Consider the following 115,343-nt stretch of genomic DNA (forward strand, 5'->3'; position numbering starts at 1 on the left):
CCCCGTTGAGCGCCAACGCGAATCGGTCCGGGCGCGCTTCCACGAATTTCAGCGCGGTCGTCGACGGCTTGGCCATCGAATACATCAGGATCGCCTTCTCGACACCCTGTTCGTCCATCTCGTCGAGCAGTTCGCTCAGCTCGACCTGCGCGTACATGGAGGTCGCACCCTTGAAGTAGTCATCTCTGACCTTCAACATCCAGCCGGGTTGCTCACGTTCACCGAAATGAACGTTGACCAGGCAGTCGTTGACCTTCCGCATCTATCCGGCTCCGATTTCTTCGATTTCGGCGTCCGCCTTCGCGGCGTCGACCGCGCGCTGCAACGCCCACCTGTAGTCCGGCTTTCCGTTGCCGAGGCGTTTGATCTCCGGGACGAAGATGACCGCCTTGGGCACTTTGTAGCCGGCCAGTTCGGTACGGCAGGACTGCTGCAGCGCCGCCTCGGTGATGCCGTCGGCGAGGCCGCGGCACACCAATGCCACGACTTCCTGGCCCCATTTCATACTCGGGCGGCCGACCACGAGCGCGTCGCTGATGTCGGGATGCGCGCGCAGCACCTCCTCGACCTCTTCGACGAAGACCTTCTCACCTCCGGTGTTGACCACGAGCGCGTCGCGACCGAGCAGCCGCAGGGTGCCGTCGGCGTCGACGGTGGCCCGGTCGCCGGGGATGGCCATCCGCTTTCCGTCGATTTCGGGGAAGGTGCGCTCGGTGGCCTCGCGATCGGCCAGATATCCCAGCGGCACCCGGCCGACCCTGGCCGCCCACCCGATCTCGGCATCGCCCGGTTCGAGGAAACGGCTGCGATCCTGGGAGACCGCGGTGGCGCCCGGCCCGGGTGTGAAGGTGTCGACCTCGGCGCCCTTGGTGCTGCGGCCGAACGCCATGCCACCGGTTTCGGAGGAGCCGTACCCCTCCACGACGTAGGCGTGCGGGATCAGTTCCAGCAGTTCCCGTTTGTAGACCGGATTGGTCGCCGCGCCGCCGCTGCCGATCGCGAGCAGCGAGGTCAGGTCGTAGTCCTTCTCGCGCAACGCGCGGACCAGCGGCGCGGCGTAGGCGTCGCCGACTATCGTCATCAGCCCGACCTGCTCGCGTTCGACGATCTCCAACGCGCGATGCGCGTCGAATTTCTGCCGATCGTCGTAGAGCACGATCGTCTGACCGACGAGCAGTCCCGCGCAGGCGGTCATGATGCCCGCGGCATGCGACAGCGGGGACACCGCGAACCAGACCTGTCCGGTCCAGTTCGTGAGATCACGGAGCAGATCGGCGGATTCGTGATCCGCGCCGTTCATCGACGACACGTAGAGATCGCTCTGACGCCACAGCACGCCCTTGGGCCTGCCGGTCGTGCCGCCGGTGCACAGCATCACCAGATCGTCGGGCACGGTCTCGATGACCGGCTCCGGCGCGCCCGCCGCGACGGCGTCCTCGAACGCGATCGCCCCGTCGAGCTCCGGCGCGTCACTGCCGTCGTCGACCGAGATCAGCAACTCCACACCCTCGGGCGCGGCCTCGGCGACGACCTCACCGAAGGATCGGTGGTAGACGATGCCGCGCGGCTGGATGTAGGCGAGCAGATCGCGGACTTCACGCGCGGTGTAGTAGGTGTTGATGTTGACCGGGACGACGCGGCCCTTCAGACAGCCGAGCATCACGTCCAGGTACTGGTCGTTGCGCATCAACAGCGCGACGCGGTCCTGTCCGCATTCCCACCTGTCCAGTTCGGCACGCGGCGTGTGGACACCGAAACCCTTGTCGGCCAGGAAGTTCGCGAACCGGCGCGTCCGCAGCGCGGCTTCGCCGAAGGTGCGCCGCCTGGTTCCGCATACGGTCATCAGGCGGTCCGGCACGGCCGCCGCGATCGTGTCGAAGACGGCTCCTATCGTCCACTGGGTCAACAGAGTTCTCCGATCACGAAGTCGCGCCCGCCGCTGCGGCGGGTGACGACCGGTTTCTCACACATGGTTTCGGTCCTGTCCGGCTGTCGCCGACGAGGCGACGCGAGCGCCGGGGAATTCGGCACGATCTGGTCGAGACGAGCCATATCGGGTGCCACCTCCTGATACCGAACGGCTGCCGCGAACCGAATAGATACGTCTACTGTATACGTATCGGTAGGGCTTCGCGCAAGGGTTGGGAATGCTCGGAGCGCCCATCGGATTCGCGGCGCGTCCCCCATGTCCCGCGACCGATGCGCAAACAGGGACGGCCATTGACGGTATAGACTACTGTAAAGATGACAGTAGGACGGTACGACGCGGACATCCACACGGCCCAGGAAGACACGGGTACGACAGTGAACAACGACAGCGCTCCCACCACCGACGAGCCGACGGTGCGCAGCCACCGCGACGGCGCGGTCCTGCGTCTGACCATCGACCGCCCCGGCAGGCGCAACGCGCTCTCCCACGCCATGATCGACGAACTCGTCGGCGCGCTCACCTCGGCCGCCACCGATGACACCCTGCGCGTCGTCCACCTCGTCGGCGCGGGCGCGGATTTCTGCTCCGGCGTGGACTGGGTGAGCACCAACAGCAACGGCGAGCGCCCCAGAACCGGCGACCTGGTCCGGCGCATCCCCCATACCGCCCACCGCGTCATCGAACTGGTCCACTCGCTGCACCTGCCGGTGGTCTGCACGGTCAGGGGATGGGCGGCGGGCATGGGCTGCAACCTGGCCATCGCCGCAGATTTCACCCTCGCCGACACCGACGCCGTGTTCTGGGAGCCCTTCCTGCCCCGCGGCTTCAGCCCCGACACCGGATCCACCTGGCTGCTGCCGCGCCTGATCGGCGTGACACGGGCCAAACGAATGCTGTTGCTCGGCGAGAAGGTCGGTGCGGCCGACGCCGAGGACTGGGGCCTGATCTATCGCGCCACCGCGCCCGGCGACCTCGACGCGCAGACCGACGAGCTGATCGCCCGCCTGGCCGCCGCGCCGACGATCGCCTTCGGACTCGCCAAACAGGCCATCCACCGCAATCAGCACACCGGTTTGGCCGACGCCATGGACCACGAGCTCTATGGCCTCGAACTCGCTTGCCGCACCGGGGATTTCAAAGAGGGACTGGCCGCGTTCCGGGAACGCAGACCGGCGGAGTTCCGCGGCAGATAACCGCCGCGCACCGACAGCGCGAAGGGGGCTCCGGATGCCACCGGAGCCCCCTTTCGCCCTGTCGCGATCAGGGAATGATGGCGGTGCGGTACACCGGTTCGGGAACGGCCTGCCTGGCGTAGATGCCCCGTTGCAGCGAGATCAGCAGGGCGTTGCGCGTCTCCTCCGGCCGGATGAGTTCGTCGAAACCCATATGCTCGGCGGAGTGGTAGGAGGCCTGCAATTCCATCTCCTGGAGTTCCGCCGCGAGATCGTCCCGGGCGTGGGAGGCATTGCTCAGCGCCGCGGCGCTCATCGCCCCCATCGTCGCGCCCGGGTAGGCGAAAGTGGCGGTCTGGCTGTCGAATCCGATCAACGACATCACCATCGAGCCGAAGCCGTACGCCTTGCGCAACGTGACGTGCAACTTCAGCGTGGTGGCCGCGGTCTGGGCGACGAACATCCTCGCACCGCTGCGCAGCACCCCTTCGGCTTCGGATTCGCTGCCGGGCAACATGCCCGGATTGTCGGCGAGGAAGATGATGGGCAGGTGGAACGAATCGGCGACCTGGATGAAGTGGGCCGCCTTGTCCGCGGCGTCACTGTCGATCGAACCCGCGAGCACCTCGGGCTGATTGGCCACCACCGCGACGGGATGACCGCCGAGATGGGCGAGCGCGCAGACGATGGCCGTGCCGAATTCGGGCTGCACCTCGAACCAGTCGGTGTCGTCGAAGACCACGTCCAGCACGGCGCGCATGTCGTAGGTGCTGCGATTGTCGCGGGACACGATGTTCAGCAGTTCCGGTGTCGCCCTGGCGCCGGTCGAATCGTCGGGCAGATAGACCGGCGGATAGGACCACGCGCTGGACGGGAAGTAGGACAGGTAGCGGCGGATCTCGTCGAGGACCTCCTCGTCGGTCTCGCCGACATTGTGGACGACCCCGCTGGGCAGCGCCACGTTCGGCCCGCCCAGATCCTCCTTGGTGACGTCCTCGCCCGTCGACATCTTCACCACCGGCGGGCCCGCGGTGAAGATCGCGCCCTGACGGCTCATGATCGCGAAATCCGACACCGGCGCGATCAGCGCACCGTGACCGGCCGACGGTCCGAGCACCCCGGTGACCATCGGAATCCGCCCCGAACACTGCGCCTGGGCGAGTAGATCGGTGGGGGTGCGCCCGTAGTGGGCGCCGGTGGGACGAAATCCCGCGCCTTCGAGCAGCATCACCAACGGCACCTTGTTCCGCACCGCCAGTTCGGCCAGCCGGTAGCGTTTGGAATTGCTGCCGGGCGCGATGGTGCCCGCCAGCGTCGTGAAATCCTCGGCCCCCACCATCACCGGCGACCCGTTGATCAGACCGGAGCCGGTCACGATCGCGTCGGCGGGGACCTCACCACCGACCAGGGTGCCGAATTCCTGGAACGTGCCGGGATCGAGCAGTCGCTCGATCCGCGCACGCGCGTCGAGTTTGCCCTTGCCCCGATGTTTGGCGACCCGCTCCGGCCCGCCCATCGCCTGCGCGAGGGCACGGCGGCGCCCGAGGTCGTCGAGTGTTTCGTCCCAGGTCTGGGCATTGGTCATTTCCGGATCCTTTTTCCTGAGCCGACTCCTCGACCAGGGCACGTCGATGGGTCGGTGCCGCGGTATCGCACCCGCGGCGCTGCGGTGGTGTTGTCGACGGTCAGGTCAGCGAGTATCGAATCGGAAGGTGCTTGAGACCGCCGACGAAAGTCGTCGCGGTGAGTTCGGGCTCACCCGCGAGTTCGATCGACTTCAGCCGGGGCAGCAATTCCGCGAGGAACTTTCCGATCTCCATGCGCGCCAGACCCGCGCCCAGGCAGAAATGTACGCCGAATCCGAAGGCGACATGCTTGTTCGGCTCGCGTTCGATATCGAAGCGGAACGGATCGACGAAGGCGTCCTCGTCGCGATTCGCCGAGACGTAGGAGAGCAACAGGGAATCGCCCGCCGGAATAGTCACGCCGTTGACCACCGAATCCTCGGCGGCGGTACGCATGAACGCCTTGACCGGTGTCACCCAGCGGATGATCTCCTCGGTCGCCTGCGGGATGAGGTCGAGGTTGCCGCGCAGCAGATCGAGCTGTTCGGGATGTTCGGCGAGGGCGCGCAGGCCGCCGGAGATGCTACTGCTGGTGGTGTCGTGTCCGGCGGTGGCGATGATCGCGTAGTAGGACATCGTATCGATATCGGAGAGCGGCGCACCGTCCAACGTGGCGTTGGCGATCGTCGAGGCGAGATCGTCGGTCGGATGCTCGCGCCGCGCGTCGGTCAGCGTCTTGAAGTACGCGAACATCTCCAGCAGCGAGTTCATCGTCTCGTCCGACGGCGTCGACCGCTTCAGTTCGTCGTCGTCGCTGCCGACCAGTTCCTGGGTGAGTTTGAGCATGAGCGGAAAGTCGGCCTCGGGGACGCCGAGCAGCGACATGATCACGTAGAGCGGGAAGTTGACCGCGACCTCCTGGACGAAATCGCATTCACCGCCCGCGTCCCGCATCTTGTCCACGTAGCGTTTCGCGAGTTCGTCGATCCGAACCCCCATCGCGCGCATGGCCTTCGGACTGAACCAGTCCGCCGCGATGGCGCGCACGATCCGGTGCTGCGGATCATCCATGTGAATCAGCGTGCGAATCCCCACGGCCGCCTGCATCTCGTCGGACTGGGCGGTCATCAGCACCGGCCGCGGCCAGTTGGTGAACGCGCGGTTGGCGCGTTCGACCGCCATCACGTCGGCGTGTTTGGTGATCGCCCAGAACGGCTTGTACGACGGCGCCTCCACCAGCGAAACGGGGGCGGTCGCGCGCGCTCTCGCCAGCGCGTCGTGCAGCCGCTTCTCGTCGGTGTACGCGGTCGGGTCGGCGAGGACGTTCGCGGCTTCGTCGACGATCGGCATGCTCATCAGCGGCCCTTCCGTTTCTTGGGGATTTCCCGCGATCCGGGCGCCGCGCACGCGACGTCCCGATCGTTGTGTGGACCACAAGCGTGATTTATAGTGACCCTTACTGTCAAGCATTCTGTAATGGATGCCAGTGAGCGTATCGGAGCGGCGGTCCCCATGGTTTCTGAGCAACTTTCCGAGCAACGCAAAGTCGTCGTGGTCGGCGCCGGATCGGGCATCGGAGCAGCGACGGCGGCGTATTTCCACGAGCGCGGCGACTACGTGCTCGCGGTGGACGTCCGCCCCAACCAGACGCCCGCCTCGCGCCACGAACTGTGCGATCTGCGCGACGCCGCCGCGATCGCCGCGCTGCTGGATCGGATCGGACCGGAGTGGGATCTGCTGGCCTACGTCGCGGGCGTGCCCGGCACCGCCCCCGCCGCGGACGTACTGAAGGTCAACTACCTCGGCATGCGACTGTTCACCACCGGAATGCTGCCGCTGTTGCGGCAGGGCGGGGCGATCGTGACCGTGGCCTCGGTCGCGGCGCTGGGCTGGCAGCAGCGCGTCGACGACCTGAAAGGCCTGCTGGAGGCGACCGACGCCGAGACCGTCGAACAGTGGCAGGCGACCCAGGATCCGAACTACCCGGTGTACAGCACCTCGAAGCAGGCCGCGATCATCTTCGCGAAGCGGCTGGCGCCCGCGGCCTGGCAGAAATACGGGATCCGCGTGAACACCGTGAGCCCGGGGCCGACCGAGACGCCGATCCTCACCGATTTCGAGGATTCGATGGGCAAGGAGGTCCTCGACACCGTGAAGGCCATGGTCGGCAGGCATGCCACCGTCGCCGACATCGTGCCGGTCATCGCCTTTCTCGGCTCCCCCGAATCGCGCTGGATCAATGCCCAGGACATCCACGTCGACGGCGGATTCGTCGCGCCGATGTCGGTCGGCGCGCCGATCGAGCTCTGACCGGACGCCCCGATCCGAGCGACAGTTCGGCGCCGACCGGCGCGGTGATCCCTACCGCGACACCGCGCGCCGACCCCGAATTACACATTGCCGCAGAAACTGAGGCCATATACTGTATGCATTACAGTAATGGGCACTCTCCGAGAGCCGTGCGGTGTGACGAAGTCAGAGGTGAGCTGTGGACAGCCCTGTTCAGGACAAATCGGTAACGAGTGGCGACACTCTCGATCTGCGTGATCCCTACCCGTTCTTCACCGCGAGACGGCGCGAGGGCGGCGTGTTCCACGGAACGGTCATGGACTACTCCAAGACCCCGGAATCGTTGCGCCCCGCCGATTCCTACGCCGCGCTGTCCTGGACGGCGGTGAACAAGGCCCTGCGTAACAGCAAGGTCTTCAGCACCGCGCTCTACGACTCGACGATCGGCGTCTTCATGGGGCCGACCATCCTCGCGATGGACGGCAGCACGCACAGGGCGCACCGGAACCTGGTGTCGGCGGCGTTCAAACCGCAGTCGCTCTCGGTCTGGGAACCCGACGTGGTGCGACCGATCTGCGAATCGCTGATCGACGAATTCATCGACGAGGGCCGCGCGGATCTGGTGAAGGATTTCACCTTCGAATTCCCCACCAGGGTCATCGCGAAGCTGCTCGGTCTGCCCGCCGAGGATCTGCCGTTCTTCCGCCGGGCCGCCGTGTCGATCATCAGCTACGCGGGCAATGTCCCGCGCGCGCTGGAAGCGTCCAAGGAGCTGAAGGAATACTTCCTCGGGCATATCGAACAGCGCAGGTCGAATCCGACCGACGACATCATCAGCGATCTGGTGACCGCCGAGATCGACGGCGAGAAACTCAGCGACCGGGCCATCTACTCGTTCCTGCGATTGCTGTTGCCCGCGGGCCTGGAAACCACCTACCGGTCCTCCGGGAATCTGCTGCACCTGCTGCTGACCCATCCCGAACAATTCGCCGCCATCGAGCAGAACCACGATCTGCTCCCCCAGGCGATCGAAGAGGGACTCCGGTACGAGACCCCGCTGACCCTCGTGCAGCGTTATGTCACCGAGGACACCGAATTGGAGGGCGTCGCCATTCCCCAGGGCGCCGTACTCGATCTGGTCCTCGGCGCGGCCAACCGCGACGAGAATCGCTGGGAGCGGCCGGAGGAATTCGATATCCACCGCACCCACATTCCGCACATCAGTTTCACCGCGGGTGCGCACACCTGCCTCGGACTGCATCTCGCGCGGATGGAAACCCGCGTGGCGATGGAGGCCCTGTTGCAGCGGCTGACGAATATCACCCTGCTGACCGACGGCGACCCGCACATCTTCGGTCAGCCGTTCCGCTCCCCGACCTCGATTCCGGTGACCTTCGATGTCCGCTGAACCGCGCCACCGCGACCTCTTCGATCTGTCCGGGCGCTCGGCGCTGGTCACCGGCGCGGCGGGCGGTATCGGCGCGGCCGTCGCCGCCGCGCTGGCCGAGCGGGGCGCGGCGGTGCTCGTCACCGATATCGACGGCGCGGCCGCGGCGGTGACGGCGGAGAAGATCGTCGCCGACGGCGGCAGGGCCGCGAGCGCCGCGCTCGATGTCCGCGACACCGCGGCCGCCGAGTCGGCCGCCGCGGCCGCCGCCGAACTGGCCGACGGCACCCTGAATATCGTGGTCAACAACGCCGGTGTCACCGATCCGGCGATGTTCGGCGACACCACCGAGGAATCGGTGCTCAGGATGCTCGACATCCATCTGATGGGCGCGTTCCGTTGCGCCAAGGCGGCGCTGCGATATCTGCCGACCGACGGGACGGGGCGCATCATCAACGTCACCTCGTCTGCCGGACTGGTGGGCACCCTCGGCCAGATCAACTATTCGGCCGCGAAATCCGGGATCGTCGGCATGACGAAATCGATGGCGCGGGAACTGGCGCGCAAGCAGATCACCGTCAACGCGCTCGCACCCGGCGCGGCGACCCCGATGACCGCGACGATCCGCACCGATCCCAAATTCGCGGAACAGATGCTCAACCGTATTCCCATGCGGCGCTGGGCCGAACCGCGCGAAGTCGCGGGCGCGTTCGTCTTCCTCGCCTCCGACGCGGCCTCCTTCGTCACCGGCCAGGTGCTGCCGGTGGACGGCGGCCTGGTGATGTGATGACCGAGCCCACCGCGGGTCCGCTCGCGGGAATCACCGTGGTGTCGCTGGAGCAGGCGGTTTCCGCGCCGATGTGCACGCGCACGCTCGCCGATTTCGGCGCCAGGGTCGTCAAGGTCGAGAATCCGCGCGGCGGCGATTTCGCGCGTCACTACGACGATGTGGTCAACGGTCTCGCCGCGCATTTCGTCTGGGCCAATCGCGGCAAGGAGTCGGTCGCGCTCGACCTCAAGCACCCCGACGGGATGGCGGCGCTGCACCGTCTGTTGGACACCGCCGATGTCTTCGTCTCGAATCTGGCGCCGGGCGCGGCCGCCGCGCTCGGCGTCGGCCCCGACGATCTGGCCGACCGGCATCCCGATGTCATCGTGATGGAGATCGACGGCTACGGCGCGGGCGGTCCCCTGTCGCACAAACGCGCCTACGATCTGCTGGTCCAGGCCGAATCCGGGGTCTGCGCGATCACCGGCTCACCGGGCGCACCCGCGAAACCCGGTCCACCGATCGCCGACGTCTGCTCGGGACTGTATGCGGCACTGACGATTCTGGCGATGATCTGCGCCAGGCGCGCGGACGGAGCCTGCGCGCCCCATCCCGCCGCGGCCTCGGTGAGCCTGTTCGACACCGCCGCGGAATTGATGGGGTACGCGCTGAACTACACCCGCCACACCGGGGTGGATCAGCAGCCGCTCGGCATGAGTTCCCCCGCGGTCGCGCCCTACGGCGCCTACCCCACCGCGGACGGCCACACCGTCGTGCTCGGCACCACCAACGACCGGGAATGGCAACGCCTGGCCCGTGAGATTCTCGAAAGACCCGACCTGGCCGAGGATCCGGCGTTCGCGCGCAATGCCGACAGGGTTGCGCGCCGAGCCGAACTCGATGCGGCACTGACCGATTGGTGCGCGCGCCACGATCTGGCCGTCATCCAGTCACGTGCCGACGCCGCCGGAATCGGCAACTCGCGGTACAACACTCCCGGCGAGATGATCGCGCATCCGCATCTGGCCGCCCGCGACCGCTGGCGGCGGATCGACACCCCGGTGGGCCCGGTGCCCGCCCTGCTGCCGCCGCCGATCATCGCGGGCTTCCAGCCGCCCATGGGCGCGATACCCGGTCTCGGGCAACATACCGATACCGTGCTGGCCGGCGCGGGATTCACCACCGACGAGATCGCTCGCATGCGTGCGGCCGGGGCGATCGGCCCCGGCGCGGACGACGCGGCGCAAGTGAAAGGAACGACGTCGTGACCGACGATTCTGTACTGCTCATCGAGGATGTCGGCAATGTCAGGACATTGACGTTGAATCGCCCGCACCGCAAGAACGCGATCACCAACGCCATGTGGGCCGCGTTGCGGGATACCCTGCACGAGGTGGCTTTCGGCGGGCGGATCCGCGCCGTGGTGCTGACCGGAGCGGGCGGGGCGTTCTGTTCGGGCGCCGATATCTCCGACACCGCCGGTATGGACGAATTCCCCGATCCGAGCCGGGATATGCGCGCCATCAACGAGACGGTGCTGCGCCTGCACGATCTCCAGGTGCCGACCATCGCGAAGGTCGACGGCGTCGCGGCGGGCGCCGGGTGGAATCTGGCGCTCGGCTGCGATCTCGTCGTGGCGACGCCGGAATCGCGGTTCTGCCAGATATTCAGCCGCAGGGCGCTGTCGCTGGATTGCGGCGGTTCCTGGCTGCTGCCCAAACTGGTCGGACTCCAGCAGGCCAAGCGACTGGCCTTCCTCGCCGACATGATCAGCGCCGAGGAGGCGCACGCACTCGGTCTGGTGACCTGGATCCAGCCCCGCGACGGTATCGACAAATTCGTCGACGACCTCGCCGTCCGCTTGGCCTCGGGTCCGCCGACCGCCCTGGCCCAGACCAAGGCGCTGCTGAACGGCGGCACCGATCACACGATGCGCGAAGCGCTCGCCAACGAGGCGCGCGCGCAGACGATCAATCTGTCCGGCCGCGATGTCCTGGAAGCCTTCGCGGCCTTTTCCGAGAAACGCGATCCGGTGTTCACCGGAACCTGGGGACCGACCGGGTAGGTTGTCTCACCGGAATTCCTTGTCGCCGGTGGCCGAATACATTTCGAGTACGTTCTCGAACTGTGAGCCAGGTAACTCCGGAACGGTCCGGGAGCAATGGCTCGGGGCCTCTTCGCCACCCCCTCGAAACACTCCGACAGTAACCTCCGTGGTACGATTTACTGTGCTACTTTCAGTCCCGTCACTTCGGCGTGTTACGGATAGTCGAAACGTGTTTCGCGGACCGAACTCTGGCACCGGCTCATCAGTCGAGACCTGAAGTGACGTGTTCGTGTTCAGGTAAGTAGACCTTTCACGGAAGTGGGATCTGGAATGACGAAACGAAGCGCCGCAGCAAAGCGGCCGAGGCGCGAGCGCGGCTCTCTCAATCCAGAGGACATCATCGAGGGCGCTTTCGAGCTGGCCGAACAGGTGTCGATCGACGGTCTGAGCATGCCGCTGCTCGGCAAGCACCTCGACGTGGGAGTCACGAGTATCTACTGGTACTTCCGCAAGAAGGACGACCTGCTCAACGCGATGACCGACCGCGCGCTGAGCCAGTACGTCTTCGCCACGCCGTTCATCGAGGCCCGCGACTGGCGCGAATCGCTGACCAACCACGCGCGCACCATGCGCAGCGCGTTCCTCGGCAATCCCATTCTGTGCGATCTGATCCTGATCAGGTCCGCGCTGAGCCCGCACGCCGCCCAGCTGGGCGCGCGGCAGACCGAACACGCGGTGGCCAGCCTGGTCGAGGCGGGTTTGTCGGTGGACGAGGCCTTCGACACCTATTCCGCGATCAGCCTGCATATCCGCGGTTCGGTGGTGCTGCAACGTCTCTACGACAAGAACAAAGAGCAGGACGCGCAGGCGGGCGCGTATTACGACGATATCGTCGTCGAACCCGAGACCACGCCACTGCTCGCCGAGGCAATGGCCAAGGGACGCAAGTCGGGCGCGCCGGACGACCACAACTTCGAATACGGTTTGAAATGCATTCTCGATCACGCCAGTTCGCTGATCGGCACCCAGCAACCCGCGGCGACATCGACGCCACGGCGCGCGAGTAAAGCGGCTGCGGCCGGGTAGGACTCACTCGATGCCGTCGCATGCGAGAGGACCGGGATCGGATACGAAGAAGAGGCCGACGCGATTCGCGTCGGCCTCTTCTTTTGTTTCAGCGGAGGCTACGGCGCGTCGGGTTCCGGAACATGGAAATGCTCGTCGCGTAGTTTGAATGCCTCCTTGGTGCCGTGTTCCGCGCGGGTCTTCACGAAATTGAATTCACCCGGCGCGAATTGCAGATTCGTGCCGAATGCGTGGAACAGATAACTCGCCACTTCCTCACCCTGGTAGACCTGGCTCTGTTCGACCAACCGGAATGCCTCCTTCGCGATGACGACACCGTCGGCGGGCATCTTGGCGGCCTTCTCGGCCCAGTAGCGCGCCCGCGCGGTCACCGCGGCCGGATCGCAGGTCTCGGTGAACACACCGAGATGTTCGAGGGTCCCCGCTTCGATGATGTCACCGGTCAACAGCATCCGGCGCGCCAGAACCGGGCCGAGCCGGTGGAAGAACATGTGCAGGCTGCCGAGCGCGGGGCCGAGGAACCGGGTGGCGGGCATGCCGATCTTGGCATCGCGCGCGATCACCGAGATATCGGTCATCAGCGCCATTTCGAAGCCGCCGCCGAGCGCGTAGCCGCCGATCTCGCCGACGGTGATCTTCGGGAAGCCCAGGAAATTGTGGTAGAAACCGAACGACTTTCGATCGACGGTGAGTCTGCGTCGCTGGCTCGGCCTGCTCTTGGCAGGCTTACTACCGTTGGCCCCGTTGCCCTGTCCGCGCTCGCCGTACCAGCCGTAGGCGTTGTTCATATCCGCGCCGGTGCTGAACACCCCTTCCGCACCGCGCAACAGGACGACGGTGATGTCGTCGTCCTCGGCCACCTCGTCCAGATAGCGCGCCAGGCCGTCGCGCATGGCGGCGTCGTAGGAATTGCGCTGCGCGGGATTGTTCAGCGTGACGGTCGCGATCCGACGATCGGGATCCACCTCGTAGAGAACCCGGCCGTCGGCGGCGCTGGAACTGGTCATCGGTATGCCTCTTCCTTCTGTGGTCATGTGCGGATCCGGCGCTTTCCGTAGCGCGACGTCCCCAACTGGTCGAGCGGAACGGCCACCGTCCGCACGACCGCTCGGCACAGCACCTCGCCCGCGCGCAGCAGCCTGGCCGTCGATTCGATACCCGCCTCCCCCACCGTTCGGGTGATGTCGAAATCCAGTTCGACCAGAATCGGGGTGGGGCGGCGATAGGTGATGTTCATCGACCGCGTCTTGCCCGACAGGCCGACCGCGCAACTCTGCTGCTGGATGACGGCGTCGAAGAACACCCCGAGGAATCCGCCGTGCACCAGGCCCGGCGGTCCTTCGTGCACCAGCGGAAAGGTGATGCGGCCGTGCGCCTTCTCGGCGTCGATGTGGTCGAACTCGTATTCGGGGAAACACGGATTGAACGCGCCGATGTCGGCGGCGTGGTCCAGGTAGACGCGCTGGGTGTCGCTGCTCGCCGCCCCGATCCGAGGCGCGGGATCGGGTGGTGTCGCCGCGGCGAGTTCGCGTTCCCATTCCTCGATCCTGGTGACGAGTACATCCACCGTCGGGTGCGGATGCTCGAGCGACAGCAGCACGCCCGCGAGCCTGCGGACGGCCGCGGCGGCCGCCACGGTCTGCGGCAGCGGCCGTTCACCGAAGCGCAGTTCGGGACCGCGCGGCCCGGGCACGGCGGGCGCCGCGTCGCCCGGGAGGGTCTGCCCGTTCTCAGCCATCGGACCTCTTTCCTCATCGGCGCTTCCCGCCACCTTTGCAGGGGCTGACGGTATTGTCTACTGTACATATAACAGTAAGGTTCAGGCACGGCCCGGCCCAGGAGGAACAACGATGCCGTTCGACACCATCGGATACGAGGTCGACGGGCATACGGCGACCATCACGCTGAACCGCCCCGATGCCCTCAACGCGCTCAGCCCGCATATGATCACCGAGCTGCGCGCCGCCTACGACGAGGCCGAGAACGACGACAAGGTCTGGCTGCTCGTCGTCACCGGTTCCGGCCGCGCCTTCTGCACCGGCGCCGACGTCAAGGCGATTCCCGGTGACGGCAAGGTGCTCAACGAACGGCCGTACCTGTCGAGCTACGAACAATGGGAGGCGCCCCAGGAGGGCACCCCGCCGTTCCGGAGCATGACCAAACCGATCCTGGTCGCCGTCAACGGAATCTGTTGCGGCGCGGGCCTGGACTGGGTGACCACCGGCGATATCGTCATCGCCTCGGACAAGGCCACCTTCTTCGATCCGCACGTGAGCATCGGGCTGGTCGCGGGCCGGGAGGTGGTCCGGCTGGCGCGGGTGCTGCCGCGCACGGTCGCGCTGCGCATGGCGCTGATGGGCAAGCACGAGCGGATGAGCGCCCAGCGCGCCTACGAACTGGGCATGGTCACCGAGGTGGTCGAGCACGAACGTCTGCTCGAACGCGCGCACGAGATCGGCGACATCCTCAATTCCAATGCCCCACTGGCTGTTCGGGGCACCCGACTGGCGATCATCAAGGGACTCGACGTGCCGCTGCACGAAGCCGAGATGCTGGCCGAATCCTTCCGCGAACGCGTCACCCGCACCGAGGACGCGCTCGAAGGCCCCAAAGCCTTCGTCGAGAAGCGCACACCGGATTGGCAGTGCCGATGAGTGCGGGGGGCAGGCCCGATGCGGAAGTGGAAGCGGCGAACGTGACCGGTTTCGAGACGATCATCGTGGAGACGAACGAGATCGATCGGGTCGCCACCATCACCCTGAACCGGCCGGATCGGCTCAACGCCTTCAACCGCGTGATGTGCGAGGAGATACGCGACGCCTGGCATCTGCTCAAACTCGACGACTCGGTGCACGCCGTGGTGCTGCGCGCGGCGGGTGATCGGGCCTTCAGCGCCGGTCTGGACATCAAGACGCCCTACGGGCAGCCGTCGAGCGTGTGGCACCACGACGATCCCGGCGAGGCGCTCAGCCCCAAATGGCAGAAGATGTGGAAGCCGGTGGTGTGTGCCGTGCAGGGCATGTGCACGGCGGGCGCGTTCTATTTCGTCAACGAGGCCGACGTGGTGATCTGCTCGCGGGAGGCCACCTTCTTCGACTCCCACGTGTCGGCCGGACTGGTCAGCGCGCTGGAACCGGTGGGACTCATGCGCCGCGTCGGTCTCGGTGAGACCCTGCGCATCGCGCTCATGGGTAACGACGAACGCGTGAGTGCCGAGACCGCGCTGCGCATCGGCCTGGTCTCGGAAGTCGTCGCGCGCGAACAACTCTGGGCACGCGCGCACGAGATCGCGGCGACCATCGCGGCCAAACCTCCCGCGGCGACGCAGGGCACCGTCAAGGCGATCTGGGAATCGCTCGACATGCCCTACCGTGCCGCGATGGATCACGGACTCATCTACACCCGCCTGGGCAATCCGATCGCCACTGCCGAACTGGCGGCCGCCGCGAACGACGCGGACGGGCGCGCTGTCCCGACCGAACCGAGGATCCGTTGATGACCGCTCATTCCCTGAGTCGCCGCATCGCCGACGTGCTCGCGCTACAGCCCGACGCGCCCGCTGTCGAATACGACGACATCTGGTATTCGTGGCGCGCGCTCGGCGACCTGGCGCACCGCGTCCACGCGCGGATGGGAGCGCCGCGCCAGGTCGGCATCCTGCTGCGCAATCGGCCCGAACATGTGGCCGCCCTGCTCGGCGTGCTGCTCGGCGGCGGCACCGTCGTGGTGATCAACCCCTCGCGCGGCGACGACCGGACCCGCGCCGATATCGCCGCGCTGCGCCTGCCGCTGATCGTCGGCGGCCCCGACGACCTCGCCGCACTGGTCACGCCCGGATCCGGCACGGCGACAGTGACGATCACCGATCTCGGTGCCGAACCCGCGGTCGGCCCGTCCGAAAACAGTTCCGGTTCGGCGGTTTCCGGCGTCGCGGTGCGCATGCTGACCTCGGGCACGACCGGTCCGCCCAAACGGGTCGACATCACCTACGACATGTTGGCCCGCTCGGTGATGGGCCCCGATCCCGACCGCTCGCCGTCGCCGACACAACCGCGGCGCGGCGTCGCGATCGTCAACGCGCCGCTGGTCCACATCGGCGGGGTCTTCCGAATCCTGCAATGCGTCACCGAGGCTCGCCCCTTCGTCTTCCTGCCGCGATTCGAACTCGACCGCTGGGCGGCGGCGGTGCGCAAGCATCGGCCCGCCGCGGTGTCGCTGGTACCCGCGGCCCTTCGTATGGTGCTGCACTCGGACCTCGACAGGGCCGACCTTGACGGCGTGCGCGTCGCGACATCCGGCACCGCGCCACTGTCGGCCGCCGACGCCGACGCCTTCCACGAGAAATTCGGCATCCCCGTCCTGACCTCCTACGCCGCGACGGAATTCGGCGGCGGCGTAGCGGGCTGGACGTTGCCCGACCACCAGAAGTACTGGAATGCCAAGCGAGGCAGTGTCGGCCGCGCGAGCGGAGGCGCACAACTGCGCGTCGTCGACGACACGGGCACCGTCGTGCGGACCGACGAAACCGGTCTGCTCGAGGTGAAGCCGGGACAACTCGGGCCGGGGGCGGACTGGATCCGCACCACCGATATCGCGCGGATCGACGCCGACGGATTCCTCTATATCCTCGGCCGCGCCGATCAGGCGATCATCCGCGGCGGATTCAAGATCATGCCCGACGATGTGCGCGGCGCACTGGAGAGCCATCCGTCGGTGCGCGGCGCGGCCGTGGTCGCCCGGCCCGACGAACGGCTCGGCGAGACACCGGTGGCGCTGGTGGAATTGCGCGACGGGCATTCGGCCGATGCCGACGATCTGGTCGAATATCTCGGCACCGTGCTGGCTCGCTACGAGATCCCCACCGAGATCGCGATCGTCGACGCCATTCCGCGCACCCCGTCCGGCAAGGCGGATCTGACCGCGGTCCGACGTCATTTCACCGAAGCCACGTCGTCCGTTCGAGGCGATCATGTCCGATGAATCCCGCACCGTGGCCCGCGTCCTGCGCGAGCACGCGCGGACCCGTCCCGCTCATCCGTTGTTGATCTGCGATGACGAGCGCCTCGATTACGCGACCGCGCAACGGCTTTCGGCGCGGCTGGCCCGGGGATTGATCGCGCTCGGCGTCGGGAAGGGAACCCATATCGGGTTGCTGTATCCCGACGGCGTCGATTTCGTCGTCGGCGCGCTCGCGGCCGCGCGGATCGGCGCGGTGGTCGTTCCCTTCTCGACTGTCGGCACCACCACGGAACTGCGTGCGCGATTGATCGACGCCGATATCCGAATCCTGTTGGCCGCCGACACCTATCGCTCCCACAACTACGTGCGACAGCTTACCGAGGTGGTCACCGAAACCGAATTCGGAACCGGTGAACGTCTGCTCTGTGCGGCGGTTCCGCAATTGCGCCATATCGCTGTCAGCTACCGCACCGGTACCCGCGACCGGGTCCGCGATATCGCCGAACTGGACCGCCTCGCGGATTCGGTGGACGAGGCGCTGCTCACCGCCGCGGAAGACGATGTCGCCCCGGCGGATACGCTGGGCATCGTCTACACCTCCGGTCCGTCCGGGACCGCGAGGGGCGCGGTGCACACCCACGGCGCACTTCTGGACCATCAGGCGAATCTCAATGAGGTTCGCGGGGTGACCGAGGCCGACGTCGTCTCCTGCGATTCACCGTTCTTCTCGATCGGCGGTTTCGCCTCCGGACTGCTCGCGACGCTGGTGGCCGGAGCGACCCTGCACTGTTCGACCGCCGTCGACACGGGCGGCGCGACCCTCGATCCGCACGGAACGACTACCGATCCGCTCGGAATTACCTTCGATCCGAATAGCGCGCCCCCCGATATCCCCGATCGGCGCGGTTCGACCGAGGCGGGCGGCGTCGCGCTGCTCGGCGGCGACGGGACCGATCGACCGGAGCGTCGGCACGGTTTCTTCGGCAGACCCGCGCCCGGCTTCGGTGTCCGCGTCGTCGATCCGAAAACCGGCGACGAGGTAGCGGTGGGCGAGAGCGGCGAATTGTGTCTTCGCGGCCCGTACGTCATGCAGAGCTACTACAAGCGCGGCCGCGAGGAATGCTTCGACGCCGACGGCTGGTTCCACACCGGCGATCTGGTGCGGGTCGACGACGAGGGGTTGGTCCACTACCACGGGCAGCGCGGATCGCGGGTCGAGCCCGGGGTGTCCCCCGTCGAAGGCGAGCAGGCTCGCACCGGTAACACCGATTCCCAGGCGCGGGAGATCTCCCACTCGGACACCACCCGGCGGCGCACGCTTTCCGTGGCACAGGTGAGCGGGGTGCCCGACCGGGGCCCGGAGGCCGAAGCGGTCGTCCCGCGTACCGTCGACGAACTGGTGCGGTCGCGAGCCGTCGCGAACGCGGGGCAGCCCGCGGTGATCGACCCGACGGCACACCTCACCTACGCCGAACTCGACACCACCACAGAGCAATTGGCGGCCGCGTTCATCGAGGCCGGTATCGCCACGGGCACCAGGGTCGGCCTGGTCATGCCCAACGGCATCGCCTGGGTGCGGATCGCGATCGCCCTCACCAGAATCGGCGCCGTCCTCGTACCGCTCAGCACCCTGCTCAAGACCCCGGAACTGATCGCCCAACTGCGGGTCGCCTCGGTGCAGATCCTCATAGCGGCCGAGGAATTCCGTGGGCACCGCTATCTCGACGGACTGCGCGCCGCACTGGCACTGCCCGACGACGACGCGACGATCCTGCACCCGGAACTGCCCGCGCTGCGCCGGATCTGGACCGTCGAGCACACCGAAGAGCTACCGGTCACGCCGGAGGCGGCGGCGGTCGCGCGGAGTTCGGCCACGACCGTCACCGCGGCCGATCCGCTGACCATCATGTTCACCTCCGGCAGCCGTGGCCTGCCCAAGGGCGTGATCCACTCGCACGGCAACGCGTTCGGCGCGGTGCGGTCCGGGCTCACGGGCCGCTGCATCGACGGCGACACCCGGTTGTATCTGCCGATGCCGTTCTTCTGGGTGGGCGGATTCGGCGGCGGCGTGCTCTCGGCGCTACTGGCGGGCGCGACCCTGGTCACCGAGGAGATTCCCCGACCGGAGACGACGTTGCGTCTGCTGGAACGCGAGCGCGTCACCCTGTTCCGCGGCTGGCCGGACCAGGCCGAAGCACTAGCTCGCCGAGCGGATTCGATCGGCGCCGATCTCTCGGCGCTGCGCCCGGGCAGCCTGGACGCGCTACTGCCCGCGAACCAGCGTGCCCGCCCCGGCACCAGAGCCAACCTGTTCGGCATGACGGAATCGTTCGGCCCGTACTGCGGCTACCCGGCCGACACCGATATGCCCGAATCCGCGTTCGGAAGCTGCGGTAGACCCTTCGACGGGATGCAGGTGCGCATCGCCGACCCGGCGGACGGCACCCCCGCCCCCACCGGGTCGATCGGCGAAATCCTGCTGCGCGGCCCGCATATGTTGCGCGGCATGTGCGGGCGGAGTCGTGAAGACCTGCTCACCGAGGACGGTTTCTATCGCACCGGTGATCTGGGCAGGCTCGACGAGGCCGGATTCCTCTTCTACCACGGACGTTCCGACGACATGTTCAAAGTCAGCGGTGCGACGGTCTACCCGAGCGAGGTGGAGAAGGCGCTGCGTGGCGTCACCGGTGTCGAGAACGCCTTCGTCACCTCGGTCGACGCGGGACGCGGCGATCAGGTGGCCGCCGCGGTGGTCTGCGATCGCGCCGCCACCGCCGCGCGGATACGCGCGGGCGCGCGAGATCTACTCAGCGCGTTCAAGATTCCGACGATCTGGCTGCTGCTGGAATCCGACGAGAGCATCCCGCGCGGGTCGACGGGCAAAGTCGACATCAACGGCCTGCGCGATCTGCTGTCCCGCAAGGGATACACGGCCGACGAGCTACGGAATGAGCCGAAACCATGACATCGATACAGCAGATCAGCGGACTGTTCGACCACATCGGGTACCGCAAGGAACGCGACGCGGACGGATCCCTGGTCTGGGAACTCCCGGTCGCCCCGCACGTGGTCAATACGGCGGGCGGACTCCAGGGCGGCCTCATCGCGACCCTCGCCGATATCGCGGCGGGCACCCTCGCCCTGGAGACCCGCCCACCGAACGCGGGCGTGGTCACCTCGGACCTGAGCGTGCGCTATTTCCGCCCCATCACCAGCGGCGCGGCCCGCGCGGTCAGCAGGATCGTGCACGCGGGCAAACGTTCGGTCGTCGTGCAGGTCGAGGTGATCGAGATACCCGGCAACGAATTGGCGGCGCTGGCCACGGTGAACTTCGCGACGGTCGAGTTCGCGAATCGGGGGGCGACGGTGCCGACCGACGCGTGACACCTGCCCTCGACGTCTGGGCAGGCCGAGGCCGACACGGGGCCTTCGGCGGCGGTGTGGTGTGCCGACCGGACCCGCACTGTGACCGAGATTTCGATCGCGCCGAATTCGGCGCGCGTCTTGCGCATCGCCTCGAGGACCGCGTCGCAATCGCACATCGACCTCGCACGCGATCGCCGAGGCACCGCCGGAGCACACCCGCTCGGCGGCCCGAGCCGTGTCCACTGTCGAGCACTTCGCGCGACCTGCGGATCGCCCGACCGACAGCCGGTCCCCGAGCCGCCATAGACTGGAATCCGCCCGAAACTCGCTCACCCGCCGCATGCGCAACCGGGCCGCAAACGGCAACCGCAGGCTTCGCGCCTCACATATCCGGGAGGCCACACGATGAAGCCCGCCCGCGGCTCCGACGCCGAGGACTCGCCGACGCGCACCGCGCTCCTCGACGCCGCCGAACTGATCATGCGAGAAGAGGGCTACGCCGCGGTCAGCACCCGACGGCTCGCGGCGCGAGCGGAAACGAATTCCGCCCTCTACCACTACTACTTCGGCAATATGGACAATCTGTTCATCGAACTCTTCCGTCGCGGGGCCGAACGCAGCTACCACCGCCAACTCGAAGCGCTGGCCTCACCCCAACCACTGTGGTCGCTGTGGGAAGCCATCCACGACCAATCCCACACCGCGATGACCATGGAATTCGTCGCCCTCGCCAACCACCGCAAAGCCATCCGCACCGAGATCGCCGACTCCTCGCGACGCTTCCGAACCCTCCAACTCGACGCCGTGACCAAGATTCTCGCCGACTACGGCAAACCCGCCGAAACCTACACCCCCGGCGCGCTGGTCCTGCTGATGTCCAGCGTCTCGCGCTTCCTTCGCATGGAAGAAGCCTTCGCCGTCGACACCGCCCACGACGAGGCGATCGAACTCATCGAATCCTTCCTCCGCGACGTCGAAGGCGAACGCCGACACCCCGTAGGCGAACGCTGACCACAGCGGCCGCAGGCGAACGCGATTCGAGTTCTATCGCCTGCTCGTTCGCGCCGACTCGATGCGCGCGGCGAGTTCGACCAGATCCTCGGCCGCGCCGCTCGGAGGGGTTCTGCGATGCCAGATGGCACGGAACTTCCTGGTCAGGGCGATCGAGTCGGCGAGGGGGACCTCGCGCAGCGTTCCCGCGCGCAACTCGTGCGCAACGATCAGGCGGCTGACCACCGCGGGCGCGACACCGCCGCGCGCGGTGGCGAGAATGGCCGCCGCCGAGCCGAATTCGGCCGCGGGCCGGGCCGGGGCACCGTGGATCTCCAGCGCCTCCCACACCGTATCGCGGGTTCCGGACCCCTTCTCCCGCCACAGCAACGGGGTGGCCGCGAGTTCGCGCGAGGTCACCGCGCGGCGGCGAGATGCCCACGGGTGGGTCGGCGCGACGACCACGACGAGTTCGTCGGCGACCAGGACGCGACTGCCCAAACCTTCCGGTGCACGGGGGCCTTCGATGAACCCGATTTCGGCCTCGCGGTCACGCACGGCCGCGGTCACCTGTCGGGAGTTGGCGACATCGAGTTCCACCGCCAGGTCGGGACGGAGTTTGCGCAATGCCGTCAGCCATTGCGGAATACGATGGTCGGCAATGGTTTTCGACGCCATGACGCGCAGGCTCGGGCGGGCGGACTCGTGCAGGGCGGCGATACCGTCCACCAGGCCCCGCGCGGCCGCCAGCACCGGACGGGCGAGTTCGACCACGGTGTGCCCGGCGTCGGTCAGCGTCGATCCGGTGGGGCCGCGATCGAGCAGTCGCAGGCGCAGTCGTCGCTCCAGCGCCTTGATCCGCATTCCCGCGGCGGGCTGACTGATGCCGTGTCTGCGCGCCGCCGCGCCGAGACTGCCCAGTTCCGCCACCGAGACGAGCAGATCGATGACCTCCAGATCGGGTGTTCCCGGCGGCAAGGTCATAAGGACAGCTTATGGGGTGGTGGGTATCGGACCGCTACCCCACCGCGCGACCGGCCGCCAGGCTTGTGGATATCCCGCATCGCGGGCCGAACAGCGGAGGAGAACATCGTGACGTTCGTGATCGGCGCCGCCTGCGTCGACATCCTGGATCGGGCCTGCGTCGAGGAGTGCCCCGTCGACTGCATCTTCGTCGGTGATCGGATGGCCTATATCCAGCCCGACGAATGCACCGACTGCGGCGCCTGCGAGCCCGCATGCCCGGTCGAGGCGATCTACTACGAGGACGACCTTCCCGACGGGCAGGAGCGGTTCGTCACCGAGAACGCCAGGTTCTTCACCGAACCGCTGCCGGGCCGGACGATTCCACTCGGCAGCCCGGGTGGCGCGACCGCGGTCGGCGTGATCGGAGTCGACACGGACTACGTGCGGGATTACCAGGTCGACACCGCGTGAATCGCCACCGCGTGAATCACCACCGCGTGAATCGACACCCGGCGAATCGTCGCAGCGTGAGTTCCCGGCGACCGTCCTCACTCGCCTGGATAGAGCGCCGCCACCTCGTCCACCTTCGCCTTCAACGCCGCGTTGCGCGGGAGCCGATCGACGATGACGACGGCGACCGGGACGTGGTGGCTCGGCAGTGAATCACGCACCAGCGCTCGCAGTTCCGTCTCCGACGGGATCGGCTCGCCGCGGCGTGGTTCGATCGCGGCGAACGGCACCTGGCCGAGTCTGCGGTCGGGTACGCCCACCACGCAGGCGTCGCGGACGGCGGGGTGGGTGAGCAGCACCGCGCGCACGGTTTCGGGCAGGATCTTGAATCCGCCGCGGTTGATCGCGCCGTCCGCCCTGCCGTGGATCGAGACGAAGCCGTCGGCGTCGACCGAGGCGAGGTCGGTGGTGCGGATCCAGTCCGGGCCGAGTACCGCGACCCGGCCCTCCAGGAGCCCGCGCGCACCGGTGTCCACCTCGGAACCGGTCTCGGGATCGACGATCCGGACCTCGACGCCGGGGAGCGCTCTGCCGACGCTCCCGGGTTTCGTCGCACCGAAACGCTCGTGCAGATCGGGTGTCCACGCGCAGACCGAACCCGCGAATTCGGTGGCGCCGTAGGCCCACAGCAGGGGAATGTCGTAGCGCCGCTCGAATTCCTCGCGCAGTTGCGGTTCCAGTGGGCCCGAGCCGCCGGGCAGGGAGGTCAGCGAGGCCAGATCCTCGCGTGGCACCTGGGCTTCCAGCAGCATGCGCACGATCGTCGGCTGCACGCCGGTGCGGGCGATCCGGTAGGTCTTGACCGCTCGCACCCATTCCTCGACGCTGAACTTCTCCAGCAGGACCATGCGTTTGCCGAGGAAGGGGGCGGCGAGCAGCTGGCAGATGCCGATACTGCCGAAGGGCCAGAAGACCAGTTCGGGCGGATCGTCGGGCGGCGCCTCGGTCGCGCCACCGGTCATACTCCGCACGGTGTGCGCGAGCGCGGGCAGCGGGATCGGGAGGCGTTTGGGCGGGCCGGTGGTTCCGCTGGTCAGGATATGCAGGCCGGGCACGGCCGGTTCCGGCGCGCGGGCGCGATCACGGGCGACGAGGGTCTCGACGCGGGGCGTGTCGAGCGACAGTGCCACCCCGACGCTGCCCGCCCGCTCGCACGCGGCCACGACGGCAGGGGTCCAATCCCGCCGGTCGGCGATCACCGCGCTCAGCCGTAGTTGTTCGACATCGCGGGCGATCGCCCGATCGGATTGATAGCTGTTGATCATCGCGACCGGACGGCTCTCGGTGATGAATCCGAGCACGGCCGCCGCGTGCGGTAGCCGGTTGCGCGCGACGACCCCGACCCGGTCGGAGGTCGACACCCCGGCCCGGTCGAGGGCGCGCGCCGTGTCGCGGATGTAGGCGGTGATGTCGTCGCCGGAATACCAGCGCCGCTCGAATTCGATACACGGGCGGTCACCGTAGGCGTTCAGCCGCGCCGCGAGTCGGTCCGCGAATCCCGTTGCCGCGTCGTGGTTCTGTGTCGTGGAGTCGTTCATGACGTTTCACGCTTCGTTCGCGGGCACGGGCCGGTAGAAGAGTGCGAGTTGCCCGATCCCGCCCGCCAGGCCGAGACCGAGCGCGACGCCGAAGCCGAGTGCGCCGTCGATTCGGTCCGACCCGACGAGGAGGTCATCGAGGCTGATCGCACCGGGACCCAGCGTCGCCACCACTACCGCCGCGACCGCGAGCACCAGGTTGTACTCCCAGCCGTCGTGCACGATGAAGAATCCGTTGGTCCGGTGCACGGTCCACGCCGCGACCAGCATCAGTGCGACGAATCCGGCGGCGGCCAGCGGTGTGAGGAGGCCGGCCGCGAGCGCGAGGCCGAAGCCGACTTCGCCGCTCGCCGCGAGCCGCGCGTGCAGGAGACCCGGCTTCATCCCGATACCGTCGAACCACGACGCCGTGCCCGCGATCCGTCCGCCGGAGAAGAATTTGGCGTATCCGTGCGCGGCGAGGGTGAGCCCGAGCAGTACGCGCAGGATCAGCAGACCGATATCGAAGGCGTTCACCGCCGCGACCTCCGATCCGAATGGGAGGATCCGGTCGACCGAACGGAGCGGCAAGCCACTCCCGTAATCCATACCGCTAGCATTACAGTAATGTTATGCAACCCGAGGCTGTGGTCAAGGGAACGCACCGGAGCCCGACCGAGCGCCCGCAGATACGAGGAGGCCATGCCATGACGAGTCCGTCCGCCGTCGGCGACGCGGTAACCGCCGAGGATTTCCGCGAGATCCTCGCCCAGACCCGGACATTCGTCCGAACCGTCGTCGAGCGGGAGCGCGAGATCGCCGAGCAGAACCGGATGCCGGACGAGATCGTGGCGCAGGCCAAGGCGATGGGCCTGTTCGGCTACGCCATCCCCCAGGAGTGGGGCGGGCTCGGACTCGATCTCGCCCAGGACGTCGAACTCGCGATGGAATTCGGGTACACGACCCTCGCCCTGCGCTCGATGTTCGGCACCAACAACGGCATCGCCGGGCAGGTGCTGGTCGGCTTCGGCACCGAGGAACAGAAATCGCGTTGGCTCGAACCGATTGCCTCCGGCGCCGTGGTCGCCTCCTTCGCGCTGACCGAGGAAGGCGCCGGTTCCGATCCGGGTTCGTTGCGCAGCACCGCGACCCGATCGGGCGAGGACTGGATCATCAACGGCGAGAAGCGTTTCATCACCAACGCGCCGGTGGCCGACCTGTTCGTCACCTTCGCCCGCACCCGCCCCGCCGACGAGAACGGCGCGGGCATAGCGGTTTTCCTGGTTCCGGCCGACGCACCGGGTATCGAGGTCGGCCCCAAGGATCGGAAGATGGGCCAGGAGGGCGCGTGGACCGCGCAGGTGCGGTTCCAGGACGTGCGCGTCGGCCGGGACGCGCTGGTCGGCGGCGCCGAGGACATCGGCTACCGCGCGGCGATGACCTCGCTGGCCCGGGGCCGGGTGCATATCGCCGCGCTGGCGGTCGGCACCGCGCAGCGCGCCCTCGACGAATCGGTGGCCTACGCCGCGACCGCCACCCAGGGCGGCACGCCGATCGGGGAATTCCAGCTGGTCCAGGCGATGCTGGCCGATATGCAGACCGGGGTCATGGCGGGCCGGGCCCTGGTCCGCGACGCGGCGGCGAAATGGGTGTCCGGGGAGGACAAGCGCGTCGCGCCCTCGGTCGCGAAACTGTTCTGCACCGAGATGGCGGGCGATGTCGCCGATCTCGCGGTGCAGGTGCACGGCGGCACCGGCTACATGCGCGACGTCGCGGTGGAGCGGATCTACCGTGATGTGCGTCTGCTGCGCCTGTACGAGGGCACCAGCGAGATCCAGCGGCTGATCATCGGCGGTGGTCTGGTGCGCAAGGCCAGGGGTTCATCACGGTCGAGGTGAGCGCGACGCACGGAGGGCCCTACCCGTACGCCGGTAGGGCCCTCCGCACGGAAGCGACGATCAATTCGCGGCGACGGCCTGCTCGCGCGCCCAGCGGTAGTCGGCCTTGCCCGCGGGGCTGCGGCTGATCGCGGGACGGAAGACCACCGCCTTGGGCAGTTTGTACCGGGCGATGGAAGCGGCGGCATGCCCGATCAATTCGGCGGCGTCGGCGCTGTGGCCTTCGACGAGTTCCACGACCGCGACGACCTCCTGCCCCCAGCGTTCGCTCGGGCGACCGACGACGAGGACGTCGGCGACGGCCGGATGCGAGGAGATCGCCAATTCGACCTCCTCGGCGAAGATCTTCTCGCCGCCGGAATTGATCGTGACGGCATCGCGCCCGAGCAGTTCGATAGTGCCGTTCTCCAGGTGACGCGCGCGGTCACCGGGCAGCACGTACCGCACGCCGTCGATCACCGGGAAGGTCGCCGCGGTCTTGACGGGGTCGCCCTTGTAGCCCAGCGGCGTGAAGCGGCGCTTCGCGAGCCAGCCGAGTCCTTCGTGACCCGCGTCGAGCACCGCGCCGAAGTCCTCGGCGATCACCCTGGTATCGGTGCCCGCGGTGAAGGTTCCGGTCGAGACGAAACCCGCCGCCGACACGTGGTGCAATTGCGTCCCGGTCTCCGACGAGCCGACACCGTCGAGTACCGCCAGGCCGGGAATCGCCTCGATCCACTGCTGTTTGACCGTCGGGCTCAGGATCGCGCCGCCGTTGGCGAGCGCCGCGAGCGAGGACACGTCCGCCCCGGTCTCGCGGACCGCGGCGAGCAGGGGACGGGCCATGGCGTCACCGACGACGATCGCGATGGCGACCTTCTCGCGTTCGATGGCGCGCGCGATCTCCTCGCCGTCGACACGGTCGAGCACCGCCGACAGCACGACGGTCTGGCCGGTCGTCATCGCGGTCATCACCGCCCACTGCGCCGCCCCGTGAATCAGCGGCGGCAGCAGCATGAGTTTGACCCCGGGATTCTCGGCGGCGCGCGCCCCGATCTCCTCATAGGAACCCACCGTCGTCCCGGTGCTGACATTCCCGCCGCCGCAGGCCGCCATGTAGATGTCGTGCTGACGCCACAGCACGCCCTTCGGCATCCCCGTCGTGCCGCCGGTGTAGAGCACGTAGAGATCATCGGGCGAGGGTCGCACGGGTATCGGGTCCGGTTCGGTGGAGGCGATCACCATCTCGTAATCGACCGCGCCGTCGAGCAATTCGTTGCCGGAGTCGTCCGCGATCTGGATCAGTACCCGCAATTCGGGCAGTTCGGCACGGATCTCGGCGACCCGCGGCGCGAACGTCGCGTGATAGACGAGCGCGGACGCCCCGGAATCGGCCAGCAGATGCTGGAGTTCGTTCTTGACGTAGCGGTAGTTGACATTGAACGGCGCGACCCGCGACCGGAACGCGCCAAGCAGGCTTTCGACGAATTCGTTGCCGTTGTAGGCGTAGATGCCGAGCAGGTCCTGGCCGACCTCGTGATTGTCGAGTGTCGCGCGCTCGGTATGCGCGCCCAGGCCCCGGGAATGCAGGTACGCGGCGAGGCGCTTGGACCGTTCGGCGATCTGGGCGTAGGTGTGGCGCCGATCGCCCTGGACGATGAGATCCCGATCCGGCAGCGCGGCCGCGGCGGCGTCGGCCGCGCCGATGAGCGTGAATTGCGATGGTTCGGACCCGGTCGCGGAAGGGGACAACGTGACTCCTCGGTCTTGATGGACGTGGCGGTCGGATGTGCGCGAATGCGATTCAGGCGCCGGGCAGTCGGCCCCGTACCCGACGCCGGTTGCGCCTGCGCGCGGAGCGCAGCGCGAAGTCGATCATTCGCTCGGTTCCGCGCCCGAACGGCGGGGCGGCGATTCCGGTGATCGCGAACGGCAGATCGGTACCGGCGACGGTGCGCATATGGCTGAAGGTGTCGAAACCCGTTTTGCCGTGGTAGGCGCCCATGCCGCTGTGGCCGACGCCGCCGAAGGGCGCTTCCTCCGCGAACATGTGGATGGCGAATTCGTTGCGGGCGATGCCGCCGCTGCGGGTGCGTCCGACGAACCGGTGGAAATCGGCGCGATCCGGTCCGAACCAGTAGGCGACCAGCGGCGCGGGACGCTCGTTCACGTGGTCGATGACCTCGTCGAGGGTCTTGTACGGACGAACGATCAGCACCGGGCCGAAGATCTCCTCGGAGGCGATCCGCATATCGTCGGTCACGCCGCGCACCAGCGTCGGCGCGATCTTGCGCGCGGCGGCGTCGGGCAGTACTTCTCCGGCGGGTGCGATCGATTCGACCTGCGCGCCCAGTTCCCTGGCTTCGTCGACGAGGGCGAGCACGCGCTCGTAGTTGGCCCGGTTCACCGAGGCGGTGTAGTCGGTGTTGGACACGATGGTGGGGAACATCCCGCGCAACTGTTCGCGCAGCGCGTCGACGAAACCGTCGACGCGCTCCTCGGGCACGAAGACATAGTCGGGACAGACACAGACCTGTCCGCCGTTGACCATGCGCGCCCGCGCGATCCGGCCCGCCGCGTGGGCGATATCGGCGTCGGGTGCGACCACCACCGGATTCTTCCCGCCGAGTTCGAGGGTGACCGGCACCAGGTTCTCGGCGGCGGCGCGCTGCACGGCACGGCCCACCCCGGTCGAACCGGTGAAGAACAGATGGTCGAACGGCAGTCGGGTGAACGCCGCGCCGATATCGGCGCCACCCGTCACCACGGCCAGTTCGTCGGGGTCGAAGTATTTCGCGGCCAGAGTCCGCGTGAGTTCCGCGGTATGCGCGGTGATCTCCGACATCTTGATCATGACCCGGTTGCCCGCCGCGAAGGCCGACGCCGCGGGAACGACGACGAGTTGCAGCGGGAAATTCCACGGTCCGATGATCCCGACCACCCCCAGTGGCGCGGGCCGCACGTCGACCCGGACCCCGAACAGGCGCGATACCCGGCCGACCTTCGTGGCGCGCATCCACTTCGCCGTGTGTGAACGGGTGTGCTCGAAAGCCGTGAGCATGCCGGTGATCTCGGCGAACAGCGTGCCCGTGCGCGAGCGAGTGCCGAAATCCCGCCCCATCGCGTCGACGTACTCGTCGATATTGTCCAGCACCATGGCCAGCAGGCGATCGATGCGGTTGCGCCGCACCGCGGCCGAGGGCGGGCCCTCCTTCAAGAAGGCCGCGCGCTGCGAGGACAGGATGGCGCTCAGTTCGGCGGGATCGGTGGATTCGTCGCGCGGCCCGTCGTGTTCGGTGGGCTGTTCGGTGGGCTGTTCAGTGGGCTGTTCGGTGGTTCTGGCGTCCATGGGGTGATGTCTCTCCGGTGAAACTCAGCTGAGATCGAACGGGCCTTCGGTGATGACTGCGGCGAGCTGACCGAGATCGATGCCGAGATCGGCCGTGGCGGCGACGCACGCCGCCACATCCTTGCGAAGGAAAGGCGCGGCACGCTGTTCGAATTTCGCGAAACCGCCGGTGCGCAGGATGGAGTCGGCCGCGTAGCTCCGCCCGCTCGCCACCGACAGCGCGCGCAGCAGTTGGCCGTCCTCGATCCCGAGTTCGCGACCGACCTCCGCGGCCACGGCGACCAATTGCGCGTTCGCCGCGAACAGCGCGTTGTTCACCAGTTTCACGCCGAGCGCGCTGCCCAGCGCGCCGGTGCCGATGACGGTTTCGGCGTAGGAGGCCAGCACCGGGCGCACCGCCTCGACCGGATCGGCCGGGCCGCCGAGCAGCACCGTCAGCTTTCCCGCGGCGATATCCTCCGCCGATCCGCTGACCGGTCCGTCGAGCAGGATCGGGCCGTCGGGGCGGGCCGCCGCGAGATCCTTCACGGTCGAGACCGCGCCGGTCGTGTGCGAGACCACCACGGCGTCGGGACGGGCGTTGGCGAGCACGCCCTCCGGTCCGCCGAGCACCTCGATCAACTGGGTGTCGGAGAACAGGCAGGCGATGACCACGTCCGCGACGGCGGCGACCTCGGCCGCCGAGTCGACGACCTCGGCCCCCTCGGCGCGCAGACGCTCGCGCACCGGCTCCCGCCGCGCGAACACCACCGTCCGGAAACCGGCCCGCACCAGCCGGACCACCATCGGTTCGCCCATCTGCCCGGCCCCGACAAACCCGACGACCTGCGACATCCGCGCACTCCTTCTTCGCGATCGGCCCGGGTCCACCACCGCGTCCGAGACGAGGGGAAGCCACGAACAGATAACCATCCAGTAACGACAACTGTAACAGCGGACACAAGATCGGGACAGTGATACGGGGAGTCTCCCTCGCCCACCCGCGAACTGGTACGACTAGGTTGGAATACGGCCTCGCGGCACACCTTGCCCCGAGGTCGTCAACACCATAAAGTTACATTCCGGAAGGTTACCGTTGTGCTTACCATATATCATACGATAGGCACCGACCCTGTTCCGCGCATCGCTTCGGAACAAACCGCCTTCCGGTCAACGCGCCGGACATCCCAGCGATATCCGACGCTCGACACACACGAGGAGCACATGTGACCGGCCGACTCACGGACAGGGTGGCGTTCATCACGGGGGCGGCACGAGGTCAGGGCCGCGCGCACGCGGTGCGCATGGCGACCGACGGCGCCGACATCATCGCCGTCGATATCGCGGGGCCGCTCCCCGAAGCGGTGCCCTACGATTCGGCCACGCCCGACGATCTCGCCGAAACCGCGCGCCTGGTCGAGGCGACCGGCCGACGCATCCTCACCTCCACGGTCGACACCAGGGATCTGGACGGCCTACGCAAAGTCGTGGACGAGGGCGTCGCGACCCTGGGACGGCTCGACGTCATCGTGGCCAACGCCGGAATCTGTATTCCGGAGGCGTGGAACGTCATCACGCCCGAATCCTTCCGCGACGTGATGGATGTCAATGTCACCGGCACCTGGAACACCGTCATCGCGGGCGCGCAGCACATCATCGACGGCGGGCGCGGCGGCTCCATCATCCTGATCAGCTCTGCCGCCGGAGTGAAGATGCAGCCCTTCATGGTGCACTACACGGCCAGCAAGCACGCGGTCACCGGAATGGCGCGCGGCTTGGCCGCCGAACTCGGCAAACACAATATCCGCGTCAACAGCGTGCATCCCGGCGCGGTCAATACGCCGATGGGAAGCGGTGACATGGTCGCTGCCCTCGGCCGCGCACTGGAAACCAATCCGCAGCTGGCGAATATGACCACACCGTTCCTGCCCGCCTGGATCGCCGAGGCGGACGACATCGCCGACACCGTCGCCTGGCTCGCGAGCGACGAATCGCGCTACATCACGGCCACCCAGATCTCGGTGGACCTGGGTTCGACCCAGTACTGATCTCCGGCCGCGCGGACGCGGTCGGCGGCCCTCGGTCCCGACCGCGTCCGCTCGCGGCCGACAGCGCGCACTCGGCGTCGAGTGGGCGGCAACGCGGAAAGGATATTCGCTCATGTCACTTCTCGAGGGCCGCGTCGCGGTCGTCACCGGCGGCGCCCAGGGCATCGGACTCGCCATCGCCGCGGCGTTCGTGCGTGAGGGCGCGCGCGTCGTGGTCGGCGATCTGAATCCCGGTACCGCGCGCGAGACCCTCGGATCCGAGGTGGCACGTGCGGTGCGGTGCGATGTCACCAGTGCGGCGGATGTCTCCGCGCTGCTCGACACCGCGCTCACCGAATTCGGTTCCGTCGACGTCATGGTCAACAACGCGGGAATCACCCGCGACGCCACCATGCGCAAGATGAGCGAAGAGGATTTCGACCAGGTGATCTCGGTCCACCTGAAGGGAACCTGGCACGGCACCCGGCTGGCCTCGGCGATCATGCGCGAACAGCAGCGCGGCAGCATCGTCAACATCTCCTCGCTCTCGGGCAAGGTCGGCATGGCGGGCCAGACCAACTATTCGGCCGCCAAGGCGGGCATCATCGGGCTGACCAAGGCCGCCGCCAAGGAGACCGCCCGATACGGCGTGCGGGTCAACGCGATCCAGCCCGGCCTGATCCGCTCCCCCATGACCACCGCGATGCCCCAGCACGTCTGGGATCAGAAGATGGCCGAGATCCCGATGACGCGCGCGGGCGAACCCGAGGAAGTCGCGAACGTCGCGCTGTTCCTGGCCTCGGACCTGTCCTCCTATATGACCGGCACCACGCTGGAAGTGACCGGCGGGCGGTTCATGTGAGCGCGTGGGAACCGCACACCGTCGTCACCGAGGAATACGTCGATCCGACCCCGGTGGCCGCGCTGGGCGCGGTACTCGATTCGGGAGCGCCGCCGCTCGCCGCCGGTGATCCGCTGCCGCCGCTGTGGCACTGGGCCGCGCTCGCGCGTTGGCCGATGTCCTCGGCGATCGGGCCGGACGGACATCCCGCGCGCGGCAGTTTCCTTCCACCGGTGGAATTGCCGCGCCGCATGTTCGCCGGTGGTGACGTGCGCATCGACGGCACGGTGACGATCGGGTCGACGGTGCGGCGCGAGGCGCGCGTGGTCTCGGTGACGCCGAAGACCGGACGCAGCGGTTCACTCGTCGTCGTCGACGTCGAGATCCGGCTCTACGCCCTGAACAACACTGCCAACGCCGCCGACACCGCCGCCGTGGTGGAACGCCAGAACCTGATCTACCGCGAGGCCGGTCCGGGCCGGACCGCTCCGGAGTTCCCGCCCCCGATCGAACCGGTCGGCGCGCCGCTGCGGCGGCTGCGGGAATGGGAATGGGAGTTGCGCACCGACCCCACGGTGTTGATGCGTTTCAGCGCCGCGACCGCCAATCCGCATCGCATCCACTACGACTGGCCCTACGCGACCGGCGTCGAGGGCTATCCGGGACTGGTGGTGCACGGTCCACTGATGACCCTGGCGCTGGCCGAGACCCTCCGCCGGGAGCGTCCCGACGCGACGCCCGTCCGTCTGCGGCACCGCAACCTCGCCCCGCTGTTCTGCCCCGAGCCCGCCCGGATCCGCCGCGGCGACGCTACCGACGCCGATCTCTCGGTGGCCGTCGTGAGCGGGGACGCCGACAAGCCCGTCGAACACACGGTTCTGACCGCCGATTTTCCTGGAGACCGAATCCATGCGTGAAGTAGTGATCTGCGAACCCGTCCGCACCCCGATCGGACGGTACGGCGGGCTGTTCCGATCGCTGTCCGCCGTCGATCTCGGGGTCACCGCCCTGCGAGGTCTGCTGGCGCGCACCGGAATCAGCCCCGACGTCATCGAGGACGTCGTCCTCGGGCATTGCTATCCCAACAGCGAAGCGCCTGCCATCGGCCGCGTGATCGCGCTCGACGCGGGCCTGCCGGTGACCGTCGGCGGTATGCAGGTCGACCGGCGCTGCGGTTCGGGGTTGCAGGCGGTCATCCAGGCCGTCATGCAGGTATCCAGCGGCGCGAACGACGTGGTGGTCGCCGGTGGCGCGGAGAGTATGAGCAACGTTCCCTTCTATTCGCTGGATATGCGGTGGGGCGGCGCGCGCGGCGGTGTGCGGGTGCACGACGGTCTGGCCAGGGGCCGCGAAACGGCGGGCGGGCGGCACTATCCGGTCCCGGGCGGAATGCTCGAGACCGCCGAGAACCTGCGGCGCGCGTACTCGATTCCGCGCGAGGAACAGGACCGGCTCGCGGTGACCTCGCATCGGCGCGCCGTGGCCGCCGCGCAGAGCGGTGCGAGCGCCGAACAGATCATCCCGGTGACGGTGTCGTCGCGCACGGGCGAGACGATCGTCGACACCGACGAACATCCCCGCGCCGACACCACACTCGAATCCCTCGCGGCGTTGAAAGCCGTTCGGGCGAAAATCGATCCGGAGTCCACCGTGACCGCGGGCAATTCCAGCGGTCAGAACGACGCCGCCGCGATGTGCCTGGTGACCACGCGGGAGAAGGCCGACGAACTCGGACTCACGCCGCTGGTCGCGTTGAAGGCGTGGGCGGTGGCCGGTGTTCCGCCCGACAGCATGGGGATCGGTCCGGTGCCCGCCACCGACGCCGCCTTGCGACGCGCCGGGCTCACCCTGGCCGATATCGACCTGATCGAATTGAACGAGGCGTTCGCCGCGCAGGCGCTGGCCGTCATGCGGGAATGGAAATTCGGCGAGGCCGATCTGGAGCGCACCAATGTGCACGGCTCCGGTATCTCCCTGGGCCACCCGGTCGGCGCGACCGGCGGACGAATGCTGGCCACCCTCGCGAGGGAGATGCACAGACGCGAGAGCCGCTACGGGCTGGAGACGATGTGCATCGGCGGCGGCCAGGGTCTCGCCGCGATCTTCGAGAGGGTGGTGTGAGCATGGGCCGAGACCAGCACGGTGGTGAACCCGTGACCGGCGGCGCGGCGCAACCGCTGGCCGGTCTGCGTATCATCGAGATCTCCAGTTTCGTCGCCGCGCCCCTGGCCGGAATGACGTTGGCGCAGTTGGGCGCCGAGGTGATCCGGATCGATCCGATCGGCGGAGCGGCCGACTGTCATCGGTGGCCGCTCACCGAGACCGGCGCGAGCATCTACTGGACCGGGCTGAACAAGGGCAAGCGCTCGCTGGTCGCCGATCTGCGCGCACCCGCCGGGCAGGAACTGGTCGCGCGGGTGATCACCGAGAGCGGGCCGAGCGGAGGGATTCTGCTCACCAACGCGGCGGGCCGCGCCTGGCACGGATACGACGCGCTGGCGCAACGCCGTCCGGATCTGATCCATCTGGAGATCCCAGGCCGGGCCGACGGGTCGACGGCGGTCGACTACACGGTCAACGCGGCCATCGGCTTTCCGCTCGTCACCGGACCAGCCGAACACGACGGCCCGATCAATCACGTCGTCCCGGTGTGGGATGTGGCGTGCGGCCTGTACGCCGCGCTGGCGATCACGGCGGCGGTGCGCCACCGCGAGGCGACCGGTGAGGGCAGTCGTATCGTGCTGCCGCTCGAGGATGTCGCGCTCGCGACCGCGGGCAATCTCGGATTCCTCACCGAGGCCGCGATCAACGGGACCGACCGACCGCGTATCGGCAATGCCATCTACGGGCAGTACGGGCAGCATTTCACCAGCGCCGACGGTATCGCGTTCATGGTCGTCACGTTGACGGGCAGGCATTTCCGGGATCTGACCGAGGTCACCGGCACCGCGAGTGTGGTCGCGGCACTGGCCGCGGCGCTCGACGCGGATTTCTCCGACGAGGGCACCCGCTACCGGCATCGCGACGTCCTCACGGGTCTGTTCACCACCTGGTTCCGCGAGCATTCCGCCGACGACATCACCGAGGCGCTCGGCGCGACGTCGATCCTGTGGGATCGCTATCGCAGCTTCCGCGAGGTCGCCGCCGACGCCAGGGTCACCGCCAATCCGATGTTCAGCGTGCTGAACCAGCCCGAACTCGGTGACTACCTCGCACCCGGCTCGCCGATCTCGGTGGACGGCAACCATATTCCCGCCCGTAAGGCACCGAGGCTGGGCGAGCACACCGAAGCCGTCCTGCGCGACGACCTCACCCTGGCCGAGGACGCCATCGCCGAACTGCGCGGCCTCGGCACCGTGGCCACCGACTCTCCGGAACGGATCTCCTCGTGAAACTCGCACAAACACTGGGTCTGACCGAGGTCCAGACCGAAATCCTCGCCACGGTACGTACTTTCGTGGACAAGGAGATCATCCCCAACGCCCAGGAACTCGAGCACGCCGACACCTACCCGCAGGCGATCGTCGACCGGATGGCGGAGATGGGTCTGTTCGGGCTCATGATCTCCGAGGAATACGGCGGACTCGGCGAATCACTGCTCACCTACGCGCTGTGCGTCGAGGAACTCGCGCGCGGCTGGATGAGCGTCTCCGGGGTGATCAACACCCATTTCATCCTCGCGTATCTGCTCGACCGGCACGGCACCCCCGAACAGAAGCGGCATTTCCTGCCCCGCATGGCCACCGGCGAGGTGCGCGGCGCGTTCTCCATGTCGGAACCCGAACTCGGCTCCGACGTGGCGGCCATCCGCACCAAGGCGGTCCGCGACGAGTCGGGCGACTACACCCTCGACGGACGAAAGATGTGGATCACCAACGGTTCCACCTCGACGGTCGTCGCCGTGCTCGTACGCACCGACGAGGGCCACGAGCGCGCACACGACAACCTCACCACCTTCCTGCTCGAGAAGCCCACCGGCTACGGCGAGGTCGCGCCGGGACTCACCATCCCCGGCAAGATCCACAAGATGGGTTACAAGGGCGTCGACACCACCGAGATGCTGTTCGACGGCTACCGCACCGGCGCGGACACGATCCTCGGCGGCGCACCCGGCAACGGTTTCAAACAGATGATGGACGGCATCGAGGTCGGCCGGGTCAACGTGGCCGCGCGCGCGTGCGGAATCGCGTTGCGCGCCTTCGAACTCGGCGCCCGCTACGCCCAGCAGCGTTCGACCTTCGGCAAACCCATCGTCGAACACCAGGCCATCGGCTTCTCCCTCGCCGAGATGGCGACGAAAGTCGAAGCGGCGCATCTGATGATGGTCAATGCCGCGCGACTCAAGGATTCCGGTCAGCGCAACGACGTCGCCGCGGGTATGGCGAAATATCTGGCGAGCGAGTTCTGCAACGAGGTCACCCAGGCCAGCTTCCGGATCCACGGCGGTTACGGGTATTCCACCGAATACGAGATCGAACGCCTGATGCGCGAGGCGCCCTTCATGTTGATCGGCGAAGGGACCAGCGAGATCCAGAAGCGCATCATCAGCAAGGGCGTGCTGCGCGACTACCGGCTCTGATCCGGGGCGGCAGCGGGACGGGGAACGCGCGCCGCCCGCGGTTGCTATCGTCCCGGGATACCCATGGCACCCGCCGGGTCCGCCGTCGGCGCGGGCCGGGCTCCCGGAAAGCGCAGGACACAGATGACACCCACCGACTCACCGTTGCTCCTCCTGCACGGTGTCATGATGTCGGAGACGGTGTGGGACCGCGTGATTCCCCGGCTCGGCGACGGCCGCGAGGTGATCCCCATGACCGCGATGGGGCACCGGGGCGGTCCGGCCGCGCTCGATCGTCCCGCTCTCGTCGAACATCTCGTCGACGACGTGGAACGGCGGCTCGACGCGCTCGGGCTGGCGCGGGTGCATATCGCGGGCAATTCCCTGGGCGGCTGGATGGCAATCGAACTGGCGCGGCGCGGACGTGCCGCGAGCGTCTGCGCGATCTCACCCGCCGGATTCTGGGACGCGGGTGCGGCGAGCAACAGCAACGCGACGGCCACGCTGCGCCGCGAGGTCACCCTCGCGCGCGTCGGCGGAGTACTGGCCGCACCCGCCATGCGGGTGCCGCCGCTGCGTCGCGTGCTCTTGCGCAATATCGCCGAACACGGCGATCGGATCGGCGCGGCCGAGGCCGCGAAGATCGCGGGCGATGTCATCGCGTGCACCGTGTCCGTCGATCTGCTGTCGACACCGGAACAGGTCGCGCCGATGCGCACGCTCCCCTGTCCGATCACTCTCGCCTGGGCCGGAAGCGACCGGGTCTTTCCGCCGTCGGTCAACGGCGTGATCGCGCGGCTGCGACTGCCCGACGCCCGATTCCTGCTGCTCGACGGTGTCGGACATGTGCCGATGATCGATGATCCGGCGCTCGTCGCCGCGACGATTCTCGACGTGGTCGAGTCGCCCTGATTCCGAACGAGTCACCGGTAGCCATCCGGTGACTCGCCGCGATTCGGCCACGAGAGAAAGTTCCGGCCGAAACTTGTCGCGGAGTACGCCGGAATGGTCTGCTTGACCCGCGACCGGTGTGAAAAGCCTCGAAAGCTTCCGCCCATCAGGCATTTTCACGAGCCGGGAGCACCATGTACCACCACTGCGAGCAAAGGCGCTTTTCGCATGGACCACCCTGCTTCGGGAGACGAGTCGTCCTCCCGGTGCGATTACTACCGGCGTATCTGTGATCTCCCCGCCGCATTCGATCCGTCCCGTCCCGACCGGATCGTCATGCCCACCACCACGGTGTGGGGTCTGATCATGCCCACCGCACTCGGGCAAGCGGTACAGGCCGAGATGAGGAAACGACAGGCCGAACCCGGGCCGATACTGTCGCACCCCCGTTCCCACCGCTGGACATTCCTGATACAGCCGGATCTACCGGAGGACGACCGATCCTTCGCCGAGATGTTCCGTTCGAATGTCTCGGTCGTGCGGACCGGCGGCACGATCGCGCTACCAGGCCCTTCCGAGCGCGGCGCCGAATTCCGGGTGTGGGTGGAACCGCCGCGATCGGCGTTCCGGCCGTCGGGGCGCGCGGTACTGGACGCGGTGCGCGCGTGTGGGCCGAATCGGGAGCGCCGGACCGCGGCCTCGGCCTGATCCCGGTCGCCCGAATGCTCGCCGGCCGGAATGCCCCGGGCGGCGAGCCACCGGCCCGCGATTGCCCCCGCTACCGCGCGGCAAAACTACGTTTCGGCCTTTACCGTTGCAGGACAACTCTTTTCGACGCTCACACTGCTACCTTGACACCTGTGAAGCGCCTACCGACCGATACCGGAGCACGCGGCGAGGATATCCGGACCACCGAGTACGACGGGATCACGGCGACGTGGTTCGCCCGCGACGGTGTCATCCGTGTCGTCGGCGTCCGCGATACCGACGGCGCCGAAACGCTTTTCGACGGTGCGCCGTCGCTGGGGGAATGCTTCGATCGGATGCCGCGCAAACTGTGGGATCGGGTGCGGTTCCAGCACCGGGACGAGCGCGTGTCCGAAGGCGCGCGGTCGCCGAACTAGCGACTTCCGAACATCCAGTACGCCAATATATTTCGTGCCTTTGTCAGACGAGGGTAACCCGGCTCGCCAGCCACCGGCCGTCGACCAGTTCCATCGTCATCGCCACCCGGGTGCGGTCCACCTGCGGGGTGGTCGAGGCGGCGTTGGTGACCGTCTGGTCGATGAACAACAGCACCTCGACCTTCGTCGTCGTCGCCGATTTCACCGCCGCGTCGAGTACGGTGCCGGTGCCGGTCGCCTTGTTGTCGAGCAGCAGTTGACGCAACTGCCCGCTCGACCGGGTGTACATATCCTTGAACTCACCGGTCGAGCCGTCCAGTACCGCCGTGAAATCCCGGTCGAGATTGCCCGAATCGACGCTGGTCAACGTCACCCCGTAGGCCCGCGCGGCGGCCAGACCCGCCGCCGCCGCGTCGTCTTCGTCGCTCTGCGCCTTCGCGTTCCACCCGAAGATCGCCGCGAGCACCACCGCCACCACGGCGACCAGGATCAGCAACGGCAGCCGGATCTTGCGCCACAGCAGCAGCGCGATCATCTTGCGAATCTGCCATTTGGACGGCATGACGAATTCCGGCTGCGCGGAGGTGGTTTCGGCCGTGCCCGCGTCGGCGGCCGCGGCGGAGTCGCCCGCAGGTTCGGCGGACTCCGCTTCGGAGGTCTTCTTCGCGACCGATACCGGTTCCGCGGTCTCCACCGTCGCGTCCCCGTTCGTCCCCTTGTCGTCGACAGCCGTTCCGGTGGGTTCGTGCATGACTTTCTCTCCTAGCGTCGAACGGATTGCGCGGTCGTGCGGGGCGTATCTATCGGGTCGGTGGCAGCGGGAGGGGAATGGACAACGGGCCGAGCGGGGTGGGCGAGGCGGTCCGGTCGGCGGGTTCGCCCGGCGGTGGTCCGTTCGGAATCTGCTCGCCCGGCGGTCGCGGCGCGTTGCGCGCGCCACGCACGAGGATGGACGGGTCGTCGTCCGGGCAGAACGTGTACAGGTACGGCTCCGGATAGTCGGCGATCGCGGGCGCCCGACGCGGCAGTTCGTACTGGCAGGTGGCCCGCGGATACAGATTGACCAGTCCCCACAGGCCGCCGTCGTGCATCACCGTGACCAGCGCGTCCAAGGTGGACCCGCCCCGCATGGTCGGGAAGAAGAATTCCCGCAACGCCGGAACGCGCGAATTCGTCAGCCGCGCGACCGTGGACAGATTCGTCAGCAATCCGACGACCTCGGCGGAATTGTCCGACAGCACCGCGTCCAGCGCGCCGAGGGTGCCGGGCGCGGCGCCGAGCAGATCCACGAAACCGCCCGTCTTCGCCTCGACGCCGCGCATGAATTCGGCGGCGTCACGGGAGAACGTCGTCAGGCCCGCCGAACCGTCACCCAGGGTGGCCAGCACCGTCTTGCTGTCGCGCAGCAGGGCGACCGTCTGCGGGAGCACCGAGTCCAATGTCGACACCAGGAAGATGCCGCCGTCGATGATGTCGGCGAGTTTGCGCGGACCGTCCGGGCCGACACCGAGTTCGTCGACCACCGCCGCCAGTTGCGCCGGATCGACTTGTGCCAGTGTGGAATCCAGTTTACCGAGCATCTGCCACAGCGGCACCGGCGCCGATGTCCGGTCGAGGGCGATCTCCGCGCCGTCCACCAGGAACGGACCGTCGTCGCGGGCGGGACGGAAATCGAGGTACTGCTCCCCCGCCGTCGACAGACTCGTGACGTCGACGGTGCCGTCGGCGGGCACCCGCACCTCGGCGTCGATGGTCGCGACGGCGACCACGCCCCTCGGTGTGAAATCGACCGATCTCACCTCACCGATCGGCACCCCGCGCAATGTCACGTCCTGACCGGCGAGCAGTCCGCCGGACTGTTCCAATTGCACGCGCACGGTGTAGGTGGCGGCCGTCGGATCGACGCCGAGTGCCCCGAACACGAGATATGTCGCGCCGATGACCGCCGTGACTCCCAGCGCCACCGCCGACAGCGCCAGCCGGTAGGGCCGTCCGCCCCGGACCGCGCCGACCACGATCCGGGCGGGAGCGTCGGCCACCGTCGCGGCGAATCCGCCGAATCCGCCGCTCATCGGCCCGCTCCGAATACGCGATCACGCAATTTCAGCAGGGTGTAGGTCAGCGTGCCGACCAGCGCCTGCCAATCGCTCGCGTCCGGAAGGCGATTGCCAGGATCCGCGGTGTGGTTGATATCGGGCAGCGCGCCCACCGCGAAGTCGGCGAGGTCGACATTGCCGTGCGCCGAGGTGCCACTGGTCAGTTTCAGGATGGTGGGCAGCATCGCGTTCATCGCGGCGAGGCTGGCGTCGGGACTGGTCGCGGCGTTGTTCAACTGCGCGGCCAGTTCGTCGAGATTCGCGATCAGGCCGCCGGTCTCGCCGCCCCGCACCACCGGGAATTTCGCGAGCTGGGTACTGAGGTTCTCCACCTGTCGCACCAGGGCGAGGGCCTGCTGGGAACTCCCGTCGACGGTGCCGAGCGCCGGGCCCGCCGCACCGACGAATTCGTCGATCACACCGCGCTGGGCGGCCAATTCGGCGACCAGCCTGTTGGTTTCGGCCAGCGCGACACGGATGTCCTCGGAACGGGCGGCCAGCGAACCGACCATGGCCGTGGACTGGTCGAGCAGCGCGCCGAGGTGATCGCCCCGATCCCCCACCGAACGCCCGAGTCCGTTGACGACCGAGGTCAGGTTCCTGATCGCGCCGCCGTTGACCAGTAGCGAAGCCGTCGTCAACAGTTCCTCCACGGTCGCCGCCGCCGAGGTGGATCGGATCGGGATGGTGTCGCCGTCGCGCATCGCCGCGGTGGCGGGCGAGGCGTCCGCGGGTGCGTCGAGCGCGACGTAGACATCGCCGAGCGGTGTCGCGGTGCGCAATTCGGCCGCGGTGCCGATCGGCAGCGTGACGCCCTCCTGGATGCGCATGGTCACCGACGCGGTGTAGTCCGACACCGACATGTCGGAGACTTCCCCGACATCGGCGCCCGCGAGCCGGACTTTCGCCTTCGTCGGCAGGTTCAGCGCGTTGGCGAAACTCGCGTGGATCGTGTAGCTGTCACCGCCGACGCCGGGCGTGGTCAGCGGCAGATCCCCGAGTCCCATTCCGCATCCGGAAGTGGTCACCACGAGGCCGAAGGTGAATCCCAGCAGTGGATATCGTCGTCTCATCCGGGCAGCCTCGTCATCGCTTCCAGCATGTCGGTGATCCCGAAATCCGGGCCGAAGTCCTGCAAAGTACCGGTACTGCAACCCAATTGGCGCAGGCCGAGGATATTGCACACTTCCTTCATCATCTGCCCGTCGAAGAAGACCCGTTCCAGCAGCGCGTGGATACGGACACCGCCGTTGGGCTGATCCACCGCGTTGTAGCCGTTGGCCATGAGCAGCGGTGTCACATCGAGGAATTCGGCGAGCTGATCGCGGTAGTCGGCCAGCGTCCGCATGACCGTATTCGTGTCGGCGACGGTGGTACGCAGCGCCTCGCGGTTCGCGGTGAGCAGGTCGTCGGCCTGGCGCATCAGGGCGTTGATCTGCGCGCCGGTCGTGCCGGCGCCGATGTCGAGCTGGGTGAGCGTATCGCCCAATTGCACCGAGGCAGCGCCGAAATCGCGGATGAGCCCGTCGTTGGCGGCGGCCGCCGCCACCAGCGCCGACAGTTCGTCGACGATCTGGGTGACCGTGTCCCTGGTCTGGGCGCCCGCGTCCTCACCCAGGCGTAGCGCGCGCGCCACTTCGTCCATGGTCGCGCGCAATTCGTCGCCGTTGCCGGAGGTGGCCGAGGTGGCGACCGCGAGCAGTCGCGCGATCGGGCCGTCGCCGGTCTGCTCGCCTTCCAGTCCGTCCGACATCCGGTCGGCCATCGAGATCAGCCGGTCGACGCCGACGGGCGTGCGGGTCTTGTCCGGTGCCAGCCGGGCGCCGTCGCGCATCACCTCACCGCCCCGGTAGACGGGGGTGAACTCCACGTGGCGGTCGGTGAGGACCGAGGTCGACAGTGTCACCGCGGTCGCGTCGGCGGGAATCTTCACCTTTCCTTCGATGCGCATCGTCACCTCGACATGGGTTCCCCTCGGGGCGATCTCGGTCACCTCGCCCACCGGCATGCCGAGTACCGCCACCGCGTTGCCGACGTAGAGTCCCGCGGCATTGTCGAATCGGGCGACGACGGTGATGTCGTCACCGCCCGAGGTCAGCGGACCGCCCGCGCAGCCGACGACCGCGCACACCGCGACCGTGACGGCCGCGCGCAGCACCATGGTCATTGTTCTCATTCGCAGTCTCCGAAATACGGCGGCAGGTTCGCCTGATCGGCCCGCCCGCTGATCGCGCACATCCACGAATCGACCAGCACGCCGCCCGGCGCGTCGAAATCGACGGAATTGCCGTTGCCGGCGGAGTTGGCGAGATTGCGGACCGCGACGGGCAGGATCTCCAGGGTGTTGCGCAGCAGGTCGTCGTGTCGGGCGAGACTGCCGAGCAGGTCGTTGAGCCCGTCGAGCAACTCGTCGACTTTCGGGCGGTCGTCGACGACGATCTGCCTGATCTGTTCGACCAGTCGCGTCGTCGCCGACATCAGCAGTTCGATGGCCCCGCGCCGGGAAGTGATGTCGCGCAACAGATCACGACCCACCGCGACGATGGTCGCCACGTCCCCCTTCTGACTGTTCACGACCGAGGTCAGCTCGCGCACCCCCGAAAGCAGCGAGCCGAGTTCGTCGCGGCGGCTGCCGAGGATATTCGCCAGCGCGCGGATATTGGTCAGCACACCGGGGAGCACGGCGGGCACGCCGTCGAGTTGGGTGGCCAGCGCGTCGAGCGAGGTGCCGATCTGTTTCGCGTCGATCTGCTCGAAGGTGGTGGTGGCATTCTCCAGCGCCGCCTGGAGATCGTAGGGAACGGCGGTGTGCGAGAGCCGGATTCGGCGATCGGCGACCTCGCCGCCGCCCGCGGGCAGCAGTTCGAGGTAGCGCGCGCCGAGCAGGGTGGTCAGTTTGATGGCGGCGGTGGTCTCGGCTCCCAGGTGTACGTCGTTGTCGACGCGGAAGGTGACCAGTACCCGGTCTCCGGTCAATTCCTGCCCGGTGACCGCCCCGACCCGCACTCCCGCGACGGTGACCCCGTCGCCGACGCGCAGACCGGCCGCCTGCGCGAATTCGGCGTCGTAACCGCGTTCGCCGATGCCGATCGAACTGAATCCCACCGTGGCCGCGAGTACGCCGATGAGCACGATCAGCGCGACCAGTCCGAGCATGCGCGAATTCCGTGATTCGAGCGGTTGCCGCAGTGCCGCGAGCATGCGGCCGGAACGAGAGGACGGTGTCGACATGGCACTCACCTGCACATCGGCGATTGTTCGACGGTTCCGGACGGCGTCGCCATTCTGATGATGGCTGGTATCAGGTCCGACAGGGCGGGCACGGCGGTGAAGTTGAGATTGCACAGGTAGACATTCATGTTGGCGCCCTCCTGGCTGATCCTGGCCATACCTTTGAGCAGCGCGGGCAGGTTGAATCCGAGGTAGGCGAACTGATCCTTGTTCTCCTCGAAATGCCGGGTGAAACCCGGTTCCCTGCTGAGCATCCGATCCAGGGCCGGACGGTCCTGTTCGACGATCGTCGCCATCCGCCCCGCCACCACCGAGGTGTCGGTGAGGGTGGTGAGGAATTCCTCCCGGTGACGGGCCAGACCCTCCACGATCGACCGCGTGCTGGTGATCAGCGTGCCGAGATCGCCGCGCCGCACCGCGATGCTCTGGACCACCTGGTTGAGATTGGTGATGACCGACCCGAGTATCTGATCGGGTCCGGCCAGCGACTGCGCCAGCGTCGACATCTGCTCGATCAGCACGGTCAGCGAACCCGCGTCGCCCTGAAGCGCTGTGACCAGCGCGGCGGTCAGATTGTCGACCTGGTGCGGGTCGAGTCCGCCGAACAACGGCTCGAAACCGTTGAGCAGCGCGGACAGATCGAAGGACGGTTCGGTGTGCTCCACCGGGAGTTGCGCGCCGCCCGGCAGTTCCCCCGGCTGCCCGAAGTCGCCGCGGGACAGTCCGAGGTAGCGCTGACCGATCACGTTCTGATAGGTGATCGCGGCCTTGGTGTCGCCGTAGAGCTTCTGGCGTTCCTGGACCCGGAAGCCGACCCTGGCGCGAATTCCGTCGAGTTCGATGGTGTCGACGCGCCCCACCCTGACCCCGGCCATCCGCACGTCGTCACCGACGCGCAGCCCGGTCACATCGGTGAAGATCGCCGAATACGACCGGGTCGAACCGTCGACACCGCGGTGCAACGTCACGAAGGTCATCCAGATGAGGGCGAAGGCGACGACGAGGAAAAGACTCAGTCCGATCGCCGACCGGCGGTAGTTCATCGGGGGGCACCTCCTGTTTCCGGCGTTCCGACGGTGAGCAGCGGGGCCAGCACGGCCTCGGCGGCATCGGCCTCACCGGCCAGCACCCGGCCGATGAGATCGAGCAGTTCGGGACCGAGTACCGGTCGTGGCATCGAGCGCGGGTCGAGTACCGCGGGTAGCGGCGCCACCGTGGCCTCGGTGGGGGCGGTCACGCAGCTCGCGCCCACGAGATCCCCGTAGCGAGGGCAGTCCGCGCGGGTGTACGGGGTGTCGGGCGTCATGCGGATCTGGAATTTGCCGGTTCCGTTCTGCGATTCCTCGTTCCAGAATTCGGCGAACCAGACATCGGACAACTTCTTGATGCGACCGACGATCGGCCCGAAACTCGAACTGCCCGCCGAGAATACGTCCAGGACCGGGGTCAGTTGATCGGTCGCGGTGACGAATTCGTCGACGTGGTGGTCCATTCCCGTCCCGACCGTGGACAGGGTGGCGGTACCCGCGGTCAGCAGGTCGAGTAGTTCACCCTCGCGCTCCACCACGGTCCGCATGGGGATCACGGCGTGGTGCAGGACATCGAGCAGATCCGGTGCGGCGGTGGCCAAGCCCTGGACGGACTCGGTCAGCGCCGACATGGCGGACGGTTGACCCGACGGCGCGATCTGCGCGCCGAGTTCCCTGGTGATGCGGTCGAGTTGGGCGCCGGCGCGCACGAGATCCGCGCCACGCCGGTCGGTCGCCTTGGCCACCGCGGCGAGCACGCCGACGGTGTCACTGGTCCCGATCCTGGCGGTGGCGGCCACGATATCGCGCAGCTTGGTCAGCGCGGTCTGCAACTGCACGGTCGACAGACTCTGGTCCTGGGCGATCTCGGCGCCCGAGCGCAACCCCGGCCCCGGCCCGTTGTCGACCAGCTGCACCGAGGACACCGCGAAGATATTGCTCGGCACCACGCGCGCGGTGACCGAGCTCGGGATACTCGGCAACGATCCCGGATCCAGTTGCAGGCGAACGTGACTCGTGCCACCGTGGACGGCGGGAACCACCTCGGCGACGGTGCCGACGAGCACGCCGCGGAATTTCACGTCCGAATCGGGCGGCAGTCCGTCACCCACCTCGTCGAGCAGGGCGACGATCTGCGCCTTCGATTCGAAGGTTCCGGTCGATTTCATGAACACCAACCCGAGACCGACGGCGATGACCACGGCGAAGATCGCTCCGCGCAGCAGCAGCGCGCGCCCGGACGGTCCGCGCCCGTCCTTGTCGAACAGCACCGACATCGGCTCACCCTCCCAGCCGCGCGCTGGCCCCGATACCCCAGAGGGCAATGGTGAGCAGCAGATTGACGACGATCATGACCGAGATCGCGGCGCGCATGGCACGCCCCGCCGCGATTCCGACACCCTGCGGTCCGCCCGCGGCGTAGAAGCCGTAGTAGCACTGGATGGTGGTCGTCAGGATCACGAAGACCACGGCCTTGAGCAGCGAGTAGACGATGTCGGGCCCGTTGAGCACGAGTTGGAAATAGTGGTGATACGTGCCGACGGACAGCCCGCCGGAGGCCGCGACCACGAATTCCACGGCGAGATAGTTGACCGCGAGACAGACCAGATACAGCGGCACGATGGCGACCACCGAGGCCAGCAGTTTGGTGCTGACCAGATAGGGAATGGACCGAATGGCCATCGACTCCATCGCGTCGATCTCCTCGGCGATACCCATCGCGCCCAATTGCGCGGTGAATCGGCATCCCGCCTGCGCAGCGAAAGCCAGCGATGCCATGATCGGGGCCAATTCCCGGGTCGACGCGGTGGACGCGACCAATCCGATAGCGGGTTCCATTCCGAGCAGATGCAGCGCGTTGTACCCCTCGAGTCCGACGATCGCGCCACCCGCCGCGCCGAGCACGATGATGACGCCGGCGGTACCGCCGCCGACGACGATCGAGCCATTTCCCCAAGCGATATCCGACAGCGTTCTCATGAATTCTGTCCGATAGTGCCGCAACATCACCGGAATCGCTGCGGCGGCGCGGAAGAAAAAGGTGATCATATGGCCCAGCCGCATGAATGCGGTGCCGATGGATCGTGAATATCCGAGGAGCAGACGGGTGCCCGGCGGATAATATGTCGCAGCCATTACAAACCCTGTCTGGGAAACAGCATCATGAACAACTGGGTGAACAGCACGTTGACGATCATCAGCAAAAGGATCGAGGAGACGACGGTGGAATTCACCGAATTCGCGACACCGGCCGGACCGCCCTTGGTGGTGAGACCCTTGTGGCAGGCGACCACGGCGACGATGGCGCCGTAGACCACGGCCTTGATCAACGTCAGCACCATGTCGCCGACCGTGGCGAAGGACGCGAAGGTCACCACGAAACTGCCGGGCGCACCGCCCTGGGCGAAGACGTTGAACGCGTAGCCCGCGACGAATCCGACGAAGCACACGACTCCGGTGAGGGATACCCCGATCAGGATCGCGGCCGCGAAACGGGGGACGACCAGGCGCCGGATCACCGACAATCCCATGATCTCCATCGCGTCGAGCTCCTCGCGGATCTTGCGGGAGCCCAGATCGGCGCAGATGGCCGAGCCGACCGCGGCCGCCATCAGCAGCGCCGCGACCATCGGCGCGCCCTGCCGGATCACGGCGAGCCCGCTGGCCGCGCCCGCCAGCGACGTCGCGCCGACCTGTCCGGCCAGCAATCCGAATTGAATGGACAGCGTGACGCCGATCGGCAATGCGACGAATATCGTCGGAAGGACCGCCGCCGAGGCCATGAACGCGGCCTGCTGAACACATTCCCGGAACGGGAGCCGCCCGGTCGCGATATCGATCAGCAGATACTGCACGGTGCGCACGCCGAGCAGGAATTGACCGCCGACAGTTTCGAGCGCCACGGCCGGATGCCGTTCCAGATAGCCACGGAACCAGGCGAGGATTTCACGGCTCGCCGACATCTTCGCGGGCGTCGGTCCCTCGGATTTCGCGGACAGGACACCTTCGGGTGCCGCGGCGCGGAAACGGTTCGTCATGGTCTGAACGTCTCCATTCGAGTAGGGATGATCCGCGAATTCGCTGCACCGAGTGTGATGGTGTCCGCACGGTCGCGTCAATAGTCGATCCACAAATTATCCGATTCCGATTCCGGTCACTTCCTGCGGAAATGCCGAATAACCCGTCCGACTGTGGACGAGTATTTCGCATCAGGTGCGACGAATATTCGCCACACGAGATTAAATAGTATCGAGCCTATTTTTAAGACCTGCCGAACCGGCCGACCGAGCCGATATCACCCCGATCACTGCCACTGCGCGGGGCGACACCACGGGACTTCATCGCGGGGCCGGGACGCGACCGGGGGCACGGTGATCGAGCGGTCCGCGCCGACGACCGACGTGGCACGTGACGCCCGCCAGCGCCCGGCGGCGACGAATGCGCCTCGGCGACAGGGGTACCGAGATGCGACACCGGCATCCGCCGCCCGCCTCCGTGATTCGACACCGCGCTACCCCGACCTTCTGTCTGTTCGCTCCTACACCGCGGGCACTCGAGGACCGCACCGGATCGCCCATCTCGGGGGTCCCGATCCGGCGGCCGTCCCGCCGGTCACCTTCTTGGGCAACTATACAGTAGGTGTTACAGTTAATCGCACAACAAACGTCCGATCGGGCTGTGCGCGGACCATCGGGCGGGACGACGCGGCCCGGGCACGGCGGACAGGTGGCGGCGGAGCGACACGCTCGCCGACGCCGCGACGGACTCTCGGCCGCAACCCCGCGAACCGCCGATTCGACCCGAATCATCCGGTTCGGCAGTATGATTCGTAGACACCGCTCTGTATTCAGGAGGTCGCCGTGGCCACGTCGAAGAAGCGGGATCGCACCGCGCCCATCACCGGACTCAGCCCGCACACCGTCGAAACCCTGATCGACGCGGGCGAGATGCTGGCCCGCCGGGTCCGCCACGAAACCCTGCACAGTCCGCGCCCGGTGTTCCTCTATTACATCGCCCAGACCTTCGACACCCTGACCGCGAAACTGTCGGCAGCCAAACGTCCGCGACCCGCGACCCCCGCCCAACAGTTGTGCCTGCACCTGATGATCGCGGTACTCGAGGAGCGGGAGGCGGACGATTCCGTTCTCGCACAGGTCCGCTCGACGCTGATGCCGGAAGGCACCCACGAATCACTCGCCGGGATCGGCCGAATCCCGCTGCGCCCGGACCGTTCCTTCGATTTCGTCGCCCTCGGCGACACCCTGTACGGCCACGGCATGGGCGCGTTCTTCGCCCCGTTCGAGTCCGACGACCTGGTCGCCTAGGAAGTTTCGACACCTCGGTGGCCCGAGGTGGAACGGGTCTGCGGTATCGAACAGGTATGCGCGACAACCGTGATGACCCCGGCCACCCCGACACCGGGGGACACTGGCGCTACCTGTGGTGGCTGGTCACCTGCCAATGGCGACGTGTCCTGGTGGGCGCGGCGCTGGCCTGTGCGTACATGGTGCTGCTGACGGTGCCGCCGCAATTGCTCGCACGCGCGATCGACGGTGTGCGAGACCGCGACCGCGCCGCCGTCATCGGGTTCGCCGGAGCCCTGCTCGGCACGGGTGCTCTGCTGGCTGTCGTGTCGGTACTCCAGTACCGGGCGATGACACTCGCGTGCGCCGACGCCTACCTGCGGACCGTTCGGGTGCTGACCCGCGCGGTGACCCGGCTCGGCCCCACGCTGCACCGCAGGATCGGCGCGGGCGAGATCGTCGTGATCGGCAGCACCGACGTCGAACAGATCACCCGCACGATCATGATCGTCGGCCCCGGCGCGGCCGGAATCCTCGGCTACTGCGCGGTCGCGGTCGCGCTCCTCAGCATCTCCCCCACCCTGGCGGTCATCGTAATGCTGGGCGTGCCGGTGCTGATGGTCGTGATGAAACCGCTGCTCGGACGCCTGCGACGGACCGAAGACAGCTACCGCGCGCAGCAGGGCGAGTCGACCGCCATGGTCGGCGATATCGTCACGGGTCTGCGTGTGCTGTGCGGTATCGGCGGCAAGGAGGTGTTCGCCGACCGGTATCGAACGAGGTCGGCGACGTTGCGCGAGGAGGGATATCGAGTCGCCGCGGTGACGAGTTGGATCGGCGCGGTCGCGCTCGCGTTGCCGACGGTCTTCGTGGCGGTGGTGATCTGGTCGGCCGCGCGCATGGCGGCGTCCGGGCAGATCGGCCTCGGCGAGATGGTCGCGGTGTACGGATATGTGGCGACACTGTCGGTACCGGTATCCGCGATCCTGCACGGCATCGATGACATCGGTCGCTATCCCGTGTCCGCGCGCAGGCTGCTCGCGGTCCTCACCCTCCGAGACGATGTCACCGATACCGGCACCCGGCACTGGCCCGAGGAATCCGGGGAGCTGTACGACCCGGTCGCGGACCTGCGCCTGCCCGCGTCCGGGATGGTCGCCGTCGTCACCGCGAACCGGGCCGGCGTCATCGCCGTGTTCGAGCGATTCGCACGATTCACCGATTCGGCGGCCCGCTACGGCCCGACTCCCCTCCGGGAGTTCCGGCTGGAGGAGGTGCGGCGGCATATCGTGCTCGTCGACAACGACGCGTACCTGTTCGCCGGTCCTCTGCGCGAGATCATCGCCGGAGCAACCGAACCCGACGATGCGCGCGTCCTCGCCGCGCTGCGGGTCGCCGCCGCCGAGGACGTGTCGACCGGACTACCCGACGGGCTGAGCACGGTGTTACCAGACCGGGCGACCACTCTCTCCGGCGGCCAACGGCAACGGTTGCGCCTGGCCCGCGCGATCTGCGCCGAGCCCGACGTCCTGCTGCTGGTCGACCCGACCTCGGCCGTCGACGCGCACACCGAAGCGCTTGTCGCGGCGCGTATCCACGCCGCGCGGAGCGGACGGACGACGGTGATCGCGACGACCTCGCCCACCGTGCTCGAGCGGTGCGACATGGTCGTCCACCTTCGCGACGACGTACCCGCCGTCGTCGGAACACATCGGGAGCTGATCGGCGACCGGCCGGACTATCGCGCGCTGGTGCTGCGCGAGACCGCCGGGGACACGATCGAATGCGAGGCGGCGCGATGATCGCCCGGCTGCCGGTCGGTGACCGTCGCGCGGTGCGGGCGGCCGTCCGGCAACTGGTCGGGCGCGAACCGGCAACCGCCGCGCGCGTCGTATTGCTCTACGGCGCGGCGGCTTTCGCCGGACTCGGCCCGCCGTGGCTGCTCGGCACGGTCGTCGACAGCATCCGATCGGGGCACGCCGAGTCGGTGAATCGGCTCCTGCCCGCGGTGCTCGCCTGCGCGCTGACGCAGATGCTGTTCACCCGGTACGCGATCGACGCGGGCAGACGATTCGGCGAGCGTTCGTTGACGTACCTGCGGGAGGACCTGCTCGACCGGGTGCTCGCGCTACCGACCGCGATCGTCGAGCGGGCGGGCGGCGGCGATCTCATGACCCGTAGCACCACCGATGTGGCAACGGTCGGTGTGGCGGTGCGGGAGGCACTTCCGGAAATGCTGATCGCGGGTATTCGAGTCGTACTCCTGCTCGCGGTGGTCTTCGTCCTGGACTGGCGCCTCGGGGTGGGGGCACTGGCGGGCGTTCCCGTGCTGTTGTTGGTCTGCCGGTGGTATCTGCGTACCGCCCGAACCGCCTATCTGGCCGAAGCCGCCGCCGGGACCGAGATCTCCGACACCCTGATGGCAGGCACGAGCGGCGCGCGGACGGTCACCGCCCTGGGAATGGAAGCGCGGCGTATCGGCGCGGGCGACGAGACGACCTCGGTCCACCTCGCGGCGCAGATCACCACCCTGCGGCTACGGACACTGCTGTATTCGTCGAAGGACGTCGCCGGGGTCCTGCCGGTGACGGTGGTCCTGATCATCGGCGGTTTTCTGCACGACGGACATTCGGTGCCGCTCGGCACGGTGGTCGCGGCGGCACTGTACGTGCAGCAACTCGGCTCCCCGCTGGACACTCTCGTCGGTCGCGCCGAACAACTTCAGCGCGCGGGCGCGGCGATGGCCCGCCTGGTCGGCGTGCCCGCCGCGCCCGCCGCGAGGACCTCCGACGGCCCGATCCCGGCCGACGATCGGGTGCGACTGTCCTCGGTGCGTTTCGCCTACCTCCCGGGACACGATGTCCTGCGCGATATCGACCTCGACGTCGGACCGGGCGAACGGATCGCGGTGGTCGGACCGTCGGGATCGGGCAAGACCACACTGGCGCGATTGCTGGCGGGCATCGATCGCCCGTCCTCGGGTGCGGTGACCGTGGGCGGGGTGTCCGTATCGGATCTGGCGCCGGAAACGCTGCGTCGCCGAATCGTGCTGGTCACCCAGGAACATCACGTCTTCCTCGGCACCGTGCGGGAGAACCTCGCCATCGCCGCCCCGACCGCCGACGACGACGCGTTGAGGGACGCGCTGCGCACCGTCGGCGCCGACTGGGTCGACACCCTGTCCGACGGGATGGGCACCGTGCTCGGCCCCGGCGCCACCGTCCTCGACGCGGCACGCGAACAACAACTGGCACTGGCGCGAATCGTGCTCGCCGACCCCCGGGTGATCCTGCTGGACGAAGCGACATCACTGCTGGATCCGGCGACCGCGCGCGACGCCGAGCGATCGCTGTCGGCGGTACTGGAGGGCAGAACCGTCATCGCGTTCGCGCACCGACTGCACACCGCCCGTGACGCCGATCGCGTGGTCGTCCTGGAGGACGGACGTATCACCGAACAGGGCAGCCACGACGAATTGCACTCGGCGGGCGGTGTTTACGCAAGCCTCTGGCACGCGCAGGTCGGTACGTGAACCCACCGGGAATTCGGCACCGGACCCGTGTCCATTCGACGCCGGTGCCGCGCCGTTACCCGCGCTCCCCCGACCCTTCGGCCACCTCGTTCGGGGCTCGCCGCGAAGCCGGATTCGCCAGACCCGCGAAAAGTAGGTCGAGCAGCCCCTCGGCGCTGCGGTATCCGGTCGGCGGGCGACCCGCCAGCGCGCGATAGAGCAGCGTGCCGATCACCGCGTCGGCCGCGGCGTCCAGATCCGCGTCGGCGCGGATCTGGCCCCTCTCCACGCCCGCGGCCATCCGCCGGATCAGGTGATCGCGGCTCGGTCCGGTCAGTTCGCCGTAGAGTCGCTCCGCGTCGGCGGCGCTGTCGGCGGCGGCAGCAGCGAGCCCGCGAACCATCGCGACGGAGGCGGCGTCGTCCATCCGCCGGAATTGCCGATCCAGCCAGGCGCGCAGATCGGCTTCGGCATCGCCCGTATCGGGCGGGACGCCACCGCTGGTGTCGAGGTAGCCGGACAGGACCGCTTCGGTGACGACCGCCGCCTTGGAAGGCCACCAGCGGTACACCGTCTGCTTGCCGACGCCCGCGCCCGCCGCGATCGCCTCCATCGTCATCTGTTCGTAGCCGACAGATCCCAGCAGGTCACGGGCGGTTTCCAGAATCGCGCCGTGGGCGCGCGCGCTTCGCGGCCGACCTCGCTGCGTACCCGACATGTCTCGAAACCTTAGGGGACGCGCATACTGCCATTACGATACGATCCGTCTCGTAATACTGGATAGGAGTCCCCGTGGACAGAGATGTAGCGGTTGTCATCGGCATCGGCGGCATGGGCCGGGCCATCGCCGGTCGCATCGGCAGCGGGCGTTCGATACTGCTCGCCGATTTCGACGAGGCCGCACTGGCGGCCGTCGCCGGACAACTCCGCGATGCCGGACATCTGGTCACCGCGCGCGTGGTCGATGTGGCCGATCAGGATTCGGTGCGATCCCTCGCCGACGCCGCCGCCGCACTCGGCCCGGTCACCCACCTGGCCCACACGGCGGGACTCTCACCGACGCAGGCCACGGCCGAGCGGATCCTGCGGGTGGATCTCGCCGGCGTCGCCTACGTACTCGACGAATTCGCCCGGGTGATCGCTCCCGGCGGGGCCGGGGTGGTCGTCGCGAGCATGGCGGCGCATATGTCGGGCGCGCATTTCGCCGAGCACGACCGCGCGCTGGCGACCACCCCGGCCGCGCGACTGCTGGCGCTGCCCTTCCTGTCCTCCGACGAACTGAGCCATCCGACCGTGGCCTACGCACTCGCCAAACACGCCAATGTCCTTCGGGTCCAGGCCGCGGCGGGGGCGTGGGGCGAACGCGGCGCCCGTGTCAACTCGATCAGCCCCGGCGTCATCTCCACGCCGATGGGTCAGCAGGAACTCGACGGGGCTACCGGCGAGCACATGCGCGCCATGGTGCGGATGTCGGCTACCGGCCGCCTCGGCACCCCGGACGATATCGCCGCGGCGACGGCGTTCCTGCTCGATCCGCAGGCGAGTTTCGTCACCGGGACGGATCTGCTCGTCGACGGCGGCGTGGTCGCGGCGGCCCGCGTGCTCGCACCCGCGCAGTAGAGCGCGCACCGCGCGGGAAGGACGGTGTTGCCGCTCGGCACGACACCGGCCTTCGCCGGAATGCACAAATGGCTCGAGCGCGGCATATTCGTCTGCCTGTTCGCGCTCGTCGTCGAAGGCGCGTTCACCGTGCCCACCCTCGCCCTCTGGTACGGCTGGCCGACGCTGTCGTTCACCGAGATCTGTAGCGAACTCATGAAGGTGCGCTATTCCGACGACACCGTCGAATGCGAACACCCCTATCCGGTCGGCGGTCCGCCGTTCGGCGGCAAACCGGAGGCGGCCGATCAGACCACGGCGCGTGACGAATGGGGTGTTCAACCCAAACCCGAATACGGCCGAATCGGCTTCCGCGAACTCATCCGGATCCACGAGGAGCGGATCGCCGGGCAGGAGGCCCAGAATGCGGCCCCACGGCAGGAAAGCTATTCTGCCCGAGAGATTCTGAACGCCGGGGACATTTTCGACGAAGGGTGGCCTGTGACGCCGCAAGCTCTTGTGACGGCGCTCGGGATCGGCATGGCCGTGAAGGAGGCGATCCGCGCGGGTGTCGACCGGGCCGTGCCGTTCCGGGCGACCATTCCGATCCGTGTCGCCGAGGCCGACGAACGCTGGCTCGGCGACGCGCTCGGACTGTCGCCGGGTTCGATCACCTCGATCCGGGTGCTCGACCACAACTCCGGCACAGCGTCGCGGGCGCGGATCGCCGTGAAATCCGAGGCGGACCTGCCGACGCACCTGTTCTTGAAGATGGTGCCGCGCAACTATCTACAGCATGTGCTGATGAACATCTTCCGGCTCGGCACCAAGGAGATCCTGGCCTACCGCGCGCTCGGCGACGACCCGCCGGTGCGGGTGCCGCGCTGCTACGTGGCCGAGGCCGACGGGTTCCGGCGGCGCAGCATCCTGGTCCTGGAGGATCTGTCCGAGACCGCCGAATTCCGGACCGTCATCGATTCGGTGACCCGTGCCGAGGCCGAGGCCGTCGCCGACGCCATGGCCGATCTGCACGCCAGATTCTGGGGCACCGACCGTTTCGCGGCCGATCTGCTGCCGCTGTCGCGGCGTTCGGCCACCGAGATCCGCATCGGCGACATCATCCGCAGGCAATTCCTGGCCCAGATCACCGGACACACCGCGGATCTGATCCCCGAGGAGACCAAGCGGCAGTGCCGGATGTTCTACGAACGCAGCGGTGATATCGACGCGTTCTGGGCCGCGCAGCCGCAGACCCTGATCCACGGCGACCCGCATCTGGGCAATCTGTTCTTCGAGGGCGCCGCTCCCGGTTTCCTGGATTGGCAGATCGCCTCGGCGGGCGCGGGCATCCGCGATCTCGCGTACTTCGCGACGGCCTCGGTCGAACCCGATCTGCTGCGGACGATCGAACGTGAACTGGTCGAACGGTATACGGCCCGACTGCGCGCCGCGGGTATCGAGGTGGACACCGAGCGCGTGTGGACCCTGTACCGCGCCGCGGTCACCGAATTCTTCCTGGCCGCGGTCTGCACGGCGGAGGCCGGTGAGCGGATGCAGCCGCTGGATGTGTCGCGGGTAGGAGTGGAACGGGCGGTCGCGGGTGTTCAGGCGCACGACAGTTTCACGGTACTGACCGAACTGATCGACACCGCGAAAGCCTGACACGGCAACGGGATTCGGCGGTGCGCGCCGAATCCCGTCATCGGTCAGAGGAAATCCGAGCCGCCGTCGACATTGACGTTCGCGCCGGTCATATAGGAATTCCGGCGGGAGGCCAGGAAGGCGGCCACCGGCCCGATCTCCTCGGGCAGTCCGGCACGCGGCAGTTGCGCGGGGTGGCCGTAGTGGGTGTCGATCGCCTCCATGAGGCGGTAGGGGTCTTCGGTGTCGATGCCGACCGAGCGCGCCCACGCGGTCAGCGCCGGGGTGACGAAGGTGCCGGGCGAGACCACGTTGACCAGGATCTCGTCCTTGGCCAGCAGGAGCGACAGATTCTTCGACACGCTCGTGACCATCGCCTTGGCCGCGGTGTAGGCCACCAGCGAAACCGTCTGTCGCTGAGTCGAATGCGCCGAGAAGTTGACGATGCGGGCCCAGTCGGCGCCGCGCAGCAACGGCAGCGCGGCGTTGACGCAGTGCACGATGGAGAGCACGCCGTGGTCGACGGCCTCGCGCCACTGATCGTCGGTCAGTTCCTCGACGGTGCCCTGCACATTCGGTCCGACGGTATTGATCAGCGCGTTGAGTTCACCGTTCCAGCGCAGGCGCAGTTGCGCGAAGACGGCCTCGACCTGCGCGATGTCCATGACGTCGGCGGCCAGTCCGACCGCGTCGGGACTGCCGAGACGGGCCAGCTCCTCGGCCGCCGATTCCACGTCCGCGCGCGAGCGGCCGACCACGGCGACCCGCGCGCCCTCCTGCGCCAGGCAGCGCGCGGTGGCGAGCCCCATGCCGCGGCTGCCGCCGACCACCACGGTCGCCGCGCCGTCGAATCCCAGATCCATCTGTACTCCTCTTCCGCCGTCGCTCGGCCGGAACCCGGAGCCGCGATACGGCGCCACACCGGACCGTCCTCACTACTGTAGTCCATTCGGTAATGGAGACGACAGCTATCCGCGATGCCGGGCGGGCACTCCCCCTTCCATTTTGTCATTGGGTGCCATTATGCTGGCGGTCACATCTCTACAGCCTCCGAGGAGTACCCATGAGCGACGCGCCTGCCAACGAGACGGTTGCCACCAGCGACACCCTGATCGAGGCCGACGTCCTCGTCGAGGAGGTCTCGATCGACGGAATGTGCGGTGTCTACTGACTCCGCCGCACCATTCGACCCGGCCCTGCCCTACACCTTGGCGGGGTCGGTGTCGTTGCGGCCAGAACCTTTCGGCGCGCTGGTCTACGACTACGCGACCCGACGGCTTTCCTTTCTGAAGACACCCCTGCTGGTGAATGTGGTCCGTGAGCTGGAGAACCATCCCGACGCCGCGAGCACCCTCGTCGCGGTGGATGTCCCCGCCGCCGACCACGACCGGTATCTACACGCTCTCGCCGGACTGTGCGAGTCGGGCACGATCGCGCTTCGCACAGCCTCCTGAAGCGGACGGGAACATCATGAAACTTGTCGATCATTTCGAATACGGCCTCGACGCCCCCATCTGTCTGACCTGGGAGTTGACCTACGCCTGCAACCTGGCGTGCACGCACTGCCTGTCCTCGTCGGGCCGTAGGGACCCGCGCGAGCTGAGCACCGAAGAATGCAAGGCCGTGATCGACGAGCTCCAGCGCATGCAGGTGTTCTACGTCAATATCGGCGGCGGCGAACCGACGGTGCGCCAGGACTTCTGGGAACTGCTCGACTACGCGGTCGACCACGGTGTCGGCGTCAAATTCTCCACCAACGGCGTGCGCATCACCCCGGAGCGGGCCGAACAGCTCGCCGCCAGTGACTACGTCGACGTGCAGATCTCACTCGACGGCGCGACCGCCGAGGTCAACGACGCCGTGCGCGGCGCGGGCTCGTTCGCCACCGCGTGGAAGGCCATGGAGAATCTCGCGGCGGCGGGCAAGACCGGATTCAAGATCTCGGTGGTGATGACCCGCCAGAATGTCGGTCAGCTCGACGAGTTCAAGGCCATCGCCGACCGTTTCGGCGCGCAACTGCGTATCACCCGGCTGCGGCCCTCCGGTCGCGGTGCCGACGTCTGGCAGGATCTGCATCCCACCGCCGACCAGCAGCTGGTCATCTACAACTGGCTGATCGCCAACGGCGAGAAGGTGCTGACCGGTGATTCGTTCTTCCACCTCAACGCGCTCGGCTCCACCCCGCTGCCCGGCCTGAACCTGTGCGGCGCCGGTCGCGTGGTCTGCCTCATCGATCCCGTCGGCGATGTGTACGCCTGCCCGTTCGCCATCCACGACGAGTTCCTCGCGGGCAATGTCCGAGACAAGGGCGGGTTCGAAACGGTGTGGCGCGGTTCGGAACTGTTCACCCGTCTGCGTGAACCGCAGACGGGTGGCGGCTGCACCTCGTGCTCGGCGTTCGATTCCTGCCGTGGCGGCTGCATGGCGGCGAAATTCTTCACCGGCCTGCCGCTGGACGGTCCCGATCCGGAATGCGTGCGCGGCAATGCCGAACTGGCACTGGTCGGCGCGGGCGCCAACCGGCCCCAGCCCGACAAGGACCATTCGCGCACCGGTAAGCGCCGCAGCAAGTCGGTGGCGCTCGGCCTGCCCGCGCCGTCGCGGGCGACCGCGGTGATGGTCGCGCCCGATCGCGCGTGCGACACCAGCCCGCTGGCCGGATTCGGCGGTCTCTGACGGCGTAGGACCGGCCCGCTCAGGGCCGGATGATCAACCGGAAGCCCAGGTGCGACGTCGAGGTCTCGACGGCCTGGGCCATCCGGGCGGCGGGCCGGTACCGCCTGCAATAGTTCGGGGCGCACAGATGTGAGCCGCCCTTGATGACGCGGCGGCCGATCCGCGGCTGTGCCCGGTCGGCCTGTGCCCGGTCGACGCTGTCGGCTTCGGTGCCGCCCCTGGGATCGACGGCGACACAGCAGGCGTGCGCTTGCCCCTGGTGGGCGGTGTACCAGTCATGGGTCCACTCCCACACGTTGCCGACCATATCCACCAGGCCGTAGCCGTTGGGTGGGAAGGAACCCACCGGCGATGTGCCCTCGAATCGGTCCACGCGCGTGTTGTGGTGCGGGAATTCGCCGTGCCAGGTATTGGCCATCAGCGTGTTCCCCGGTGTGAATTCGTCGCCCCACGCGAACTCCGCGCCGTCGAGTCCGCCTCGGCACGCGTACTCCCATTCGGCCTCGGTCGGCACCTCCTTACCCGCCCACTCGGCGTAGGCCACGACGTCGTCCCAGGCGATGTGGACCACGGGGTGGTCGGGCCGCTTGCGGACGGAGGTGCCAGGCCCCTGCGGATGCCGCCAATCCGCGCCGGGGACCCAGTGCCACCACTGGTACGGAAGGTCCATCCGCACCGGCCGGTCCGGCTTGACGAATACCGAGGAGCCCGCGACCAGTTGGTCGGGATCGGCGTCGGGATAGTCGGCGGCGCTGGGCGTCCGCTCGGCGACGGTGCGGTAGCGCGTGCGGGAGACGAACCGGGCGAATTCGGCATTCGTCACCGGTCGCGGATCGATCCAGAATCCACCGACCGACACCCGGTGCGTCGGCGCTTCCTCGGGATAGTGGCTGTCCGAGCCCATGGTGAAGGTACCGCCGTCGATCCACACCATCCCGCGGTGCGCGGCCGGGTCAGGAGCTGTCCGAGCACCCGGTGCGTCGCCCCGATGGTCGTCGTGTCGTAGCCCGTTCGCGACTCCACTACTCATGCGGTCCCACTCTCCACCCGTCGACGAAGACTCCGGCCTGTGCGCCCAGTGTGACCGCCGCGGCCCCGAAATCCCTCGCACGGCACGGGTGAACCGCGGCCGTATCGGCGCGTGTCACCCGTAGGGGGTGATGCCCGTGGTTCCACGACTGCGCCACAGTCGCATCCAGTGCCTCGGCAGCTCGAACAAGGAGTCGGTCCATGGTGGTGGAAAATCCGGCGGCGGCTACCGTCCGCGCCTCCTCGAGTTCCCCGGCAGCGGCTCCGGGCGGCGACCCGCTGCCCAGCTGGCGGGAGGGTGCGGCCAAACGCGCCGTGCTCGATTTCGTGGAGCGGGTGGCGGCCGAGGGCGTACCGCCCGAGGATCGGGTCGCCGTCTTCGACAACGACGGCACGCTGTGGTGTGAGAAGCCGATGCCGATCCAGCTCGACTTCATCCTGCGTCGGCTGGTCGCGATGTGCGAGAAGGTGCCCGCCCTTCGGACTCGCCAGCCCTGGCAGGCGGCCTACACGCGCGACTACGACTGGCTGAACGAGGTGATCACCAAGCACTATCGCGGCGACGACAGCGAGGTCGCGGTCCTGGCTTCCGGAATGCTCACGGCGTTCGCCGGAGTCACCGTGGAGGAATTCGAGGCCCAGGCCGACCGGTTCCTGCGCACCACCGAACACCCGACGCTCGCCCGCCCGTACACCGCGTGCGCCTACGCGCCGATGGTCGAACTGCTCGGCGCGCTCGAAGCCAACGGATTCGCCAACTACATCGCCTCCGGCGGTGGTCGCGATTTCATGCGGCCGATCAGTCAGGAGATGTACGGCATCCCCCGTGAACGGGTCATCGGCAGCAGCGTCTCGCTGGCATGGAAGGACAGCACGGTCGTCCACACCGCGGAATTGGATTTCCTCGACGACGGTCCGGAGAAACCCGTGCGCATCTGGAGCCGAGTCGGCCGACGCCCCCTGCTCGCCGTGGGAAATACCAACGGGGATATCCCGATGCTGCGATTCACCGAGCGCGACGGTGTTCCGTCGCTGCGGATGCTGGTGCTCCACGACGACCCCGACCGCGAGTTCGATTACGAGTCGGGTTCCGAGCAGGCACTCGAAGCGGCCGACGCCGAAGGCTGGACGGTGGTCAGCATGAAGGACGACTGGTCGACCGTGTTCGAAGCCCGGTAGCGGACAACTCCCGGTTTCGAAACCCGAAAGTTGTTCTCACCCATCGTGGGTGAGGCGGGCCGGAAGGTGGGCGCTTACGTTCGATCGGGGGGCGAACCGTCGGGGGCCGTCCATCAATGAGGAGAACACCAATGGCAGTTCCTTTCCGCGGTGTGGTCAACCTCGATATCCGTGATTCGATCCCGGACTGGGGCCCCTACGAGCAGCCCAAGGCAGCGCCGGGATCGCCCAATATCGTCTACATCGTGCTCGACGACGTCGGCTTCGGCGCGATGAGCTGCTACGGCGGCCCGATCGAGACGCCGAATATCGACCGGATCGCCGCCAACGGATTGCGCTACAGCCAGTGGCACACCACCGCGCTGTGCTCGCCGACCCGTTCCTGTCTGCTCACCGGCCGCAACCACACCACCAACGGCATGGCCTGCATCAGTGAGGCCGCGGTCGGATTCCCCGGCGGCAACGGCCACATTCCCCCGGAATGCGCCACTCTCGCCGAGGTCCTGGTCGACCAGGGTTTCAGTACCGCGATGGTCGGCAAATGGCATCTGTGCGCCGAGGACGAGATGAATCTGGCGTCCACCAAACGCAATTGGCCGGTCGGTCGCGGTTTCGAGCGCTTCTACGGATTCCTCGGCGCGGAGACCAACCAGTGGTATCCGGATCTGGTGCACGACAACCATCCCGTCGAACAGCCGTCGACGCCGGAGCAGGGCTACCACCTCAGCGTCGACATCACCGACCGGGCCATCGAGTACATCGATGACGTCAAGTCCATCGCCCCGGACCGTCCGGTATTCCTCTACTACGCACCCGGCTGCGCGCACGCGCCGCATCACGCGCCGCGCGAATGGATCGAGCGCTACCGGGGACGGTTCGACGCGGGCTACGAGGCGATGCGCGCGGAGATCCTGGAACGGCAGAAGCAGATGGGCCTGGTCCCGATGAACACCGAACTGCCGCCGCTGAATCCGATCGGCACCCCCGATACCAGGAGCGGGCCGGATGGTCAGCCGTTCCCGCCGCTGGACTACACCCGCCCGTGGGACAGCCTCGACGACGACGAGAAGCGACTGTTCGCCCGGATGGCCGAGGTGTACGCCGGATTCCTCTCGCACTGCGACGATCAGATCGGGCGACTGCTCGACTATCTGGAGAGTATCGAGGAACTCGACAACACCATGATCGTCGTGGTCTCGGACAACGGAGCCAGCGGCGAGGGCGGTTCGGACGGCTCGGTCAACGAGAACAAGATCGCGAACAGCGTCCCGGACGACTTGGCCGAGAATATGGCCGCACTCGACCAGCTCGGCAGCCCGATGACCTACAACCACTACCCCAACGGGTGGGCGGTGGCGTTCAACGCCCCGTTCAAGATGTGGAAGCGGTACTCGTTCAACGGTGGCACCTGCGACCCGTGCGTCATCTCCTGGCCCGCCGGGATCAACGCCCACGGTGAGATCCGCGACCAGTACCACCACGCCGTCGATCTGGTGCCGACCCTGCTGGACTGCCTCGGCATCGAACTGCCCGACATGGTCAAGGGCCACACCCAGGTGCCGTTGCAGGGCGTGAGCATGCGCTACAGCTTCGACGCCGCCAATATCCCGACCGCCAAGCACACGCAGTTCTACTCGATGCTCGGCGGACGCGGGATCTGGCACGACGGCTGGAAGGCCGTCACCACCCACCCCACGCTCAGCGGCTGGAGCAACTTCCCCGACGACACCTGGGAGCTGTACCACACCGAGGTGGACCGCTCGGAGATGCACGATCTCGCCGCCGAGGAACCGGGCAGACTCGCCGAACTGATCGGGCTGTGGTTCTACGAGGCGGGCGTGAACCAGGCGTTCCCGCTCGACGACCGCTCGGCCGTGGAGATCCTCACCACCACCCGTCCCCAGCTCGCGCCACCGCGCAACCGCTACGTGTACCGCCCCGGCGGCGCCGAGGTGCCGGAGTCGGTCGCGGTGAACATCCGCAACCGCTCCTACTCGATCGGCGCGCTGGTCGACCTGCCGGGTCCGACCGCCTCCGGTGTGCTGTTCTCCCAGGGTGGCCGATTCGGCGGGCACGCGCTCTATGTGAAGAACAATCGTCTGCACTACGTCTACAACTTCCTCGGCAGCGAGGAACAGCGGATCAGCGCGACCGAGGATCTGCCGACCGGCCGCGACCTGATCCTGGCCGCGTCCTTCGACAAGGACGGCGAGGATCCGCCCGGCACCGCCCAGGGGCTGATCAGCCTCTACTACGGTGATCGCAAGGTCGGCGAGGGCCGAATCCGTACTCAGCCGGGCAAATTCAGTATCGCCGGGACGGGCCTGCACGCGGGCCGCGACAACGCCGAAGCCGTCACCGACGACTATTCGGGTGAATTCCCGTGGTCGTTCACCGGCGGGACCCTGCACCGGGTCGCCGTCGATGTCAGCGGCGAGCCCTACGTCGATCTCGAGCGCGAGGCTGTCGCCATGCTCTCGCGCGAGTAGCACGGCGCATGGTCGTTGTCTCGAAGCCGCCGGGGCGTCGCGCCCCGGCAGTCGAGCCGGTGGGCCGACGGTGCCCACCCGGGTGATCCGCGCGCGCCGTCGCCTGCGCGCCGGGGTGACCCAGCTCGTCTTCGTCCTGGCCGGGCTGGGCGCGGGCGCGTCGGTACCGAGAATCGGTCGCGGGCCGCGCGCGCCGTCCGCCCAGGTCATCGACACGCTGCTGGCGATCGGACTCGGACTCCTCGGTGCGGTGGCGCTGATCTTCTCCGTGCTGTTCCTGGTCGTCCAGTGGGTGAGCACCACGTTCTCGCCGCGGCTGATGCTGTTCCGCGACGACCCGATCGTCTGGCGTACCTTCGGCTTCGCCGTCGGCCTCGTCGTGTTCTGCGTCACGGCCGCCCTGAGCATCGGCAAGCGCGCCGATGTCTCGGTGGCCGTGCCGATACTCGCGATGTTGTTGCTGCTCGTACTGATCGCGCTGTTGCGGACATTGCAGTTGCGCGCCTTCTCCGCCATTCAGCTGGCGCCCGCGCTCGGCTCGATCGCCGCGCGCGGGCGCGGGGTGCTCGACGCCCTCTACGTCCGCGACGGCACCGAGGTCGCTGCGGCCCCACTGCCGCCGCCGCGCGCCACCGTCACCTGGCCCCATCCGCCCGCGGTGTTGCAGCGGGTGCGGACCGAGCGGCTGGTCGACGCGGCCCGATCCGCCGACGTGGTCATCGTGCTGCGCGAAGCTCCGGGCGCCACACTGCATTTCGGTGATCCCGTCGCCGATGTGCACGGTGGTGCACTTCCCGGCGACGTCGTCCTGCGCGGGCTGACCCTCGGCGACGAACGCACCTTCGAACAGGATCCGCTGTTCGCTTTCCGCCTGCTCGCCGACGTCGCGTTACGCGCGTTGTCGGCGGCCGTGAACGATCCGGCGACGGCGGTGCAGACCTTCGACGGGTTGGGTGACCTGCTCGGACGGGTGGCGGCGATGCCGCACGGACCGCTGCGCCTGACCGACCGGGACGGCGTGCCGCGACTCGTCATCCCCCTGCCCGAATGCGAGGAATTCCTCCGGACCGGCGTCGACGACATCCTCTTCGTCGCCCGCTCGCCGATGGTCGTCGCGGGTCTGCGGACCATGCTGCGACGTGCGCGCCAGCGTGCCGCGCCGGAGAACGCCGGACTGTTCGACGAACGCTCGGCGTTGTTGGACGGCCGGTTCGCCGCCCCACCGCCGGAACCTCTGTGACAGAATCAGCGAACCAGACAACGGCGTCGAAGTAACTGTGCCAGATCAGAATTCAACCACCGGAGGGCCGCCTGCCCGGACCGGTTCGAGGAAGCGGGAACACGTCTTGTTCTGGGGACTCATCACGACCGTCATCGTCATCGCACTGCTGCTGCTCGTCGCCACGGCCATGAAACCGCGCGAGCGTCACGACAGCCGCGTGCGGTTCGCACCGGAAACGCCCGCCGGGAGCAGGGAGAGTTCACGTCCCGCACCGGCGATGCACCACTGACCCGTACCCGGGTCGACCGAGTCGATCGCCTGCGTCCCGACGTCGCGGCACAGGCGATCGAATACTCGAATCACGGTGTGGTCGAACTCGGTTCGTCCATCTGACGCAAACGCTTCTCGACGAATTCCATGGTCTCGGCATGTCCGCCGTGCACCCCGAGCGATTCCTCGAGCATGAGAAACCGTGAGACACCCGACAGCGCGACGACCACGACCTCCGCGGGCCAGGTCTTCTCCTGCGCGTCGTACTTCTCCATGAATTCGCGTAGCGCCACCATCTCGGCTTCGCGGAAGCGATTCGAATAGTCGGTGATGGCGGCCCGAATCACCTTGCGATGGTTGGCCAATGCGGCGAACTCCATGGTGAGCGCGGCGGCCGCGGCCTCGGTGTTGAATTCCCACAGCGCGCGCAGCGGGTTGGGCGAGGCGAGCGCGACCGCTTGCCGCGCCAGGCCCTCCTCCGCGCGGCGGGTGAAGACTTCCAGCAGCAGATCGTCCATGGTCCGGAAGTAGTAGTAGACGAGCTGATACTTCAGGCCCGCCTTGCGAGCGACAGCGCGCGAGGTGACGGCCGCGTAGCCCTCGTCGAGCATGAGCTGCTCGGCGGCGTCCAGCAGGACCGTGCGATTCTTCGCATCGGGCGCACCGAACCTTCTCGGCGATGTCATCTCGATAACCTCCGTGACTCGTGATCACCGCTCACCGCATTCGGTGCCGACCGCACGCGATCGACCCGATGCCGATGACCAGCATCTTCTCTTCCGATGCTAGGCGTCGACCCGGTACGACCATCGCCGAGCACCCGGAGGAAATCTAACCCAACCGCCGCGATCCGCCCTCGTCCTCACCTCCGGCGCTTCCCCGATCGTGCTCGTACCCGGCTCGGCGCGCCGCGCGTTTTCCACGGGCGACCTCGGTGGCGAGTGCGTCGAGCGGCTGCGCGAAGAGTTCGATCGAGGGGATGAGGCCGCCCAACCACGTCCTGGCGACCTCGATCCCGGCGGTGTCGATCGCGTAGATCCGGCGGGTGCCCTCGGCCCGAACGGTCACGATCCCGGCCTCCCGCAGCACTTTCAGATGCTGGGAAACGGCGGGCTGGGAGATCGGCGCGTACGCGCGCACGGCCTCGGCCACCGCGCCCGCCGACATCTCGCCGCCCGCCACCAGTTCGAGGATGCCGCGGCGGACGGGATCGCCCAGCGCCTCGAAGATCTTCGCCGCCGCCGTCATCAGGACTCGGGACCGTCCTCGGGAACGGTGGTGTAGAACACGATGGTCTGCTCGGCGGCGGTATACGCCTCCGTGGGATCGTCACCGTCGCCGATGGCCGCGTCCGCCCAGCCGCTCGCGCAGGTCCTGATGAAGGTGATGCCCTCGGGGGTGGTGTGGAGTTCCTCCGCCGCCGCGTGATCGACGGCCTCGCCGGTCGACAGATGCAGTCCGAGTCCCATCAGCGCCAGATCCCAGCCCACGCCGACGGCGCCCGGTCCGTACTGCGTCCAGAATTCCGGATCGACCTCGGCCTCGTGCACCAGTTCGAGCTGGGTGCCCTCCCCCTCGGGGCTGAGGTTCACCTCCACCCACGACACCTGCGGCCCCATTTCCCAGGTCACCGCGAACCGCTTCGGCTCCTCGCACACTTCGACGACACCGCCCGCGTTGCCTTCGAGTTGATAGCTCCCGCCCACCCGCAATTCGCCACTGACGGGCATGAACCAGCGCGGCAGCCGTTCGGCGTTTGTCAGCGCGTCCCACAGATCGGCCTGGTCGGTCGGGTACGTGCGCCGCGCCACGGCGATCCGCGTCGGCGTGCCCGCGCGCGAGCCGGAGCGGACCTCGCGGGTCACCAGGCCGGCCACGGCGGCCGGATCGGTCAGCAATGTCATGACAACCTCCTTTTATAAGTTTCTACTTATATTATCAGGTACGCGCCGCGGCGCCGTCATCCCCCGACAACGCGCGCCTGGCGTGTCCGAGCGCCGACGGCCAGGATGGACCTCATGGCGACAACCCGAGAGACCGCCGAAACCCCGCCCGCGCTCGGCTTCCCGCCGATCGAACCGTACGATTCCGGCCTGCTCGACGTCGGCGACGGAAACGAGATCTACTGGGAGACAAGCGGAAATCCCGAGGGCAAGCCCGCCGTCGTCGTCCACGGCGGGCCGGGCGGCGGCGGCACCCGCGGATCGCGGCGGACCTTCGATCCCGACGTCTACCGGATCATCCTCTTCGATCAGCGCGGATGCGGCGAGAGTCGCCCGCATGCCTCCGGGCACGATGTCGACCTCGCGTGCAACACCACCGACCATCTGCTCGCCGATATGGAACGACTGCGCGAACATCTCGGCGTCGAGCGCTGGCTGATGTACGGCGGATCCTGGGGCGCGACACTGACACTCGCCTACGCCGAGCGGTTTCCGCGACGTGTCGACGCGATCGTGCTCGTCGCCGTCACCATGACGCGACTGGAGGAGATCGACTGGCTCTACCACGGGCTGGCCCGGCTGCTACCCGCCGAATGGGAGATCTTCCGCGACGGTGTCCCGCCCGAAGACCGCGACGGCGACCTCGTCGTCGCCTACGACCGCCTGCTGCGACATCCCGACCCCGACGTCAGGATGCGGGCCGCGCGGCAGTGGTGCGCGTGGGAGGACGCCGTCATCGCGCACGAGAACCTGGGCTCTCCCGGCCAGTACGGCGCGAAGTCCGAGACCGCGATGCTGGCCATGGTGCGGATCTGCGCGCACTATTTCGCCCATGCCGCATGGCTCACCGAATGGCAACTGCTCCAGGAGGCGGGCGCGCTCGCGGGCATTCCCGGCGTGCTCGTCCACGGCCGACTCGACCTCGGCTCGCCGCTGACCACCGCGTGGGAACTGGCGAAGGTGTGGCCGGAGGCGAGACTCGAGATCGTCGACGACGCCGGGCACACCGGAAGCGCGGCGATGGGACAGGCGATCATGCGAGCGATCGACGCGTTCGGCCGACGCTGAACGTCACGGGGGCGGCAGCGGCGCGCGGGGATCGATGGCAATGCCGAGCGCGCGCAGGCGATGGTCGATGAGCAACCACGATTCCACGACGAGGGTTTCGACCAATTCCTGCTCGGTGCTGCCCCGATGGGTCAACCACCAGCGCACCGAGGCGTCGATGAGACCGAGCAGCGCCACGACCAGCCGGTCCGCGGCCGCGCGGTCGGCGCCGAAACGCGGGATGTAGCGGGTGGCGGCGGCCGAGATCTCGGAGGCGAAGGCGCTGCCGCCGACACTCGGATCGTCGTTGCCGCGGCGATAGTTGCGCCCGAGCAGGAACCGGTACAGGTTGGGATGTTCGTTGGCCCAGCCGACGTGCTCGGCGACCGGTGCGCGAATGATGTCGAGCGGGGTGCCGTCGATCGCGAGCGCGGCGCGGATGCGTTCGGTCAACTCCTCGTGCGCGCGCCGGGCGATGGCCAGATCCAGTTCTTCCTTGCTCGCGAAATGCCGGTAGAAGTGGGTGCGGTTGAGACCGGCGCGATCGGCGATCTGGCCGGTGAGCGCGTTGGGCCCCTGCTCCTCGATGGCGGCGACGGCGGCATCGATGATGGCCATGCGACGGTCTTCGCCGCGATTGCCCGAACGCCGGGTGACGGCGGTATCGGTCCAGCGCTGATCTGTCACACCGATCACGCTAGCCGACCTTTCGGGCCGCTCAGACGTATTCCTTGCCTCCCGGCGTCATATGGGACACACTGTACCCGCTAATTCTGGTTACAAATATGTACCCAGTGCTGTGCCGAGCCTGAGGAGTCTCGATGACCGCGCACCGGTCCCCGTGGATGAACGACGATCTCGACGCGCTGCGCGACCTCGCGCGGGCGTTCTTCGAGAAGGAGGTCGCACCGAACGTCGACAGGTACATCCAGCAGCATCACGTCGACCGGGAGCTGTGGAACAAGGCGGGCGAACTCGGCCTGCTCTGCCTGTCCATCCCCGAGGAGTACGGCGGCGGTGGCGGCACCTTCGCGCACGAGGCCGTCCTCATCGAGGAGCAGGCACGGGTCGTCGACACCGCGTGGGGTCAGAGCCTGCACAACGGCATCGTCGCGCACTACCTGCTGCACTACGGCACCGAAGAACAGAAACAGACGTGGCTGCCGAAGATGGCCAGCGGCGAAGTGGTCGGCGCGATCGCCATGACCGAGCCCGGCACCGGATCCGACCTACAGAACGTCAAGGCCAAGGCGATCCGCGACGGCGACGAGTACGTCGTCAACGGATCGAAGACCTTCATCACCAACGGCGCGCAAGCCGATCTGATCATCGTCGTCGTCAAGACCGACACCAGCCAGGGCGCCGCGGGCATCAGCCTGGTGCTCGTCGAGGCCGACCGTCCCGGCTTTCGTCGCGGCCGCGTGCTCGACAAGATCGGGCAGAAGGGCCAGGACACCTCCGAACTGTTCTTCGAGGACGTCCGGATCCCGGTCACCAACCTGCTCGGCGCCGCCGAGGGCCAGGGTTTCTTCCAGCTCATGCAGCAATTGCCGCAGGAACGGCTGATCATCGCCGTCGGTTCGGTGGCGGGGATGGAAGCGGCGCTGGAGCACACCGTGCGCTACACCAAGGAGCGCGAGGCGTTCGGCCGCAGCGTCTTCAATTTCCAGAACACCAAATTCAAACTCGCCGAGGTGGCGACCGAGGCCAGGGTGGCTCGGGTGTTCGCCGACGACTGCATCGTCAAGCACATCGCGGGCGAACTCGACATTCCCACCGTCGCGATGGCCAAGTGGTGGACCACCGACCGCGCGCTGTCGGTGGCCAGTGAATGTCTGCAACTGCACGGCGGGTACGGCTACATGACCGAGTACCCGATCTCACGGATGTGGGTCGACAGCCGCGTACAGATGATCTACGCGGGTACCAACGAGATCATGAAGGAGATCATCGCGCGCACCCTGTGATCGACGCCCGCGGCGCGCTCCGGTCTCAGTAGTGTGGCAGGAGCACCACCCCGGGTCGGCCCGGCCCGGTCCGCTCCCGTCACGGAGAGGATGCGAGATGACCGTGCTCGTCGCGGGTTCGACAGGTTTCATCGGTGGGCGACTGTGCCCGGCGCTGGAGGAGGCCGGGCACACGGTCCGCGCCATGACCAGGCATCCCGACACCTACCGGGGCGCGGGTGCGCCGGTACGCGGTGACGTCGGCGACCCGGAATCGCTGCGCGCGGCCATGGACGGAATCGAGGCCGCCTACTACCTCGTCCATTCGCTGGCCGCGGCCGATTTCGAGCGCCGCGATGCCGAGGCTGCGCGCAATTTCGGGCGAGCCGCCGCCGAGGCGGGTATCGGGCGCATCATCTACCTGGGCGGCCTCGGCGAGGACGGCGACCAGTTGTCCGCGCATCTGCGCAGCCGCCGCGAGGTCGAAGGACTGCTCGGCGCCGCGGGCGTTCCCGTCACCACATTGCGCGCCGGGATCATCGTCGGCCACGGCGGCATCTCCTGGGAGATCACCCGGCAACTCGTCGAACACCTGCCCGCGATGGTGACCCCGCGCTGGGTGCGGACCCGGACCCAGCCGATCGCGGTCGACGACGTGATCCGATACCTGGTCGGCGTCCTCGACCGGGAGGAAGCGACCGGGCGCACCTTCGACATCGGCGGACCCGATGTCCTGGAATACATCGATATGCTGCGCCGGGTCGCCGGGATCGAGGGCAGGCCGCTGCTGGTCGTTCCGGTTCCCCTGCTGTCGCCACGGCTGTCGTCGGCGTGGCTGTCGCTGGTCACCGATGTCGACAACCGCACCGGACGCTCACTGGTCGACTCGATGGTCAACGAGGTGCTCGTCCGCGATACCGCCATCAGGGAGCTGGTGCCCTTCGAGCCGATCGGCTACGACGACGCGGTACTGCGTGCCCTCGCCGAGCGGGCGGGAGTGCGGCCCTCCTCATGAACCGCAGCGCGAAACGTCCGTGGCGCAGGATGACCGACGGACGCGACCGGTATCGGCTCGCGACCGCGGGCGTCTGGGGCGTCGGCACCGGACTGCTCGGCGCGTCGCTGGCCTCGCGACCCGACAGCGCCGAGTTCTACGGTTTCACCCTCGCCACCGCCGCCACCTTCACCCTCGGCGGCCTCGCCGCGACACCGCCCGCGGCCGGACCGTCGAAGCGGCAGGTGCTCACCCCGGTCGTCATCGGAGTCGGCGCCTTCGGCGTCTTCTACGGCTGTGCGCTGGTCGTCCGGCGGATCCCCTTCCTGCGCAACGCGATCGCGGGTGTCCTCCAGTACGCCGAACGTGGCTCGACTCCTCCGGTGCTGCTGATCGCACTCGCCAACGGCGCGGCCGAGGAGATCTTCTTCCGCGGCGCCGTCTACGCCGCCGTCCCCGAACGTCCGATCGCGGTGTCGACCCTGGTCTACATGGGCACCACCGCCGCCACCCGCAATCCCGCCCTCGTCCTCGCCGCAGCCGTGATGGGCGCCCTGTTCGGTGCGCAACGCCGCTGGACCGGCGGGGTGCGAGCGCCGATGATCACCCACCTCACCTGGTCGACGCTGATGATCCACTTCCTCCCGCCCCTGTTCGCCCCGGCGGCGAGCGCGGGAACCGATACCGAGCGTTGACCAGCCGGCGATTTCGCGCGCGGGGGCGAGCGTCTTGCGGACGACAGTCCCGCTTGGCAGGATTACTCCCGCATGCCGAATACCGATCCCGCCCGTGACAGCCTCGACGGCCTGTCCGTCGGCGACGCGCTGGGAGCTCAGTTCTTCGTCCCCGGCACCTCCGTGACCGAATTTCTCGCGGGCCGAACGCCCGCGCCTCCGTGGCCGTGGACCGACGACACCGAGATGGCCTGTTCGGTGTACGCCGAACTCCGCGAACACGGCCGGATCGACCGGGACAGGCTCGCCGCCGTGTTCGCCGAGCGCTGCGAACCCTATCGGGGTTACGGCGCGGGCACGGTCGTCGTGCTGCACGAGATCCGCGACGGACGCCCGTGGGCCGACGCGGCGGGCGCGGGCTTCGACGGGCGAGGATCCTGGGGCAACGGCGCGGCGATGCGCGTCGCGCCGCTCGGTGCGTATTTCGCGGGCGACCCGGACCGAGCGGCGGCGCAGGCCGCGCTGTCCGCCGAGGTCACCCATCGGCATCCGGAAGCGATCGTGGGCGCGATGGCGGTCGCGGTCGCGGCGAGTCACGCGGCGGCGACCCGTGCGAGCGCGTGCGCGCCCGACGAATTGCTGCGGGCGGTCGAGCCGTATCTGGTCGACGGACGGACCGCCGACGGCATTCGACGCGCCGGGACACTACTGGGCCGATCGGTCGCCGAAGCGGCGTATCAGCTCGGCAACGGCGCGCAGGTCAGCGCCGCGGACACGGTGCCGTTCACGCTGTGGGCGGCGGCGACCTTCCTCGACGACTATCCGTCCGCCGTCACCGCGTGCGTCGAGGCCGGCGGGGATGTGGATACGACGGCGGCGATCGTCGGGGGGATTGTCGCGGCGCGTACCGGCGTCGGGCAGCACGGTCGACTACGTGGTGTACCGCAGCGGTGGTGTTCCGCGCGTGAACCCCTACCCCCGTGGGCCGAGTCACCGCGCCGATCACCGACGAACGCCGACTGATATCGCGGGCCGCCGAAGCACCCACGCCGTGTCGGGATTCCGAACGGTCATGGGGCGGTCGATCATCCGCGTCCTGCCGTGATGGAATCCGACGGGCCCGCCCGCCGACAAGGAGTTGCCGATGGATACCGAACACTTCCTGCCGTTTCGCAAGAGCGCGGTGATCTCGCTGTGCGCCGAGGAGTTGCCCGACGGGGAGCGCGCATCGTTCCTGGAGTTCGCGCGTCTGCTGGCGGCCCTGGTGCACTACGGATTCCACGCGCGCGGTGACGCCGCGCTCGATGCCTATCAACTGGTCGATCCGGCCGAGGACGTGCGGATGATCCGCGCGGCGACAGCGCGGGACCGGGCGGCGGCGCGGGCGATCGTCGAACGTGAACTCGTCGCGCTCGCCGAGGCTGCCGACTTCACGCGCATCGACGCCGCCGAGATCGACCGCGCCTTCGCCGAACACTCCCTGGTGAAGGTGCGGCTGGAAGTCGACGACGACGATATCGACACCGTGATGTTCTTCCGGCGCGGAGTGACACAGCGCAGCGAGCAGGTGAAGTCGCTCTACGGGTTGCGGCGACGCAGCATCGAATTCACCAGCTATTCCAAGGTTCTGGTCTACATCGCCTTCACCGAGCGCGCGGAGCCGGACGGGGATCGGCCCAACGGCGGCGTTCTGTTGAAACTGTTCCAGAACGTCCCGAGAAACGACCTCGAGATGCTGTATCCGCGCGTCCGCGTGCGCATGAGACCGCTGGACAAGTTGCTGATCGGCGTGCCCGCGGTGATCTCGGGGATCATCGTGCTGGTCACCAAGTTGGTCGCCTCGCTGGGACTGCTGGTGTTGCTGCTCGCGTTCTGGGTCGGTCTCCGTGAGGAATCGGTGCGGCTGGATCAGACCGCGCTCGTCACCCTCGGCGCCGGGCTGGCGGCCTTCGGCGGCTATCTGGTGCGCCAGTTCTCCAAGTTCAAGAACCGCAAGATCGAACTGATGAAGACGCTGTCCGAACACCTCTACTTCCGCAATCTGGACAACGACGCCGGAGTCTTCCACCATCTGCTCGGTGCCGCCGAGGAATCCGAGGTGAAGGAGACCGTGCTGGCCTACCACTTCCTCCGCACCGCCGAGCGCCCGCTCACCGCCGTGGAACTCGATCAACGGATCGAGGGCTGGTTCCGGCAGCGGTGGGACACCACCTTCGATTTCGAGATCCGCGACGGCCTGCGCACTCTGCGGAAGCTGGATCTGCTCACCGAGGACGAGCACGGCGGGCTCGGCGCGGTGACGGTGTCGCAGGCGCGACAGCGGCTGGATCGGCACTGGGACGACGTGTTCGGTCCCGCCTCGTCGACCGCGGCGCTACCGGACAGCGAGCGCGTACAAAGCATATGAGAATGTAATTCTCGTATTCGACATACGCGCAGCTGCCACATGGTGAAATAGTCAGTACATCTTTCTCGCAATGACTCAAACCGCCGAGGCGAGCACCGCACCAGGCTCGCACCAGCAAACATCGGCCTCGATGGACATGCGGGGCGAATGCGGTCCCAACTGCGCCGAAGCACCTTCGGGCAACCCGGAACACAGTTCTCCCGAGGCCCTGTACGTTCTGGGATCAGACTGTTATATTCTCCCCAGAGAGAATGCAGTTTCCATACTCGATGTCGCCGAGGTCGAGCGCGAATCCGAGGCGACTCTCAGGTCAGACTGCGCCGGGTGGTCGTGCCGCGTTCGCGGCGCGCGTACATCGGCACTTTCGCGTGATCCGAACCATTCGGGCACAGGTTGGCACGCCCGCACGGCATGGGAGCGACACGTCATGACCTACTCCACGGCGCACCGGCCCCACGGTCGGTCCCGGTCGGTACTGCGGATCGGCGGGCGCGCGGCATCGACACCGCTGCGCAACGCGGACCGGATCGCCGAACACGTGCTCCGATCCTTCCAAACCTCGGTGACCCCGTCCGGCCCGCTGCCCGCCGAGCAGTTACGCGAAGACGTCACCCAGCTCACCCGGACCTGCCTCGAACTCGTCACCGAAATGCTGGACAAGCGCGAAGTACCCGGCCCCGACCAGTTGGGCGTCGTCTGCGAGGCCGCGACCCAGTGGGCACACGACGGCGTGCCGCTCAGCACCGTCCTGCGTGCCTGCCACGAAGGCGTGCGGGTCGCGTTCGGACTGGTGACCGCGCCCGCGAAGGCGGCCGACGTCGACGAACTGCTGATCGCGGGCGATCTCATGCTCGAGATGCTCAACGCGATCATCGCGGGCGCCTCCGACGCCTACGTCGCCGAACAACTCCTGGTCGCGAAGGAACAGCATTCCGCCGCCGAGACCCTGGCCTCGGCTCTGCTCAGCGGCCGAGGTAGCGCCGCGCTCTCGCGCCAGGCCGGTGTGCAGGTCGCCGACTCGTACCAGGTGGTCGCGCTGTCGATACCCGACGACAACGATGTGAGCATGACCGCCACGGTCGCGGCTCGGCGCCGACTCCGCCGACTACGGGCCGCGATAGCGACGGTCTTCTCCCCGCACGCCCTCGCCGTCCTCAGCGCGACCGGCGGCACGCTGCTCGTCCCGCTCGGCGAGGAGACCGCCCCGATCTTCGAGGCCGACACACTGGCCGAGCTCTCCGAATCCGCCGAGGTCACCCTCACCGCGACGGTCGTCATCAGCGGCACCGAGCAGATACCGGAATCGGCCGATCAGGCGCACGAATTGCTGACCCTGATCCACGCGGGCCAGCGCGCGCCCGGTCTGTACCACATGTCGGATCTCGACATCGAGTTCCAACTCACCCGGGGCGGGTCGGTGACCCGGCGGATCGCCACCATCCTGGATCCGCTGCGCAGCTATCCCGAACTTCTCGACACCGTGCGGGCCTACCTCGCCAACGACATGAACCGGCAACGCACCGCCCGCAGGCTCTACGTGCATCCCAACACCGTCGACCATCGGCTCCGGCGTGTCGCGCAGCTGACGACCATCGATCTGGCGACCTCCACCGGAATCTGCCGGGCGGCGATCGCCCTGCTCGCCTACGACCACGGACGCAACGACCCCGGTCAGACCTGATCGGCGGGCGAATCCGGATCCGGTCGAATACCACGGATCCGGCCCGGCGGAGAACACCGCAGCGGATATTCGCCCGCCTCTCGGCGATCGGTCAACGTTCGAACAGCGCGCCGGGTGACATACGCGCGAGATCCGTGGCCAACTGCGCGACGGTTTCTTCCGCGCACACCCGATTGTCACCGATTCCGCCGGTCGAACCACGCTTCGCCCAACCGGTCACGTACAGGCCTTCGACGGCGTCGCCCGTTCGGGGAGAGATCACCCGTCCGTGGCGATTGAGCACCACACCGTTCTCATCGATGAAAACGCCGTCCATCTCCTTCATTCGGAATCCCGCGGCACCGATGACGGAACTCGACTCGAATACTCGCCCCGTTGCGGTCACGATGCGGGCCGCCCCTCGATCCGAATGCCCGATATCCACGACTTCGTTTCCGAAGGAGAAGGTCACCCGGACCTGTCCGGGTTTCGCAGCGATATCGTCGGGATCCGAGAGGTCCACCGACCCAAGGCCGGGCACATCCCGAAGAAAACGGCCGGAGCCGAATATGTCCACCGGAGTTCCGGCCCGATCGATGGCGAGGTTCACATTGTCCAGATCCGCGATCTCGTCGAACGCGGCGGGGGTGAAAGCCACGCGATTCGACCGGGCCAGAATCACCACATCGGTCACCGCGTCATCGACCGGATCCGTGCTGCCACGCTCGGCGATATAGCGGACGATATCCAGCGCCACATTCCCCGCACCGACGACCAGACACCGCGGGCCGAGCCCTTCGGGGCGAATCGGAACGGGAAGACCTCGGTTATCGGAGGAGAGAATATCGATGGCCTGGTAGAAACGCTCGGAAAGTTCCGGATCCGCCGGGCCGAACGACCGGGGCTCGGAAGCGCCGCAGGCGAGTATCACGGCATCGAAATCTCGCCGGAGATCTTCGATCGAGACGTCGACGCCGACTTCGGTCTCGTAGACGACCGAAACGCGATCGTCCTTGAACGGAACGTCGTACAACCGATCCATCTCGCGAACTCGCGGATGGTGACGCGAAACCCCGCGACGCAGCAGACCGCCGGTCTCGCCGAATTTCTCGAATACGGTGACGCGCACCGAACCCGACCGTTGCAGAATCTCGCGGACCGAATACAGCGCGGCCGGGCCGGAACCGACGACGGCGATGCTCAGGCGGCCGCCGGGGCTGCCGAGCGCCTTCCGGTCGGTGTCCCTGGACGCGGGCACGCCGGACATGATCGTCCTGCCGAGGAAGAACGCCTCGTTGCGGCGGGCGTCACGCTGCTCGAGCAGGGTGAGGTCACGTGCGGGTTTGATCGCGGAGGCCGGGCACGCCTCCACGCACGCGGTGCAGTCGATACACGACCGCGGATCGATGAACAACGTCTCCGCGGTGTCGAACCCGACCTCGCCCGGAGCCGGATGGATGCAGTTCTGCGGGCAGACCCGCACGCACGACGCATCCTTGCAGCAGTGGCCCAGAATAACGTGGGTCAAGATCGCTCACATTTCTAGAGAAGGTTCGACTTGCGGTAGATCCATCGAGCGCCGCCTGTCAGCAGACCTTCTTTGCTCAAGAATTCGATGAACGGCTCGGCCGCTTTCCGGAACATCATCCGGTGATGCTCGCTGCCGTCGATCTCACGCTTCACGACCTCCCAGTCGAATCCCAGGTCTTCGTAGACCCGGCGGTTGATCAGGCCTTTGGCGATGATATGAGTTCCGATCGCGATGATCAGGGAGCTGAACGACCGTCGCAACGCCGACGCACCCGCGAGGCAATCGCGAATATTTCGCCGCGCGAACGGCATATGCCGGGATTCCTCGACGACATGAATATACGACGTGCGGCGAATCGGGGCGGCGACATCGTCGCTCGCCATCCAGTCGCGCTGCATGACGTCGAACATCTCTTCGCCCGCCAGAATGATTCCGTATGCCACCTCCGACCAGGCGAAGGTGCGGAACAGCCAACCGAAAACGCCGAACGACCGGTCCCGCGGGTAGAACCGCGCACCGATACTGCTGATGGCGTTGACGAACATCAACGAATGCAGATTCTCGTCCGCGCATTCGTTGAGCAGGAATCTGACGTCGGCCCGGGACGGATCGGCGCTGTGATTGCGCCGCAACAGTGCCACCTGTAGTCCCAATTCGAGCCAGATACCGACGCCCAGATACTGAGCGACCTCACTTCTGGTGAGCTCCGACCGCTCCGCTTCCGACAGGGAGGCCCAGGTCCGGGTCCCGAACAGCGGCGACCACTCGGGCGACATTCCGTACGAACCCTCGTTATCGAGATCGACCTCGTAGACAGCCGGGTTTCGGGGATCGAAGGACAGTCGGTTCGCCGAGACCAGCAGGTCCTCGAATAGCGAGTTACTGTCTGAAACCGTCATTCCCACTCCTTGTCACCTCGTCGATGAGACGCCGGTCCACGATAAGTCGACACCGGCGGCGCAAGCTACGGATTCTCGCGCCGATGGAAAAGTTGAATACGCGTTCCGAAACTGCTGGAGTAATTCACAACGCCTTGTGACTCATCCCGGCAGGCGATTCGAACGACCCCGGGACGAGCCGTGCCGGACGCCCTCCGGGGTGGCGATCACCGTCCCGAACTGCGCGGACGCGCCGAGGGGCGACCGCAACAACCCTACTTCGCCTCGCCGGTGCGGTGACGCTGCCCGACACGGTAGCTCCGACCGACGACTTCGGCCAGTAGCCTGTGCGCGTGGGGTCCAGGGACGACGCGCACGACACGGCACGACCGCGGATCGCGCTGGCGGCGGTCACCACCGTGCTGTTCGTCACCTTCCTCGACACCACCATCGTCAGCGTCGTACTCGGTGATATCCGGCGCGAGCTGGGTGCCGACGTGGTCCTGCTGCAATGGGTGGTCAACGCCTACACGGTGGTCTTCGCCGGTCTGATGCTCGCGGGCGGATCACTCGGTGACCGTTGGGGGCGCAAGCGGGTCATGATCGTCGGACTCGTCGTCTTCTGCGCCGGATCGGTGATCGCGGCACTCGCGGCGAGCACGCCCGCGCTCATCGCCGGTCGAGCCGTCATGGGGGTCGGAGCCGCCGCCTCCGAACCCGGCACCCTCTCGGTGCTGCGGCATATCTTCCCGCGCGAGCGGGCGCGCGCCAGGGCGATCGGGGTGTGGGCGGCGGTGTCGGGACTGGCGCTCGCGGCCGGACCGGTGGTGGGCGCCGCACTGGTCGACACCTTCGGCTGGCGCTCGATCTTCTGGTTCAATCTGATCATCGGCGCGGGGGCACTCGCCGCCGCGGCGTGGTCGGTCCCGGAGAGTGTCGATCCGAATCCGGGCCCCTTCGACCGAGCCGGACTGCTGCTCGGCGCGACATTCCTGGCGGCGGTGATCTACGCCGCGACCGCGGGCGCGGATCGGGGATATACCGCGGCCCCGGTGCTGTCGTTGTTCGCGCTCGGCGCGCTCGCCTTCGCCGGTTTCGTCGCCGTCGAATCGCGGGCTCGCGCTCCCCTGCTCGATTTCCGGTATCTGCGCCCGCCCGCGGTGCGCGGCGCGCTCGTCGTCGCCTTCGCCGTCTATTTCGGCATATTCTCGATCTTCTTCTTCACCGCGCTGTATCTGCAAGTGATGCAGTCCTATTCGGGCGCGCGCACCGCGGTGGTCTTCGCGCCGATGGCCGTCGCGATCGTCGGCGGATCGCTGGCAGCGGGTTCGTGGGTGGCGTGGCGCGGCGCGCACGGTCCGATGATCATCGGCTGCGTGGTCGGGGCGTGCGGGATCCTGCTGACCCGACGGGTTCTCGCGGGCCCACTGCACGATCTGCCGCTCGCGGCGGCGATGGCGGTGGCCGGGGCCGGATTCGGTCTCGCCGTCGTGCCGCTGACCGCGTCCGTGCTGTCCGGGGTGCCCGCGCGGCATTCGGGGATGGCCGCCGCGGTGACCAACACGATGCGCCAGGTCGGTTCGGCGGTCGGTGTCGCCGTACTCGGCGCGGTGGTGAATTCGTTCCTCACCGCCGATCTGCGGACCCGGATGAGCGAATTGGGATTGCCCGCCGAATTGCAGCCCGACGCCATCGATGCCGTCGAACGCGGCCGCATCCCCGAAGGTGTCGACATCACCGCGTACCTCCGGTACGCGTCGAAGGTGTCGGAGGTACTGGAGACCGGAAAGGTCGCCTTCCACCACGGACTCGATATGGCACTACTGATTTCGGCGATCCTGATCCTCGCCGCGGCGGCGTTCACCGCCGTCGACACGGCCGCCTCGCGCCGCGCGGGAAGCCCACCGCTCCGGCACGAATAGTCAGTTACCGGCGGCTCGGCCGCGAGCGATCTCGGCGGCCCGCCGGATGCCTTCCTTCCACAGCGGGCCGTGGCCCGGCACGACCAGGTCCGCCTCGATCGCGTCGAAGGCGGCGAGGCCGTCCAGCGCACCGCCGGTCGAGTGGTTGAAGAAATCCGGAAGCAGTTGTGGCCCCTCGATATTCGAGGTGGGATGCGCGGTGACCAGGGCGTCGCCGGTGGCCACGACTCCCACGGCGGGCAGGTGGAACGCGCTGTGTCCGGAGGTGTGGCCCGCACACGGGACCGGCACCGGCGAGCCGGGCAGATCCAAGGCGCCTTCGGTGGGAAACGGCTGGATATGCGGGGCGCTGTTCTCGCGCAGGCCGCCCGCCGCGGCGATACGCACGGCCCACGCCAGGGTTCGCGGCTTCCAGGCACGGCGGATGACGTCGAGCGGTGTCGCCGACTCGTGGTACTCGCCGCGCGCGTGGCCGACCTCCGCCGGGGCGGTATAGGCCGGGATTCCGTAGCGGTCGTGCAGATGCCTCAGCGCGCCGATGTGGTCGAGATGGGCATGGCTGAGCAGTACCGCGACGATATCCTCCGGGCGGTGGCCGAGCGCGCGCACCGACCGCTCGATCGCGTCGGCGTCCTTCAACCATCCCGCGTCGATCAAGGTCAGCGCACCGCCCTCGCGCGCGAGCACCATATTGACGTCGGTGCCTCGGAGGCAGAACACATCGTCGGCCACCTGGTAGTACTGCACGCGAATCCTCCTCCGCCGGAACAATCGCTCCGAATGTAGTCCGGGTCCGTCGGCCGCGAACACACCTCGCTCGGCCTGTCGCCCGACCACACGGCCTCCGACCCGGTATCGGTATGTATAGTGGGCCACCGCGACCGGCTGGTTCGCCCATATCAAATCTGCTGGTGGGGAACGGGACTCGCGGGTGCCGTACGGCCACGTCTGCCCAGGGGCGACGATGCGCCGGGAGGCCGCTTGCCCGAAAATCCGTGCCGGTCGGTATTTCGCTCGCAGCACTCGGCTCCACCTCCGAGACAGACCGTCGGAGATACAGCGTCGGAGACATGCCGTCGGGATACGCCGCCGGGGCATGCCGTCGGGGACACACCACTGACAGGACCAGGGCTCTTCAATGACGAATTCCACCACGACCACGCCGGATCCGAGCGCGACGCTGTCGCATCGGCAGATCATGACGATACTGTCCGGTCTGCTACTAGGCATCTTCCTTGCCGCGCTCGACCAGAACATCGTGAGCGTGGCCATCGTCCAGATCGCCAACAGTCTGCACGGATTCGACGAGCAGGCGTGGGCGACAACGGCCTACCTGATCACCGCGACGATCACCACACCGCTGTACGGCAAGCTCGCCGACATCTACGGGCGAAAGCCGTTCTATCTCCTGGCGATCGGACTGTTCGTCCTCGGATCGGTGGCCTGCACCTTCGCGACCTCGATGTACCAATTGGCCGCTTTCCGCGCGTTCCAGGGACTCGGCGCCGGCGGTCTGATGTCGCTGGCGTTCACCATCATCGGCGATATCGTCCCGGCCCGGGAGCGGGTGCGCTACCAGGGCTATTTCATGATCGTGTTCGGCTCGGCCACGGTACTCGGCCCGGTGCTCGGCGGATTCTTCTCGCATTACGCCGAACTCGGCGGGCTCGAGGGCTGGCGGTGGGTGTTCCTGGTCAATGTCCCGGTCGGCGTAATCGCGTTCCTCGTGGTCGCGAAGGTGCTGAATGTTCCGCATCGGCGTCAGCGTCATCGCATCGACTGGTTCGGCGCGCTGACGCTCACACTGTGCGCGGCGCCGCTGCTGCTGGTGGCCGAGCAGGGCAGGCAATGGGGATGGAATTCCGATCGCGCACTGCTGTGCTACGGCATCGGCGCGGCCGGGCTGGCCCTGTTCGTCTTCGTCGAACTCGTAATGAAGGACGCGGCGTTGATTCCGCTGCGACTGTTCCGCAGCGGGACGTTCAGTGTCGCCACCGTGGGCGGCTTCATCGTCGGTATCGCGATGTTCGGCGCGATCGTGCTGGTCCCCCTGTATTTCCAGGTGGTACGCGGATACACGCCGACCACCGCGGGTCTGCTGATGCTGCCGCTGGTGTCGGGCATCATGGTCGGCTCGCAGATCGCCGGAACGATCACCAAGCGGTCGGGCCGCTACAAGATGCTGCCGGTCACCGGATCGTTCATGATCGCGCTCGGCGCGGCCCTGCACGCGGGCGTGGACTATCACAGCCCCTTGTGGCAGCCGCTCGCCTGCGGGGCCGTCATCGGTTTCGGGCTCGGCTGCTGCATGCAGACGCTGATAATCGCCGCCCAGAACGCGGTATCACCGTCGGATATGGGCGTTTCCACCGCGACGGCGACCTTCTTCCGCCAGATCGGCGGCACCCTCGGTGTCGCGGTCTTCCTGACGATCCTGTTCAACCTGCTGCCGCACCGGATCCTCGACGCGTTCGGCGGACGCCTCCCCGACGGCTTCGACGCCGCGCAGTTGGCGACCGTGCAGAGCAGCACCAACGGCATCGCCGCGCTGCCCGAGGAATTGCGGGTGCCGATACTGACCGGCTTCACCGAATCCATGCAGTCGGTCTTCCTGGTCGCCGCGGGCGTGGCGGTGCTGGCGGGCGCGGTGCTGCTGTTCATGAAGGAGATCCCGCTACAGAGCGTCGCGGCAGCGCTGGTCGAGCCGATGGCGGAAGACGCCCGGAAGACCATCGAGCACGGTCATACCGACCGGCGGATCCGCGCGGACGGGCCGATGCGCAAGGAGCCCGCGGTCAAGATGATGGCGAAACCGGAACGGGTGGGGGCCGGGGCGACCTGCCGCAACGGCGGGACCGGTTCCCTCGGTACGACCTCGGTCGACCTGATGACCGAGATCCGCGCCTCCGAGCGCTGTGCGATCTCCGGGCGGGTGCACCGGGAGGACGGCCATCCGGTCGCCGCGGTCGCGCTCACCCTCATCGACCAGTGCGGTCGCCAGTGCGCGCGCACGACCGGCGCGGACGACGGCTCCTACACCGTTCTCGCGCCCGCGCCCGGCGAATACGTCCTGATCGCGGCGACGACGGGACATCAGCCCGCCGCCGTCGGTGTCACGGTCGGCGGACGCAAACAACGCCTCGACGTCCCCCTGCTCGGGTCGGGCGAGGTGTCGGGCGAGGTGCGCTCGGCCCGCAAGGGCACTCCCATCTCGGGAGCGACCATCACCCTGACCGATACCGGCGGCGAGGTGGTCGGGGCCGCCGTCAGCACCGGCGACGGCGAGTACCTGTGCCGGGGCGTGGTGCCCGGCACCTACACCCTCGTGGCGATCGCCGACCACATGCGTCCCTGCGCCGCGACGCTCACCGTGCCCGACAGCGGGCTGCTCCGCCACGATGTCGACCTCGCGCCGATGGCGGTACTCGCCGGATCGGCCATGGCCGACGACGATCGGGCCGTCGCCGATATCCAGATCACCGTCCTGGACGCCGCGGGCGATATGACCGCGTCGGCCCGCACCGACGAGCACGGCCGTTACGTGGTGCCCGATCTGCCCGAGGGGCAGTACACCGTCGTCGCGCGCGGCTATCCGCCGGTGACGAGCCGGGTCACGGTCGCGGGTGGCGAGGTCGCCCACGATGTCCGGCTCGGCTATCGTCCGGTATCCGGTCAGCTGTCCCGATAACCCTGCGCCGCAGGGCTTTCCACGACCCCGACCACGACGGGAGCGACGAACTGTTCCAGCATCGCGCGCTCGTCGTCACCGTCGCGCCCCGGCGCGGTGAGCAGCGACATGATCACCCGGGCCGCCCACCTGGCCGAACGGGAACGACGGGAATCGTCGGTGACGGCATCGGCGAGCAGCCCGGCCGCGATCGCCTCGATGACCTCGGAGGTCTGCCCGATCTCGTTGGCGATCCCCGCGTCCCCGGCGGTGAACCACGCGATCAGGGTCGGGTCGTCGCGCACCGACCGGATCGAGGCCGTCATCGCGGTGACGACCCGTTCGCGCGGGTCGGCGATATCGGCGACTTCCCGTGCGACGGCCGCGGCGACGCGGCGCGCTTCGCGATGGACGAAAGCGATTCGCAGGGACTGCCGATTCGGGAAGTACCGGTACAGGGTCGCGCGGGAACATCCCGCGGCCTTGGCCACCTCGCCCATCCCGGTATTCGCCACACCGCGCTCGACGAAAAGCCGCGCGGCGGCGTCGAGTATCTGCTCGGCGGCGATATCGGCGCGGGTCGGGCGCAGCCAGTCGTTCATGCCACCGCTCATGCCACGGCCGCGAACGGCACCCGATCCGGCCAACGCACATAGCTGCCCGGGGCGTAGCGCACGTTCTCGATGTCGACGCCGAAATCCGGACACCGCGTGAGCAGTTCCTCCAGCGCGACCCGCGCGACCATCCTGGCGGCGGCGGCGCCGAGGCAATGGTGGTTGCCGTGGCTGAAGGTGAGGATGCTCTTGGGTTTGCGCAGCACGTCGAGTTCGCCCGCGGTGGGGCCGTATTCGCGTTCGTCGTGATTGGCCGACGCGTACAGCAGCAGCGCCCGGCGTCCGGCGGCGATGGTGGTGCCCGAGATCTCCACGTCGCGGGTGAGGGTGCGCGCCAGACCCTGCACCGGCGAGGTGACGCGCAGGAACTCCTCCACCGCGTCAGGGATCAGCGCGGGATTGTCGATCAGCAGCCGACGCTGGTCCGGGTATCGGGCGAGCAGTTGCACCGCGCCGCCCAGATTGCCGGTGGTGGTGTCGTTCCCGCCGGTGATCATGGTGAAGGCGAATCCGAGAATCGAGATGATGCCTTCGTAGTCACCGTCGGCCCCGAATCCCGAGGCGACCAGATGGGAGATGGTGTCGTCGCCCGGTTCGACGCGGCGACGGTCGATGAGTCCGCTGAAATACCGCATCAACTCACCGATGGCCTCCTGGGCGCCCATCGGGCTGCCACCCGCCGACGCGGCCATGATGAGATCGGTCCATTCGTCGAAGCGGGCCCGATCCTCTTCCGGCACACCGAGATAGTGCGCGACGACCATACTCGGCAGCGGTTTGAACAGGTCCACGACGATATCGCCGCCACCCGCCGCGCGCAGCCGCTCCAATCGCTCCACGACGAACGCCCGCACCTCGGGTTCGACCGACCGGACCTGACGCGGGGTGAAACCCTTCATCACCTGTCTGCGGAAGGCGGTGTGGTCGGGCGGGTCGGTGAAGACGAACGGTCGCGGCCTCGGGATGCCGATCTCGTCGAGATCGGTGTAGTCCACCGTCAGTCCCTGCGCGGAGGAGAACACGGTGACGTCGCGGGCGGCCGCGTAGACGTCGGAATACCTCGACAGCACGTAGTAGTCGCCGCTCGGATCGTCCTCCGGGACCACGTGGTGGACCGGATCGTGGTCGCGAAGTGCCTGATACATGGGCCACGGGTCACGCCAACTCTGTCCGGAACGTGGCTCGAAGCGCGGTCGGTGAGACAACTCTGTCGACATGAGTCGAGACTAAGACAGAATAAGGATATTGTCTAGAACACGTTACAGTCGTACTACGCGGGCCTGGCCCCGAAGAAATGGACCCATCCCGGATAGCTTCCGCTGTCGACGTTGTAGATCTGGAAGTCGTAATCGCGGCATTCGCCAGTTGTCAGATCACGGAATCGCAGGTGCGGGTGCTCGCTGAAATACGTGACGTCGCCGCGCTCCCACAGCGCGCGGAACTCCGGATACACCCCGAGTTCGCCCAGGAATCCGGCGAAATGCTCACCGGCCTGCAAGCGACCGATCCGACCGCGCAGGCCCGCCACCGACAGCGCGACCGCGCGCTCCCAGTCGACCACCGCGCGCCGCGCGAGTTCGTGACCGAAGAACCAGTGCAGGATATTGGCCTCCTCGCGCAATCCGGGAAAGAGAACCCCGACGGTCACGTTCGCGGCGAGCAGATTCCAGCGGGAGTCGAAATACGCCGCCGCGTACGGCTCGTGCAGGTCGAGCGCACGCCGCATATCCGGCGTGATCTCGGCGCGCAACTGCGCGACGGTCGGGACGACGGTCTCGACCAGGCCCGCGAGTTCGAACAGATGCCTGCGGTCGTGACGCGCCAATTCCCGCACACCGTCGAGGTGACGAACCAGGCCGTCCACCACGGTCCGCGTCGGCCGGTCACGTTCACCACGCTCGAGATGGGTGAGATAGCTGACGCTCACACCCGCGCCGATCGCGAGCTTCTCCCGCGAGATCGCTCGACCGTGCCGCAACCGGCGCAACAGCTCCCCGAACGTCGGCGGCATCAAGGTGATCCCCGAAACACTCCCGCCCGACCTGTCGACCACTCGCCATCCCCTCCAATACTGTGCGAGTCGAAGACTCGTGACCAGTGATGATGCGGTTACTGAAAGATCCCTCCGCACCCTAGTCCCCGAACTCCTTCCGACATGTGCATTTTCGTAATGCTTTCATACGAAAGCAATGCGGCGACGGCGTCGACCGGGATCCGCTCGCCGATCCGGGTCGAGTCGAAACTTTCGGATACCTGTCGGACATCTTTCAGCAATCGATCGCGTGCATCTGAAACACCAGTTTCTTGCCGAACATTCACAGTTCGTGCCGCCCATGCCATTACAGAGAGGGTCACAACCGGCAGTCTCGCTATTCTTGTGCAAAGATGTGGCAATCAGACCGCACGTTCTGCCGCGTTCGAAGCGAGGAATGCCATGCCCGCAACGACCGAATACGACGCCCGCACCGTGTCGTCCCGGAGCGAGAAGAGGCCGCCCGTGACGGCCGACGGGTGTCGAAAGGCTCGTGCCGACAGCATGTATCCGGTTCGCGTCGAATCGACGCGGGGGCAGGCGATTCCGATCTTCGGCGCGGTCGACGGCGCACCGGCCGACCACGATCCCGCACCACTCCGATCCGCGGTGAATCACGACACGACCAGCGGGAAAGGGCATATTCTTGACGACAGCGAATCGTAGTGATTCAATTCGACCCGCCATGGGTCAGATGAATCGAGCCGGGAACGACGCGGGGGTGGGAGTGTCCACCGTCTCCGACCCGGATCCCCCCGATACGGAACCGCGCGCCCGACTAGGGGCCGAACTCCGGCGTCTGCGCGATCTCGCGGGGATCTCCGGGCGCGATCTCGCGCATCGGGTCGGAATCAGTCAATCCAAGCTCTCGCGGATCGAGAAGGGGAACGCCGTCCCGTCGATCCCGCAGGTACTGGATTGGGCCAGAGAGGTCGACGCGAGCCCCGAAACTCTGCGTACCCTGCGACTTTTGACCGAAGCGGCGCATTCCGAGGTCGATACCTGGCGGTCCGCACTGGCGACGCGCAGACATCTCCAGCACGAGGTCCGCGAGCGCGAATCCGCGGCCGACGTGGTCTCCACCTTCCAGCCCTCGGTGGTGCCAGGCCTGCTCCAGACCGCCGAATACGCCCGCAGGGTTTTCGCGACCTTCCAATTGCCCTACGCCAAAGACGATCTCGCGGCCGCGCTGGCGGCCCGGCTCGACAGGCAACTGGCACTGTACGACTCGGACAGGCGGTACGAGTTCCTCATCACCGAGGCCGCGCTGCGCCTGCGTCCCGGTCCGCATCGGGTGGTGCTCGGCCAGTTGGACCGCATCTCCTCGCTCAGCACACTCGACAATGTCTCGATCGGCGTCATACCCAACGACATCGAGGCGACGACGACCGTTCCGCACGGTTTCGTCATCTACGACACCGGAGACGACGACACCCTCGTCTCGCTCGAATTGATCGACGCGAGCAGGCTGGTCCGCGCGCCCGAGGAGATCGAACTGTATCGCCGGTGCTGGGAACTGCTGGGCAGGATGGCGCTCTTCGGCGACGCCGCCAGGGATTTCCTCGCCGGACTCGCCGTCGAGATCCGCGGGTCTGCGGGCGATTGAGATGTCGAATTCCGCAACACCGGCGAGGGTGGTGCCGCGGCAACCCCGCTGCGGCACCACCCTGGCGGCATCATGTGCCGAAATCGAATTCACCGGCACGCACGCCGGCGAGGAAGGCTCGCCATTCCGAGGTCGTGAACCACAACACCGGACCGGACGGATCCTTCGAATCGCGCACAGCGATCCGCCCGTTGCCCGACGCGACCTCGACGCACCCTCCGCCGCCATCACTGAAGGTACTCTTTGCGAACTTCGCATTGAAGTCCCCCTCATCGAATGTGTTGTCTCTCATGATGTCTCCTAGATCGCGGAGGACCACTACCTCCGCTCCGATATCCAGGAAAGCCCCCCGGACGGCCGCGCGTACTGAAATCGACAGGTGTGCAATCGGATCCGAATTCGCGATATTTCGGTCCGATTCATGCAGTGAGGGAGAATTCCATGGCGATCGGTAACCGCGCGTTCCTCCGCTCCGTGGTGCAATTCCGATTGCTCGGCACCGTCGAGGCCGAGAAGAACGGTCGGCGTGCCGAACTCGGCACCGCGCGCGAACAGCGCCTGCTCACCGCACTGCTGTCGGTGATGGGCCAGCCCGTCTCGCGCGAGGAAGTGATCGACTGGGTGTGGGACGATCCGCCCGCCGACGCCGACTCCGCGCTGGACGAGATCGTCGCCGTGCTCCGGGATCTGCTGCGTCCGCTCGGCCTGGGCGACGCGCTGATCAGCGGCGACGGGGTGTTCCGCCTCGACGTTCCGGCGGAATGGGTCGACGTGCATCAGTTCCGCATCCTGACCGAACGCGCGGCCCAGCTCGACGACGCCGAAGGCCGCGAATTCCTGGCCGCCGCACTCCAATCGGTGCGCGGTTTCCCGCTCAGCGATCTGTCCGGACGCCGGATCGCCGAGTACCGACGCGAACTCGCCGACCAATTGCAGGCCGCGGAAATCCGATTCAACGGAATCCAGATCGGGCAGAGCCGGGCCGCGACGATGCACCGGGTGGAAATCGCACAGGCCCTGTGACGACACCGGTCACAGGGCCTGCCGACGAAACCGACCTACTTCTTGCGTTCCCGCTTTTCGCGCACACGCACCGAAACACGAACCGGTGAGCCGTCGAATCCGAATTCCTCACGCAGCCTGCGCTCGATGAATCGACGGTAACCCGCCTCCAGGAAGCCGGTGGTGAACAGCACGAAGGTCGGCGGTCGCGTCGACGCCTGGGTGGCGAAGAGGACCCGGGGCAGGCGACCGCCACGCATCGGCGGCGGCGTCGCCGCGACGACTTCCTTGAGCCAGGTGTTCAGGCGACCGGTCGAGATCCGCTTGTCCCACGACTCCAGCGCGGTTTCCATGGCGGGAACCAGCTTCTGGACAGCCCGCCCGGTCTGGGCGGAGATGTTGACCCGGCCCGCCCACGGCACCCGGTTCAGGTCGCGGTCCACTTCCTTCTCCAGCATGAGACGCCGGTCCTCGTCGACCAGATCCCATTTGTTGAAGGCGAGCACCAGCGCGCGACCCGAGTCGGCGACCAGGCTGATCACGCGAAGATCCTGCTCGGTGATCGGCTGGGAGGCGTCGATCAGCATGATCGCGACCTCGGAGGCCTCCAGCGCGGATTTGGTGCGCAGCGACGCGTAGAACTCGGTGCCGCTGGCATTGGACACCTTGCGCCGCAAGCCCGCCGTATCGACGAACTTCCAGATCTTGCCGCCCAGATCGACGAGACTGTCCACCGGATCGACCGTGGTGCCCGCGACATCGTGCACCACCGAACGTTCGTCGCCCGCCAATTTGTTGAGCAGGCTCGACTTACCGACATTCGGTTTGCCGACCAGCGCGACGCGACGCGGTCCGCCACCGCCGCCACCCTCGCGGGGAGTCTCGGGCAGCGCCGCGAGCACATCGTCGAGCAGATCGCCGGTGCCTCGTCCGTGCGCGGCGCTGACCATGCGCGGTTCGCCGAGCCCGAGCGACCACAGCGTCGCCGCCTCGGATTCGACCCGCTGATCGTCGACCTTGTTGGCCACCAGGATCACCGGGATCTTGGAGCGGCGCAGCTTCTTGACCGCGGCCTCGTCGGTCGCGGTCGCACCGACGGTGGCGTCGACCACGAGCAGGATGGCGTCGGCGGTGTCCATGGCCAGTTCGGCCTGCCGGGCGACATGCTGCTGCAAACCCTTGGCGTCGGGTTCCCAGCCGCCGGTGTCCTGGACCCAGAAACGTCGGCCCGACCAGTTGGCCTCGTAGGAGACCCGGTCGCGGGTGACGCCGGGGATGTCCTCCACCACGGCCTCGCGCCTGCCGAGGATGCGGTTGACCAGCGTGGACTTACCGACATTGGGCCTGCCGACCACCGCGAGGGTCGGCATGGCGAGTTCTTCGCCCTCCTCCGACTCCTCGGCGAAATCGAGGACTTCCCAGTCGGTCTCGTCACTCCATACGCCGTCTCCGGCGAGTACGTCTTCGTTCATCGGGCGCCTCCCGGCGAGCTCGTGGTGATCTGATGTGCGACAACGCGGTACAACTCGTCGATGACCTCGTCCTTGCTCAGTTCGCTGGTGTCGACGATGACCGCGTCATCGGCCGGGCGCAGCGGGGAGACCTTGCGGGTCGAATCGAGATTGTCACGACGCTGGACATCGGCGAGGACGGCTTCGTAGTCGTCGCCGCGTCCTTCGTCGATGTTCTGCTGATTGCGGCGCTGGGCCCTGGCCTCGGCGGAGGCGGTCAGGTAGATCTTGGCGTCCGCGTCGGGCAGCACGACGGTACCGATATCGCGGCCCTCGACCACGATCCGCTGCGCGCTGTAGGTGATCTCCCGCTGCAACGCGACGAGCAGTTCGCGCACCTCGGCCACCGCCGACACCGCCGACACCGCCTTGGTCACCGCGTCGCCGCGGATCTCACCGGACACGTCCTCGCCGTCGAGTTCGATGATCTCGTGGCCGGGATCGGTGCCGATGGTCAGCGGCAGTTCCTTGACGGACGCGCCGATCGCCGCGGAGTCGGTGAGGTCGATACCCGCGCGCAGCACCCGAAGGGTCGCCACCCGGTACATCGCCCCGGTGTCCAGGTAGCGGGCGTCGAGACGGCCCGCGAGCTGGCGGGAGACGCTCGACTTACCCGTGCCGGACGGTCCGTCCATCGCCACGACCAACGACTCGGTGCCCGAAAGCTTTCCCGCTGCGACACTCTGCACCGGAACCTCCACACCGTTCACAACGACACCGCCTCGTAGAGTTTGCCAACTTCGTCGCGACCGAGCACTCGCAGCGTGCCCGGCCGTTGATCGCCCAGCAGCACCGGGCCGATATGGGTGCGAACCAGCCTGGTGACCGGATGCCCGACCTCGTCGAGCAGTCTGCGCACGATGTGCTTACGCCCTTCGTGCAACACGAGTTTCACCAGGGAGCGTCCCTCGCCGATCTCGAGCACCTGGAAGCGGTCGACCTTGGCCGGGCCGTCCTCCAGTTCCACGCCGTCGCGCAGTCGCTTGCTGATGATCTTGTTGTTGACTTCGCCGTTCACCGTGGCCAGGTAGGTCTTCGACACCTCGAACGACGGGTGCATGAGCCGGTGCGCGAGGTCGCCGTCGTTGGTCAGCAGCAGCAGGCCCTCGGTGTCCGCGTCGAGCCGTCCGACGTGGAACAGGCGCTGACCTGCCGCGATCCGCTCGGCGACGATATCGCCGACGCAGGGGCGGCCGAGATCGTCGGACATGGTCGACTGCCAGCCCTTGGGTTTGTTCAGTGCCAGGTGCACCAGTTCCGCGCGCACCATGACGCGCGTTCCGTCGACCCGGACCACCGCGTTCTGCGGATCGATGCGCAGACCCTGTTCGCGCACGATGAGCCCGTCGACCTCGACGCGGCCCTGGTCGATCAGGTCCTCGGCGGCGCGGCGCGAGGCGACGCCCGCCTTGGCGAGCACCTTCTGCAACCGCTCCCCCTCGCCCCACGGCATCTTGGTGTGGGTTTCGGTGCTGTCGGTTTCGACGTGCTGGCGACGCGCCGGTTTGGCATTGCTCAGCAGCGGCGGTCCGCTGACCTGACGCTGCGGTTTCGGATTCTTGGCCTTGCGACCGGCGGGAGCCTGTGCCTGCGCGGGACGCCGTGCGCCACGCGGCGCCGAACCGGATTGCGGGGTCGCGGAAGGCCCGCGGCCACCGGAACCTCCCGAAGCGGTACCGCCCTGCCCGTACCCACCGCGCTGGGGCGAGTCGCCCTGCCCGTAACCGCCACGACCGGAACCGCGCTGGGCCGAATCACCCTGCGAGTACCCGCCACGACCGCCACGCTGGGCGGAATCACCCTGCCCGTAACCGCCACGACCGGCGCCACGCTGGGCATCGCCCTGCGAGTACCCGCCACGACCGCCACGCTGGGCGGAATCACCCTGCGAGTACCCGTCTCGACCGGAACCGCGCTGGGCGGAATCGCCCTGCCCGTAACCGCCGCGACCGGTACCACGCTGGGCCGAATCGCCCTGTCCATATCCACCGCGACCGGTACCACGCTGGGCGGAATCGCCCTGCCCGTATCCACCGCGACCGGCGCCACGCTGGGCGGAATCGCTCTGGGAACCGCCGCGCCTGCCGTTGCCGCGCTGGTCGTTGTCCCAGGCTCCGCGCTCGGCGGCGGCGCCGCGCTGTGCGGCGCGAGCGCCGCGCGAACCGGTGCTGCGATTCGCGCCACCCGATGCGGGCTGGTCGCTACGTTTTCTTCGATCCGGTGTGCCATCTCGGCGAGCGGAAGTATTCATCTGTCCTGTCAATTCTCGGTGCCGAGATCCAGGTCGGATTCGGCGGGTTTTCTCAGCCTGGTGTAACGGGGATCCGTCTCCAGGCTCTCGTTGATCTCATCGATCAGGTCGACGCCCGGAAGTAGGGGCGCCAGCGCGGGCAGGTCGGACAACGACGCGAGTCCGATCCGTTCGAGGAACAGTTCGGTCGTGCTGTACTGCGTGCCGTTGGTCTCCGGGTCCACCCCGGCCTCGGCGATCAATCCACGTGCGAGCAAGGTGCGCATGACACCGTCGACATTCACACCGCGAACCGCGCTGACCCTGGTCCTGGTCACCGGTTGGCGGTAGGCGACCACCGCCAGGGTTTCCAGCGCCGCCCGGGTCAATTTGGTCCGGGCGCCGTCGAGCAGCACCCGTTCCACATATGGCGCGTACTCGCTGCGAGTATAGAAGCGCCACCCGTCTCCCACGAAACGCAGGTCGATGCCGCTGCCCCTGGCGGAGAATCCGGCCGACATCTCGCGCAGGGCCGCCTCGACCCGCTCGGTGGTGTCGTCCAGGGCCGCCGCCAGCTGTTCTACCGGGGCGGGAGCGTCGACGACGAGCAACATCGCCTCGAGCGCGGACCGGAATTCGGTCTCGTCGAGAGTCGCGGGAGTGAACTCCGCCACGGAAGGCTCGGGAACGGCCACTGCGGGTGTGATCGTGTCCGAGATCTCGGGGGTCGCGACCTCCGCGGCGTCGGATGCGGTGACCTCGGTGGAGTCCGCCGCGTGCGCGCTGGGCTGGTTCACCCGTAGTCCTCCTCGATCGTGATGGCCTCGGTCTCCTCGGCGTCGGGGTCGAGCTCACCGATCCAGCTCACCGCGAGCGGACCGAGCGGATCGGGCTGCTCGAATTCGATCGTCTTACCCCGGTACAGCTCGAGCAGCGCCAGGAAGCGGGCCACGATCTGCACCGCCACCTCGCAGTCGGCGACCAGTTCCGCGAAGGTCGTCCAACCGCCCTTCCCGCGTTCCTTGAGCCGTTCCAACACCCACGCGGCTTCCTCGGCCACCGAGATCGCGTGCGCGTGCAGGTGGTCGAGTCCGACCCGAGGGATCGGTCTGGGCCGGAAGGCCACCGCGGCGATCTGAGCGAAAGCCGCGGCGTCCACCCCCAGGGTAACCTCGGGCATCAGCCCGGCGAAGCGCTCCTCGAGTCCGACCGAGCGCGGATAGCGCCGCAGCGCCACCGCCTCCAGTTCCGCGAACAGTTCCGCGACCTGCTTGAACGCGCGATATTGCAGCAGTCGCGCGAACAGCAGATCGCGGGCCTCCAGCAATTCCAGATCCTCGGAATCGGTCATCTCGCCCGAGGGCAGCAACCGCGCCGCTTTCAGATCGAGCAGGGTCGCGGCGACGACGAGGAATTCGGTGGTCTGGTCAAGGATCTTGTCCGCGCGCAGGCCCGATTCTCCCGCGCTCGCCGCGGTCAAAGCCTTGGTATAGGCGATGAATTCATCGGTGACCTGGGCCAACGCGACTTCGGTCACATCCAGCCTGCGCGAGCTGATCAGAGTGAGCAGCAGGTCGAACGGGCCCTGGAAGTTGCTCAGCGACAGGTGGAAGCCCGCCGGGCGCGCGGGTTCCTCCGGCGTGACGCCGGACGCCGGGCCGTCATCGGGTTCGTGCGGGTCCTCGGTGGTCGTCTGCGGCGCCGGGGTTCTCGCCTCGCTCACCGTCCGGACCGGTGGATGACTTCCCGCGCCATCGCCCGATACGCCTCGGCTCCACCGGATTTCGGGGCCCACGTGGTGATGGGCTCGCCAGCGACACTGGCATCGGGAAAACGGACCGTGCGCGAGATGGCGGTGTCGTACACCAGCTCACCGAAAACCTCGACGACGCGCGCCATCACCTGTCGCGAATGTAGTAGGCGGGCGTCGAACATCGTCACCACGATGCCGTACAGGCTCAGTCGTGGATTCAGCCGGTCGCGCACCTTCTCCACGGTGTCGTTGAGCAGTGCGAGACCGCGCAACGAGAAGTATTCGCATTCCATCGGAATGATGACGCCGTCCGAACAGGCCAGCGCGTTCACCGTGAGCAGACCGAGCGAGGGCTGGCAGTCGATGAGGATGTAGTCGTAGCGATCGCGCACCGGTTCCAGCGCGCGGCCGAGCGTCTGTTCCCTGCCGACTTCGTTGACCAGTTGGATCTCCGCGGCGGACAGATCGATATTGCTCGGCAGCAGATCCATGTTCTCGACCCGGGTCTGCATCAGTACGTCGTCGATGGAGGTGCGCGAGCCGATCAGCAGGTTGTGCACGGTCTGGTCGAGGTCGTGGTGGGCGACGCCGAGCCCGGCCGAGAGCGCGCCCTGCGGGTCGAGATCCACCAGCAGCACGCGGCGCCCGTATTCGGCCAGCGCGGCACCGAGATTGATGGTCGAGGTCGTCTTGCCGACCCCGCCCTTCTGGTTGCACATGGCGACGATCAGCGCGTCGCCGTGCCTGCCCAGCGGCGGCGGGTGCGGGACCAGGCGCAACGGACGGCCCGTCGGGCCGAGTTCCGCGCTCTCCGCGGGAACCGGCTGGGCTCCTTTGCCCCACAGCGTTTCCGCCGCGGCGTCCGAGTACGGTTCCGAACGGGGGCCTGTAAGCGGTTGCGCCCCAGCACCCATCTGCGGCTCCTGCGCCGCACCGGCTGTCGTCACGATCCGCTGCTCCTTATGCTTCTGCCCGTTGCCTCGCCGAGCGTAGCGAGACCGATCAGGCCCGACCTCGCTTTCGTACGGTCCAGCTCTCGATAGACGCTACCGCTTGACAACACGAGACCCACGTTCGGACACGCGACACCGTGTTCGGAGCACACGCCGAGCTCGATCGACTCCGATGTGGGCAGTCCCTCCATGCTGTCTCATTCCGCTCCTTCGCGCGACGCGATGTCTCGCGGCGAGATGCGGCCTGCGGATACCTTCGATCCGGACGATACCCCGTGTGCGATCGGTGAGGAACCGCGCGCGCATATCGGCACCGCCCCGACCCCGGTGGCATCGCGCCGTTTTCATCGTGCCCGAGGGTGCGCGGTCGCCCACACTTCGCGCAGGGTGTTGACGGTGACGAGGGTGTAGATCTGGGTCGTCGTCACCGACGCGTGGCCGAGCAACTCCTGCACGACCCTGACATCGGCGCCGCCGTCCAGCAAATGGGTGGCGAACGAATGACGCAGCGTGTGCGGCGAAACGGCCGAGCCGATACCCGCGCGTTCGGCGGCGATCCGCAACACCTGCCAGGCGCTCTGGCGAGACAGCCTGCCCCCGCGCGCGTTCAGGAACAGCGCGCCCCCGTTACCTTTCGCTCCGCTCCTTCCGCCCGCCGCCAGCGTCGGACGACCGCGGATCAGATAGGCCTCGACCGCCGCGATGGCGGGACGACCGATGGGCACCATCCGTTGTTTACCGCCCTTGCCGTGCAAGGTGACCGTGCGTTCGCCGGTGTCGAGGTCGTCCACGTCGAGTCCGACCATCTCCGAAATCCGCGCCCCCGTGGAATACAGCAGTTCCAGCAGCGCGCGATCACGCAGACCACGCGGACCGCCGTCGGCGCCCGACGCGGTATCGGGCGAATCCGACGCGCCGCCGCCCGCCGCCTCGAGCAAGCGCGACACCTGGTCGTAGGGCAGCGCTTTCGGCAGTCTGCGACCGGGGGCCGGGGGTTTGACCCCGTGCGCGACATCGGTGGCGCTCATCCCCTCGGCGGCCGCGAAACGGTGCAACCCGCGCACCGCGATCAACGCGCGCGCCACCGAACTCGCGGCGAGCGGCGGATGCCCGGTCCCGCCTGACCGCAGCGCGACGGTGAATTCGGCGACATCGGATTCGGCCGCGCGGTCGAGTTCGGTGATGCCGCGCCGGGTCAGGAATTCCCGGTAGCGGTCGAGATCGCGGCGGTACGCGCCGAGCGTGTTGCGCGCGGCGCCGCGCTCGACCGCGAGATGGTCGAGGTAGGCGGCGATTTCACGCGCGAGTACCCCGTCGGACATCTCAGTCTCCGGATCGTGAGCGCGCCTGGCGGCGCAGGAAACCCGTCGGCTGACCCGGCCACGGCGCGTCGGCCGGGCGCAGCGCGATGTCGTCGGCGCGTGCCGCCGCGAGGGCGAGCACACCGGCCACCGCCGTCGCGTTGACGATCTCGCCGGCGAGCGCGGCGCGCACCGCGGCGCCGACCGGCATGCGGATCACGCGCAGATCCGCTTCCTCGTTCTCCGGTTCCGGACGGTCGACCTCGCGCAGATCGCGTGCGACGTAGATGCGCAACGCCTCGTCGGTGAATCCCGGCGACAGTGCCACGTCGACGAGCACCGACCACTCCGCCGCGGCCAGTCCGGTCTCCTCGGCGAGTTCACGCCGCGCGGCCTCGAGGGGATCCTCGCCCTGCACGTCGAGCAGTCCGGCGGGCAGTTCGAGCAGCCTGGCGCCGATCGGATGCCGGTACTGGTCGATGAGCACCAGTTCGTCGTTCTCGTCGATCGCCGCGACCGCCACCGCCGCGTGATGTTCGATGACCTCGCGTTCGACGACCTTGCCGCCCGGCATCGCGACCTGGTCCAGTCGCAGCGCCAGAATCGCTCCGCTGTAGACGGTCCTGCTCGACACTGTGTCGAAATCGTGGCTGCCCGCCGCTGTTTCGTTCTTCGTCACGACCGTGCCTCACTCCCACTCGGCGTCACCGCCCGCGCTCACACCCACTCGCTCCCGTCCGGACCTCCCGGACGCGAGAGCGCGGTACCCGTCGGCCGGACCGCCGATCACGTCCGAGCCGACATCCCCGCACCCGAGCACGCTATACCCACGATCGGCCCGCCGCATACGGACACGGCACGCGCCGCGCCTGTGCGCGTCGCGTGCCGTGCGTCGGGAGGGGTTCGCGTCGCAGCGACCCCGCGTATCAGGAGCTCTGGTCGGCCGCGGCCAACTCCTCGTCCGAGATGTCCACCGGAAGTCGTTCGGCCAGTTTGTATTTCAATGCCGCGGACACCAGTGCCGCGAACAGCGGATGCGGGCGGGTCGGACGGCTCTTGAGTTCCGGATGGGCCTGGGTGGCGACGAGGAACGGATGCACATCCGCCGGGTACTCGACGAATTCGACCAGATGTCCGTCCGGTGAGGTGCCGCTGAACCGCAGGCCGCTCGCGGCGATCTTGTCGCGATAGGCGTTGTTCACCTCGTAGCGGTGCCGATGACGTTCCGAGACGCTGTCCGAGCCGTAGGCCTTCGCCACGACCGATCCCTTGACCAGCGCCGCCGGGTACGCGCCCAAACGCATGGTGCCGCCGAGATCGGCCTCACCGGCGACGATCTGTTCCTGGTCGGCCATGGTCGAGATCACCGGATGCGGGGTGTCGGGTTCGAATTCCGCCGAGTTGGCCTCGACCAGCCCGACCGAACGCGCCGCCTCGATCACCACGCACTGCAGGCCCAGGCACAGCCCGAGCAGCGGGATACCGCGCAGGCGGGCGAAACGGATGGCGCCGACCTTGCCCTCGATGCCGCGGATGCCGAAACCGCCGGGGATCAGCACCGCGTCCACGTCGCGCAGCGCGGCGATCGCGCCCGCCTCGGTCTCGCATTCGTCGGAGGGCACCCAGCGGATCTGCACCCTGGCCCGCGAGGCGAACCCGCCCGCGCGCAACGCCTCGGTCACCGACAGGTACGCGTCGGGCAGATCGACGTACTTGCCGACCAGCGCCACCTCGACGGTCTCGCGCGGGGAGTGCACCCGGTCGAGCAGATCACCCCACACGGTCCAGTCGACATCCCGGAACGGCAGGCCCAGCCTGCGCACCACGTACGCGTCGAGACCTTCCCGATGCAGCACCTTGGGGATGTCGTAGATGGACGGCGCGTCCGGGGTCGAGATGCAGGCGTCGACCTCGACGTCGCACATGAGCGCGATCTTGCTCTTGAGCGCCTGGGGCACCTCGCGGTCGCAGCGCAGGATCAGCGCGTCGGGCTGGATGCCGATATTGCGCAGCGCCGCCACCGAATGCTGGGTCGGCTTGGTCTTCAGCTCGCCCGACGGCGCCAGGTAGGGCACCAGCGAGACGTGCAGGAAGAAGACGTTGTCACGACCGACGTCGTGGCGGATCTGGCGGGCCGCCTCGAGGAAGGGCTGCGATTCGATGTCGCCGACGGTGCCGCCGATCTCGGTGATCACCACGTCGGGCACCTGCCCTTGGAGATCGGGGCCCTGCATCGCGAGGATGCGGTCCTTGATCTCGTCGGTGATGTGCGGGATCACCTGCACCGTGTCACCGAGGTACTCGCCGCGCCGCTCCTTGGCGATGACCGTCGAATAGATTTGCCCCGTGGTGACATTCGCGTCCTTGGACAGGTCGCGATCGAGGAATCTCTCGTAGTGTCCGACGTCGAGATCGGTCTCGGCGCCGTCCTCCGTCACGAACACCTCTCCGTGTTGGAACGGATTCATGGTGCCCGGATCGACGTTCAGATACGGGTCGAGTTTCTGCATGGTGACGCGCAGCCCGCGCGCTGTCAGCAGCTGACCGAGGCTGGAAGCCGTCAGGCCTTTGCCCAATGAGGAGGCGACTCCACCACTGACGAAGATATGTTTCGTAGCAGTTCGCGCCTGAATCCGTGTTTGACCCACGGGTCTTCACGGTAACACGGATGCGCCCGGTCGCTCGACCGCCACGCCCGTTTGCCCGGAAGTCGCTGCCGTCCCGTTTTCGGCCGCGGTCCCGTTTTCGGCCGCGGTCCCGGTTTCAGCCGACAGGTCGGCCGATGACACCGCGCACGACCGCTTCCAGGGCGTCGGCCGTCCGATCCAGCGCCGCCGTGTCGCGCTGCGCTCGACAGATCGCGACGCAGCCTTCCAGCGCGGCCACGATCAACGTGGCGGTCCGGGTCGCCACGGTGTCGGCCGCACCGTGGGCACGCAGCGAATCGGCCAGCAATCCGGTCCACCGATCGAAGGCGGCGGCCGCGGCCAGTCGCGGATCGTCGGTATCGGGCAGATCTTCCACCGAGACCGCCAACACGGGGCAACCCGCGCGAAAATCGCTGTCGAGCACGACCTTTCTCCACATGTCGACGAATTCACGCAGCGCGACGACCGGCCCCGCGGGCAGATCCTTCGCCAGTTTCCGCGCGACGAGACCGTCCGCGAAGCGGACCGCTTCGGTGGCCAGCTGGGATTTGCCGCCGGGAAAGTAGTGGTAGGTCGACCCGAGTGGCGCACCCGAGTGTTTGGCCAGTTCGCGGACGCTGGTCGCGTTCAGGCCACGTCGGCGCAGCATGTCGGCCGCCGCGACCACCATCCGGTCCCGTGCCCGCGACTCGGCCATCCGCATCTCCCTGTCCATAACGACTGTCATAGCGTACCGTTCTCGGAATATAACAGTCGTTATAGCCAGGGAGTTCCCATGCCGATGATTCAACTCACACTTCCCGCCGGAGTGCTGTCCGACCCGACCCGGGCCGAATTGCAGAAAACCCTCATCACCACGCTGTTGCACTGGGAGGGCGCACCCGACACCCCGTTCTTCCGCGCGCAGTCCTGGTGCCTCGTCGAAGAGGTGGCGCCCGGCGGATTCGTCAACGCCGGGGACGAACTGCCCCGGTTCCGGGTCGATGTGACCGTGCCGGAAGGCGCGCTGTCCGACCGCCGCAAAGCGGGCCTGGTCCAGCAGGTGACCGCCGAGGTACTCGCGGCCGCCGGACTCGGCGAGAGCGACGGTCTGCGGGTGTGGGTCCTGATCCACGAGCAGCCCGAGGGCACCTGGGGCGCGGCGGGCAATATCGTGCGGTTCGCGGAGTTGAAGGCGCTCGCGGCGGCCGAGCGCGGCTGAGGCGATACGAGCCGATTCCGCTCAGCGTGGCGGCGCGGCGAGCGTCAACGACGTCGCCCGCGTCCCCGTGCCGTAACGCCCGGCGGCACCGTTCAGCTGTTCGGTCAGGCCGAGCACCGCGGTGACCCGGCCGATCTCGCGATCGAGATTGTCGACGGTGGTGACGGCGGCGGCCATCGCCGGGTCCGAACGGATGACACCGATCGGACCGGGATCGTCCGCCGCCCCGGCGCGGCCCGCCAGAATCGCCCCGGAGCCGCGACCGCGCAACGCGCCGGTGAACCGGGCGATATTGGCCCCCTGGGCGTTCTCGGCGGCCTTGGCGCCGTTGCCGGTGATCACCACGGCGAGCTGGGCGGGCGCGATCGGCGCGTCCGCTTCGGCGACGAAGCCGCCGCCGCGCAATGTCTCCAGCACCAGGCTCAGTTCCTGCGGGGTGCTGCGCGGCGCGCCGTTGCCCGGGTCGAGCAGCAGCACCAGCCCGAGCAGATCGCCCGCCATACTGCCCTGATCGACCGCGCCGGTGCGCAGTTGTGCCCCGGCCGGGATCACATTGGTCATGGCGGCACGCATCCGGTCGCCCTCGCCCGAGTCCAGGAACGCGTCGGTCAGCGCGAGACGCCCGGTCACCGGCGCGCCCGCGGTCTCCAGCCCCTTGATCACCGATTCGACGTCGGCCGGATCGGCGTCGGGCGTGGTGAACACCACGACGCTGCGGCCGGTGAGCGTTCCCCCGAGAACGCGTCCCGCCGACCCCGCGATGAAACGATCCGCGGCATTGAGTTCGTCGGTCAACTGCCGATTCCGCGCGGAGTACTCCTCGACCCGCCTGCTCAGCTCGGTCCGGTCCGAGCGCAGTCCGGACAGCATGTCCGCCGCGAGCGTCTGGGATCCGAGCACCACCCCGATCGCGAGGGCGAGGAAGATCGCGACGATCGATATCGCGTGCTGGCGAAACGAGATCATGACGCTCCTACGCTCGTGGCGGACCGATCGCGCTAGCTGCTTCCCGCCAGGCCCTGCACCCACAGCGCGAATCGGTTCCAGGTGTCGATGGTCCAGTTCAGGGTTTCGCCGCCGGTGTTGGAGGCGAGCAGCACCACGATCACCGCGACCAGAGCCGCGAGCACCACCATGGCGATGGCCACGCCGGACATGCGGTTGCGGTAGAGCGTGCCGACGGCCTTGGCGTCCATCAGTTTGGTGCCGACCTTGAGCCGGGTCAGGAAGGTCGCCGGATTGCTGTCGCGCCTGCCGCGGTCGAAGAAGTCGTCCAGGGAGGCGGCAGCGCCCGCGGTCACGATCAGCGCCGCGCCGTGATGATCGGCGAGCAGCAGGGCCAGATCGGCGGGTGCGCCCGAGGACGGGAAGGTGGTCGCGCCGATTCCGAGATCCTGGATCCGCTCCAGTCCCCTGGCGTGACCGTCGGTATCGGCGGGCAGGATCACCTCGGCGCCGCATTTGAGTGTGGCCGTGGTGATCTCGTCCGGATCGCCGACGATCAGATCCGGCCGGTAGCCCTGTTTCACCAGGGTGTCGGCGCCACGCCCGACGCCGACCATGATCGGGGCGTACTCCTTGATGAACGGCTTGAGCCGCTTGAGGTCCTCCGCGTGGTCGGAGCCGTCGGCGACCACGACCACGTGGCGGTTCTTCATGGACAGTTCGAGTTCGGGCACGCCGATGCCGTCGATCAGCAACGCGCTCTCGGTGCGGACGAATTCGATCGTGTTTCCGGCGAACGCCTCGAGATGGTCCGCGAGACCGCTGCGGGCGGCGAGCATCCGTTCCGCGATCGCCGCTTCGGTCAGTTCGATGGTCTCGACCAGGACCTCGGGTTCCTTCTTGCCGAATTTGTCCGCGTAGACGACGCCGTCGGTGATGCGGACCTTGGCGCCGTCCTTGATCTTGGTGAACGCGTCCGAGGTCACCGTGTCGAGCAGCAGGATGCCGTTGGCCACGAGCACTTCCGGGCCGAGGTTGGGGTAGCGCCCCGAGATCGAGGGCGAGGTGTTGATCACCGCGACGACACCGGCCTCGATGAGGCGGTCCGCGGTCATCCGATCCAGGTCCATCTCGTCGATGACCACGACGTCACCGGCCCCTGCGCGCCGCAGCAAACGACGAGTATTGCGATCGACCCGGGCCACCCCGGTCAGGCCTGGCAGCGATTCGGTCGTCCTCGACAGCAGCGCCGGCATCTTCATGGCCCGATAATGGCTGTTGGACCACGACTTTCGATGGAGGCGCGCCGCACCAGCCCGCACATTCGTCACTGTGATACGGTCCGCGCCGAAATCGGACCGGAGGGTCCGTGTCGCCGAGACGACCTCGAGATCCCGACTTCGGCTAATTACCGGCATCGCGACCGGAATCACCCGCATCGTGTGAGGAAATCCGGCCGCGTGGGCGGGAAAGTGATGCCACGTCGTATCACAACGCGACCACATCGTGCTGAGGGCGCACACGCGCCGCGGCCTCCGGAAGGGCGAACGACATGGATTTTTGGGACATTATCTGGTTCATCGTGGTGAGCTTCTTCTTCATCGCCTATCTGATGGTGATGTTCTCGATCCTGATGGACCTTTTCCGGGATCACGAGACCTCGGGCTGGGCGAAGGCGATCTGGGTGGTCTTCTTGCTCATATTCCCGTTCATCACCGCCCTGGTCTACCTGGTGGTGCGCGGCAAGAGCATGGCCGAGCGCCGCACCGCGGACACGATCCAGATGAAACAGGCCCAGGACGCCTACATCAGGCAGGTCGCGGGCTCCGATCCGACAGCGCAGATCGCCAACGGCAAGAAACTGCTGGACGACGGCGCGATCACCGCGGAGGAATTCGAACAGATCAAGCGCACCGCGCTGCAATAGACCGCGTGCACACGGTTCCGGCGATGCGAGCGCGTCGCCGGAACCGTGCTGTTCCATTCGTCCAAGACCGCGGAGCAGCGCGGTCGTAGCGTGGCGATATGACTTCCACCGACCACGCGCTGACACTCCGCTACGACGACTGGCTGACCGCCATCGTCGCCAACGACGCCGACCGCATCGCCGAATTCGTTACCGACGAATGGGTTTTCGTCGGTGAGACCGGCATCACCGAGGGCGCCCGATTTCTCGAACTCGTGCGCGCGGGCACGCTGACGCATTCCGCCATGTCGCGAGTCGGCGCACCCCGGATCCGGCGTCACGGCGAGGTCGCGGTGTTCTCGGTCCGCGTGCGCAACACGGCACGGTTCGACGACCGGGAGTTCGATTCCGACGAATGGACCACGGACGTCTTCGTCGAACGCGACGGCGATTGGTACTGCGTTCTCACCCAACTCACCACCGTTCGCCCCGGCGACTAGCGGCCCCCGATCAGGCCGGGATCGCGGGCAGCGGCGGGAGTTCGAGATTCGCGCGGAAGGTGTCACCGACGTAGTCGTCACCGACGATTCCCCGACGGCGCAATTCGGGAAGCAGCCCGTTCAGCAGGAAGTCACGGGTGCGCGGGTCGGCGAGTCCGCCGAGTGAGATGACATCGAGCACCCCCGCGTTGTAGCGTTCCTGGACCGCGTCGGCGAGTTGTTCCGGAGTGCCTGCCACCGCCCAGTGCCCCGTGTCCTTGCTCGCGATGATCAACTCGCGCAACGTCTTTCCCGAACGCGCGAGTTTCCCGAAGATCTCCACCCGACCGCGTCTGCGGTTGACCGAGGTGACCTCGGGCAGCAGATGCTCCGGAATCGGCCGGTCCAGCGGCAAACCCGACAGGTCGATACCGCCGCCGAACATATCCTCCAGCGCCACCCGCCCCGCGTCGAGATCGAAGGCCTCGGCCTGCTCGCGCACGATCCGGCCGACCTCCTCCTCGGACGCGCCGTAGGTCGCGTGGAAGGAACTCATGATCAGCGGAAGCCCGTCCGCGCGTCCCGATTCGGCGGCGCGGGTGCGGATCCGCTTGGTGTAGGTGACGGCGTCCTCCAGTGTCGGCAACGAGGTGAACACCACTTCGGCGAACCGCGCGCCCAGTTCGATCCCGCCCTCGGACTGCCCGGCCTGGAACTGCACCGGTCTGCGCTGCGGCAGGACCGGGATGTTGAGCGGTCCGCGCACCGTGAAGTACTGCCCTCGATAATCGATCGGAACCACCAGATCCCGGTCGAGTACCGCCCCGCCGCGACCGTCGGGGGTGAGCGAACCCGGCCGCCAACTGTCGAAGAGCGCGTTGACGACCTCGAGGGATTCGGTGGCCCGCGCGTAGCGCTGCTCGGGGCTCGGTAATTCCTGGTCGCCGTAGTTCTCCTCACCGACCGAGGAGGTGACGGCGTTCCAGGCCGCGCGACCGTTGCTGATGTGATCGAGCGTCCCGAACAGCCTGGCGAGGTTGAACGGATGGTGGAAGGTCGTGGTCACCGTGGCGATCAGGCCGACGTGCGAGGTCACCGAACTCAGCGCGGACAGGAAGATCAGCGGTTCCTGCGCGCCGATCGCGCCCTGCGCGCCGAAGGTCAGCAGATCGGCCGCGAACAGGGCGTCGAATTTGTTCGCCTCGGCGATTTTCGCGATCTCGATCGAGGAGGCGACCGTGGACACCGCCGGGTCGATCGCGGCCGAATACACGCTCACCGCCCCGCTGACACCGGTCACCGTCTTGAGCGGTCGACGTCGTGCGCCCATGCGCTGTCTCCTCCGTGCGATGGTCGTCCCGGTCACGCCCGGCATATCCCGGGCCACCTTTCACGCTGTGTCACGACACGATTCGGAACAACGGACTCGATCACCGTGATTCCAATCGGTCACCGCTTCACCGGCGAAAAACGCGGGTGCGCGGGGAAACTCACGAAGCCAGCTGCGTCGGTAACACGGTCAGCCGTAGCGCGCGGATCGCCGCCGCCACGGCCGGTCGTTCCAGCGAGGCCTGGCGATAGGTGACCCCGATCTGACGTGAGCCGTCGGCGATGGTGCACGCGATCAACTCCCGATGATGTTCGGCCACCGACATTTCCGGAACGATGGCGACACCGAGACCGTGCGCCACCATCTCCGCCATCCCGTCGAAACTGCCACTGCGATGTTCGATCCTCGGCGCGAAACCGGCTTCGCCACAGGCGTATACGACCGACACGATGGAGGGAGCGCCGTCGCGGGCCGCGATCCAGTCGGCATCGCGCGCGGCGACCAGTCCCTGCTGCGCGGCGCGCTCACGGAGACCGGGCGGGGCGAGCAGCACGAGCGGATCGCTGAAGAGGAATTCCGACGACAGTCCGAACGGCAGATCCCTGGCCCGGAACGAGTAGGAGTAGGTGATCGCCAGATCGACCTCCTGCTGGCGCACGGCGGGAACCGAGTCGACGGGCATCTGGTCGACCAGGCGAATGCGCAGCGCCGGGTACTCGCGCTTGAGCCTGGCCGCGGCGGGCAAGGCGAGCCGGGTCTGCGCCGTCCGGAACGTCGCCAGTGTGAGTACCCCGGTGACCGCCTCGGCCGTGGCGGCGACCGCGCTCTCGGCCTCCTCCAGCGCCGCGACGATCCGCGAGGTGTGGTCGACGAGTATGCGACCGGCCGGGGTCAGCCGGAGCACCCTGCCCTCACGCCGGGTCAGCACGGTGCCGACCTCGTCTTCCAGAATCCGCAATTGCTGTGACACGGCCGAGGTGGTGATGCCGTGCAACTCCGAGACCGCCGTCATGGTGTTGCGCTCCGCCAGGTCGCGCAACAGGATGAGGCGTCGAATGTCGTACATGAACCCTCGCTTCGACTGCTGCCGGCACCCGGCATCCATCATGCGCAGTCGCGACCGTCCCGGAAATCCTTACGATCAGAACGATTCTGTACACCCGCGCCGCGGGCGATATCGTCTCGCGGGATTTCGTCAGGGTACCTATACACTTCCTGTCACAGACAGTTCGTAGAGGAGACAACATGGCAAGCACGACCGTCGATGCCGTCATCGCCGCCCCGCGTGAAGTCGTCTATCAATTCTTCGCCGCACGTGACGGGATCAATCCCTACGTGCCGGTCGATTTCACGCTCAAGCGGCCGGGCTCGCCCACCCCCGAGGGTGTCGGCGCGCAGTACCTGATCGGCAAGGGCGGCGTGGGCCTGCTGGAGGAGACCACGAAACTGGTCCCGGGCGAGCGCATGGAATACAAGATCGTCAAGGGCGCACCGGTGAAACGCCACGTCGGCATCATCACCTTCACCGACGCCGAGAACGGCACCCTCGTCTCGTACACGATGGAGTCCGAGCCGAGCCTGCCCGTTCCGGCGAAGGTGCTCGAATTCGGACTGAAGAACCTGATCAACCAGTTCATCAAGGGTGCGCAGAAAGCCCTGCGCTGACCCGATAACCCTCGGACCCCCTCCGCGTGCGAGGGGTCCGAGGTCAGGCCGGGGTGCGCTCGGCGCGCGCCGTCTCCAACAATTCCTCCGCGTGCGCGCGACCGGTCTCGGTATCGTCCAGACCCGCCAGCATCCGGGCCAGTTCGATGACCCGCTCGTCCTCGGTCAACGCCCGGACGCCGCTGTCGACCGCGCCCTCGCCGTCATCGGATTTGTGGACCACCAGGTGGGTGTCGGCGAAAGCCGCCACCTGGGGCAGGTGGGTCACCACGATCACCTGGTGGGTTCGGGCCAGACGGGCCAGGCGCCGCCCGATCTCCACCGCCGCGCGTCCGCCGACACCGGCGTCGACCTCGTCGAAGACCATCGTCGCGCCGTGATCTGAGCTGGAGAGCACCACTTCGAGCGCGAGCATCACCCGGGAGAGCTCACCACCGGACGCGCTCTTGCTCAGCGGCAGCGACTGCGCGCCGGAATGCGCGGACAGTCGGAACTCCACCTCGTCGACACCGGAGCCACCCGCGTGCAGTTCCTTGCCCGCGACGGTCAGCGGCGACGAATCCTGCGCGCCGGCGACCACCGGCCGGACCTCGACCTCCAGCCGCGCCTTCCCCATGGCCAGACCGCCGAGTTCGGCGCTGACCGCGTTCGCCAGTTTGCCCGCGGCCTTGGTCCGCGCCGCGGTCAACTTGCGTGCCGACTCACGGACCTTCTCCGCGGCGATATCGACCTCCGCGGCGAGTTTGGTCAACGTCTCCTCCGAGACGTCGAGCGAATCGAGCCGGGTACGCGATTCCTCGGCCCAGGCGATGACGCCATCGATATCCGGGGCGTACTTGCGGGTCAGGGACTTGAGTTCGGCCTGGCGGGTCAGCAGGGAGTCCAGCGCGCCGGGATCGGACGGCAGATCCGACAGGTAGCCGCTCAATTCGGTGGTCAGATCCACGACGACGGCGATGGCCTCGCCCAGTCGCGGTCCGAGCGCCGAGAGCGCGGGATCATCGGCCGATTCGATGCGGCCGCGCGCCGTTCCGAGCAATTCCAGTGCGCCGGACCCGGCATCGGGCGAATCGGCCGGACCCGCGAGCGCGTCGTGCGCGGTCGCGGCGGCCTCACGCAGCGAATCCAGATCGCTGAGCCTGCGCACCTCGCGCACGATGCGCGTGTCCTCACCGGGTTCCGGTGCGATGGAGTCGATCTCGTTGAGCGAATGTTTGAGCCGATCGGCCTCCAGCGCGAGTTCGCGACTGCGCGCGGTACGTTCGAGTAATTCGTTGCGCGCGTCGAGCCAGGAACGCCGGTACACCTGATATTTGGCCAACAGCGGACCGACGGTGTCGACCGCGAACTGATCGAGCGCGTTCAACTGCTGATCGGAACGCTGTAGCCGCAGTTGGTCGTTCTGGCCGTGCACCGTCAGCAGCGGCGCGGTGAATTCGGCGAGTACCGAAGCGGGGACACCGCGGCCACCGAGATGCGCGCGCGAACGTCCGTCGCTGTTCACGGTGCGCACGGCGATGATGCTGCCGTCGTCGTCGGGTTCGGCCGCCGCCGATTCGAGCACACCGGCGACGTCGGCTCGGGCGCTCTCGTTGACGTCGTCGACGGTGAACCGGCCCTCCACCACCGCGCGCTGCGCGCCGAGCCTGACCCGGCCCGCGTCGGCGCGCGCACCGCTCAGCAGATGCAGGCTGGTGACGACCATGGTCTTACCCGCACCGGTCTCGCCGGTCAGCACGGTCAATCCCGCGTGGAACTGCGCCGTGGCGGTGGATATGACGCCGAGGCCGTCAATCCTGATCTCTGTCAGCACGTGTGCTCTCCGTTCGCCGTCGGCCACGCCAGCCGGTCACGGGCAACTGGAACTTGCGCACCATCCGGTCGGCGAACGGCGCGGAATCCAAACGCACCCAGCGCACCGGTTCCGCGCCACGGACCGCTTCCACCCGGCCACCACGAGGCAGCGCGATGGTGCGCCTGCCGTCAAGGAAAACTATCGCATCGTGTCCGGTCGCCACCGACTCGACCGCGATACGGGATTCGGGGCTGGTCACCAGCGGCCGCGCGAACAGCGCGTGGGCATTGCTCGGAATCACCAGCAGCGCCTCCAGTTCCGGCCACACCACCGGGCCGCCCGCGGAGAAGGCGTAGGCGGTGGAACCGGTCGGGGTGGAGAGCAGGATGCCGTCGCAGCCGAACGAGGACACCGGCCTGCCGTCGACTTCGAGTACCACCTCCAGTACGCCCATCCGCGAGGCGTTCTCGATACTCGCCTCGTTCAGCGCCCAGCCGGATTCCACGATCTCGTCGTCGACGCGCACCGTCACGTCGATCGTCATCCGATCCTCGACCCGGTAGTCACCGCGCACCACCTGCGCCAACGCGTCATCGAGGTGTTCGGCTTCGGCTTCGGTGAGAAATCCGATGCGGCCCAGATTGATTCCGAGCACCGGCACCGCGGCGGGCCGCGCCAGTTCGGCGGCGCGCAGGAAGGTGCCGTCACCGCCGAGCACCAGCACCATCTCGCACCCGATCGCCGCGCCCGGATCGTGCGGGACCACCCGCGCGGGATAACCCCCCGGCTCGGCGACGGCCCGCACGGTGGCGCTGGGATCCTCGAATTCGAATCGGGTGCTGTCGGCCTCGTCGGCGAGTACCCGCAGACCGATACCGGCGTCGGCGAAGATCTTCGCGACCCGGTGCGCGGTTTCGATGATCTCGGCGCGCCCGGGATGTGAGACAAGCAGGATCTCCCGCCTGCCGTGCGCGGTCGGCGCGTTCACCGTGGCCCCTCCTCAACCGCACGCTCGACGAGGGCCGCGACCTGCTCGTCGTCGTATTCGAACTGTCCGTCTCTGCGCAGCCACAAGAAGTATTCGACATTGCCGGACGGTCCCGGCAGCGGGCTGGCCACCGCCGCGAGGGTCCGCAATCCGTGCGCGGCCGCGACCCTGGCGACCTCGCGCACCGCCTCGGCGCGCAACCCGGGATCCCGGACGACGCCGCCGGTTCCGACGCGGTCCTTGCCCACCTCGAACTGGGGTTTCACCATGGGCAGCAGATCCGCTCCCGGCGCGACGCAGGCGGCGAGCGCGGGCAGCACCAGTCCGAGGGAGATGAACGACAGATCGCCGACCACCAGGTCGACGGTGCCGCCGACGAGCTCGGGCGTCACAGTGCGCACGTTGGTGCGGTCGAGCACCGTCACCCTGTCGTCGCTCTGCAACCGCCAGACGAGCTGGCCGTAACCGACGTCGACGGCGACCACCTCGCGCGCGCCCTTCGACAGCAGCACATCGGTGAAACCGCCGGTCGACGCGCCCGCGTCCAGACATCTCTTGCCCTCGACCTCGACGCCGAGCGGCTCGAACGCCGCCAGCGCGCCGAGAAGTTTGTGCGCCCCCCGCGATGCCCACGACACCTCGTCGGGTTCCTCGCGCACCAGCAGTGGGGTGCCGGTCTCCACCGCGGTCGCCGGTTTCACGGCGACCGTTCCGGCTATCAGGACGCGGCCGGCGCCGATCAGCTCGACCGCGTGCTCTCGCGATCGAGCCAACCCGCGGCGAACGAGTTCGGCGTCCACCCGTGCACGCCTGGCCACCTCAGATCTTGTCCACCGTGGCGAGCGCCTGGACGAGCACGTCGTGCGCCTGTTCCAGGATACGGGCGCGGCGGGTGATATCCGCGCCGGATTCGACGCTGTCCGCCGCCGGGGTCCCCCATTGCGGACGGGAATCCAGTTCGGCGAGCAGTTCATCGATCTCGGCGCGGATCCGAGCCGGATCCGCGAGCTCCGTCTGCCCCTGCGCGCCGGGCAGGTGCCGACCGGGCAGCGGGACGCCGGGGCGGGGTCCATTCGAGCCTGGTGCGGTCATACCGGGTCCATTCGGGCGGGTTTCGGACTACTCATCGTGGTGACAACGCTATCGGATTTCCGAATCGACCGCGCGGACCGTCACCGCCCTGCCCGGATTGCCGACCGACAGTTCGGCCAGCGCCTGCCTCGGATCGCCGTCGATATCGAATTCGAGGGGCGGGTGGTTGAGCGCGGCCAGCGAGTCGGCCACGAACGTCGGGACCCGTTCGGGTGGGGCCGCGCGGAGTTCGTCCAGGGTGCTGACGCCGGTGAGCACGAGCAGCGATTCCAGTCCGACCCGGTTCGCGCCTTCGATATCGGTGTCCATCCGGTCCCCCACCACCAGCGCGCTGCGCGTGCCAGCCCGCGTCAGCGCGTCCTCCAGCAACGGCGCGTACGGTTTGCCCGCGACGATCGGCTCCCGATCGGAGGCGGCGACCAGGGCCGCGACCATCGACCCGTTACCCGGCGCGAGACCGCGTTCGTTCGGCAGCGTCCGGTCGGTGTTGGCCGCCACCCACAGCGCGCCCGCGCGCAGGGCGTAGGCCGCCTCGGCCAGATCCGGCCATGCCGTCTGCGGCGAATGACCCTGCACCACGGCGGCGGGGACGTCCTCGTCGAATCGGCGGATCGACGTCAACCCGACGGCGTCCACCTCGCGGGCCAGATCATCGGTTCCGACGACGAGCACCGTCGAGCCGGGTGACAGGCGCGCGGCCAGCAGCCCGGCGGCCGCCTGGGCACTGGTCACGACATCCTCGGTGTTCGCGGGGAAACCGAGTTCGCTCAGATGTTCGGCGACCGTCTTCGGGGCACGGCTGGCATTGTTGGTGACGTACACGAGCCGTTGCCCGCCGACATCGTCGACCAGTGCCTCCGGGGCGCCCTCGATCACCACCGGACCCCTGTACAGGGTTCCGTCCAGATCGAGCAGCAGGGCCTCATAGCGATCCCGTAGTCGCGTCACACCACTCTCACTCCCTGGCCGATCGGCGCCCGCCGGTCGCACCTCGTGCCGATCGAACACGACACGGGGCAGTCCGCCCCCACAACCGCCGTTCCGACCGTCCCGGCAGCGCACCGAGACGACTCGCACCCTACGCCAGCGCACCGACGGGCCGCGCCCGCGATTCGATCGCCGGACGACGTCGCCGGTCGCGGTCGTGTGTCGGCCTGCGACACGACGGTGCTCGGCGTCACACGACGGACAGCCGTCGCGCGATGCCGAGCACCGCTCGCCTCACCGCCTGTGCGGTGTCAGAGTTTTCCGGCGATGAATCCCGCCGCGTCGTCGACGGCGTCGCGGTAGGCGACGTGCGCCAGCGGCATGGCGCCACCGAGCTGGCAGACCGGATCGCCCGAGGTGCAATAGGTCCGGGTGTTGTCGCGATGTCTCTGCGGCACTCCCGTCCGCCAGATGAGGCCGGGGTCGCCGAACAGGGCGACCGCGACGATCGGCGCCTGGTACCGGGATTCGAGCGGCGCGATCGAGGACGGGACGAGCGGGGCCGCCTCACCCAGGACTCCGTGCATGACGATGGCGCCCTCCGAATAGCCGACCATGACGAAACGCTGATTCGGGCATCTGTTCAGCGCGCCCGTCACGTACTCGACGACATCGGCCACGCCCTTCCGGACCGATGTCGGATCGGCCGGGTTCGCCGGATAGTCCACGGCATAGGAGGTGGTCGTGACCTGGGCCGAGCCACGCACCTTCGCATACAGCGGATCGCCGACGATCGTGCCGAGCGTGCCCGGCTCGTTGGTTCCACGTGCGACCACGACGGCGACATCGGCGCACCCGGGATCGGCCTGCGCCTGCGCCGACCAGAACACGGGCAGAGTCGCGGAGCACAGCGCGCCAATCAGCATGCCTTTCAGAGCGGCCCGGCCGATGGTTCGAGAACTCATGGTTCCTCCAGATATTCGCGAGCGTTCCCGTTGCCGCGGCGGATCCGTGCGGATCGACAGAGTCGCGAAATCATTTCGCCGCGAATTCTTCTCGCCACTCGACAGGCGAAATAGGTTGCAACGCAACGCACTTTACTGAGCGAGAAACGCAAGTCAACCGGCCAGGACGCCGAATCGGGGGAATCGTGAATCCTCACAGTAATTCGAGTAGTTCTCACAAAAGTGGCGCAGGCGAATTCGCCGCTATCGACCGAATTCCGTGGACACTCAGGATATTCGGGCGGCAGCGCCGTAGGTTCGGAATCGATGAGCAATACCGCAGCGGAGAACCGTCGCGCCGCAGCACCACCGAGCCACCCGTCGAGCTCGAGCCACACCGGAAGCGTGCGATCGATGCGCCGCACCCGGATCTCACCGCTTCCCGAGAAATCCCGGTCCCTCGGGACGGGACGGCGACAGGAAACCAGCGAATGCCCAGCGCTCCCCACGCGGACGTCGCCATTCCCCGAGCGGCACGGCCGTGCCGGGGGGGACGATGCGTTGCGCGAGTGCCGAACGCGGGCCGATCGCGGAACGCGGGTCAGTCGCGGAACGCGGGTCAGTCGCGGAACGCGGGCCGATCGCGGAACGCGGGCCGATCGCGGAACACGGGCCGATCGCGGAACACGAGCCGATCGCGGAACACGAGCCGATCGCGGAACACGAGCCGATCGCGGAACACGAGCCAGCCGCCGAGCCGGGGCCGTCACCTTTTCGTGGATCCGGTGCGACGGGCGAGTCCCGACTCCTGCGGCCTACTGGTCCCCGGTGAGTTCGGCGGCGCGCTCTTCGGCGTCGGTCTCGCCGTCCAGATCTGCGGAGGCCGAGTTGAGGAACCACTCCAGGCCTTCGGCCGTACGGCCCGCCGCGACCAAGGCGTCGGCGTACGCGTAGAACAGGCGGGCGGCGGAGGAGCCGGTACGGGAGGCGTCGAGATCGGAGCCTTGCAGGGTCACCACGGCCTGGTCGAACTCTCCGAGGTCCATGCGAGCGCCCGCGACGACGATCCGGAGTTCGGCTGCCTCGTCACCGGACAGTTCCCGGGCCTCGTCGCTGCGGCCGAGTTCGATCGCCCGCTCGGGGCGTCCGAGACCACGTTCGCAATCCGCCATGACGGCGAGCAGTCCGGAACCGCCCGACATGCGGCGCGCGGTGCGCAACTCCGACAGTGCCTCGGCCCACTCACCGGCGTGATAAGCGGTCACTCCCGCGGTCTCCCTGACCACGGCGACACGTCCCGCGCGCTGACGAGCGGCGCGTGCGTGCGCCAAGGCCAGTCGCGGATCGTCGTCGATGAGACGCACCGCCATCACCAGGTGCCTGGCGACGGCCTCGGCATTGGTCTTGTCCAGACTCAGCAGGTCGCGGCGGACCGTCGGGTCGAGATCGGAAGCCTGGATGTCATCGGGCAGATCCGGTTCCTCCGGACGGGGCGGACGCCGCTCGCCGCCGCGACCACCCTGGCCGCCGCCCGTACGCGCGCCTTCACCGCCACGTCGACGGTCGTCACCACCGTCGCGTCGTTCGAAGCCGCCACGGTCACCGGAACCACGCTGGAAACCACCGCGATCGCCGGAACCACCGCGGTTCTCGCCGCCACGATCACTCGCGCCGCGCTTGAACCCACCGCGCTCGGAACCGCCGCCTTCGCCCGATCCACCACGGTTCGACGAACCCCGATCATCGGAGCCACGCTCGGAACCGCCGCGATCACTCGCGCGTTTGAACCCACCGCGGTCACGCGAATCCGCACCACGATCGGAACCGGGACGGTCAGCGGAAGCCCCGGAGTTCGCCGCGCCCCGATCATCCGAGTCGCGCCTGAACCCGCCGCGATCGTCGCCACCGCGCTGATAACCGCCACCGCGCTGCGCGCCGGTTCGATCGTCGTCGCGACGCTGAGATCCACGATCGGAACCGCCACGGTTGAACCCGCCACGATCACCGGAATCACGACCGGAAGATCCCGTCCGCTCGCCGGAACCGCGACTAAATCCACCACGGTCACCGCCGCGATCACCGGAGCCACCGCCGCGCTTGAATCCACCGCGTTCACCGGAATCGCCACCGCGGCCGCTGCCACGATCGGAGTCACCGCCGCGGTTGTAGCCGCCGCGATCGCCGGAATCGCTACTTCGGTTGTAACCACCGCGATCAGCGGAATCTCCGCTACGCCCATTGCTGCCACGGCTGCCGGAGTCGCGGTTGTATCCACCGC

At 67.7% G+C, this 115,343-nt stretch carries 106 protein-coding genes and 3 pseudogenes (1 of these 109 only partly in view); 53 read left to right on the top strand and 56 right to left on the bottom strand.

The genetic code is table 11. The features are described from left to right. Together JZ792_RS06255 and JZ792_RS06260 are read right to left on the bottom strand one after the other, a co-directional pair. A protein-coding gene (locus tag JZ792_RS06255) for an amidohydrolase family protein (RefSeq protein WP_216907771.1) crosses the window boundary here: on the bottom strand, positions 1-262 show its beginning. It extends 572 nt beyond the left edge of the window; only the first 262 of its 834 coding nucleotides appear in the window; the start codon lies at positions 260-262; its stop codon lies off the left edge, out of view. Beyond that, positions 263-1,906, bottom strand: a complete 1,644-nt coding sequence (locus JZ792_RS06260) for an AMP-binding protein (RefSeq protein WP_216907773.1) — start codon at positions 1,904-1,906, stop codon at positions 263-265. Between the two features lie 338 nt (positions 1,907-2,244). On the opposite strand from JZ792_RS06260, the gene JZ792_RS06265 reads away from it, so the two are divergent. Continuing rightward, positions 2,245-3,123, top strand: coding sequence for an enoyl-CoA hydratase/isomerase family protein (locus JZ792_RS06265; protein ID WP_216907775.1), 879 nt, complete (start codon positions 2,245-2,247; stop codon positions 3,121-3,123). Between the two features lie 67 nt (positions 3,124-3,190). Here the strand turns inward: JZ792_RS06265 and JZ792_RS06270 are convergent, their stop codons facing one another. Then, positions 3,191-4,687: an acyl-CoA carboxylase subunit beta gene (locus tag JZ792_RS06270; RefSeq protein WP_216907778.1), complete on the bottom strand. Its 1,497-nt coding sequence runs from the start codon at positions 4,685-4,687 to the stop codon at positions 3,191-3,193. A 100-nt stretch (positions 4,688-4,787) separates the two neighbouring features. Next, entirely contained in the window at positions 4,788-6,023 is a 1,236-nt protein-coding gene (locus JZ792_RS06275) for a cytochrome P450 (RefSeq protein WP_216907780.1), read from the bottom strand. 156 nt (positions 6,024-6,179) lie between these two features. On the opposite strand from JZ792_RS06275, the gene JZ792_RS06280 reads away from it, so the two are divergent. The 6 genes from JZ792_RS06280 (at position 6,180) to JZ792_RS06305 (ending at position 12,245) form a co-directional block, all read left to right on the top strand. Continuing rightward, positions 6,180-6,977 (top strand): SDR family oxidoreductase, encoded by a 798-nt coding sequence (locus JZ792_RS06280; RefSeq protein WP_216907784.1) that lies wholly within the window; start codon positions 6,180-6,182, stop codon positions 6,975-6,977. A 178-nt stretch (positions 6,978-7,155) separates the two neighbouring features. Further along, complete coding sequence (locus tag JZ792_RS06285) at positions 7,156-8,364, top strand: cytochrome P450 (RefSeq protein ID WP_216907786.1); 1,209 nt, start codon at positions 7,156-7,158, stop codon at positions 8,362-8,364. Next, positions 8,354-9,130 carry an SDR family NAD(P)-dependent oxidoreductase gene (locus JZ792_RS06290; protein ID WP_216907789.1) on the top strand — a complete coding sequence of 259 codons (777 nt, stop codon included), beginning with the start codon at positions 8,354-8,356 and terminating at the stop codon, positions 9,128-9,130. Before JZ792_RS06285 ends, JZ792_RS06290 begins: the two co-directional genes overlap by 11 nt. Further along, positions 9,130-10,380 (top strand): CaiB/BaiF CoA transferase family protein, encoded by a 1,251-nt coding sequence (locus tag JZ792_RS06295; RefSeq protein WP_216907790.1) that lies wholly within the window; start codon positions 9,130-9,132, stop codon positions 10,378-10,380. The genes JZ792_RS06290 and JZ792_RS06295 overlap by 1 nt, the downstream gene beginning before the upstream one ends. After that, positions 10,377-11,177 carry an enoyl-CoA hydratase/isomerase family protein gene (locus JZ792_RS06300; protein WP_216907791.1) on the top strand — a complete coding sequence of 267 codons (801 nt, stop codon included), beginning with the start codon at positions 10,377-10,379 and terminating at the stop codon, positions 11,175-11,177. Before JZ792_RS06295 ends, JZ792_RS06300 begins: the two co-directional genes overlap by 4 nt. Positions 11,178-11,489: 312 nt before the next feature. Continuing rightward, positions 11,490-12,245 carry a TetR/AcrR family transcriptional regulator gene (locus tag JZ792_RS06305; RefSeq protein ID WP_216907792.1) on the top strand — a complete coding sequence of 252 codons (756 nt, stop codon included), beginning with the start codon at positions 11,490-11,492 and terminating at the stop codon, positions 12,243-12,245. Between the two features lie 98 nt (positions 12,246-12,343). On the opposite strand, the gene JZ792_RS06310 is transcribed toward JZ792_RS06305, so the two are convergent. Beyond that, positions 12,344-13,252 (bottom strand): enoyl-CoA hydratase/isomerase family protein, encoded by a 909-nt coding sequence (locus JZ792_RS06310; RefSeq protein ID WP_216907793.1) that lies wholly within the window; start codon positions 13,250-13,252, stop codon positions 12,344-12,346. A gap of 23 nt (positions 13,253-13,275) precedes the next feature. Next, positions 13,276-13,983, bottom strand: a complete 708-nt coding sequence (locus tag JZ792_RS06315; protein ID WP_216907794.1) for a hotdog family protein — start codon at positions 13,981-13,983, stop codon at positions 13,276-13,278. A 112-nt stretch (positions 13,984-14,095) separates the two neighbouring features. Between JZ792_RS06315 and JZ792_RS06320 the strand changes: the two genes are divergently transcribed. The 7 genes and pseudogenes from JZ792_RS06320 to JZ792_RS06350 all read left to right on the top strand — a co-directional run bounded on the left by JZ792_RS06320 (position 14,096) and on the right by JZ792_RS06350 (position 21,581). Continuing rightward, entirely contained in the window at positions 14,096-14,899 is an 804-nt protein-coding gene (locus tag JZ792_RS06320) for an enoyl-CoA hydratase/isomerase family protein (protein WP_216907795.1), read from the top strand. After that, positions 14,896-15,741 carry an enoyl-CoA hydratase/isomerase family protein gene (locus tag JZ792_RS06325; RefSeq protein WP_216907797.1) on the top strand — a complete coding sequence of 282 codons (846 nt, stop codon included), beginning with the start codon at positions 14,896-14,898 and terminating at the stop codon, positions 15,739-15,741. The genes JZ792_RS06320 and JZ792_RS06325 overlap by 4 nt, the downstream gene beginning before the upstream one ends. Then, positions 15,741-17,225: a class I adenylate-forming enzyme family protein gene (locus JZ792_RS06330; protein WP_216907799.1), complete on the top strand. Its 1,485-nt coding sequence runs from the start codon at positions 15,741-15,743 to the stop codon at positions 17,223-17,225. The genes JZ792_RS06325 and JZ792_RS06330 overlap by 1 nt, the downstream gene beginning before the upstream one ends. Continuing rightward, positions 17,215-18,294: pseudogene (locus JZ792_RS06335) on the top strand (class I adenylate-forming enzyme family protein); the annotation flags it as partial. The gene JZ792_RS06330 and the pseudogene JZ792_RS06335, both read left to right, overlap by 11 nt. 252 nt (positions 18,295-18,546) lie before the next feature. Continuing rightward, positions 18,547-20,169 (top strand): class I adenylate-forming enzyme family protein, encoded by a 1,623-nt coding sequence (locus JZ792_RS06340; RefSeq protein WP_216907957.1) that lies wholly within the window; start codon positions 18,547-18,549, stop codon positions 20,167-20,169. Beyond that, positions 20,166-20,588: a PaaI family thioesterase gene (locus JZ792_RS06345; protein ID WP_216907801.1), complete on the top strand. Its 423-nt coding sequence runs from the start codon at positions 20,166-20,168 to the stop codon at positions 20,586-20,588. Before JZ792_RS06340 ends, JZ792_RS06345 begins: the two co-directional genes overlap by 4 nt. 387 nt (positions 20,589-20,975) lie before the next feature. Then, the gene (locus JZ792_RS06350) at positions 20,976-21,581 is read left to right on the top strand and encodes a TetR/AcrR family transcriptional regulator (protein ID WP_216907803.1); all 606 of its coding nucleotides are present in this window, start codon (positions 20,976-20,978) and stop codon (positions 21,579-21,581) included. Between the two features lie 33 nt (positions 21,582-21,614). On the opposite strand, the gene JZ792_RS06355 is transcribed toward JZ792_RS06350, so the two are convergent. After that, positions 21,615-22,544: a LysR family transcriptional regulator gene (locus tag JZ792_RS06355; RefSeq protein ID WP_216907805.1), complete on the bottom strand. Its 930-nt coding sequence runs from the start codon at positions 22,542-22,544 to the stop codon at positions 21,615-21,617. A 108-nt stretch (positions 22,545-22,652) separates the two neighbouring features. Here JZ792_RS06355 and fdxA point away from each other — a divergent pair, with 108 nt between their 5' ends. Next, positions 22,653-22,997 (top strand): ferredoxin, encoded by a 345-nt coding sequence (gene fdxA, locus JZ792_RS06360; RefSeq protein ID WP_216907807.1) that lies wholly within the window; start codon positions 22,653-22,655, stop codon positions 22,995-22,997. A gap of 77 nt (positions 22,998-23,074) precedes the next feature. Here fdxA and JZ792_RS06365 read toward each other — a convergent pair whose 3' ends face one another. After that, a complete protein-coding gene (locus JZ792_RS06365; protein WP_216907809.1) occupies positions 23,075-24,574 on the bottom strand; it encodes a class I adenylate-forming enzyme family protein in 1,500 nt (499 codons plus the stop codon). Between the two features lie 6 nt (positions 24,575-24,580). Further along, entirely contained in the window at positions 24,581-25,090 is a 510-nt protein-coding gene (locus JZ792_RS06370; RefSeq protein ID WP_216907959.1) for a DoxX family protein, read from the bottom strand. 170 nt (positions 25,091-25,260) lie between these two features. Between JZ792_RS06370 and JZ792_RS06375 the strand changes: the two genes are divergently transcribed. Then, positions 25,261-26,451 carry an acyl-CoA dehydrogenase family protein gene (locus JZ792_RS06375; RefSeq protein WP_216907811.1) on the top strand — a complete coding sequence of 397 codons (1,191 nt, stop codon included), beginning with the start codon at positions 25,261-25,263 and terminating at the stop codon, positions 26,449-26,451. A gap of 60 nt (positions 26,452-26,511) precedes the next feature. On the opposite strand, the gene JZ792_RS06380 is transcribed toward JZ792_RS06375, so the two are convergent. From JZ792_RS06380 to JZ792_RS06390, 3 genes are read right to left on the bottom strand one after another with little or no spacing between them, the layout of a single operon-like run. Further along, complete coding sequence (locus JZ792_RS06380) at positions 26,512-28,182, bottom strand: acyl-CoA synthetase (protein WP_216907813.1); 1,671 nt, start codon at positions 28,180-28,182, stop codon at positions 26,512-26,514. Positions 28,183-28,234: 52 nt separating this feature from the next. After that, positions 28,235-29,779 (bottom strand): aldehyde dehydrogenase family protein, encoded by a 1,545-nt coding sequence (locus tag JZ792_RS06385; protein ID WP_216907815.1) that lies wholly within the window; start codon positions 29,777-29,779, stop codon positions 28,235-28,237. Between the two features lie 24 nt (positions 29,780-29,803). Next, positions 29,804-30,613 carry an NAD(P)-dependent oxidoreductase gene (locus tag JZ792_RS06390; RefSeq protein ID WP_216907817.1) on the bottom strand — a complete coding sequence of 270 codons (810 nt, stop codon included), beginning with the start codon at positions 30,611-30,613 and terminating at the stop codon, positions 29,804-29,806. 371 nt (positions 30,614-30,984) lie between these two features. On the opposite strand from JZ792_RS06390, the gene JZ792_RS06395 reads away from it, so the two are divergent. The 9 genes from JZ792_RS06395 to JZ792_RS06435 all read left to right on the top strand — a co-directional run bounded on the left by JZ792_RS06395 (position 30,985) and on the right by JZ792_RS06435 (position 39,199). Next, positions 30,985-31,806 carry a mycofactocin-coupled SDR family oxidoreductase gene (locus tag JZ792_RS06395; RefSeq protein WP_216907818.1) on the top strand — a complete coding sequence of 274 codons (822 nt, stop codon included), beginning with the start codon at positions 30,985-30,987 and terminating at the stop codon, positions 31,804-31,806. Between the two features lie 112 nt (positions 31,807-31,918). Then, the gene (gene fabG, locus JZ792_RS06400) at positions 31,919-32,647 is read left to right on the top strand and encodes a 3-oxoacyl-ACP reductase FabG (protein WP_216907819.1); all 729 of its coding nucleotides are present in this window, start codon (positions 31,919-31,921) and stop codon (positions 32,645-32,647) included. Next, entirely contained in the window at positions 32,644-33,543 is a 900-nt protein-coding gene (locus JZ792_RS06405; RefSeq protein WP_216907820.1) for an HTD2 family dehydratase, read from the top strand. Before fabG ends, JZ792_RS06405 begins: the two co-directional genes overlap by 4 nt. Continuing rightward, positions 33,536-34,747 carry an acetyl-CoA C-acetyltransferase gene (locus JZ792_RS06410; protein ID WP_216907821.1) on the top strand — a complete coding sequence of 404 codons (1,212 nt, stop codon included), beginning with the start codon at positions 33,536-33,538 and terminating at the stop codon, positions 34,745-34,747. Before JZ792_RS06405 ends, JZ792_RS06410 begins: the two co-directional genes overlap by 8 nt. A 2-nt stretch (positions 34,748-34,749) precedes the next feature. After that, positions 34,750-36,018: a CoA transferase gene (locus JZ792_RS06415; protein ID WP_216907822.1), complete on the top strand. Its 1,269-nt coding sequence runs from the start codon at positions 34,750-34,752 to the stop codon at positions 36,016-36,018. Next, positions 36,015-37,205 carry an acyl-CoA dehydrogenase family protein gene (locus JZ792_RS06420; RefSeq protein WP_216907823.1) on the top strand — a complete coding sequence of 397 codons (1,191 nt, stop codon included), beginning with the start codon at positions 36,015-36,017 and terminating at the stop codon, positions 37,203-37,205. The genes JZ792_RS06415 and JZ792_RS06420 overlap by 4 nt, the downstream gene beginning before the upstream one ends. A gap of 123 nt (positions 37,206-37,328) precedes the next feature. Beyond that, a complete protein-coding gene (locus tag JZ792_RS06425; protein WP_216907824.1) occupies positions 37,329-38,096 on the top strand; it encodes an alpha/beta fold hydrolase in 768 nt (255 codons plus the stop codon). Positions 38,097-38,303: 207 nt separating this feature from the next. Then, positions 38,304-38,783 carry a DNA-directed RNA polymerase subunit beta gene (locus JZ792_RS06430; RefSeq protein ID WP_216907825.1) on the top strand — a complete coding sequence of 160 codons (480 nt, stop codon included), beginning with the start codon at positions 38,304-38,306 and terminating at the stop codon, positions 38,781-38,783. 152 nt (positions 38,784-38,935) lie between these two features. After that, positions 38,936-39,199, top strand: a complete 264-nt coding sequence (locus JZ792_RS06435) for a hypothetical protein (RefSeq protein ID WP_216907827.1) — start codon at positions 38,936-38,938, stop codon at positions 39,197-39,199. A 43-nt stretch (positions 39,200-39,242) separates the two neighbouring features. Here the strand turns inward: JZ792_RS06435 and JZ792_RS06440 are convergent, their stop codons facing one another. From JZ792_RS06440 to JZ792_RS06480, 9 genes are read right to left on the bottom strand one after another with little or no spacing between them, the layout of a single operon-like run. Further along, positions 39,243-39,950: an Rv1363c family protein gene (locus tag JZ792_RS06440; RefSeq protein WP_216907829.1), complete on the bottom strand. Its 708-nt coding sequence runs from the start codon at positions 39,948-39,950 to the stop codon at positions 39,243-39,245. 49 nt (positions 39,951-39,999) lie between these two features. Next, a complete protein-coding gene (locus JZ792_RS06445; RefSeq protein WP_216907831.1) occupies positions 40,000-41,271 on the bottom strand; it encodes an MlaD family protein in 1,272 nt (423 codons plus the stop codon). Continuing rightward, a complete protein-coding gene (locus tag JZ792_RS06450; protein WP_216907833.1) occupies positions 41,268-42,368 on the bottom strand; it encodes an MlaD family protein in 1,101 nt (366 codons plus the stop codon). The genes JZ792_RS06445 and JZ792_RS06450 overlap by 4 nt, the downstream gene beginning before the upstream one ends. Then, positions 42,365-43,471: an MCE family protein gene (locus JZ792_RS06455; RefSeq protein WP_216907835.1), complete on the bottom strand. Its 1,107-nt coding sequence runs from the start codon at positions 43,469-43,471 to the stop codon at positions 42,365-42,367. The genes JZ792_RS06450 and JZ792_RS06455 overlap by 4 nt, the downstream gene beginning before the upstream one ends. Further along, on the bottom strand, positions 43,468-44,526 hold the full coding sequence (locus tag JZ792_RS06460) for an MCE family protein (protein ID WP_254189394.1): 1,059 nt from the start codon (positions 44,524-44,526) through the stop codon (positions 43,468-43,470). Before JZ792_RS06460 ends, JZ792_RS06455 begins: the two co-directional genes overlap by 4 nt. Positions 44,527-44,531: 5 nt before the next feature. Then, the gene (locus tag JZ792_RS06465) at positions 44,532-45,569 is read right to left on the bottom strand and encodes an MlaD family protein (protein ID WP_109530715.1); all 1,038 of its coding nucleotides are present in this window, start codon (positions 45,567-45,569) and stop codon (positions 44,532-44,534) included. Further along, the gene (locus JZ792_RS06470; protein ID WP_216907837.1) at positions 45,566-46,831 is read right to left on the bottom strand and encodes an MlaD family protein; all 1,266 of its coding nucleotides are present in this window, start codon (positions 46,829-46,831) and stop codon (positions 45,566-45,568) included. Before JZ792_RS06470 ends, JZ792_RS06465 begins: the two co-directional genes overlap by 4 nt. 4 nt (positions 46,832-46,835) lie before the next feature. Continuing rightward, positions 46,836-47,690, bottom strand: a complete 855-nt coding sequence (locus JZ792_RS06475; RefSeq protein WP_216907839.1) for an ABC transporter permease — start codon at positions 47,688-47,690, stop codon at positions 46,836-46,838. Further along, positions 47,690-48,517, bottom strand: coding sequence for an MlaE family ABC transporter permease (locus JZ792_RS06480; protein ID WP_109530820.1), 828 nt, complete (start codon positions 48,515-48,517; stop codon positions 47,690-47,692). The genes JZ792_RS06475 and JZ792_RS06480 overlap by 1 nt, the downstream gene beginning before the upstream one ends. An 897-nt stretch (positions 48,518-49,414) precedes the next feature. Between JZ792_RS06480 and JZ792_RS06485 the strand changes: the two genes are divergently transcribed. The 3 genes from JZ792_RS06485 to JZ792_RS06495 are packed head-to-tail and all read left to right on the top strand — an operon-like array spanning position 49,415 to position 53,390. Further along, entirely contained in the window at positions 49,415-49,879 is a 465-nt protein-coding gene (locus JZ792_RS06485; RefSeq protein ID WP_216907842.1) for a hypothetical protein, read from the top strand. A gap of 56 nt (positions 49,880-49,935) precedes the next feature. Next, on the top strand, positions 49,936-51,660 hold the full coding sequence (locus tag JZ792_RS06490; protein ID WP_216907844.1) for an ABC transporter transmembrane domain-containing protein: 1,725 nt from the start codon (positions 49,936-49,938) through the stop codon (positions 51,658-51,660). After that, positions 51,657-53,390 (top strand): ABC transporter ATP-binding protein, encoded by a 1,734-nt coding sequence (locus JZ792_RS06495; protein ID WP_216907846.1) that lies wholly within the window; start codon positions 51,657-51,659, stop codon positions 53,388-53,390. The genes JZ792_RS06490 and JZ792_RS06495 overlap by 4 nt, the downstream gene beginning before the upstream one ends. A gap of 55 nt (positions 53,391-53,445) precedes the next feature. Here the strand turns inward: JZ792_RS06495 and JZ792_RS06500 are convergent, their stop codons facing one another. Further along, complete coding sequence (locus JZ792_RS06500; protein ID WP_216907848.1) at positions 53,446-54,087, bottom strand: TetR/AcrR family transcriptional regulator; 642 nt, start codon at positions 54,085-54,087, stop codon at positions 53,446-53,448. Between the two features lie 74 nt (positions 54,088-54,161). On the opposite strand from JZ792_RS06500, the gene JZ792_RS06505 reads away from it, so the two are divergent. The 3 genes and pseudogenes from JZ792_RS06505 to JZ792_RS06515 all read left to right on the top strand — a co-directional run bounded on the left by JZ792_RS06505 (position 54,162) and on the right by JZ792_RS06515 (position 56,630). Further along, positions 54,162-54,989 (top strand): SDR family oxidoreductase, encoded by an 828-nt coding sequence (locus JZ792_RS06505; RefSeq protein ID WP_216907850.1) that lies wholly within the window; start codon positions 54,162-54,164, stop codon positions 54,987-54,989. Positions 54,990-55,049: 60 nt separating this feature from the next. Continuing rightward, positions 55,050-55,391: pseudogene (locus JZ792_RS06510) on the top strand (hypothetical protein); the annotation flags it as partial. A 381-nt stretch (positions 55,392-55,772) separates the two neighbouring features. Further along, positions 55,773-56,630: a phosphotransferase family protein gene (locus JZ792_RS06515; protein ID WP_254189417.1), complete on the top strand. Its 858-nt coding sequence runs from the start codon at positions 55,773-55,775 to the stop codon at positions 56,628-56,630. A 44-nt stretch (positions 56,631-56,674) separates the two neighbouring features. On the opposite strand, the gene JZ792_RS06520 is transcribed toward JZ792_RS06515, so the two are convergent. Continuing rightward, positions 56,675-57,472: an SDR family NAD(P)-dependent oxidoreductase gene (locus JZ792_RS06520; RefSeq protein ID WP_216907852.1), complete on the bottom strand. Its 798-nt coding sequence runs from the start codon at positions 57,470-57,472 to the stop codon at positions 56,675-56,677. Between the two features lie 200 nt (positions 57,473-57,672). On the opposite strand from JZ792_RS06520, the gene mftA reads away from it, so the two are divergent. Genes mftA through mftC form a run of 3 tightly spaced genes read left to right on the top strand, consistent with a single transcriptional unit; the run spans position 57,673 to position 59,285 of the window. Further along, positions 57,673-57,780 (top strand): mycofactocin precursor MftA, encoded by a 108-nt coding sequence (mftA, locus tag JZ792_RS06525; RefSeq protein ID WP_216907854.1) that lies wholly within the window; start codon positions 57,673-57,675, stop codon positions 57,778-57,780. Further along, positions 57,770-58,063: a mycofactocin biosynthesis chaperone MftB gene (gene mftB, locus JZ792_RS06530; RefSeq protein ID WP_216907856.1), complete on the top strand. Its 294-nt coding sequence runs from the start codon at positions 57,770-57,772 to the stop codon at positions 58,061-58,063. The genes mftA and mftB overlap by 11 nt, the downstream gene beginning before the upstream one ends. Before the next feature lie 16 nt (positions 58,064-58,079). After that, on the top strand, positions 58,080-59,285 hold the full coding sequence (gene mftC / locus JZ792_RS06535; protein ID WP_216907858.1) for a mycofactocin radical SAM maturase: 1,206 nt from the start codon (positions 58,080-58,082) through the stop codon (positions 59,283-59,285). Positions 59,286-59,304: 19 nt separating this feature from the next. Here the strand turns inward: mftC and JZ792_RS06540 are convergent, their stop codons facing one another. After that, positions 59,305-60,315, bottom strand: coding sequence for a formylglycine-generating enzyme family protein (locus tag JZ792_RS06540; protein ID WP_498044238.1), 1,011 nt, complete (start codon positions 60,313-60,315; stop codon positions 59,305-59,307). A gap of 200 nt (positions 60,316-60,515) precedes the next feature. Between JZ792_RS06540 and JZ792_RS06545 the strand changes: the two genes are divergently transcribed. From JZ792_RS06545 to JZ792_RS06560, 4 genes are all read left to right on the top strand, one after another. After that, positions 60,516-61,493 (top strand): HAD family hydrolase, encoded by a 978-nt coding sequence (locus tag JZ792_RS06545; protein WP_216907860.1) that lies wholly within the window; start codon positions 60,516-60,518, stop codon positions 61,491-61,493. A 131-nt stretch (positions 61,494-61,624) separates the two neighbouring features. Beyond that, entirely contained in the window at positions 61,625-63,982 is a 2,358-nt protein-coding gene (locus JZ792_RS06550) for an arylsulfatase (protein WP_216907862.1), read from the top strand. A gap of 70 nt (positions 63,983-64,052) precedes the next feature. After that, a complete protein-coding gene (locus JZ792_RS06555; protein ID WP_216907864.1) occupies positions 64,053-65,222 on the top strand; it encodes a DUF2254 family protein in 1,170 nt (389 codons plus the stop codon). A gap of 106 nt (positions 65,223-65,328) precedes the next feature. Continuing rightward, on the top strand, positions 65,329-65,493 hold the full coding sequence (locus JZ792_RS06560) for a hypothetical protein (RefSeq protein WP_216907866.1): 165 nt from the start codon (positions 65,329-65,331) through the stop codon (positions 65,491-65,493). Positions 65,494-65,563: 70 nt separating this feature from the next. On the opposite strand, the gene JZ792_RS06565 is transcribed toward JZ792_RS06560, so the two are convergent. The 3 genes from JZ792_RS06565 to JZ792_RS06575 all read right to left on the bottom strand — a co-directional run bounded on the left by JZ792_RS06565 (position 65,564) and on the right by JZ792_RS06575 (position 67,378). After that, complete coding sequence (locus JZ792_RS06565; protein ID WP_216907868.1) at positions 65,564-66,160, bottom strand: TetR/AcrR family transcriptional regulator; 597 nt, start codon at positions 66,158-66,160, stop codon at positions 65,564-65,566. 145 nt (positions 66,161-66,305) lie between these two features. Continuing rightward, the gene (locus JZ792_RS06570; RefSeq protein WP_216907870.1) at positions 66,306-66,722 is read right to left on the bottom strand and encodes an ArsR/SmtB family transcription factor; all 417 of its coding nucleotides are present in this window, start codon (positions 66,720-66,722) and stop codon (positions 66,306-66,308) included. Next, a complete protein-coding gene (locus JZ792_RS06575) occupies positions 66,722-67,378 on the bottom strand; it encodes an SRPBCC family protein (protein WP_216907872.1) in 657 nt (218 codons plus the stop codon). The genes JZ792_RS06570 and JZ792_RS06575 overlap by 1 nt, the downstream gene beginning before the upstream one ends. 114 nt (positions 67,379-67,492) lie before the next feature. Here JZ792_RS06575 and pip point away from each other — a divergent pair, with 114 nt between their 5' ends. Beyond that, entirely contained in the window at positions 67,493-68,485 is a 993-nt protein-coding gene (pip, locus tag JZ792_RS06580) for a prolyl aminopeptidase (protein ID WP_216907874.1), read from the top strand. Positions 68,486-68,488: 3 nt separating this feature from the next. On the opposite strand, the gene JZ792_RS06585 is transcribed toward pip, so the two are convergent. Then, complete coding sequence (locus JZ792_RS06585; RefSeq protein WP_216907876.1) at positions 68,489-69,151, bottom strand: TetR/AcrR family transcriptional regulator; 663 nt, start codon at positions 69,149-69,151, stop codon at positions 68,489-68,491. A 134-nt stretch (positions 69,152-69,285) separates the two neighbouring features. Here JZ792_RS06585 and JZ792_RS06590 point away from each other — a divergent pair, with 134 nt between their 5' ends. The 6 genes from JZ792_RS06590 to JZ792_RS06615 all read left to right on the top strand — a co-directional run bounded on the left by JZ792_RS06590 (position 69,286) and on the right by JZ792_RS06615 (position 76,166). Then, positions 69,286-70,431, top strand: coding sequence for an acyl-CoA dehydrogenase family protein (locus JZ792_RS06590; RefSeq protein WP_216907878.1), 1,146 nt, complete (start codon positions 69,286-69,288; stop codon positions 70,429-70,431). Positions 70,432-70,528: 97 nt separating this feature from the next. After that, positions 70,529-71,425, top strand: a complete 897-nt coding sequence (locus JZ792_RS06595; RefSeq protein WP_216907880.1) for an NAD(P)H-binding protein — start codon at positions 70,529-70,531, stop codon at positions 71,423-71,425. Further along, a complete protein-coding gene (locus JZ792_RS06600) occupies positions 71,422-72,099 on the top strand; it encodes a CPBP family intramembrane glutamic endopeptidase (protein ID WP_254189396.1) in 678 nt (225 codons plus the stop codon). Before JZ792_RS06595 ends, JZ792_RS06600 begins: the two co-directional genes overlap by 4 nt. Positions 72,100-72,171: 72 nt before the next feature. Beyond that, positions 72,172-73,101 carry an ADP-ribosylglycohydrolase family protein gene (locus tag JZ792_RS06605; protein WP_216907882.1) on the top strand — a complete coding sequence of 310 codons (930 nt, stop codon included), beginning with the start codon at positions 72,172-72,174 and terminating at the stop codon, positions 73,099-73,101. A gap of 121 nt (positions 73,102-73,222) precedes the next feature. Next, positions 73,223-74,485 (top strand): TMEM143 family protein, encoded by a 1,263-nt coding sequence (locus JZ792_RS06610; protein WP_216907884.1) that lies wholly within the window; start codon positions 73,223-73,225, stop codon positions 74,483-74,485. Between the two features lie 427 nt (positions 74,486-74,912). Next, positions 74,913-76,166, top strand: a complete 1,254-nt coding sequence (locus JZ792_RS06615; RefSeq protein ID WP_216907886.1) for a PucR family transcriptional regulator — start codon at positions 74,913-74,915, stop codon at positions 76,164-76,166. A 91-nt stretch (positions 76,167-76,257) separates the two neighbouring features. Here the strand turns inward: JZ792_RS06615 and JZ792_RS06620 are convergent, their stop codons facing one another. Beyond that, complete coding sequence (locus JZ792_RS06620) at positions 76,258-77,673, bottom strand: FAD-dependent oxidoreductase (RefSeq protein WP_216907888.1); 1,416 nt, start codon at positions 77,671-77,673, stop codon at positions 76,258-76,260. Positions 77,674-77,687: 14 nt separating this feature from the next. Continuing rightward, the gene (locus JZ792_RS06625; protein ID WP_216907890.1) at positions 77,688-78,575 is read right to left on the bottom strand and encodes an AurF N-oxygenase family protein; all 888 of its coding nucleotides are present in this window, start codon (positions 78,573-78,575) and stop codon (positions 77,688-77,690) included. A gap of 332 nt (positions 78,576-78,907) precedes the next feature. Here JZ792_RS06625 and JZ792_RS06630 point away from each other — a divergent pair, with 332 nt between their 5' ends. Further along, entirely contained in the window at positions 78,908-80,476 is a 1,569-nt protein-coding gene (locus JZ792_RS06630) for an MFS transporter (RefSeq protein ID WP_308165176.1), read from the top strand. Here JZ792_RS06630 and JZ792_RS06635 read toward each other — a convergent pair whose 3' ends face one another. Beyond that, positions 80,477-81,223 (bottom strand): MBL fold metallo-hydrolase, encoded by a 747-nt coding sequence (locus JZ792_RS06635; RefSeq protein WP_216907892.1) that lies wholly within the window; start codon positions 81,221-81,223, stop codon positions 80,477-80,479. A gap of 391 nt (positions 81,224-81,614) precedes the next feature. Here JZ792_RS06635 and JZ792_RS06640 point away from each other — a divergent pair, with 391 nt between their 5' ends. Continuing rightward, positions 81,615-84,164, top strand: coding sequence for an MFS transporter (locus tag JZ792_RS06640; RefSeq protein ID WP_216907895.1), 2,550 nt, complete (start codon positions 81,615-81,617; stop codon positions 84,162-84,164). Here JZ792_RS06640 and JZ792_RS06645 read toward each other — a convergent pair. From JZ792_RS06645 to JZ792_RS06655, 3 genes are read right to left on the bottom strand one after another with little or no spacing between them, the layout of a single operon-like run. Further along, positions 84,149-84,745, bottom strand: a complete 597-nt coding sequence (locus tag JZ792_RS06645; RefSeq protein ID WP_254189397.1) for a TetR/AcrR family transcriptional regulator — start codon at positions 84,743-84,745, stop codon at positions 84,149-84,151. The two genes, JZ792_RS06640 and JZ792_RS06645, sit on opposite strands and share 16 nt — an antisense overlap. An 8-nt stretch (positions 84,746-84,753) precedes the next feature. Then, positions 84,754-85,974: a cytochrome P450 gene (locus tag JZ792_RS06650; RefSeq protein WP_216907899.1), complete on the bottom strand. Its 1,221-nt coding sequence runs from the start codon at positions 85,972-85,974 to the stop codon at positions 84,754-84,756. 53 nt (positions 85,975-86,027) lie between these two features. Further along, the gene (locus tag JZ792_RS06655; protein ID WP_254189398.1) at positions 86,028-86,768 is read right to left on the bottom strand and encodes a helix-turn-helix transcriptional regulator; all 741 of its coding nucleotides are present in this window, start codon (positions 86,766-86,768) and stop codon (positions 86,028-86,030) included. 715 nt (positions 86,769-87,483) lie between these two features. Between JZ792_RS06655 and JZ792_RS06660 the strand changes: the two genes are divergently transcribed. Then, complete coding sequence (locus tag JZ792_RS06660; protein WP_216907901.1) at positions 87,484-88,395, top strand: helix-turn-helix domain-containing protein; 912 nt, start codon at positions 87,484-87,486, stop codon at positions 88,393-88,395. 70 nt (positions 88,396-88,465) lie between these two features. Here JZ792_RS06660 and JZ792_RS06665 read toward each other — a convergent pair whose 3' ends face one another. Next, on the bottom strand, positions 88,466-88,714 hold the full coding sequence (locus JZ792_RS06665; protein WP_308165177.1) for a DUF397 domain-containing protein: 249 nt from the start codon (positions 88,712-88,714) through the stop codon (positions 88,466-88,468). 122 nt (positions 88,715-88,836) lie between these two features. On the opposite strand from JZ792_RS06665, the gene JZ792_RS06670 reads away from it, so the two are divergent. After that, positions 88,837-89,418: an AfsR/SARP family transcriptional regulator gene (locus JZ792_RS06670; protein WP_216907903.1), complete on the top strand. Its 582-nt coding sequence runs from the start codon at positions 88,837-88,839 to the stop codon at positions 89,416-89,418. A 35-nt stretch (positions 89,419-89,453) separates the two neighbouring features. Here JZ792_RS06670 and der read toward each other — a convergent pair whose 3' ends face one another. The 10 genes from der to JZ792_RS06720 all read right to left on the bottom strand — a co-directional run bounded on the left by der (position 89,454) and on the right by JZ792_RS06720 (position 100,490). Then, positions 89,454-90,869: a ribosome biogenesis GTPase Der gene (gene der / locus JZ792_RS06675; protein ID WP_216907906.1), complete on the bottom strand. Its 1,416-nt coding sequence runs from the start codon at positions 90,867-90,869 to the stop codon at positions 89,454-89,456. Then, entirely contained in the window at positions 90,866-91,543 is a 678-nt protein-coding gene (gene cmk, locus JZ792_RS06680; protein ID WP_216907975.1) for a (d)CMP kinase, read from the bottom strand. The genes der and cmk overlap by 4 nt, the downstream gene beginning before the upstream one ends. A gap of 71 nt (positions 91,544-91,614) precedes the next feature. Next, positions 91,615-93,159, bottom strand: coding sequence for a pseudouridine synthase (locus JZ792_RS43505; protein ID WP_216907908.1), 1,545 nt, complete (start codon positions 93,157-93,159; stop codon positions 91,615-91,617). Between the two features lie 8 nt (positions 93,160-93,167). Then, positions 93,168-93,857 carry an SMC-Scp complex subunit ScpB gene (gene scpB / locus JZ792_RS06690; protein WP_438804298.1) on the bottom strand — a complete coding sequence of 230 codons (690 nt, stop codon included), beginning with the start codon at positions 93,855-93,857 and terminating at the stop codon, positions 93,168-93,170. A gap of 74 nt (positions 93,858-93,931) precedes the next feature. Continuing rightward, on the bottom strand, positions 93,932-94,861 hold the full coding sequence (locus JZ792_RS06695) for a segregation and condensation protein A (protein ID WP_216907910.1): 930 nt from the start codon (positions 94,859-94,861) through the stop codon (positions 93,932-93,934). Continuing rightward, on the bottom strand, positions 94,858-95,838 hold the full coding sequence (locus JZ792_RS06700; RefSeq protein ID WP_232840341.1) for a ParA family protein: 981 nt from the start codon (positions 95,836-95,838) through the stop codon (positions 94,858-94,860). The genes JZ792_RS06695 and JZ792_RS06700 overlap by 4 nt, the downstream gene beginning before the upstream one ends. 350 nt (positions 95,839-96,188) lie before the next feature. Further along, positions 96,189-97,166, bottom strand: a complete 978-nt coding sequence (locus tag JZ792_RS06705; protein WP_216907912.1) for a site-specific tyrosine recombinase XerD — start codon at positions 97,164-97,166, stop codon at positions 96,189-96,191. Between the two features lies 1 nt (position 97,167). Next, positions 97,168-97,824 (bottom strand): NUDIX domain-containing protein, encoded by a 657-nt coding sequence (locus JZ792_RS06710; RefSeq protein WP_216907914.1) that lies wholly within the window; start codon positions 97,822-97,824, stop codon positions 97,168-97,170. A gap of 247 nt (positions 97,825-98,071) precedes the next feature. Further along, a complete protein-coding gene (pyrG, locus tag JZ792_RS06715) occupies positions 98,072-99,793 on the bottom strand; it encodes a CTP synthase (RefSeq protein WP_216907916.1) in 1,722 nt (573 codons plus the stop codon). A gap of 115 nt (positions 99,794-99,908) precedes the next feature. Further along, positions 99,909-100,490, bottom strand: a complete 582-nt coding sequence (locus JZ792_RS06720; protein ID WP_216907979.1) for a TetR/AcrR family transcriptional regulator — start codon at positions 100,488-100,490, stop codon at positions 99,909-99,911. A 78-nt stretch (positions 100,491-100,568) separates the two neighbouring features. On the opposite strand from JZ792_RS06720, the gene JZ792_RS06725 reads away from it, so the two are divergent. Further along, on the top strand, positions 100,569-100,994 hold the full coding sequence (locus JZ792_RS06725) for a tautomerase family protein (protein WP_216907918.1): 426 nt from the start codon (positions 100,569-100,571) through the stop codon (positions 100,992-100,994). A 21-nt stretch (positions 100,995-101,015) separates the two neighbouring features. Here the strand turns inward: JZ792_RS06725 and JZ792_RS06730 are convergent, their stop codons facing one another. Both JZ792_RS06730 and steA read right to left on the bottom strand, forming a co-directional pair. Further along, positions 101,016-101,960 carry a copper transporter gene (locus JZ792_RS06730; RefSeq protein ID WP_216907920.1) on the bottom strand — a complete coding sequence of 315 codons (945 nt, stop codon included), beginning with the start codon at positions 101,958-101,960 and terminating at the stop codon, positions 101,016-101,018. 32 nt (positions 101,961-101,992) lie between these two features. Beyond that, the gene (steA, locus tag JZ792_RS06735) at positions 101,993-103,201 is read right to left on the bottom strand and encodes a putative cytokinetic ring protein SteA (protein WP_216907922.1); all 1,209 of its coding nucleotides are present in this window, start codon (positions 103,199-103,201) and stop codon (positions 101,993-101,995) included. A gap of 290 nt (positions 103,202-103,491) precedes the next feature. Here steA and JZ792_RS06740 point away from each other — a divergent pair, with 290 nt between their 5' ends. Both JZ792_RS06740 and JZ792_RS06745 read left to right on the top strand, forming a co-directional pair. Further along, complete coding sequence (locus tag JZ792_RS06740; protein WP_216907924.1) at positions 103,492-103,866, top strand: SHOCT domain-containing protein; 375 nt, start codon at positions 103,492-103,494, stop codon at positions 103,864-103,866. A gap of 98 nt (positions 103,867-103,964) precedes the next feature. Next, entirely contained in the window at positions 103,965-104,345 is a 381-nt protein-coding gene (locus tag JZ792_RS06745) for a nuclear transport factor 2 family protein (protein WP_216907926.1), read from the top strand. Between the two features lie 10 nt (positions 104,346-104,355). Here the strand turns inward: JZ792_RS06745 and JZ792_RS06750 are convergent, their stop codons facing one another. Next, entirely contained in the window at positions 104,356-105,654 is a 1,299-nt protein-coding gene (locus JZ792_RS06750; RefSeq protein WP_216907928.1) for an NtaA/DmoA family FMN-dependent monooxygenase, read from the bottom strand. A 160-nt stretch (positions 105,655-105,814) separates the two neighbouring features. Continuing rightward, a complete protein-coding gene (locus JZ792_RS06755) occupies positions 105,815-106,720 on the bottom strand; it encodes a LysR substrate-binding domain-containing protein (protein WP_109530668.1) in 906 nt (301 codons plus the stop codon). A gap of 179 nt (positions 106,721-106,899) precedes the next feature. On the opposite strand from JZ792_RS06755, the gene JZ792_RS06760 reads away from it, so the two are divergent. Continuing rightward, positions 106,900-107,319, top strand: coding sequence for an SRPBCC family protein (locus tag JZ792_RS06760; RefSeq protein WP_216907930.1), 420 nt, complete (start codon positions 106,900-106,902; stop codon positions 107,317-107,319). Positions 107,320-107,362: 43 nt separating this feature from the next. Here JZ792_RS06760 and recN read toward each other — a convergent pair whose 3' ends face one another. From recN to JZ792_RS06795, 7 genes and pseudogenes are all read right to left on the bottom strand, one after another. Beyond that, a complete protein-coding gene (recN, locus tag JZ792_RS06765) occupies positions 107,363-109,132 on the bottom strand; it encodes a DNA repair protein RecN (protein WP_216907932.1) in 1,770 nt (589 codons plus the stop codon). Continuing rightward, on the bottom strand, positions 109,110-110,102 hold the full coding sequence (locus JZ792_RS06770; protein WP_216907934.1) for an NAD kinase: 993 nt from the start codon (positions 110,100-110,102) through the stop codon (positions 109,110-109,112). Before JZ792_RS06770 ends, recN begins: the two co-directional genes overlap by 23 nt. Then, complete coding sequence (locus tag JZ792_RS06775) at positions 110,099-110,920, bottom strand: TlyA family RNA methyltransferase (protein ID WP_216907937.1); 822 nt, start codon at positions 110,918-110,920, stop codon at positions 110,099-110,101. Before JZ792_RS06775 ends, JZ792_RS06770 begins: the two co-directional genes overlap by 4 nt. A gap of 1 nt (position 110,921) precedes the next feature. Then, positions 110,922-111,194: a hypothetical protein gene (locus tag JZ792_RS06780; RefSeq protein WP_216907939.1), complete on the bottom strand. Its 273-nt coding sequence runs from the start codon at positions 111,192-111,194 to the stop codon at positions 110,922-110,924. 48 nt (positions 111,195-111,242) lie between these two features. After that, positions 111,243-112,142 (bottom strand): HAD-IIA family hydrolase, encoded by a 900-nt coding sequence (locus JZ792_RS06785; protein WP_216907941.1) that lies wholly within the window; start codon positions 112,140-112,142, stop codon positions 111,243-111,245. Between the two features lie 290 nt (positions 112,143-112,432). Next, the gene (locus tag JZ792_RS06790; RefSeq protein WP_216907943.1) at positions 112,433-113,086 is read right to left on the bottom strand and encodes a cutinase family protein; all 654 of its coding nucleotides are present in this window, start codon (positions 113,084-113,086) and stop codon (positions 112,433-112,435) included. Positions 113,087-113,880: 794 nt separating this feature from the next. After that, a pseudogene (locus JZ792_RS06795) lies at positions 113,881-114,861 on the bottom strand (tetratricopeptide repeat protein); the annotation flags it as partial. Positions 114,862-115,343: the final 482 nt, after the last annotated feature.

Origin of the sequence: Nocardia noduli (genome assembly GCF_019038455.1) — a bacterium.
GTDB classification, from domain to species: Bacteria; Actinomycetota; Actinomycetes; order Mycobacteriales; family Mycobacteriaceae; genus Nocardia; species Nocardia noduli.

Bases quoted from the DNA above. Each gene is read 5' to 3' on its own strand.
- JZ792_RS06265 (WP_216907775.1), top strand. From the start codon at position 2,245: ATGACAGTAGGACGGTACGACGCGGACATCCACACGGCCCAGGAAGAC.
- JZ792_RS06270 (WP_216907778.1), bottom strand. From the start codon at position 4,687: ATGACCAATGCCCAGACCTGGGACGAAACACTCGACGACCTCGGGCGC.
- JZ792_RS06275 (WP_216907780.1), bottom strand. From the start codon at position 6,023: ATGAGCATGCCGATCGTCGACGAAGCCGCGAACGTCCTCGCCGACCCG.
- JZ792_RS06280 (WP_216907784.1), top strand. From the start codon at position 6,180: ATGGTTTCTGAGCAACTTTCCGAGCAACGCAAAGTCGTCGTGGTCGGC.
- JZ792_RS06290 (WP_216907789.1), top strand. From the start codon at position 8,354: ATGTCCGCTGAACCGCGCCACCGCGACCTCTTCGATCTGTCCGGGCGC.
- JZ792_RS06295 (WP_216907790.1), top strand. From the start codon at position 9,130: ATGACCGAGCCCACCGCGGGTCCGCTCGCGGGAATCACCGTGGTGTCG.
- JZ792_RS06305 (WP_216907792.1), top strand. From the start codon at position 11,490: ATGACGAAACGAAGCGCCGCAGCAAAGCGGCCGAGGCGCGAGCGCGGC.
- JZ792_RS06310 (WP_216907793.1), bottom strand. From the start codon at position 13,252: ATGACCAGTTCCAGCGCCGCCGACGGCCGGGTTCTCTACGAGGTGGAT.
- JZ792_RS06315 (WP_216907794.1), bottom strand. From the start codon at position 13,983: ATGGCTGAGAACGGGCAGACCCTCCCGGGCGACGCGGCGCCCGCCGTG.
- JZ792_RS06320 (WP_216907795.1), top strand. From the start codon at position 14,096: ATGCCGTTCGACACCATCGGATACGAGGTCGACGGGCATACGGCGACC.
- JZ792_RS06325 (WP_216907797.1), top strand. From the start codon at position 14,896: ATGAGTGCGGGGGGCAGGCCCGATGCGGAAGTGGAAGCGGCGAACGTG.
- JZ792_RS06330 (WP_216907799.1), top strand. From the start codon at position 15,741: ATGACCGCTCATTCCCTGAGTCGCCGCATCGCCGACGTGCTCGCGCTA.
- JZ792_RS06345 (WP_216907801.1), top strand. From the start codon at position 20,166: ATGACATCGATACAGCAGATCAGCGGACTGTTCGACCACATCGGGTAC.
- JZ792_RS06350 (WP_216907803.1), top strand. From the start codon at position 20,976: ATGAAGCCCGCCCGCGGCTCCGACGCCGAGGACTCGCCGACGCGCACC.
- JZ792_RS06355 (WP_216907805.1), bottom strand. From the start codon at position 22,544: ATGACCTTGCCGCCGGGAACACCCGATCTGGAGGTCATCGATCTGCTC.
- JZ792_RS06365 (WP_216907809.1), bottom strand. From the start codon at position 24,574: ATGAACGACTCCACGACACAGAACCACGACGCGGCAACGGGATTCGCG.
- JZ792_RS06375 (WP_216907811.1), top strand. From the start codon at position 25,261: ATGACGAGTCCGTCCGCCGTCGGCGACGCGGTAACCGCCGAGGATTTC.
- JZ792_RS06385 (WP_216907815.1), bottom strand. From the start codon at position 29,779: ATGGACGCCAGAACCACCGAACAGCCCACTGAACAGCCCACCGAACAG.
- JZ792_RS06390 (WP_216907817.1), bottom strand. From the start codon at position 30,613: ATGTCGCAGGTCGTCGGGTTTGTCGGGGCCGGGCAGATGGGCGAACCG.
- fabG (WP_216907819.1), top strand. From the start codon at position 31,919: ATGTCACTTCTCGAGGGCCGCGTCGCGGTCGTCACCGGCGGCGCCCAG.
- JZ792_RS06410 (WP_216907821.1), top strand. From the start codon at position 33,536: ATGCGTGAAGTAGTGATCTGCGAACCCGTCCGCACCCCGATCGGACGG.
- JZ792_RS06415 (WP_216907822.1), top strand. From the start codon at position 34,750: ATGGGCCGAGACCAGCACGGTGGTGAACCCGTGACCGGCGGCGCGGCG.
- JZ792_RS06425 (WP_216907824.1), top strand. From the start codon at position 37,329: ATGACACCCACCGACTCACCGTTGCTCCTCCTGCACGGTGTCATGATG.
- JZ792_RS06430 (WP_216907825.1), top strand. From the start codon at position 38,304: ATGGACCACCCTGCTTCGGGAGACGAGTCGTCCTCCCGGTGCGATTAC.
- JZ792_RS06440 (WP_216907829.1), bottom strand. From the start codon at position 39,950: ATGCACGAACCCACCGGAACGGCTGTCGACGACAAGGGGACGAACGGG.
- JZ792_RS06445 (WP_216907831.1), bottom strand. From the start codon at position 41,271: ATGAGCGGCGGATTCGGCGGATTCGCCGCGACGGTGGCCGACGCTCCC.
- JZ792_RS06450 (WP_216907833.1), bottom strand. From the start codon at position 42,368: ATGAGACGACGATATCCACTGCTGGGATTCACCTTCGGCCTCGTGGTG.
- JZ792_RS06455 (WP_216907835.1), bottom strand. From the start codon at position 43,471: ATGAGAACAATGACCATGGTGCTGCGCGCGGCCGTCACGGTCGCGGTG.
- JZ792_RS06460 (WP_254189394.1), bottom strand. From the start codon at position 44,526: ATGTCGACACCGTCCTCTCGTTCCGGCCGCATGCTCGCGGCACTGCGG.
- JZ792_RS06465 (WP_109530715.1), bottom strand. From the start codon at position 45,569: ATGAACTACCGCCGGTCGGCGATCGGACTGAGTCTTTTCCTCGTCGTC.
- JZ792_RS06470 (WP_216907837.1), bottom strand. From the start codon at position 46,831: ATGTCGGTGCTGTTCGACAAGGACGGGCGCGGACCGTCCGGGCGCGCG.
- JZ792_RS06475 (WP_216907839.1), bottom strand. From the start codon at position 47,690: ATGGCTGCGACATATTATCCGCCGGGCACCCGTCTGCTCCTCGGATAT.
- JZ792_RS06480 (WP_109530820.1), bottom strand. From the start codon at position 48,517: ATGTCGGCGAGCCGTGAAATCCTCGCCTGGTTCCGTGGCTATCTGGAA.
- JZ792_RS06490 (WP_216907844.1), top strand. From the start codon at position 49,936: ATGCGCGACAACCGTGATGACCCCGGCCACCCCGACACCGGGGGACAC.
- JZ792_RS06495 (WP_216907846.1), top strand. From the start codon at position 51,657: ATGATCGCCCGGCTGCCGGTCGGTGACCGTCGCGCGGTGCGGGCGGCC.
- JZ792_RS06500 (WP_216907848.1), bottom strand. From the start codon at position 54,087: ATGTCGGGTACGCAGCGAGGTCGGCCGCGAAGCGCGCGCGCCCACGGC.
- JZ792_RS06515 (WP_254189417.1), top strand. From the start codon at position 55,773: ATGAACATCTTCCGGCTCGGCACCAAGGAGATCCTGGCCTACCGCGCG.
- JZ792_RS06520 (WP_216907852.1), bottom strand. From the start codon at position 57,472: ATGGATCTGGGATTCGACGGCGCGGCGACCGTGGTGGTCGGCGGCAGC.
- mftA (WP_216907854.1), top strand. From the start codon at position 57,673: ATGAGCGACGCGCCTGCCAACGAGACGGTTGCCACCAGCGACACCCTG.
- mftC (WP_216907858.1), top strand. From the start codon at position 58,080: ATGAAACTTGTCGATCATTTCGAATACGGCCTCGACGCCCCCATCTGT.
- JZ792_RS06540 (WP_498044238.1), bottom strand. From the start codon at position 60,315: ATGAGTAGTGGAGTCGCGAACGGGCTACGACACGACGACCATCGGGGC.
- JZ792_RS06545 (WP_216907860.1), top strand. From the start codon at position 60,516: ATGGTGGTGGAAAATCCGGCGGCGGCTACCGTCCGCGCCTCCTCGAGT.
- JZ792_RS06550 (WP_216907862.1), top strand. From the start codon at position 61,625: ATGGCAGTTCCTTTCCGCGGTGTGGTCAACCTCGATATCCGTGATTCG.
- JZ792_RS06565 (WP_216907868.1), bottom strand. From the start codon at position 66,160: ATGACATCGCCGAGAAGGTTCGGTGCGCCCGATGCGAAGAATCGCACG.
- JZ792_RS06570 (WP_216907870.1), bottom strand. From the start codon at position 66,722: ATGACGGCGGCGGCGAAGATCTTCGAGGCGCTGGGCGATCCCGTCCGC.
- JZ792_RS06575 (WP_216907872.1), bottom strand. From the start codon at position 67,378: ATGACATTGCTGACCGATCCGGCCGCCGTGGCCGGCCTGGTGACCCGC.
- pip (WP_216907874.1), top strand. From the start codon at position 67,493: ATGGCGACAACCCGAGAGACCGCCGAAACCCCGCCCGCGCTCGGCTTC.
- JZ792_RS06590 (WP_216907878.1), top strand. From the start codon at position 69,286: ATGACCGCGCACCGGTCCCCGTGGATGAACGACGATCTCGACGCGCTG.
- JZ792_RS06595 (WP_216907880.1), top strand. From the start codon at position 70,529: ATGACCGTGCTCGTCGCGGGTTCGACAGGTTTCATCGGTGGGCGACTG.
- JZ792_RS06600 (WP_254189396.1), top strand. From the start codon at position 71,422: ATGAACCGCAGCGCGAAACGTCCGTGGCGCAGGATGACCGACGGACGC.
- JZ792_RS06605 (WP_216907882.1), top strand. From the start codon at position 72,172: ATGCCGAATACCGATCCCGCCCGTGACAGCCTCGACGGCCTGTCCGTC.
- JZ792_RS06610 (WP_216907884.1), top strand. From the start codon at position 73,223: ATGGATACCGAACACTTCCTGCCGTTTCGCAAGAGCGCGGTGATCTCG.
- JZ792_RS06615 (WP_216907886.1), top strand. From the start codon at position 74,913: ATGACCTACTCCACGGCGCACCGGCCCCACGGTCGGTCCCGGTCGGTA.
- JZ792_RS06625 (WP_216907890.1), bottom strand. From the start codon at position 78,575: ATGACGGTTTCAGACAGTAACTCGCTATTCGAGGACCTGCTGGTCTCG.
- JZ792_RS06640 (WP_216907895.1), top strand. From the start codon at position 81,615: ATGACGAATTCCACCACGACCACGCCGGATCCGAGCGCGACGCTGTCG.
- JZ792_RS06645 (WP_254189397.1), bottom strand. From the start codon at position 84,745: ATGAACGACTGGCTGCGCCCGACCCGCGCCGATATCGCCGCCGAGCAG.
- JZ792_RS06650 (WP_216907899.1), bottom strand. From the start codon at position 85,974: ATGTCGACAGAGTTGTCTCACCGACCGCGCTTCGAGCCACGTTCCGGA.
- JZ792_RS06655 (WP_254189398.1), bottom strand. From the start codon at position 86,768: ATGCCGCCGACGTTCGGGGAGCTGTTGCGCCGGTTGCGGCACGGTCGA.
- JZ792_RS06660 (WP_216907901.1), top strand. From the start codon at position 87,484: ATGAATCGAGCCGGGAACGACGCGGGGGTGGGAGTGTCCACCGTCTCC.
- JZ792_RS06670 (WP_216907903.1), top strand. From the start codon at position 88,837: ATGGCGATCGGTAACCGCGCGTTCCTCCGCTCCGTGGTGCAATTCCGA.
- der (WP_216907906.1), bottom strand. From the start codon at position 90,869: ATGAACGAAGACGTACTCGCCGGAGACGGCGTATGGAGTGACGAGACC.
- cmk (WP_216907975.1), bottom strand. From the start codon at position 91,543: ATGGACGGACCGTCCGGCACGGGTAAGTCGAGCGTCTCCCGCCAGCTC.
- JZ792_RS43505 (WP_216907908.1), bottom strand. From the start codon at position 93,159: ATGAATACTTCCGCTCGCCGAGATGGCACACCGGATCGAAGAAAACGT.
- JZ792_RS06705 (WP_216907912.1), bottom strand. From the start codon at position 97,166: ATGTCCGACGGGGTACTCGCGCGTGAAATCGCCGCCTACCTCGACCAT.
- JZ792_RS06720 (WP_216907979.1), bottom strand. From the start codon at position 100,490: ATGGCCGAGTCGCGGGCACGGGACCGGATGGTGGTCGCGGCGGCCGAC.
- JZ792_RS06725 (WP_216907918.1), top strand. From the start codon at position 100,569: ATGCCGATGATTCAACTCACACTTCCCGCCGGAGTGCTGTCCGACCCG.
- JZ792_RS06730 (WP_216907920.1), bottom strand. From the start codon at position 101,960: ATGATCTCGTTTCGCCAGCACGCGATATCGATCGTCGCGATCTTCCTC.
- steA (WP_216907922.1), bottom strand. From the start codon at position 103,201: ATGAAGATGCCGGCGCTGCTGTCGAGGACGACCGAATCGCTGCCAGGC.
- JZ792_RS06740 (WP_216907924.1), top strand. From the start codon at position 103,492: ATGGATTTTTGGGACATTATCTGGTTCATCGTGGTGAGCTTCTTCTTC.
- JZ792_RS06745 (WP_216907926.1), top strand. From the start codon at position 103,965: ATGACTTCCACCGACCACGCGCTGACACTCCGCTACGACGACTGGCTG.
- JZ792_RS06750 (WP_216907928.1), bottom strand. From the start codon at position 105,654: ATGGGCGCACGACGTCGACCGCTCAAGACGGTGACCGGTGTCAGCGGG.
- JZ792_RS06755 (WP_109530668.1), bottom strand. From the start codon at position 106,720: ATGTACGACATTCGACGCCTCATCCTGTTGCGCGACCTGGCGGAGCGC.
- JZ792_RS06760 (WP_216907930.1), top strand. From the start codon at position 106,900: ATGGCAAGCACGACCGTCGATGCCGTCATCGCCGCCCCGCGTGAAGTC.
- JZ792_RS06780 (WP_216907939.1), bottom strand. From the start codon at position 111,194: ATGACCGCACCAGGCTCGAATGGACCCCGCCCCGGCGTCCCGCTGCCC.
- JZ792_RS06790 (WP_216907943.1), bottom strand. From the start codon at position 113,086: ATGAGTTCTCGAACCATCGGCCGGGCCGCTCTGAAAGGCATGCTGATT.